General features: G+C 68.2%; 99 protein-coding genes and 1 pseudogene. 61 read left to right on the top strand and 39 right to left on the bottom strand.

Annotated elements, in window-relative coordinates; translation table 11 throughout:
• Positions 1-126 (bottom strand): type VI secretion system tube protein Hcp (locus tag IB278_RS28460; RefSeq protein ID WP_192326697.1); only part of this gene is annotated, 126 nt, incomplete at its 3' end.
• A gap of 900 nt (positions 127-1,026) precedes the next feature.
• Here IB278_RS28460 and IB278_RS28455 point away from each other — a divergent pair.
• The 20 genes from IB278_RS28455 to IB278_RS28360 all read left to right on the top strand — a co-directional run bounded on the left by IB278_RS28455 (position 1,027) and on the right by IB278_RS28360 (position 19,840).
• Positions 1,027-1,521 (top strand): pentapeptide repeat-containing protein, encoded by a 495-nt coding sequence (locus IB278_RS28455; protein WP_192327141.1) that lies wholly within the window; start codon positions 1,027-1,029, stop codon positions 1,519-1,521.
• Positions 1,522-1,645: 124 nt separating this feature from the next.
• The gene (locus tag IB278_RS28450; protein WP_192327138.1) at positions 1,646-2,545 is read left to right on the top strand and encodes a LysR family transcriptional regulator; all 900 of its coding nucleotides are present in this window, start codon (positions 1,646-1,648) and stop codon (positions 2,543-2,545) included.
• 135 nt (positions 2,546-2,680) lie between these two features.
• Positions 2,681-3,691 (top strand): Bug family tripartite tricarboxylate transporter substrate binding protein, encoded by a 1,011-nt coding sequence (locus IB278_RS28445; protein ID WP_192327135.1) that lies wholly within the window; start codon positions 2,681-2,683, stop codon positions 3,689-3,691.
• A gap of 29 nt (positions 3,692-3,720) precedes the next feature.
• A complete protein-coding gene (locus IB278_RS28440) occupies positions 3,721-4,629 on the top strand; it encodes an amidohydrolase family protein (RefSeq protein WP_192327132.1) in 909 nt (302 codons plus the stop codon).
• On the top strand, positions 4,626-5,612 hold the full coding sequence (locus tag IB278_RS28435; RefSeq protein WP_192327129.1) for a Bug family tripartite tricarboxylate transporter substrate binding protein: 987 nt from the start codon (positions 4,626-4,628) through the stop codon (positions 5,610-5,612). The genes IB278_RS28440 and IB278_RS28435 overlap by 4 nt, the downstream gene beginning before the upstream one ends.
• A gap of 41 nt (positions 5,613-5,653) precedes the next feature.
• A complete protein-coding gene (locus IB278_RS28430) occupies positions 5,654-6,343 on the top strand; it encodes an RraA family protein (protein WP_192327126.1) in 690 nt (229 codons plus the stop codon).
• On the top strand, positions 6,340-7,266 hold the full coding sequence (locus IB278_RS28425) for an NAD(P)-dependent oxidoreductase (RefSeq protein ID WP_192327123.1): 927 nt from the start codon (positions 6,340-6,342) through the stop codon (positions 7,264-7,266). Before IB278_RS28430 ends, IB278_RS28425 begins: the two co-directional genes overlap by 4 nt.
• Before the next feature lie 29 nt (positions 7,267-7,295).
• Positions 7,296-8,273, top strand: a complete 978-nt coding sequence (locus IB278_RS28420; protein ID WP_192327120.1) for a Bug family tripartite tricarboxylate transporter substrate binding protein — start codon at positions 7,296-7,298, stop codon at positions 8,271-8,273.
• A gap of 48 nt (positions 8,274-8,321) precedes the next feature.
• A complete protein-coding gene (locus IB278_RS28415) occupies positions 8,322-9,278 on the top strand; it encodes a Bug family tripartite tricarboxylate transporter substrate binding protein (RefSeq protein WP_192327117.1) in 957 nt (318 codons plus the stop codon).
• Positions 9,279-9,285: 7 nt separating this feature from the next.
• Positions 9,286-10,173 (top strand): amidohydrolase family protein, encoded by an 888-nt coding sequence (locus IB278_RS28410; protein ID WP_192327114.1) that lies wholly within the window; start codon positions 9,286-9,288, stop codon positions 10,171-10,173.
• A 29-nt stretch (positions 10,174-10,202) separates the two neighbouring features.
• Entirely contained in the window at positions 10,203-11,129 is a 927-nt protein-coding gene (locus IB278_RS28405) for an SMP-30/gluconolactonase/LRE family protein (RefSeq protein WP_192327111.1), read from the top strand.
• A 135-nt stretch (positions 11,130-11,264) separates the two neighbouring features.
• Positions 11,265-12,395: a saccharopine dehydrogenase family protein gene (locus tag IB278_RS28400; RefSeq protein ID WP_192327108.1), complete on the top strand. Its 1,131-nt coding sequence runs from the start codon at positions 11,265-11,267 to the stop codon at positions 12,393-12,395.
• Positions 12,396-12,486: 91 nt separating this feature from the next.
• On the top strand, positions 12,487-14,238 hold the full coding sequence (locus IB278_RS28395; protein ID WP_192327105.1) for a thiamine pyrophosphate-binding protein: 1,752 nt from the start codon (positions 12,487-12,489) through the stop codon (positions 14,236-14,238).
• Positions 14,239-14,299: 61 nt separating this feature from the next.
• Positions 14,300-15,556 carry an NAD(P)/FAD-dependent oxidoreductase gene (locus tag IB278_RS28390; protein WP_192327102.1) on the top strand — a complete coding sequence of 419 codons (1,257 nt, stop codon included), beginning with the start codon at positions 14,300-14,302 and terminating at the stop codon, positions 15,554-15,556.
• 259 nt (positions 15,557-15,815) lie between these two features.
• A complete protein-coding gene (locus IB278_RS28385) occupies positions 15,816-16,649 on the top strand; it encodes a transporter substrate-binding domain-containing protein (RefSeq protein WP_192327099.1) in 834 nt (277 codons plus the stop codon).
• A 9-nt stretch (positions 16,650-16,658) separates the two neighbouring features.
• Positions 16,659-17,453, top strand: coding sequence for an amino acid ABC transporter permease (locus IB278_RS28380; protein ID WP_145744140.1), 795 nt, complete (start codon positions 16,659-16,661; stop codon positions 17,451-17,453).
• Position 17,454: 1 nt separating this feature from the next.
• Complete coding sequence (locus IB278_RS28375; RefSeq protein ID WP_225613223.1) at positions 17,455-18,264, top strand: amino acid ABC transporter ATP-binding protein; 810 nt, start codon at positions 17,455-17,457, stop codon at positions 18,262-18,264.
• A gap of 65 nt (positions 18,265-18,329) precedes the next feature.
• On the top strand, positions 18,330-18,650 hold the full coding sequence (locus IB278_RS28370; protein ID WP_318646720.1) for a GFA family protein: 321 nt from the start codon (positions 18,330-18,332) through the stop codon (positions 18,648-18,650).
• 38 nt (positions 18,651-18,688) lie between these two features.
• A complete protein-coding gene (locus IB278_RS28365; RefSeq protein ID WP_047787395.1) occupies positions 18,689-19,150 on the top strand; it encodes an Lrp/AsnC family transcriptional regulator in 462 nt (153 codons plus the stop codon).
• A 12-nt stretch (positions 19,151-19,162) separates the two neighbouring features.
• Positions 19,163-19,840, top strand: a complete 678-nt coding sequence (locus IB278_RS28360) for an aspartate/glutamate racemase family protein (RefSeq protein WP_192327093.1) — start codon at positions 19,163-19,165, stop codon at positions 19,838-19,840.
• Between the two features lies 1 nt (position 19,841).
• Here IB278_RS28360 and IB278_RS34335 read toward each other — a convergent pair.
• A pseudogene (locus tag IB278_RS34335) lies at positions 19,842-20,266 on the bottom strand (LysR substrate-binding domain-containing protein); the annotation flags it as partial.
• Positions 20,267-20,474: 208 nt separating this feature from the next.
• On the opposite strand from IB278_RS34335, the gene IB278_RS28350 reads away from it, so the two are divergent.
• Positions 20,475-21,032, top strand: coding sequence for a fasciclin domain-containing protein (locus tag IB278_RS28350; RefSeq protein ID WP_192327091.1), 558 nt, complete (start codon positions 20,475-20,477; stop codon positions 21,030-21,032).
• Positions 21,033-21,098: 66 nt separating this feature from the next.
• On the opposite strand, the gene IB278_RS28345 is transcribed toward IB278_RS28350, so the two are convergent.
• Positions 21,099-21,650: a DUF3455 domain-containing protein gene (locus tag IB278_RS28345; protein ID WP_192327088.1), complete on the bottom strand. Its 552-nt coding sequence runs from the start codon at positions 21,648-21,650 to the stop codon at positions 21,099-21,101.
• Between the two features lie 186 nt (positions 21,651-21,836).
• Between IB278_RS28345 and IB278_RS28340 the strand changes: the two genes are divergently transcribed.
• Together IB278_RS28340 and IB278_RS28335 are read left to right on the top strand one after the other, a co-directional pair.
• Entirely contained in the window at positions 21,837-22,412 is a 576-nt protein-coding gene (locus IB278_RS28340; protein WP_370878903.1) for an RNA polymerase sigma factor, read from the top strand.
• A gap of 13 nt (positions 22,413-22,425) precedes the next feature.
• The gene (locus IB278_RS28335) at positions 22,426-23,184 is read left to right on the top strand and encodes an anti-sigma factor domain-containing protein (RefSeq protein ID WP_192327085.1); all 759 of its coding nucleotides are present in this window, start codon (positions 22,426-22,428) and stop codon (positions 23,182-23,184) included.
• A gap of 144 nt (positions 23,185-23,328) precedes the next feature.
• Here the strand turns inward: IB278_RS28335 and IB278_RS28330 are convergent, their stop codons facing one another.
• From IB278_RS28330 to IB278_RS28275, 12 genes are all read right to left on the bottom strand, one after another.
• Positions 23,329-23,565: a DUF4431 domain-containing protein gene (locus IB278_RS28330; protein ID WP_192327082.1), complete on the bottom strand. Its 237-nt coding sequence runs from the start codon at positions 23,563-23,565 to the stop codon at positions 23,329-23,331.
• 463 nt (positions 23,566-24,028) lie between these two features.
• Complete coding sequence (locus IB278_RS28325; protein ID WP_192327079.1) at positions 24,029-24,688, bottom strand: energy transducer TonB; 660 nt, start codon at positions 24,686-24,688, stop codon at positions 24,029-24,031.
• Positions 24,685-25,122 (bottom strand): ExbD/TolR family protein, encoded by a 438-nt coding sequence (locus IB278_RS28320; RefSeq protein ID WP_145744122.1) that lies wholly within the window; start codon positions 25,120-25,122, stop codon positions 24,685-24,687. Before IB278_RS28320 ends, IB278_RS28325 begins: the two co-directional genes overlap by 4 nt.
• Before the next feature lie 22 nt (positions 25,123-25,144).
• Positions 25,145-25,573, bottom strand: a complete 429-nt coding sequence (locus IB278_RS28315; protein ID WP_145744120.1) for an ExbD/TolR family protein — start codon at positions 25,571-25,573, stop codon at positions 25,145-25,147.
• A gap of 29 nt (positions 25,574-25,602) precedes the next feature.
• The gene (locus tag IB278_RS28310) at positions 25,603-26,457 is read right to left on the bottom strand and encodes a MotA/TolQ/ExbB proton channel family protein (protein ID WP_145744118.1); all 855 of its coding nucleotides are present in this window, start codon (positions 26,455-26,457) and stop codon (positions 25,603-25,605) included.
• 42 nt (positions 26,458-26,499) lie between these two features.
• On the bottom strand, positions 26,500-27,651 hold the full coding sequence (locus tag IB278_RS28305) for an alanine racemase (RefSeq protein WP_192327076.1): 1,152 nt from the start codon (positions 27,649-27,651) through the stop codon (positions 26,500-26,502).
• Positions 27,648-30,014 carry an alpha/beta fold hydrolase gene (locus tag IB278_RS28300; protein ID WP_192327073.1) on the bottom strand — a complete coding sequence of 789 codons (2,367 nt, stop codon included), beginning with the start codon at positions 30,012-30,014 and terminating at the stop codon, positions 27,648-27,650. Before IB278_RS28300 ends, IB278_RS28305 begins: the two co-directional genes overlap by 4 nt.
• The gene (locus IB278_RS28295) at positions 30,011-31,684 is read right to left on the bottom strand and encodes a serine hydrolase domain-containing protein (RefSeq protein ID WP_192327070.1); all 1,674 of its coding nucleotides are present in this window, start codon (positions 31,682-31,684) and stop codon (positions 30,011-30,013) included. Before IB278_RS28295 ends, IB278_RS28300 begins: the two co-directional genes overlap by 4 nt.
• 42 nt (positions 31,685-31,726) lie before the next feature.
• Positions 31,727-33,112: an MFS transporter gene (locus IB278_RS28290; RefSeq protein WP_145744111.1), complete on the bottom strand. Its 1,386-nt coding sequence runs from the start codon at positions 33,110-33,112 to the stop codon at positions 31,727-31,729.
• Position 33,113: 1 nt separating this feature from the next.
• Positions 33,114-35,630: a TonB-dependent receptor domain-containing protein gene (locus tag IB278_RS28285; RefSeq protein WP_192327067.1), complete on the bottom strand. Its 2,517-nt coding sequence runs from the start codon at positions 35,628-35,630 to the stop codon at positions 33,114-33,116.
• Between the two features lie 74 nt (positions 35,631-35,704).
• Positions 35,705-36,706: a FecR family protein gene (locus tag IB278_RS28280; protein ID WP_192327065.1), complete on the bottom strand. Its 1,002-nt coding sequence runs from the start codon at positions 36,704-36,706 to the stop codon at positions 35,705-35,707.
• 61 nt (positions 36,707-36,767) lie between these two features.
• The gene (locus tag IB278_RS28275) at positions 36,768-37,340 is read right to left on the bottom strand and encodes an RNA polymerase sigma factor (protein WP_261380311.1); all 573 of its coding nucleotides are present in this window, start codon (positions 37,338-37,340) and stop codon (positions 36,768-36,770) included.
• Between the two features lie 321 nt (positions 37,341-37,661).
• Between IB278_RS28275 and IB278_RS28270 the strand changes: the two genes are divergently transcribed.
• Together IB278_RS28270 and IB278_RS28265 are read left to right on the top strand one after the other, a co-directional pair.
• A complete protein-coding gene (locus IB278_RS28270; protein ID WP_145744105.1) occupies positions 37,662-37,988 on the top strand; it encodes an STN domain-containing protein in 327 nt (108 codons plus the stop codon).
• Between the two features lie 1,060 nt (positions 37,989-39,048).
• Complete coding sequence (locus IB278_RS28265) at positions 39,049-39,456, top strand: RidA family protein (protein ID WP_192327062.1); 408 nt, start codon at positions 39,049-39,051, stop codon at positions 39,454-39,456.
• On the opposite strand, the gene IB278_RS28260 is transcribed toward IB278_RS28265, so the two are convergent.
• Entirely contained in the window at positions 39,413-40,360 is a 948-nt protein-coding gene (locus tag IB278_RS28260; protein WP_192327059.1) for a LysR family transcriptional regulator, read from the bottom strand. The genes IB278_RS28265 and IB278_RS28260 overlap by 44 nt on opposite strands.
• A gap of 145 nt (positions 40,361-40,505) precedes the next feature.
• On the opposite strand from IB278_RS28260, the gene IB278_RS28255 reads away from it, so the two are divergent.
• The 3 genes from IB278_RS28255 (at position 40,506) to IB278_RS28245 (ending at position 43,841) form a co-directional block, all read left to right on the top strand.
• Positions 40,506-41,495 (top strand): tripartite tricarboxylate transporter substrate binding protein, encoded by a 990-nt coding sequence (locus IB278_RS28255; RefSeq protein WP_192327056.1) that lies wholly within the window; start codon positions 40,506-40,508, stop codon positions 41,493-41,495.
• Between the two features lie 21 nt (positions 41,496-41,516).
• Positions 41,517-42,941, top strand: a complete 1,425-nt coding sequence (locus IB278_RS28250) for an FAD-dependent oxidoreductase (protein ID WP_145744082.1) — start codon at positions 41,517-41,519, stop codon at positions 42,939-42,941.
• 201 nt (positions 42,942-43,142) lie between these two features.
• Complete coding sequence (locus IB278_RS28245; protein WP_192327053.1) at positions 43,143-43,841, top strand: HAD-IA family hydrolase; 699 nt, start codon at positions 43,143-43,145, stop codon at positions 43,839-43,841.
• A gap of 31 nt (positions 43,842-43,872) precedes the next feature.
• Here IB278_RS28245 and IB278_RS28240 read toward each other — a convergent pair whose 3' ends face one another.
• Both IB278_RS28240 and IB278_RS28235 read right to left on the bottom strand, forming a co-directional pair.
• A complete protein-coding gene (locus IB278_RS28240) occupies positions 43,873-45,195 on the bottom strand; it encodes a type II toxin-antitoxin system HipA family toxin (protein WP_192327050.1) in 1,323 nt (440 codons plus the stop codon).
• A complete protein-coding gene (locus tag IB278_RS28235) occupies positions 45,192-45,473 on the bottom strand; it encodes a helix-turn-helix domain-containing protein (protein WP_145744077.1) in 282 nt (93 codons plus the stop codon). Before IB278_RS28235 ends, IB278_RS28240 begins: the two co-directional genes overlap by 4 nt.
• Positions 45,474-45,838: 365 nt before the next feature.
• Here IB278_RS28235 and IB278_RS28230 point away from each other — a divergent pair, with 365 nt between their 5' ends.
• The gene (locus IB278_RS28230) at positions 45,839-46,465 is read left to right on the top strand and encodes a DUF4337 domain-containing protein (protein WP_145744075.1); all 627 of its coding nucleotides are present in this window, start codon (positions 45,839-45,841) and stop codon (positions 46,463-46,465) included.
• A gap of 64 nt (positions 46,466-46,529) precedes the next feature.
• Here IB278_RS28230 and IB278_RS28225 read toward each other — a convergent pair whose 3' ends face one another.
• Positions 46,530-47,429 carry a LysR family transcriptional regulator gene (locus IB278_RS28225; protein ID WP_145744073.1) on the bottom strand — a complete coding sequence of 300 codons (900 nt, stop codon included), beginning with the start codon at positions 47,427-47,429 and terminating at the stop codon, positions 46,530-46,532.
• A 111-nt stretch (positions 47,430-47,540) separates the two neighbouring features.
• Here IB278_RS28225 and IB278_RS28220 point away from each other — a divergent pair, with 111 nt between their 5' ends.
• From IB278_RS28220 to IB278_RS28210, 3 genes are read left to right on the top strand one after another with little or no spacing between them, the layout of a single operon-like run.
• Positions 47,541-48,950, top strand: coding sequence for an amidase (locus IB278_RS28220; RefSeq protein ID WP_225613222.1), 1,410 nt, complete (start codon positions 47,541-47,543; stop codon positions 48,948-48,950).
• 45 nt (positions 48,951-48,995) lie between these two features.
• Positions 48,996-49,967, top strand: coding sequence for a tripartite tricarboxylate transporter substrate-binding protein (locus tag IB278_RS28215; protein WP_145744071.1), 972 nt, complete (start codon positions 48,996-48,998; stop codon positions 49,965-49,967).
• A 4-nt stretch (positions 49,968-49,971) separates the two neighbouring features.
• Positions 49,972-51,462 (top strand): MFS transporter, encoded by a 1,491-nt coding sequence (locus IB278_RS28210; protein WP_225613221.1) that lies wholly within the window; start codon positions 49,972-49,974, stop codon positions 51,460-51,462.
• On the opposite strand, the gene IB278_RS28205 is transcribed toward IB278_RS28210, so the two are convergent.
• The 4 genes from IB278_RS28205 to IB278_RS28190 all read right to left on the bottom strand — a co-directional run bounded on the left by IB278_RS28205 (position 51,416) and on the right by IB278_RS28190 (position 55,374).
• Complete coding sequence (locus tag IB278_RS28205; RefSeq protein ID WP_015865681.1) at positions 51,416-51,910, bottom strand: Lrp/AsnC family transcriptional regulator; 495 nt, start codon at positions 51,908-51,910, stop codon at positions 51,416-51,418. The genes IB278_RS28210 and IB278_RS28205 overlap by 47 nt on opposite strands.
• Before the next feature lie 76 nt (positions 51,911-51,986).
• Positions 51,987-53,390 (bottom strand): aspartate aminotransferase family protein, encoded by a 1,404-nt coding sequence (locus IB278_RS28200; protein WP_192327047.1) that lies wholly within the window; start codon positions 53,388-53,390, stop codon positions 51,987-51,989.
• A 163-nt stretch (positions 53,391-53,553) separates the two neighbouring features.
• On the bottom strand, positions 53,554-54,486 hold the full coding sequence (locus tag IB278_RS28195; protein ID WP_192327044.1) for a 2-hydroxyacid dehydrogenase: 933 nt from the start codon (positions 54,484-54,486) through the stop codon (positions 53,554-53,556).
• Positions 54,487-54,495: 9 nt separating this feature from the next.
• Positions 54,496-55,374 carry a GNAT family N-acetyltransferase gene (locus IB278_RS28190; protein WP_192327042.1) on the bottom strand — a complete coding sequence of 293 codons (879 nt, stop codon included), beginning with the start codon at positions 55,372-55,374 and terminating at the stop codon, positions 54,496-54,498.
• Positions 55,375-55,875: 501 nt separating this feature from the next.
• Here IB278_RS28190 and IB278_RS28185 point away from each other — a divergent pair.
• The 9 genes from IB278_RS28185 (at position 55,876) to IB278_RS28145 (ending at position 66,797) form a co-directional block, all read left to right on the top strand.
• On the top strand, positions 55,876-56,541 hold the full coding sequence (locus IB278_RS28185; protein ID WP_145744060.1) for a haloacid dehalogenase type II: 666 nt from the start codon (positions 55,876-55,878) through the stop codon (positions 56,539-56,541).
• Between the two features lie 32 nt (positions 56,542-56,573).
• Positions 56,574-57,866, top strand: a complete 1,293-nt coding sequence (locus IB278_RS28180; protein WP_192327040.1) for an NAD(P)/FAD-dependent oxidoreductase — start codon at positions 56,574-56,576, stop codon at positions 57,864-57,866.
• Positions 57,867-57,951: 85 nt separating this feature from the next.
• The gene (locus IB278_RS28175) at positions 57,952-59,574 is read left to right on the top strand and encodes an ABC transporter substrate-binding protein (RefSeq protein ID WP_192327038.1); all 1,623 of its coding nucleotides are present in this window, start codon (positions 57,952-57,954) and stop codon (positions 59,572-59,574) included.
• 22 nt (positions 59,575-59,596) lie between these two features.
• A complete protein-coding gene (locus IB278_RS28170) occupies positions 59,597-60,553 on the top strand; it encodes an ABC transporter permease (RefSeq protein WP_192327036.1) in 957 nt (318 codons plus the stop codon).
• A gap of 10 nt (positions 60,554-60,563) precedes the next feature.
• Positions 60,564-61,469, top strand: coding sequence for an ABC transporter permease (locus tag IB278_RS28165; RefSeq protein ID WP_145744052.1), 906 nt, complete (start codon positions 60,564-60,566; stop codon positions 61,467-61,469).
• On the top strand, positions 61,469-63,094 hold the full coding sequence (locus IB278_RS28160) for an ABC transporter ATP-binding protein (protein WP_192327034.1): 1,626 nt from the start codon (positions 61,469-61,471) through the stop codon (positions 63,092-63,094). The genes IB278_RS28165 and IB278_RS28160 overlap by 1 nt, the downstream gene beginning before the upstream one ends.
• An 11-nt stretch (positions 63,095-63,105) precedes the next feature.
• On the top strand, positions 63,106-64,194 hold the full coding sequence (locus IB278_RS28155; protein WP_192327032.1) for a tartrate dehydrogenase: 1,089 nt from the start codon (positions 63,106-63,108) through the stop codon (positions 64,192-64,194).
• 30 nt (positions 64,195-64,224) lie between these two features.
• Positions 64,225-65,703, top strand: coding sequence for an NAD-dependent succinate-semialdehyde dehydrogenase (locus IB278_RS28150; RefSeq protein WP_145744046.1), 1,479 nt, complete (start codon positions 64,225-64,227; stop codon positions 65,701-65,703).
• A gap of 89 nt (positions 65,704-65,792) precedes the next feature.
• Positions 65,793-66,797: a MerR family transcriptional regulator gene (locus IB278_RS28145; protein WP_192327030.1), complete on the top strand. Its 1,005-nt coding sequence runs from the start codon at positions 65,793-65,795 to the stop codon at positions 66,795-66,797.
• Positions 66,798-66,818: 21 nt separating this feature from the next.
• On the opposite strand, the gene pyrF is transcribed toward IB278_RS28145, so the two are convergent.
• Positions 66,819-67,514 carry an orotidine-5'-phosphate decarboxylase gene (gene pyrF / locus IB278_RS28140; RefSeq protein WP_145744042.1) on the bottom strand — a complete coding sequence of 232 codons (696 nt, stop codon included), beginning with the start codon at positions 67,512-67,514 and terminating at the stop codon, positions 66,819-66,821.
• 109 nt (positions 67,515-67,623) lie between these two features.
• Here pyrF and IB278_RS28135 point away from each other — a divergent pair, with 109 nt between their 5' ends.
• Positions 67,624-68,064, top strand: coding sequence for an NUDIX hydrolase (locus IB278_RS28135; protein ID WP_145744040.1), 441 nt, complete (start codon positions 67,624-67,626; stop codon positions 68,062-68,064).
• A 27-nt stretch (positions 68,065-68,091) separates the two neighbouring features.
• Here the strand turns inward: IB278_RS28135 and IB278_RS28130 are convergent, their stop codons facing one another.
• Together IB278_RS28130 and IB278_RS28125 are read right to left on the bottom strand one after the other, a co-directional pair.
• On the bottom strand, positions 68,092-68,631 hold the full coding sequence (locus IB278_RS28130) for a cupin domain-containing protein (RefSeq protein ID WP_145744038.1): 540 nt from the start codon (positions 68,629-68,631) through the stop codon (positions 68,092-68,094).
• Positions 68,628-69,371 (bottom strand): NAD-dependent epimerase/dehydratase family protein, encoded by a 744-nt coding sequence (locus IB278_RS28125; RefSeq protein ID WP_192327027.1) that lies wholly within the window; start codon positions 69,369-69,371, stop codon positions 68,628-68,630. The genes IB278_RS28130 and IB278_RS28125 overlap by 4 nt, the downstream gene beginning before the upstream one ends.
• An 86-nt stretch (positions 69,372-69,457) precedes the next feature.
• Here IB278_RS28125 and IB278_RS28120 point away from each other — a divergent pair, with 86 nt between their 5' ends.
• Together IB278_RS28120 and IB278_RS28115 are read left to right on the top strand one after the other, a co-directional pair.
• Complete coding sequence (locus tag IB278_RS28120; protein WP_192327024.1) at positions 69,458-70,903, top strand: PLP-dependent aminotransferase family protein; 1,446 nt, start codon at positions 69,458-69,460, stop codon at positions 70,901-70,903.
• A 63-nt stretch (positions 70,904-70,966) separates the two neighbouring features.
• On the top strand, positions 70,967-72,211 hold the full coding sequence (locus tag IB278_RS28115) for a glycerophosphodiester phosphodiesterase (RefSeq protein WP_192327021.1): 1,245 nt from the start codon (positions 70,967-70,969) through the stop codon (positions 72,209-72,211).
• A 58-nt stretch (positions 72,212-72,269) separates the two neighbouring features.
• Here IB278_RS28115 and IB278_RS28110 read toward each other — a convergent pair whose 3' ends face one another.
• Positions 72,270-73,409: a hypothetical protein gene (locus IB278_RS28110; RefSeq protein ID WP_192327018.1), complete on the bottom strand. Its 1,140-nt coding sequence runs from the start codon at positions 73,407-73,409 to the stop codon at positions 72,270-72,272.
• 123 nt (positions 73,410-73,532) lie between these two features.
• Here IB278_RS28110 and IB278_RS28105 point away from each other — a divergent pair, with 123 nt between their 5' ends.
• Both IB278_RS28105 and IB278_RS28100 read left to right on the top strand, forming a co-directional pair.
• Positions 73,533-74,150, top strand: a complete 618-nt coding sequence (locus IB278_RS28105) for a type IV toxin-antitoxin system AbiEi family antitoxin domain-containing protein (protein WP_192327015.1) — start codon at positions 73,533-73,535, stop codon at positions 74,148-74,150.
• Complete coding sequence (locus tag IB278_RS28100) at positions 74,147-74,992, top strand: nucleotidyl transferase AbiEii/AbiGii toxin family protein (protein WP_192327012.1); 846 nt, start codon at positions 74,147-74,149, stop codon at positions 74,990-74,992. The genes IB278_RS28105 and IB278_RS28100 overlap by 4 nt, the downstream gene beginning before the upstream one ends.
• A 20-nt stretch (positions 74,993-75,012) precedes the next feature.
• On the opposite strand, the gene IB278_RS28095 is transcribed toward IB278_RS28100, so the two are convergent.
• On the bottom strand, positions 75,013-75,924 hold the full coding sequence (locus IB278_RS28095) for a LysR substrate-binding domain-containing protein (protein WP_192327009.1): 912 nt from the start codon (positions 75,922-75,924) through the stop codon (positions 75,013-75,015).
• Positions 75,925-76,047: 123 nt separating this feature from the next.
• On the opposite strand from IB278_RS28095, the gene IB278_RS28090 reads away from it, so the two are divergent.
• The 7 genes from IB278_RS28090 to IB278_RS28060 all read left to right on the top strand — a co-directional run bounded on the left by IB278_RS28090 (position 76,048) and on the right by IB278_RS28060 (position 82,801).
• On the top strand, positions 76,048-77,211 hold the full coding sequence (locus IB278_RS28090; RefSeq protein ID WP_192327006.1) for a CaiB/BaiF CoA transferase family protein: 1,164 nt from the start codon (positions 76,048-76,050) through the stop codon (positions 77,209-77,211).
• A gap of 50 nt (positions 77,212-77,261) precedes the next feature.
• Positions 77,262-78,179 carry a dioxygenase gene (locus IB278_RS28085; protein ID WP_192327003.1) on the top strand — a complete coding sequence of 306 codons (918 nt, stop codon included), beginning with the start codon at positions 77,262-77,264 and terminating at the stop codon, positions 78,177-78,179.
• A 12-nt stretch (positions 78,180-78,191) separates the two neighbouring features.
• Entirely contained in the window at positions 78,192-78,998 is an 807-nt protein-coding gene (locus tag IB278_RS28080) for a citryl-CoA lyase (protein ID WP_192327000.1), read from the top strand.
• Entirely contained in the window at positions 78,995-79,969 is a 975-nt protein-coding gene (locus tag IB278_RS28075) for a Bug family tripartite tricarboxylate transporter substrate binding protein (protein ID WP_261380303.1), read from the top strand. Before IB278_RS28080 ends, IB278_RS28075 begins: the two co-directional genes overlap by 4 nt.
• A 53-nt stretch (positions 79,970-80,022) precedes the next feature.
• Positions 80,023-81,009: a Bug family tripartite tricarboxylate transporter substrate binding protein gene (locus IB278_RS28070; protein WP_192326997.1), complete on the top strand. Its 987-nt coding sequence runs from the start codon at positions 80,023-80,025 to the stop codon at positions 81,007-81,009.
• Between the two features lie 51 nt (positions 81,010-81,060).
• Positions 81,061-81,876 (top strand): AadA family aminoglycoside 3''-O-nucleotidyltransferase, encoded by an 816-nt coding sequence (locus IB278_RS28065; RefSeq protein WP_192326994.1) that lies wholly within the window; start codon positions 81,061-81,063, stop codon positions 81,874-81,876.
• Between the two features lie 64 nt (positions 81,877-81,940).
• A complete protein-coding gene (locus tag IB278_RS28060) occupies positions 81,941-82,801 on the top strand; it encodes an NmrA family NAD(P)-binding protein (protein ID WP_192326992.1) in 861 nt (286 codons plus the stop codon).
• 27 nt (positions 82,802-82,828) lie between these two features.
• Here IB278_RS28060 and IB278_RS28055 read toward each other — a convergent pair whose 3' ends face one another.
• The 3 genes from IB278_RS28055 to IB278_RS28045 form a co-directional block, all read right to left on the bottom strand.
• Positions 82,829-84,625 carry an alkaline phosphatase D family protein gene (locus IB278_RS28055; RefSeq protein WP_192326989.1) on the bottom strand — a complete coding sequence of 599 codons (1,797 nt, stop codon included), beginning with the start codon at positions 84,623-84,625 and terminating at the stop codon, positions 82,829-82,831.
• A gap of 143 nt (positions 84,626-84,768) precedes the next feature.
• On the bottom strand, positions 84,769-85,362 hold the full coding sequence (locus IB278_RS28050) for a hypothetical protein (protein WP_192326986.1): 594 nt from the start codon (positions 85,360-85,362) through the stop codon (positions 84,769-84,771).
• Positions 85,363-85,514: 152 nt separating this feature from the next.
• Entirely contained in the window at positions 85,515-86,180 is a 666-nt protein-coding gene (locus IB278_RS28045; RefSeq protein ID WP_192326983.1) for a TetR/AcrR family transcriptional regulator, read from the bottom strand.
• Positions 86,181-86,264: 84 nt separating this feature from the next.
• Here IB278_RS28045 and IB278_RS28040 point away from each other — a divergent pair, with 84 nt between their 5' ends.
• Positions 86,265-87,098, top strand: a complete 834-nt coding sequence (locus tag IB278_RS28040; RefSeq protein ID WP_222431241.1) for an SDR family NAD(P)-dependent oxidoreductase — start codon at positions 86,265-86,267, stop codon at positions 87,096-87,098.
• A gap of 186 nt (positions 87,099-87,284) precedes the next feature.
• Positions 87,285-87,755, top strand: a complete 471-nt coding sequence (locus IB278_RS28035; RefSeq protein WP_192326980.1) for a helix-turn-helix domain-containing protein — start codon at positions 87,285-87,287, stop codon at positions 87,753-87,755.
• Positions 87,756-87,896: 141 nt separating this feature from the next.
• Here the strand turns inward: IB278_RS28035 and IB278_RS28030 are convergent, their stop codons facing one another.
• The 7 genes from IB278_RS28030 to IB278_RS28000 form a co-directional block, all read right to left on the bottom strand.
• Positions 87,897-89,765 carry a TRAP transporter large permease subunit gene (locus IB278_RS28030; protein ID WP_192326978.1) on the bottom strand — a complete coding sequence of 623 codons (1,869 nt, stop codon included), beginning with the start codon at positions 89,763-89,765 and terminating at the stop codon, positions 87,897-87,899.
• The gene (locus IB278_RS28025; protein ID WP_192326975.1) at positions 89,762-90,775 is read right to left on the bottom strand and encodes a TRAP transporter substrate-binding protein; all 1,014 of its coding nucleotides are present in this window, start codon (positions 90,773-90,775) and stop codon (positions 89,762-89,764) included. The genes IB278_RS28030 and IB278_RS28025 overlap by 4 nt, the downstream gene beginning before the upstream one ends.
• Positions 90,776-90,838: 63 nt before the next feature.
• A complete protein-coding gene (locus IB278_RS28020) occupies positions 90,839-92,428 on the bottom strand; it encodes an acyl-CoA synthetase (RefSeq protein WP_192326972.1) in 1,590 nt (529 codons plus the stop codon).
• Entirely contained in the window at positions 92,425-93,597 is a 1,173-nt protein-coding gene (locus IB278_RS28015; RefSeq protein ID WP_192326969.1) for an acetyl-CoA acetyltransferase, read from the bottom strand. The genes IB278_RS28020 and IB278_RS28015 overlap by 4 nt, the downstream gene beginning before the upstream one ends.
• A 16-nt stretch (positions 93,598-93,613) precedes the next feature.
• On the bottom strand, positions 93,614-94,429 hold the full coding sequence (locus tag IB278_RS28010; RefSeq protein ID WP_192326966.1) for an SDR family NAD(P)-dependent oxidoreductase: 816 nt from the start codon (positions 94,427-94,429) through the stop codon (positions 93,614-93,616).
• A 27-nt stretch (positions 94,430-94,456) separates the two neighbouring features.
• Positions 94,457-94,858, bottom strand: coding sequence for a PPC domain-containing DNA-binding protein (locus IB278_RS28005; protein ID WP_192326963.1), 402 nt, complete (start codon positions 94,856-94,858; stop codon positions 94,457-94,459).
• Positions 94,851-95,402 carry a PPC domain-containing DNA-binding protein gene (locus tag IB278_RS28000; RefSeq protein ID WP_192326960.1) on the bottom strand — a complete coding sequence of 184 codons (552 nt, stop codon included), beginning with the start codon at positions 95,400-95,402 and terminating at the stop codon, positions 94,851-94,853. The genes IB278_RS28005 and IB278_RS28000 overlap by 8 nt, the downstream gene beginning before the upstream one ends.
• A gap of 118 nt (positions 95,403-95,520) precedes the next feature.
• Here IB278_RS28000 and IB278_RS27995 point away from each other — a divergent pair, with 118 nt between their 5' ends.
• Positions 95,521-96,405: a LysR family transcriptional regulator gene (locus IB278_RS27995; protein ID WP_145743984.1), complete on the top strand. Its 885-nt coding sequence runs from the start codon at positions 95,521-95,523 to the stop codon at positions 96,403-96,405.
• A gap of 6 nt (positions 96,406-96,411) precedes the next feature.
• Here IB278_RS27995 and IB278_RS27990 read toward each other — a convergent pair whose 3' ends face one another.
• Positions 96,412-97,338, bottom strand: a complete 927-nt coding sequence (locus IB278_RS27990; protein ID WP_192326957.1) for a LysR family transcriptional regulator — start codon at positions 97,336-97,338, stop codon at positions 96,412-96,414.
• A gap of 112 nt (positions 97,339-97,450) precedes the next feature.
• Between IB278_RS27990 and IB278_RS27985 the strand changes: the two genes are divergently transcribed.
• The 5 genes from IB278_RS27985 to IB278_RS27965 all read left to right on the top strand — a co-directional run.
• Positions 97,451-98,389 (top strand): dihydrodipicolinate synthase family protein, encoded by a 939-nt coding sequence (locus IB278_RS27985; RefSeq protein WP_145743980.1) that lies wholly within the window; start codon positions 97,451-97,453, stop codon positions 98,387-98,389.
• 66 nt (positions 98,390-98,455) lie between these two features.
• Positions 98,456-99,427: a Bug family tripartite tricarboxylate transporter substrate binding protein gene (locus IB278_RS27980; RefSeq protein WP_192326954.1), complete on the top strand. Its 972-nt coding sequence runs from the start codon at positions 98,456-98,458 to the stop codon at positions 99,425-99,427.
• Positions 99,417-100,121, top strand: a complete 705-nt coding sequence (locus IB278_RS27975; RefSeq protein ID WP_192326951.1) for an SDR family NAD(P)-dependent oxidoreductase — start codon at positions 99,417-99,419, stop codon at positions 100,119-100,121. The genes IB278_RS27980 and IB278_RS27975 overlap by 11 nt, the downstream gene beginning before the upstream one ends.
• Positions 100,122-100,148: 27 nt before the next feature.
• Positions 100,149-101,315 (top strand): mandelate racemase/muconate lactonizing enzyme family protein, encoded by a 1,167-nt coding sequence (locus IB278_RS27970; RefSeq protein WP_192326948.1) that lies wholly within the window; start codon positions 100,149-100,151, stop codon positions 101,313-101,315.
• 260 nt (positions 101,316-101,575) lie between these two features.
• Positions 101,576-101,858, top strand: a 283-nt coding sequence (locus IB278_RS27965) for a contractile injection system protein, VgrG/Pvc8 family (protein ID WP_318646718.1), incomplete at its 3' end; no start/stop codon positions are given.

The raw sequence follows: 101,858 nt of genomic DNA, 5'->3' as shown, positions 1-101,858 counted from the left end.
GCTGACCATGTTGCCAGGCTGCGTTGCTCCCCATGCGAACGACTTGATATCCGTCCAGTCCTTGTGGTTCGAGTCCTTGGATTCGCCGTTCGCGCCCTCGACGCGCATGAACATGTCTACTGCCATGGTGATTTCTCCTGAAGTCATTGAAGCGAAGCTGTCTGCTGAGATGGACAGCACGGGATGCGTCGATGAGCTCCTGGTCGGAGTCATTGATCAAGCGCGACTCTAGTAAGAGTCCGTTACTTGTGGATGAACAAAACAGCCCTCGATATTTTTTTAAAACTCGTTCGTGAATTTTTTCCGTCAGCAATACGAAGTAGTTTTCGATCCCATATTGCTTTCGAATTATTTTTTGCGTCGCCTGTGCGGGAACGAATGCGACCACCAATCCGGCGGCTCTCAGGATCCTGACCCTGTCGATGTCTTCGGGCGAGGTGATCGACTTTGGCAGGCGGGTCGATGCGATGCTTCGAAGCAGGTCCATGGTCATGGCAATCTCCTCGTGTTCAGTGATCGCCCCGATGTGCGATCGATGAGATGCCGCCGGCCTCGAGGACCCGCACTGCAGGCGGGTGCCAAAGGCAACCTCTACCAGCGCCGACGGGCATCTTCTGTAGTATTGCGCCCCGACGTGAAGGGCCGATGACGATGCGATGAGCGGGCTAGGCGCAACGGCGCGAAACTCGCCCGGCCCATTGCGGCGTGCATTTGTTCACGCATGGCGCACCCCGTCGCATGCATTGCTACTTTCGGGTGCTTAAGCGGCCTCGAACAGGACGTACATAATCAAACAACCCGGTCTACGTCTACGGCCTGATCCGCCAGGAAAGCCGCTTCATCGTCGGACCGCCTGCCACAGAGACGGTCATCCACGGGAGGCCCCATGTCAATTCGGCTTGTCGCCATGGACAGCCAGCAGCAGCCAATGTGCAGTGGGAGGCCATGGACAATGCTCCGCGCGTCATGGTCTCGTCCGGCGATCTGTTCATGCCAGTCGATGGCGCCTGAGTTCTCTTTTCCATCATGAGTTCCCAAAAAATCATCACCGACCACGACCTCTGGCGCAAAGGCATGGGAGGCGCACCCGCCGGCCTCGTCGGGCAGGCCGACAGCCTGGCCTATGCCGGCCTCGATCTCGACCTGGCCCAGTTCGTCACTTCCACCTTCAATGGCAGCAGCTTCGCGGCCACGACCTTCAAGCAGGCCGTCTGGCGCTCCTGCGGTTTCACGGGCTGCAACTTCACCGGCTGCGACTTCGAAGGCATCGCGCTCACCGACTGCGTCTTCACCGGCTGCGTGTTTTCTCGATCCCAGCTGCGGCACAGCCGGCTCAGCGGCTGCCGGTTCAGCAACTGCCAGTGGGATGCCCTGAACTTCGACAGCAGCCATTGGACCCGGGTCGCCATCCTCGGCTGCACCGGAACCACCGTGCAGGCCGACGGCCTGTCCGGCGAGCAGGTCGACTTCACGGGCAGCCATTTCGAGCAACTGGAATTCCGCAACGCTCGGATCAACTGACGCGCCTTCTTCCCAGGGTGCGGGGCGCTATATTGCGAACAGCCCGTGCCCGCCGGCACGGGGCAAGACCATTCGCTCGAGGGCCTGGCGCCATGCGTCGCGCAAGAGCAACCCAGGAGACATTTTGGATCTGCGCGACCTGCAGTATTTCGAGGTCATTGCCGAACTCGAGCACATGGGCCGCGCCTCCGAGCGGCTGCACCGGACCCAGCCCGCGCTGACGAGTTGCGTCAAGCGTCTCGAGGAGGCCTGTGGCGCGGCCCTGTTCGAGCGAACGGGGCGCGGCATCCGCCTCACGGCCGCCGGCAAGGCCCTGCTCAAGTGGGCGCAGCGCACGCGCTTCGATGTGGAGAGCGCGCGCCGCGAGATCGGCGACATCGGCCGCGGCCTGGCCGGCAACATCCGCATCGGCATCGTGCCCACGGCCGCGCAGTTCCTGTTGCCGCCGGCGGCACGGGAACTGATTGGCGAGGCGCCGGGCATCACACTTCGCACGACGGTCGCCCTGGGCGACATCCTGACGCCACTGCTGCGGGCCGGCGAGATCGACCTGATGGTCGGCACCGAAGGCACGCAGGAGCCGGGCTTCACCTCGAAGCTGCTTGCCGAAGACCCGATCGTCGTGGCCGCAATCAGTTCGCACGAGATCTTCCAGAAAACAAGGCCGACGCTCAAGGACCTGGCGGGCTACCGCTGGGTGCTGCAGCCGCCCGGTGCGCCGACGCGCGACTGGCTGGACCAGACCTTCGACCGCAGCCACCTGCCGCGGCCCCAGGTGCAGGTGGAAAGCACGATGCTGCTGATGCTGCCGAGCCTGATCGCCGAGACCGGCCTGCTGAGCTTCATCTCGCGGCTGCACCTGCAGGAAGGCCGCTCGGGCGCGGCGCTGCGCGAGGTGAAGGTCCGGGGCGTGACCATGCGCCGCCGCATGGTGGTCACCTACCGCGAGAGCGGGTACCTCTCGCCGGCGGCGCAGCGCCTGGTGGTACTGCTGGCCAAGCACGGGCGCTTCCGTTCCCGCTGATACCCCAAGCGGCATTTATCGATTCCAAGAAATTATCGATTGGACCGTTAAGGCCGCAGCGCGAATACTTGCCTCCATCGAACGCACCGGACCCACTTCACAGGGCCGGGCAGTTCGGCCACTGGAGACAAGTTCATGCCCTCTTTCCCGCTTCGTGCCGGCGCTTCGCGTCGTCTCGCCATGGCCGCCGCAAGCCTGGTTGCCGGCGCCACCCTCCTCGCGCCCGCCGGTGTTCTTGCGCAGGCCTCGTATCCGTCGCGGCCGATCCGGCTGATCGTGCCGTTCCCGGCCGGCGGCGGCACCGACCTGATCGCGCGTGAGGTCGCCAACAAGGTCGCCACCAGCAACGGCTGGTCGATCGTCATCGACAACAAGCCCGGCTCGGGCGGCAACCTCGGGGTCGATGCGGCCGCCAAGGCCGCGCCCGACGGCTACACGCTGGTGCTCGGCCAGACCAGCAACCTGGCAATCAATCCCACGCTCTACGCCAAGCTGCCCTACAACCCGGAAAAGGACCTGACACCGGTCGGCCTCGTTGCCAGCGCGCCGCTGGTGCTGGTGGTGGCGGCCGACTCGCCGTACAAGACGCTGGCCGACGTGGTGGCCGCGGCCAAGGCCAGGCCCGAGACGCTCAACTATGCGAGCTCGGGCAGCGGCACGGTGGCGCACCTGGCGACCGAGCTGTTCCAGAAGACCGCCAACGTCCGGTTCACCCATGTGCCCTACAAGGGCGCCGCGCAAGGATCGACCGACCTGATCGGGGGCCAGATCCAGATGTACATGTCCTCGGTGCCCACGCTGATCGGGCACATCAAGAACGGCAAGATGCGCCCGATCGTCGTCACCTCGCGCAAGCGCACGACCGATCTCCCGGATGCGCCGACGGTGGACGAGTCGGGCTACAAGGGCTTCGAGGCCGCCACATGGTTCGGCATCGCAGGCCCGGCCGGCCTGCCGAAGGACGTGGTCGCCAGGCTTAACGCGGCCTTCAACAAGGCGCTGCAGGACCCCGAGGTCAAGCGCAAGCTCGCGAGCCAGGGCGCCGAGGTGAAGGGCAGCACGCCGGAAGAGTTCGCCGCCTACATCCGCGAAGAAACCGTGCGCTGGGGCAAGGTCGTCAGGGACTCGGGCGCCAAGGTCGATTGACCACAAGCCGCCGCGGATCGAGGCTCGCCATGCAGACGCTGGATGAAGAGAAGGTGACGGCACCGTTCTCTGCGGGACAAGGCCGCACGCAGGTCCGCGTGCCCGCTGGTGCATGCGATTGCCACGTGCACGTGTACGACGGGCGCGTTCCCGCCGTGCCAGGCGCGCGACTCATGCCACCGGACGCGAGCGTCGCCGACTATCGGCAACTGCAGCAGCGCACCGGGACCGAACGGGTGGTATTCGTGACGCCATCGACCTACGGCACCGACAACCGCCCGATGTGCCAGGCGCTGGCCGGCTACGGCGAAGGTTCGCGTGGCGTCGCCGTGATCGACGAACTCGCCGGTGATGCGGAACTCCAGATGCTGCATGCCGCGGGTGTGCGTGGCATTCGCCTCAACCTCTCGCTGGGGGTCACGAATTCGCCGCGGCAACTCGAAGCGCTGGCGGCGCGTGCAGCGCCGTACGGATGGCACCTCCAACTGCTGGCTGCGCCGGATGCGCTGGCCGCACTCGAAAGCCGGCTCTTGCAATTGCCGGTCCACCTCGTCTTCGACCATCTGGGGCGCATCCCGCCGTCGCTTGCACGACGGCATCCGGCCCATCGGCTGATCCATCGCCTGCTCGACGCAGGCCGCGCCTGGGTGAAGTTGTCGGGCGGCTACATCGTGAGCGAAGCCGGCCCGCCGGCCTATGCCGACGTCGCGCCGCTGGCGCGCGGCTACCTGCAGGCCGCTCCCGAGCGCGTCGTATGGGGAAGCGACTGGCCCCATGCGTCGGCCACTGCGGGCCATCAACCGCTGCCCGACGACGCCCGACAGATGGAACTGCTCGCGCAGTGGGCCGGCGACGCAGCGGCCCTGCGGCGCGTGCTGGTCGACAACCCGGCCGTGCTCTACGGCTTCGATCTCGCTCTCCACAAAGGACAATCATGACCCTGTTCCGCTGGCGCCCACTTGCCGCCATCGCCCTGTCGCTTCTGGCCATTGCAACAGCCCCAGCCAAGGCGCAAGGCGATTGGCCGGCCGGCCGGCCCATGACATGGGTGGTGCCCTATCCGCCGGGGGGCACGACGGATATCCTGGGCCGCGCGATTGCCTTGCGCCTGGGCGCGTCGCTCGGCACAACGCTGATCGTCGACAACAAGGCTGGTGCCACGGGCACCATCGGCTCCGCCTTCGTCGCAAGGGCGGCGCCCGACGGCTACACCCTGCTCGGAACCTCGATCGGACCGCAGGCCATCGTGCCCAACCTGGTGCCGAAGATGCAGTACGACCCGATCAAGGCCTTCGAGCCTGTCGCGCTGATCGGAACGATCCCGCACGTGCTGGTGGTCGGCAGCAGCCAGCCATTCCGCACGGCGGGCGAACTCGTGGCGCAGGCCAAGGCCCAGCCCGGCGCATTGTCTTTCGCCTCGGGCGGCACCGGCACCATCTTGCAGATGCAGGGCGAACTGCTGCGTCTGCAGACCGGCGTGCGCATGACGCATGTGCCCTACAAGGGCGATACGCCAGCCCTCCAGGACGTTCTCGCGGGCCACGCGAGCTTCATGTTCGCGCCAGTGGCCGCGGCGCTGCCGCACATCCAGGGCGGCCGGCTCCGTGCACTGGCCGTGACCTCGGCGGCGCGGCTCAAGGCCCTGCCCGACGTGCCGACCATGGGCCAGGCGGGCTTCAAGGACTTCGTGGTGGAGCAGTGGCAGGCCGTGTATGCCCCCGCCGGCACGCCCGCAGCGGTGGTGCAGCGCCTCAACCAGGAGATCGTGCAGGTCCTGAAAGACGCCGAGCTTGCCGCCATGGCCGACCGGCTCGGCATCACGCTGGTCGGCAGCACGCAGCAGCAGCTCGCCGACACCCAGAAAGCCGACCTCGCCAAGTGGGGCCGGGTCATCAAGGACGCCGGCGTCCGGATGGACTGAGTCCGTCCACCCACACCTTTTCCATTCCCGAAAGAAAACCCATGTCCTCCAACCCTCCCGACATCATTCGCGATTTCGAGCGCGTGCCCGCGCACATCGTGGCGCAAGCCGCGCAATTCCAGCCCGCCATCCTGGCCGACGTGGCCGGCCGCCGCGGCGCGATGCATGGCCGCATCAAGGCGCTGCGCCCTCGCATGAAGCTCGCCGGCCCCGCCTTCACGGTGGAGGTGCGCCCCGGCGACAACCTGATGATCCACGCCGCCATCGCGATGGCCAGGCCCGGCGACGTGCTGGTGATCGACGGCAAGGGCGACCAGGGCTCGGCGCTCATGGGCACCATCATGATGACGGCCTGCCAGAAGCTCGGCATCGCCGGCGTGGTGATGGACGGCGCCTGCCGCGACAGCCTCGAGATCGACGAGATGAACTACCCGGTGTTCTGCGTGGGCACCAATCCGAACGGCCCGACCAAGAACATTGCCGGGCGCATCGGGCATCCCGTCTCGGTCGGCGATATCACGGTGCGCGCGGGCGACTTCGTGATCGCCGACGGCGACGGCGTGGTGGTGGTGGAGCGCGAGAAGATCGAGGCGCTGCTGCCCGCGGCGGCCCGGAAGGTCAGCGACGAGGCCGCGCGCATTGCCGCCATCAAGGAAGGCGACACCGCAGCCAAGTGGCTGAACGGCGCGCTGCGCACGGCCGGCGTGCTCAAGGAAGGAGAGGTGCTGTGAGCAGCATCTTGGTGACCGGCGCCGACCTGGCGCCGCAGGCCGTCGCGCTGCTCGAGGGCCACGAGATCGTCTACGCCGGCAAGGCACCGACCGAGGAAGACCTGGTGGCGCTGTGCCGCGCGCACGACCCCGTGGCCATCATCGTACGCTACGGCAAGGTCGGCGCCGCGGTGATGGATGCGGCACCCTCGCTGCGCGTGATCTCCAAGCACGGCAGCGGCACCGACACCATCGACAAGGCCGCGGCCCGGGCGCGCGGCATCGAGGTGGTCGCCGCCGTGGGCGCGAACGCCGCCGCGGTGGCCGAGCAGGCGCTGGCCCTGCTGCTGGCTTGCGCCAAGTCCGTGGTGCAGCTCGATGCGCGCATGCATGCCGGCCACTGGGACAAGGCCACGCACAAGAGCCTCGAACTCGGCGGCCGCACCATCGGGCTGGTCGGCCTGGGTGCGATCGGACTGCGCTTTGCCCGCATGGCCGATGCGCTGGGCATGCGCGTGATCGGCTTCGATCCCTATACCGGGAATCTTCCGCCCCATGTGACGGCCGTCGACCTGCCGACGATCTGGCGCGAGTCCGATGCGATCTCGCTGCATTGCCCGCTGACGGAAGACAACCGCGGCCTGGTCAACGCCGACACGCTGGCGCGGTGCAGGCGCGGCGTGATCCTGGTCAACACCGCGCGCGGCGGCCTCGTCGACGAGGCGGCGCTGCTGGCTGCTGTGCGTTCGGGCCAGGTGGGCATGGCGGGCCTGGACAGCTTCGCGGTGGAGCCGATGGCCGCGGGCCACCCTTTCCAGGGCGAGAAGAACTTCGTGCTGAGCCCGCACATCGGCGGCGTGACCGGTGACGCTTATGTGAACATGGGCATCGGCGCGGCGAAGAACGTGCTGCAGGTGCTCGCCCGGCAGCCGGCCACGAACTGAACACCGCTTCCAACAACGAGAGACAAGCCATGAAGATCCATCTGGCGACGGCGTCGCTGGCCGTTTCAATGGGGCTGTGCACGGCACTGCCCGCCGCTGCACAGACCGCCTGGCCCGCCAAGCCGGTACGAATCCTTGTGGGTTTTTCCGCGGGGGGCCCGACCGACACCGTGGCGCGCGCATTCGCCGAGCATGCCGCACGCGCGCTCGGCCAGCCTTTCGTGGTCGACAACAAGCCGGGCGCCAACACGATCCTGGCGGCGGAAGCCGTGGCCGGCGCCGCACCGGATGGCTACACATTGCTGCTGGGCGCGACCAACCACACGATGATCCCGGCGCTCTACAGCCATCGGGTGAAGTTCGACGCGGTCCGTTCGTTCGCCCCGGTGTGTTCGCTGGCCGTGAGCCCGACGGTGCTGGTGGTCGGGCCGACGATGGCCGTCCACACGGTCGGCGAGTTCCTGCGGGAGGTGAAGGCAGCGCCCGGCAGGCGCACCTATGCCACGCCGGGAAGCGGCAGCTCCGGCCATTTCGCGAGCGAACAGTTCACGCGACTGACCGGCACGTCGATGAACCACATTCCCTACAAGGGCGCAGCGCAGGCCATGACCGACCTGATGGGCGGACAGGTGGACAGCTCCTTCGCAACCCTGGGGTCGGTCCTCCCGCAGGTGCAGGCCGGCAAGCTGCGCGCACTCGCCGTCGCCGCGCCCAGGCGTTCGGCCCTGCTGCCGGGCGTGCCGACCTTCGAGGAGGCCGGCATCCAGGGCTACGCCGCCGACGCGTGGTACGGCCTGCTGGCGCCGGCGCAGACGCCGCCCCAGGTCCTGGCCGCGCTGCGGCGCGTGGCGACCGAGTTTGCCGGCGCACCCGCAACGGTGGAGAAGTTCCGCATGCTCGGGATGGAAGCGCGCAGCACCTGTGCCGACGCGTTCGGCGCGCAGCTCGCCAGCGAAGTGAAAGCCTATGGCGAGCTCGCGCGCGCCCTCGACCTGAAAGCAGAGTGAGCGGATGCGCTGCGCTCTTTTCCACCCGATCATTCATCGAGACCACACATGAAAACCTTCATCCGCCGCGTGCTGGCGATCTGCATCCTGGCCGCAGCCTCGGCCCATGCCGCCTTTCCCGAACGTCCGATCACCCTGGTCGTCCCCTACGCGCCCGGCGGTTCGGCCGATGCGCTGGCGCGCGTGCTCGCCGTGCGCATGGGCGCGAAGCTGGGCACGAGCGTGATCGTCGACAACCGCCCCGGCGCGAGCGGGACCATCGGCGCGAGCTTCGCCGCCAAGGCCCCGGCCGACGGCTACACCGTGCTCTACGACGCCACGCCCTACTCCATCAATCCGCACCTGTTCCCGCGCATGCCGTATGCGAGCAATGCGCTGCAGCCGCTGGCGTTGGTCTCGCTGGCGCCGAACCTCCTCATCGTCAGGGCCGAATCGCCGATCAGGGACGTGAAGGACCTGGTCGCCAGGGCCAAGGCCGCGCCGGGCAAGCTGAACTTCGCCTCCGGCGGCAGCGGCACGGTGCAGCGGCTGGCGGCGGAGCTGTTGCGCCAGCGGCTCGACCTCGACATGGTGCACGTCGGCTACAAGAGCGGCGGCCCCGCGATCGTCGATGTGACCGGCGGCCAGGTCGACTTCATGTTCAGCACCATCGCGGCGTCCTATCCGCTGGTCTCTTCGGGCAAGCTGCGGGCTCTCGCAGTCTCGTCGCCCGAGCGCTCCAAGCGCCTGCCGGACGTGCCGACGGTGGCCGAATCGGTCGTGCCGGGCTACGAGGCCTTCGAATGGAACGGGCTGCTGCTGCCGGCCGGCACGCCCGAACCGGTGGCCGCGAAGCTGCACAAGGCGCTGGTCGACGTACTGAAGGAAGACGAGGTGAAGCAGCGCTTCGCCGACGTCGGCGTGCAGGCCGTCGGTTCCACACCGGCCGAGTTCGCGGCCTTCCTGAAGAAGGAAGACGCGAAATGGGCCGAGGTGATCCGCAAGGGCAACATCAAGCTCGACTGACACGCCGATGGCCGATCTCCCGCTCACGCATCCCGTGCCGCATTCGGTCGGGCTCGAGCGCCCTTCGCGCGCGCTGCCCGCAGGTGCCTGCGACAGCCACATGCACATCTTCGATCCGCGCTTCGCGCCCTCGCGGCACTGGAAGCGGCAGCCACCGCGCGCCGAGGTCGCCGCCTATCGCCAGCTCCAGGAGCGGCTGGGCACGTCGCGCACTGTCGTGGTGAACCCGTCGACCTATGGCACCGACAACGCCTGCATGCTCGACGCGCTGGCGCAGCTCGGCACGAGCGCGCGCGGCGTCGCGGTGGTCGGCGCCGAGGTGGACGACGCGCAGCTCGAGCGCCTCGCGGCGCAGCGCGTGTGCGGATTGCGCGTGAACTTCGTGACGCCGCAATCCTGGGGCACCACCACGGCGGACATGCTGACGGCGCTCGCGCGCAAGGCGGCGCGCCTGGGGTGGCACATCCAGGTCTTCGTCCACCCCGGGCAGCTGGTCGAACTGGCGCCGCTACTCGAGGCCCTGCCCACCCCGCTCGTGGTCGATCACATGGCACGCATCGATCCCGCAGAAGGTGCGGCCGGCGCCGCCTTCGCCACGCTGCACCGGCTGCTCGACAAGGGCAACACCTGGGTCAAGCTCTCCGGCGTCTACATGCGCTCGCGAGAAGGCGCCCCGGCCTACGGCGACGCGCAGGCACTGGGCCGTGCGCTGGTCCGGGCTGCGCCGGAGCGCATGCTCTGGGGCAGCGACTGGCCCCACACCACCGAGGCGCCGGGCACGGTCGACGATGCCGGCCTGGTGAACGTGCTGCGCGCCTGGTGCGGCGACGATGGCGTGATGGACCGTATCCTCGTCGACAACCCGGCGAGGCTCTACGGCTTCGGCCAACCCTGATTGCGGCCCGTGCCGCGACGGAGACTCCCTTGTTCCTTCTTCAGCCCCCCGAAGTTCGAGACCTCGAAGTGTTCACGCGCATGCCTGATGACTTGCGCCGGCGCGAACCCAGCGCCTGGGCCGACGCCAACCGGGGCGGCCAGGCCACCGACTCATTTCTCGAAGGGCCGGTGTTCGACGATGCCGGCAACCTGTACGTGGCCGACATCCCGTTCGGACGCATCTTTCGCATCGACCCGGCCGGCGCATGGACGCTCGTGGCCGAATACGACGGCGAGCCCAACGGCATGAAGTTCCTGGACGCGCACACGCTGCTCGTCACCGACTACAAGAACGGCCTGATGCGCGTCGACGCGCGCACCGGTGCCGTCACGCCTCACCTGCAGCGGCGCAACACCGAGCGCTTCAAGGGCGTGAACGACCTGGTGCTGGATGCGCAGGGAAACATCTACTTCACCGACCAGGGCCAGACCGGGCTGCACGATCCCACGGGCCGCCTCTACCGGCTGCGGCCCGACGGCCAGCTCGACCTGCTGCTGGGCAACGTGCCCAGCCCGAACGGCGTGGCGCTCTCGCCCGACGGCAGGCTGCTCTACCTCGCGGTGACGCGCGGCAACTGCGTCTGGCGCGTGCCGCTGCTGGCCGACGGCAGCGTCGCCAAGGTGAGCCAGTTCTTCACCTCGTACGGCCCGAGCGGCCCCGATGGCCTGGCGGTCGATGCAAAAGGGCGCGTGATCGTCGCCAACCCGGGCCTGGGCTACGTCTGGCTGCTGAACGCCCGTGCCGAGCCGGTCGTCGTGCTTCGGGGACCGGCGGGGGCTTCCACGACCAACCTTGCCTTCGGGGGCAAGGACCGCAGCACGCTCTACGTGACCGATTCCACGCACGGGAACATCCTGACGGCGCAGCTCGATGCGCCGGGATTGCTGCTGCACCGCGGACGGCCCGAGGCCTGAGGCCTTCGAAACGTCACGCGCTTTCGTCGAAACGGCGAAACGAACCGCGCCTTCGCCGTTCTGCTCTCTACCGCCTGCCAGCCTTCGCTTCTACATTTTCTCCATGGAGCCTGAGCTCCTTTCTGGAGAAACAAAATGTCGAAGCTGCAAGTCAAGAATGTTCTGGTGCTGGGTGCGGGCAAGGTGGGCAGCACGGTGGCGGACATGATCGCCGAATACCACCGCATCCCGGTGACGCTGGCCGACCAGCGCACCGGCACGCCGTCCAATGATCCGCTGGTGCGGCAGATCACGCTGGACGTCGAGGACGAGGCGGCGCTGGCCGGCGAACTGGCCTCGCACACCGTGGTCATCAACGCGCTGCCGTTCTTCCTGGCGGCGCGCGTGGCCACCCAGGCCGCGCGGCTCGGCGTGCACTACTTCGACCTCACGGAAGACGTGGCGGCCACGCATGCGATCCGCCAGCTGTCCCGTGAAGCCACGTCGGTGCTGATGCCGCAAAGCGGCCTCGCACCCGGCGTGATCGGCATGCTCGGCGGCCACTTGGCGGGGCACTTCGACGAACTCTACGACCTGCGCCTGCGCGTCGGCGCGCTCACGCGCAATGCCACCAACAGCCTGCGCTACAACTTCACCTGGAGCATCGACGGCGTCATCAACGAATACTGCAACGCCTGCGATGCGATCGTGAACGGCCAGGTCGTGTCGGTGCAGCCGCTGGAGGGCCATGAGACCTTCACGCTCGATGCAGAAGCCTTCGAGGCCTTCAACACCTCGGGCGGACTGGGCACGCTGTGCGAGACACTGCGCGGCAAGGTGCGCAACCTCGATTACAAGACCATCCGCTATCCGGGCCACCGCGATGCGATGAACTTCCTCTTGCACGACCTGCGCCTGATCGAGCGCCGCGACCTGCTGCGCCAGGTGCTCGAACATGCGGTGCCGCACAGCCGCGAAGACGTGGTCATCGTGTTCGCCTCGGCCTCGGGCATGCGCGGCGGCCGGTTCGAACAGGAGACCCGCCTGGGCCGCGTGTTCGGCGCCAGGCTTCGCGGCAAGGACCGCACCGCCATCGAGCTCACGACGGCCGCCGGCGTGGTCGGCGTGTTCGAGCTGCTGCTGCAGGGCACGCTGCCCCGCGCAGGCTTCGTCGGGCAGGAACAGGTGCCGCTCGAGGCCTTTCTCTCGACGCGCGTGAGCCACTACTACCAGGGGCTCGGCGTGAGCGCCTCCAGCCCTTCTCGGCCGGAACTCGCCGAAGCCTGAGCGCTTCGCGCAAGCCGCGGCCCCGGGGGCGCACAACGCCCCGGCCCGGCCCTGTCTCTCTTTCCTTTTAAACCCGGACTGGAGTTTTGCCATGCGTGGTGCAGACGTGCTCGTGCAGATGTTGATCAACTACGGCGTCGACGTGCTCTTTGGTGTGCCCGGCGACACCAACGTGCCGTTCTACGAGGCGCTGCAGCGCCGCCAGGGCGACATCGAGCATGTCATGGCCCGCGACGAGCGCTCGGCCGGCTACATGGCCGACGCCTACGCGCGGCTGACCGACAAGCCCGGCATCTTCGAATGCCCCTCGGGCGCCGGCGCGATGTATTCGCTGCCCCCGCTGGCCGAATCGAATGCGTCTTCGGTGCCGGTCATCCTGCTGACCATCGACCTGCCCTTGCCGGGCGAGGGCCGCGGCATGATCACCGAGCTCGACTGCGCCAGGCTGTTCGAGCCCGTCACGAAAATGTCGGTGCAGGTGAAGTCGCCCGAGAAACTGCCCGAGATCGTTCGCCGCGCATTCCGCGTGGCCTGCTCCGGCACGCCCGGCGCCGTGCACCTGCAGATTCCGGAAGACATGCTGCTGGCGGAGATCGATCCCGGCGCCATCTCGCTGCACGCCGAGCCCGAATGCAGGACCTTCCCGGCCTTTCCGACGGCCCCCGCGCCTGGCAAGGTGAACGAACTCTTCGCGCTGCTGCGCAACGCCTCGAAGCCGCTGTTCGTCGCGGGCGGCGGCGTGAACCGCTCCTGCGCCGGCGGCGCGCTCACCGAGGTGGCCGTGAAGCTCAACGTGCCCGTGGTCAACACGATCACGGGCCAGGGTGCGCTGCCCGACGACCACCGCCTGGCCATCGGCGTCATCGGCGACAACGGCTTTCATCCGCATGCCAACCGCGCGCTCGAGGAATCGGACCTGGTGATCTTCGTCGGCTCGCGCATGGGCTCGGTCGTCACCGTGGGCTGGACCTTCCCCCGAATGACGCTCAACAAGCGCGTGGTGCAGATCGACATCAACCCCGAGCGCCTTGCCAACAACTACGAGAACCTGCTGTCGATCGCCGCGGACGCGCAACTGGTCCTCACGCAGATCCTGAGCGAAGCGCCCGTCGATTTCGATGGATCGAAGCACACGCCCTGGGTCGACCACCTGAATGCCTACCGCGCAAACTTCTGGGACCACGCCGAGGGCGTGCTCTCGCTGGACGACGTGCCGCTGCGGCCCGAGCGTGTGGTGCGCGAGTTCGGCAGGCAGCTCGAAAAGTACGGGCGGGCCGTGCACATTCTTTCGGACGCCGGCACGCCCACGCCCTACATGACGCGCTTCCTGCGCATCGGCGACCGCCGCACGCGCTTCGTGATACCGCGCGCCTTCGGCGGCCTGGGCTCGGCGATTCCCGCGGTGGTCGGCGCCTGGTATGCCGACAAGACGCGCCGGCCCATCGGCATGTTCGGCGACGGCTCTTTCAACATGGCTGTCGGCGAGCTCGAGACGCTGGTCCGCAAGAAGGTGCCGGCGCTCCTGATGCTCTTCAACAACGGCTGCTTCGGCTGGATCAAGGGACTGCACCGGCTCAAGGGCCACGACGAATGCCTTGGCGTGGACTTCCTGCCGCCGCGCGGCCAGGCCATTGCCGAGGCCTTCGACATCAAGGCCTGGACGGCCGCCACGCCCGATGAATTGATCCGGGCGCTCGATGAAGCCTTCGCCTATGACGGCCCCTGCCTGATCGACATCCACATCGAATCGCTCGCGGACCGCGTGCCGCCCGTGTATTCCTGGCTCGCGAAAAAGAAGCTCGATCCGCTGGCACTCGCGCCGGAAGACGTGGCCTATCTGTAGATCGGATCGCGGCACCAACGGTTCACGATAGACTTTTCGGCGAATGAACCGATTGGCCTGAATGAAGAACACTGTTGCCGTGCTCGGCGCCGGAATCGTCGGCGTGTCGTGTGCCCTCGAGCTCCAGCGGCGGGGTTTCGACGTGACGGTCTTCGACCGCGCCGCGCCGGGCCGCGAGACCTCCTACGGCAATGCCGGCGTGATCGCTCGCAGCTCGCTGATGCCGTTCAACCATCCGGGGTTGTGGTCCTCGCTTCCCAGGCTGCTGAAGAACAACTCCGCGGGCTTTCGCTACAACCCGCTTTTCCTCGCGAAGAACCTGCCGTGGGCGCTGAAGTTCCTGGCCAACACGCGCACGGCGGTCTTTCATGAAACGACCGCGGCGCTCGACGCGTTGATCCGGCTTTCGACGTCGGAGCACCTGCGGCTGCTGGGCGAAGCGGACGCGGCGCACCGCCTGCGCACCACGGGCTGGCTCTTTCTCTACCGCAGCGAGGAAGGCTTTCTCGGCGGCCAGCTCTCGCGGGACACCTTCAAGCAGTTCGGCATCGCCACGCAGCTGCTCGATGCGCAAGAACTCGCGCAGCTGGAGCCGCATCTGAAGCCGCTGTTCCCGCGCGCGCTGTGGATCCAGGACACGGCGTCGGTGGACAGCCCGGGCCAGGTGGTCGATGCCTATGCAAGGCTTTTCATTGCCCGCGGAGGCCGCGTCCGGCAGGCATCGATCGGCGGACTGCGCCGCTCGGAAGCAGGCGATGCCTGGCAGCTGAGCGAAGACGGCGGCACGCGCCACGAGGCCTCGCGCATCGTGCTCGCGCTGGGGCCGTGGACCCGGGAGTTCGCGAAGAAGGCCCTGGGCCTGTCGGTGCCGATGGCGTACGAGCGCGGCTACCACATGCACTACCGCGCTGCCGGCGGGGCCATGCTCGGTCGGCCGGTCTACGACACCGGCGGCGGCTATGTGCTGTCGCCGATGGAACAGGGCCTGCGCCTGTCCACCGGCGTGCAGCTGGCCGACCGCGAGGCACCCAAAAACCTCGCGCAGCTCGATCTGGCGGAGCGCGCCGCACGCGAGGCGTTTCCGCTCGAGGCGCGCCTTGACAAGGAAGCCTGGCTCGGCAGCCGCCCCACGCTGCCGGACAGCCGGCCGGTCATCGGCGAATGCCCGGGCCGCCCAGGCCTTTGGCTCGCATTCGGCCACCAGCACATCGGCTTCAACACCGCCCCGGGCACGGCCGCGCTCCTTGGCGCGATGATGGCCGGCGAAGCCTGCGCCTTCGATCCCGCGCCGTTCCGGCCTTCACGCTTCCTGGGCTGAAGCCGCCAGCGCATCCGCACCCGAACAAGACGGAGTGCACCGATCTGGCACCCCGGTCGTGCCCATGTGCGACCAGGACATTCAGGCGCCGCCCAACGGAAATGGTCGTTTCGCATGCCCGCGGTGACGGTATGACGAAAACTTCGCGCGATCCTGACGAACTGCCGCATTGCTCGTGACTATCATGGCTCCTAGACTTCATTCGCGAGTCGAAGCCTTCCTTCCTATTCAAATGGCGAGCTTTTTGCTTGGAGACCCCATGACTACAAAACGAGCGATCCTTCGCACCCTCCTCGCGCTGACGAGCGCATGCACCCTCACCCTCAGCGTCGCCCAGGAGCCGGAAAGCTCGATGACCCGCGTCCAACGGACCAAGGTCCTGCGGGTGGGCGCGATCGCCGGGGCCATTCCGTACTTCAGCAAGGATCTGGTCACGGGCAAGTGGGAAGGCTTCGGGCCCGACTTCTCGGAGAGCCTGGCCAGGAAGTTCGGCGCCAAGGTCGAATACGTGGAAACGACCTGGGGCAACGCGGTGCTCGACCTGCAGTCGAACAAGATCGACGCGATGTTCGGCATGGCGCCGACGCCGGCGCGCAAGGAGGTCGTGAACTTCTCCGACACGCTGTTCGACAACACCTACACCGCCGTGTGCAAGAAGGGCTTTCCGACCAAGACCTGGGAGCAGCTGAACGCGCCCGAGAACAAGATCGTGGTCGACGTGGGCTCGAGCCATGACCAGCTCGCCACGCGCATCCTGCCGAAGGCCGACGTCCAGCGGCTGGAGAACTCGGGCTCCGCAACGCTCGCGCTGCAGGCCGGCCGCGCCGACTGCCAGATCCTGGTGATCCTGCTGGCGCAGCCGCTGCTGGCCAAGCGCGCCAACGTGGGCGTGATGCAGATTCCCAGCCCGATCTACACGGCGCCCGTGAGCATCGGCCTGCGCAAGGAAGCCGATCCGGCCATGCAGGCGGCCGTCAATGCCTGGCTGGGCGAGGTTCGCGCCAAGGGCGAGGTCCGCAGCGTGATCCTGAAGAACATGGAAAAACTCGCCGGCGTTCCCGCCAGCGCCTTCCCTTCCGAAATCAAGTTCTGAGCCCGGGCCATGGAATACGCCGAATCGCAGGGGGCGCCCCGCTCGCGCTCTCGCCTGGGCATGGCCCTGATGGTGGTTCTCGCGCTGGCCGGTGCCTGGGCGCTGGTCAAGCACTTCGCCGGCGCAAGCGCGGCCTCCGCCGGCTACGACTGGGACTTCGCGGTGCTCTGGAAGTACCGCTCGCTGCTCATCAGCGGGTTGCTCTACACGCTGCTCTTCACGGTGGTCTGCGTGGTGCTCGGGCTGCTGGTGGGCGTGGTCACTGGCCTGGGGCGCCTGTCCACCAACCCGTACATCACCGCGCCGCTGCGCGCCTACATCGAGGTGTTCCGGTGCACACCGGTGCTGGTGCAGCTCGTGTGGTTCTACTACGCGCTGCCCGTGCTCACCGGTCTCGAGCTCTCGGCCACGGCCGCCGCCACCCTGTGCCTGACGCTCTATGGCGGCGCGTTCTATTCCGAGATCGTGCGCGGCGGGATCATCTCGATCGAGTCCGGCCAGACCGAAGCCGGCAAGGCGCTGGGCATGACGCGCCTGCAGCTGCTTCGCCGCATCCTGCTGCCGCAGGCGTTCAAGAAGATGGTGCCGCCGCTGATGAGCCAGTCGATCATGCAGCTGAAGAACACTTCGCTGCTCTCGGTGCTGGCCGTGCCCGACCTGCTGTACCAGGGCCAGGTGATCGCGCACGACACCTACCGGCCGCTGGAGCTCTACACCTTCATCGCGATCGCCTATTTCGCCGTGCTGCTGCCCATCACGATCTGGGCCAAGCGCATGGAATACGGCGTTGCCAGGGAAGCCTGAGATGACGACACCCACCGTGATCGAGATCGCAGGCCTTCGAAAGTCCTTCGGCGCCCACGTGGTCCTCAAGGACATCTCGCTGAGGATCGAACGCGGCCAGGTGGTCGCGATGATCGGGCCTTCGGGCTCCGGCAAATCCACGCTGCTTCGCTGCATCAACCTGCTGACGGTCCCGGACGGCGGACGCATCGCCGTGGGCGACCAGGCGATCCAGTTCAGCGGACGCGACACCGCGCTGCCGAGCGAGCGCAAGCTCGCGAAGTTCCGCGCCTCCACCGGGATGGTGTTCCAGCACTTCAACCTGTTCCCCCACATGACCGCGCTGCAGAACGTCATGGAAGGCCCGGTCACGGTGCTCAAGACGCCGAAGGCGCAGGCCGCGGCCGAGGCCCGGGCGCTGCTGCAGAAGGTGGGCTTGCTCGAGCGCGCCGACTACTACCCCGACAAGCTCTCGGGCGGGCAGAAGCAGCGCGTGGCCATTGCCCGCGCACTGGCCATGAAACCGAGCGTCATGCTGTTCGACGAGGCCACCTCGGCGCTCGACCCCGAGCTCGTCGGAGAAGTGCTGACCGTCATCAAGGGCCTCGCGAAGGAAGGCATGACCATGATCCTGGTCACCCATGAGATCGGCTTTGCGCGCGAAGTGGCGGACCAGGTGATCTTCATGCGCGACGGCGTCGTCGCGGAGTGCGGGCCGCCCGGCATCGTCATCGACAACCCGCAGCAGGAGTCGACGCGCGCGTTCCTCGGCCGCTTCAAGGCGTCCGCCGGCGCGTCCGAGCCCGCCGTTGCCGCCGCCGTCATCGCCTAGTGGGCGGCGAGGCTGCTCCCGCGGAAGCCGGTGCATGGCCGCAGGGGCGCTGCCACTGCGGCGCGGTGCGCTTCGAATTCTTGCTGGCTTCGCACAAGGGCGTGAGCTGCAACTGCAGCTATTGCGTGCGCAAGGCGGCACTGCACCACCGCGTGCCGGCCGGGAACTTCCGCCTGCTCGCGGGCGCGCAGCAGCTGTCGAGCTACCGCTTCGGGACGATGCGCGCACGCCATCTCTTCTGCAGCATGTGCGGCATTCATACGCACTGCCATCCGCGATCGGCCCCCGAGGAGGTCAATGTCAACCTGCATTGCGTCGACGCGCTGCAGGATGCGCACATCGAGCTTTCCCTGCACGACGGCCGCGGCTGGACTGCACTGCCGTAGCATGCCGGTCAAACTCCAGAACTTCATGAGACAACGCGATGGACGGAAGACTTGACGACCTCGACCGGCACCTGCTGAGCCTGCTCCAGGCCAATGCCAGGGAGCCCGCCGCCAACCTGGCGCGAAAACTCAAGATCGCGCGCACCACTGTGGTCGCGCGCATTGCGCGGCTCGAGCGCGAAGGCATCGTGGCCGGCTACGGCGTGCGCCTGGGCCACAAGCTCGAGCATGCGGCCGTTCGCGCGATCTGCGGGCTCAGCGTCAACGCCAAGAATGCGCCCGCGGTGATCCGGGCGCTCGAGCGCGTGCCCGAAGTCGAGGAGCTTTCGGCCGTGAGCGGCCAGTTCGACTACATGGTGTTCCTGCGCTGCGACACGCCGGAAAAGCTCGATGTCCTGCTCGACCAGCTCGGCCAACTGGACGGCATCAACCAGACGCAGACCTCGATCGTCCTCAGCCGGAAGATCGACCGGCGCAGCGCCCTTCCCTCGGTCTCCTGAGTTTTGTTTGACATGAATGCCGCTGCGCCTGGCTTTCTTGGTGTGCTGATGCTCGACACGCGCTTTCCGCGGCCGCCGGGCGATGTCGGCAATCCGCAGACCTATGCGCGCGCCGGCATCCCGGTGCGCTTTCTCGCGGTGGAAGGTGCGTCACCCAGGCGCATCGTCGAAGAAGCCGATCCACGCCTGGTCCAGCCCTTCGTCGATGCCGCGGTGCGGCTGGTGGCGGAAGGTGCGTCGATGATCACCACCAGCTGCGGCTTCCTGGCCGCCTACCAGGAGGTTCTTTCCCAGGCGGTGCCCGTGCCGGTGCTGACCTCGAGCCTGCTGCAGGTGCGGCACTGCGTCCAGCCGGGCATCGTCACCTTCGACGCGCAATCGCTGACGCCGCAGATCCTGCAGGCTGCCGGCGTGCCCGCGGGAACGCCGGTCATGGGCGTGCGCCCGGGCTGCGAATTCCATCGCCGCATCCTGGACAACGACACCGTGCTCGACCTGGCCGAGGCGCAGCGCAATGTCGTCGACGCGGCCGTGCACCTGGTGCAGGCCTTCCCCTGCGTCGAGCGCATCGTGCTCGAATGCACGAACATGCCGCCGTACCGGGAAGCCGTGGCTGCGGCGGTCGGACGTGAAGTGCATGACATCGAGACGATGATCCTGAAGGCGTGGCGCGACCGGTCACCGGAGTGATTCACGCCTTCCCCAGCGCCGCAATCGGCGCATGGCGCGCCATCAGCTCGTCGATCCAGTCGATGAACACCCGCAGCTTCGCGCTGGGCCAGGTGGGGCGCGGCCATGTAGTGCGGCAGCCAGAGGATGCCCATGCCCGCCACGCCGGCCGCGAGGTAGGCATTGCCGTCGTCGACCGCGACCACATGGCGGCCCTGCAGTTCGATGTGCTCGGCGCCCCGCTGCGTGCGCAGTGCGGCGACCTTGCCGCTGCGCGTGCTCAGGTAGCCCGCGATGCGGTGGCGGGCGTCTTCGATCTCGCTCTGGTGCACGGGCGTTTCGGCGCGCTCCAGGTAGTACGGCGCCGCGTAGACGCCGAGCCGCAGCTCGCCCACGCGGCGCGCAACCGACGTTGTCGCCGATCACGTCGACCAACCTGTCCCTCACGCTCGTTCTGCGTTCGGCTGCACCTCATCCCAAGGCTTCGGCGCAATACCCGATCCGCGCGCGGTGCCCATGATCATCCGCGATGCGGCAGGTGTAGCAGGGAGACCGAAAACAAATAGGGCCCCGCGAATCCGATCGGGCACAGCTGCCGTATGGACAGTTGCCGCCGCCATTCCGGCATCGGTTCAAACCACAGGAGCCTTCCATCATGCGCAACCAATTCCACCGCCTTGCCTCCATCACCCTGGCCGTTGCCATCGCGGCCGGGTCCACCCTTGTCTCCGCGCAGGTCATGGTCGGCGGTGCGCCGATGCTCGCGACCAAGGACATCATCGACAACGCCGTCAATTCGAAGGACCACACCACCTTGGTCGCCGCGGTCAAGGCAGCCGGCCTGGTCGAGACCCTTAAGGGCCCGGGTCCGTTCACGGTGTTCGCGCCGACGAACGCGGCCTTCGCTGCCCTGCCTGCCGGCACCGTCGACTCGCTGCTCAAACCCGAGAACAAGGCCAAGCTGGCCGCCGTGCTGACCTACCACGTGGTGCCCGGCAAGCTCGACGCCGCCGCACTGGGCGGCCAGATCATGGACGGCAAGGGCTTGGCCACACTGAAGACCGCGGCCGGCGGCACGCTCACCGCCAAGGAGAGCGGCGGCAAGATCATGGTCGGCGACGAGAAGGGCGGCTGGGCCACCGTGAGCACCGCCGATGTCTACCAGTCGAACGGCGTGATCCACGTGGTCGACAAGGTACTGCTGCCCAAGTAAGCAAGGAGAGCCGGTGCAAGGACGAAGCGAAGTCGTCCTGCACCCGCAGCCTGCGCTGGGGGCTTGTTACATGGGCCGGTAGAAGATGTAGTCGGCCTGGTACTGGACCACCTGCTTCTGGCCCATTGAGGACGCGCCGCAGGCCATCGCCGGCGCGGTGCCGCCCCGCGTCGCGACGCGCTGGATGTAGCTGACGCCCTGCATGGCGCCGTTGCCCATGGCCGGGTTGGCCTTCACGAGCTGGTAGGGAATGTTGCCGTTGCCGTTCGGTGCGACGGCGACCTGCGCGCCCGTAAGCTTCGAGCCGTCCATGCTCTCCCAGGTGGCCGGCGGCCCGAAGTACTTGCCGATCTGCTTGCCGCTGCGGTCCATCAGCTTGGCATCGGGCCCCACGAAGACCCATTCGTGCTGTCCGGGTGCGTTCGCCTTGGCACGGCATTCGTAGGTGATGTCGCCGGCGCCCACGGTTTCCAATGCGACGCGATGGCCGGCGGGCACCATGACCGCGTCCGGAAGGCCGGCTTGCGAATAGACCATCGACTTGTTCATGCCGGTGCCCGCGCATGCGGCCAGGCTGATGGCGGCGGCGAGAACGCCGAGGGTGTGAAGGATCGTCATGATTTGCCTTTCAGGGTTGTGATGCGGGATGACCCGGCGGTCGCTCTGGTTCGTTCGCGAACGCGCGGCCCCGTCCCTCTACGCAGCGCGGTCCCGATCGGATTCAACTTTCCGGTGCACGCTGAATCCGTTCGCCGTTCTGCGTCGTATGGCTCCTTGTGACAACCGATGCGCCACAATCCGCCCATGCCCGACTCCAGCCCCGACGCCGAACTGATGGCACTCATCGACCTTGTAGGCCGCCGGGACGAAAACGCGCTGCGCCTGCTCTACGAGCGGACCTCGCCCAAGCTATTCGGCTTGGCGATGCGCGTGCTGCGCCAGCGCGAATGGGCCGAGGACGTGCTGCAGGAGTCCTTCCTCACGATCTGGCGCGTAGCCGGCGACTACCGCAGCACGCTGAGCCCGCCGCTGGCCTGGATGGGACTGATCGTGCGCAGCCGATCGCTTGACTTGTTGCGGCGCCGCAGCGCCGACCGGGCGCATTTGACGCAGGAGTTCGACGAGCAAATGGCCGAGACATTCGAATCCAGCGCCGCGAACCCGATGGATACCACCGATGCCAGCGAACAGGCCTGGGCGCTGCACCAGTGCCTGAGCCGGCTCGAGGACGGCCAGCGCGAGGTGCTGAGCCTGGCCTACCTGCGCGAGCTCAGCCACAGCGAGCTGGCCGGGCAACTCAAGCTGCCGCTGGGCACGGTCAAGACCTGGATCCGGCGCGGGCTCGAGAAGCTGCGCAGCTGCATGCAGCAGTTCACATGAGAGGGGCATCGCCATGAAGTTTTCCGCCCATCCCGAACTGCTGGAACTACTGGCCGCAAGCTATGCGCTGGGCACGCTGCGCGCTGCCGCGCGCCGCCGCTTCGAGACCCTGGCGCGCGAGCAGGCACCGGTGCGCGCCGCCGCGCTGGCTTGGCAGAGCCGCCTGGCCAGCATGGCGGAATTGCAGCAACCCGTGGCGCCCGACCCCGTCGTCTGGACACGTATCCGCAATCTGATCGCGGCCGAGCAACAGCAGCAGGCCATTGGACGCCAGCGCATCGCCGCTGCGGCACCGGCATCGGTACCGGCGCGCGGCGGCTGGCTGCGCAACCTCGCGCTGTGGCGTGGCGCGGCGGCCGCCGGCGTCGCGGCGGCCGTGATCGCCACGGTGGTCGGGCTCCGGTTTGGCGAGCAGCTGCGCAACGCGCCGGCCGAGCAGTACGTGGCAGTGCTGTCGGATGACTCCGCCAGCGCATCCATGCTGGTGACCTTCGATCCGAAGAAGCAGCGGCTGCTGCTGCAGCGCCTCGGCAACTACCGCGAGGGCGAGGACAAATCGCTGCAGCTGTGGGCCCTGCCCCCGGGCGGCGCGCCGCGCTCGCTCGGTGTGCTGGGCCGCGACCGGACCCTGAGCCTGCCTGCGCACGAGGCCGATATGCGTGCGGTGCCGGCACTGGCCGTGAGCCTCGAGCCGCGCGGCGGCGTGCCCGGCGAGGGCGGTCCGACCGGGCCGGTGCTCTTCAAGGGGGCGCTGATCGAGAAAACGTTGTGAGCCGAGCGCGGCGCTACGCTTCCGCGAGCGGCCGTATTACCGAGCACAGGCTGACGGCGTAGCGCATGCATATGCGCAGCCGCCGCTTGCCGAGGTCTGCTTCAGACTGAGGATTACGGTAAGGGCCTCCAGCAATGGGCGTCCCTACCGTGATCCTCGGCCAAATTCTGTCATCAGGTAATCGCTTGCGCTGGTTGCTTGACCGCGATGATTGAGGTCGGCTGCACCAGGCCCCCCCGTGAAGTGGTGTCCCATGTGCGCGGGAAACAGAGTTTCGGTCACCGTGACGCGCTTTCCCTTGAGGGCCTTGAATTTCGCCATCGTCTTTTGGTCCAGCGCCGTCTGCATCAGGACGTCGTTCGACTGGGTCGGGATCGGCACCGGCTCCTTGGGCCGTGACCGGCTGAATTAACTGAAGAGCCGGTACGGCGACATCTCGACCCTCGACCTCTTCTCCACAGGCAGCGAGCAACCAGCTGCGGGGGCACAGAGGCAGGTTCGTAGCGAACAACCTTGTCAGCGCAGTGGGCCGTCTTCGCCGGGGCGGTAGTTGGCTTGGTGCTGTTGCAAGAGTGGGGGGCGCAGTCGCCCGCCGCCTCGCCGACCGTCACAGCGACAGCAAGCTTCGAGCGTGTGATCGCGTTGCCCTAAAAGTCCGTGACGTGCGCCACGTTGATCAAATGGCCGCACATGTGCACGGTCATTCCTGCTTCGAACTGGAACCGCCGGACCGGCTGCGATCTCGCGGGCGGCGGTGCGCACAATGGCCACCGCGACTCGAGGCAGAAGCGCGGATGAATCGCCCAGACCTGCGCGCTCGAACGCAGCGGCCGTCGCTTGCCGGCTATTCGATGCGGAACACGAACTCCTGCGTCGCCAGCACCTCTGCGTCGCCCGTGGTCTGACATTCGTAGCGCATCACGGCCGCGCGCACGGCCGAGTGGTACACGCGCGGTCCCGACAGGAAGCGCACCTCCTGCACGTGGCCGCCCTTGATGCGCACCTCGGCCTTCACCACGCCGCCGATGCCTTCGTCCAGTGCCTTGCGCGGCATCTCGGGCTTGACCTGCCGCGGGCACGCCACCGCGATGTCGGTGGAGGTCGCCTTCGGCGGGGCCGGCGGCGTGGGCGGCGTGGGCGGTGCGGCCGGCGGCGGTGCCACCGGCTCGATGTTCTGCACGGCGGTGATCGCGGGCGTGGACGTGGCCGGCGGTGTCACCGCAGGCGGCGGCACGTAGGCCGGGCGCGACGGCGGCGGTGGCTTGAGCGTCTCCTGCCGCACGATCTTCTTGGGTGGCGGGGGCGGTGGTGGGGGGGGCGGCGATGGCGGCTTGATCTCGCTGATGATGGTCGCCTCCATCGGCTTCTTGATCGCCTCCACCGTCTGGCGCGCGAGCCCCGACACGAGCGCATAGCCCACGCCGACATGGAACAGCACCATCACCGCGATGCCGACCGGCCCGAAGCGGGACTTGGGATTGAAATCCTTGCGGGAGTGCTTCATGGGATGAACTGCTCCGCGCCTACGATGCCCAGCTTGCTCACTCCCGTGCGCTGCGCCGAGGCCATCACACCGGCCACCACTTCGTATTTCGCGCGCCGGTCGGGGCGCAGGTGCACCTCGGGCTGCACGGCCTGCGCGGCGACCTGCTCGAAGCGCCGCTCCATCTCCGCGCGGTCGGCCAGCGGCTCGCCGTTCCATTGCACGACGCTGAGCGCATCGATGTCGATGCGCAGCACTTCGGGCTTGAGGTCGCTGGGCGGCGGGTTGCCCGTGGGCATGTTCAGGTTCACCGAATGCAGCTGGATCGGGATGGTGATGATCAGCATGATCAGCAGCACCAGCATCACGTCGATGAGCGGCGTGGTATTGATGTCCATCAGGGGCCCGTCGGAGGGCGCGCTACTGCGCCGCCCCTGCTTTTCTTTTCTTGGCATGGCTTGTCTCGCTGTCTGCTCGTCAGTTCCGCGCCGGCGGCTCGGTGATGAAGCCCAGCTTGGCGATCCCGGCCGCCTGGCAGGCGTAGATGATCCGGCCCACTGGCTCGTAGTCGGAATGCCAGTCGCCGCGGATGTGCACCTCGGGCTGCGGGTTCATCGCCGCCACCTTGGTGAGCCGCGCGACCAGCGCGGGGGTGTCGCGCACCGGCATGTCGTACCAGTAGGTGCGGCCGGCGGCGTCCACCGAGATCACGACGGTCTCGGGCTTGCTCTCGCGCACCTCGTTGCGCTCTTTCGGCACCGCGACGGGCACCGAGTAATTGACCACAGGGATAGTGATGAGGAAGATGATCAGCAGCACCAGCATCACGTCGACCAGCGGCGTGGTGTTGATGGCCGCAATGGCCTGTTCCTCGTCTCCCCCGGAAGCCGGGATGTTCATCGCCATGGCGCGATCCGCTTGCGTGTGCGCGGGCGTCAGACCGCGGCGCTGCCGGCCAGGATCACGGAGTGCAGCTCACCGCTGAACTCGCGCACGTCGTCCATCACGGTGATGTTGCGGCGCAGGAGCCAGTTGTAGCCCAGCACCGCGGGCACGGCCACCGCAAGGCCGATGGCGGTCATGATGAGCGCCTCGCCCACCGGGCCGGCGACCTTGTCGATCGATGCCTGCCCCGCCACGCCGATGGCGGTGAGCGCGTGGTAGATGCCCCAGACCGTGCCGAACAGGCCGACGAACGGTGCCGTCGAACCCACGGTGGCCAGCAGCGACATGCCGTTGCTCAGACGGCGCTGCACGCGCTCGGTGGCGCGGTGGATGCACAGGTCGACGAAGTCGGCGAAGTCGACCTTGCCGCGCAAGCCGTCGTGCTTCTGCGTGGCCTGCATGCCGGCGTCGGCAATGAAGCGGAACGGGCTACCCTCGGCCAGCCGCGCGGTGCCGGCCTGCACGGTGCCCGCGTTCCAGAACTCGTTGTCGACCGCGCGCGCCTGGCGGCCCATGCGCATTTGCTCAAGCAGCTTGGTGACGATCACGTACCAACTGCCCATCGACATGATCGCCAGGATGGCGAGCACGGCCTTGGCGACGGCATCGCTCTGCGACCAGAGCGCGCCCACGCCGTAGGGGTTGTCCATCTTGGCCGCGGCAGAAGGTGCAGCGGCGGGCTTCTCGGGCACGGCCACCGGCGCCGGCGCAGCGGCAGCACTGGCCGCGGCCTGCGGTGCCGGCGGCGTCTGGGCGCCCGCGATTTGCGGCGCGCTGCCCAGGCCGAATGCCAGAACGAAAGGCGCGGCCACTGCCGCGAGCCGTGCAAGAAATGTCTTCGTCATCGTTGTCTTCTCCGAAAAAATTGGTTCTCTGCAGGCCGCGGTTCACCAGCCCCGCGCCTTGTCCCAAACCGCCTGCACCCCGCTGCCGACGCCTTCGACCACGTGGTAGCGGTCGTAGGGCGCGGCGGTCATGCAGGCGTGGTGCGGCAGCACGCGCACGCGGGCGCCGACGGGCAGTGCGCGGAACATGGCCTGTGCATCGGCATTGCCCTCGCAGGCAATGAGCCCGTGTTCCTGGTGCAGTTCGGCCACGCACACCCCGGGCAGCGGCACGGTGTCCTCGGCCTGGCACACCAGCCCGAAGCCCAGGCCTCTGCGGAACTCGGCCGCAGACTGGTCCTTCGACAGCGCGAGCGCGCCGGCGTCGATGAGCACGCGGCGCGAGCGCGGGTTGTGGCCGATCACGGTGGCCAGCACCGACAGCGCGATGTCTTCCACGCCGCAGATGCCGCGCGCCACCTGGTCGAGGTCGCAGAAGGTGTAGACGCCGGGGCGCATCTCGGTGACGCCTTCGAGCGTCAGCGCGCACACGGCCGTGGGCGTGGAGCCCACGCTCACCACCTCGACCGGAATGCCGACCGCGCGCAGCCGTTCGGCCGCATGCACGGCGCCGGCGCGCTCGGCCTCGGCAATGGCGCGGATCGCCGTGCCGCCCTGCACGTGGTAGCTGTGGCCCGCATGCGTGAGCACGCCGGCGAGTGTCAGCGATTCGCTGCGCTGCACTTCGCGTGCGAGCGAGAGCAGTTCGTCGTCGTGCGGCCCGACGCCGCCGCGACCGCCGCCCGTGTCGATCTCGAGCAGCATGCGGAAGCGGGCGCCCAGCGTTCGCGCGCGCGCGCCGGCCGCCTGCACGGCTTCAATCGAATCGGCCAGCAGCGTCACGCGCGCGCCGCTCGCGCGCTGGATGTCGTACAGCGCCTCGATCTTGTTCGCGTCGATGCCCACGGCGTAGGTCAGGTCGGTGAAGCCGTGGCGCGCGAAGTACGCGACCTCGGCCACGGTCGACACCGTGAGGCCGCCGGCCTGCCCGCGCGTGGCGCGCCGCGCCACTTCCACCGACTTGGCGGTCTTCAGGTGCGGACGCAGCGACACGCCGTGGCGCGCCGCGCGCTGCGCCATCGCCTCGCAGTTGCGTTCGAGCACGCCGACGTCGAGCACCAGCGCGGGCGTGGTGAGTTCGCCCAGCGGCGTCATCGGCCGGTTCCGGATGCGATCTGCGCCATCACGCGATCGATTTCCTCGGCCACGCGCTGCACCAGCGGTGGCAGCAGCACCAGCGTCATGTGCGCGGCACCTTCGATGCAGGCCAGGCGGTGTTGCGTCGACAGCGCCGCATTCGATTCCTGGAACTCGGGCCAGCGCTGTTGCACCGCGGCGATCGCCGGGTCGGCACCGGCCGGCAGCGGCTGCTGCTTGGCCCACAGCACGGCAAGCGGACGCGCGCCGAAGTCGGGCGACGCAGCCGCCTGGCGCGCGACGTGCGGCAGGCCGCGCACTTCGGCCAGCATGGCGTCGAGCGCTTCGGGCGTGTAGGTCGCCTTCATCTGGCGCAGCACTTGCGGCATGTCGGCGAACAGGGCCTCGATGGGCGCCTGCTCCGGCGGCGGCGGGCCGCCGGCCTGGAAGTTCGCGCGCTTGTCGCGCTCGGCCGCGAACTGCGTTTCGGGCGGGTGCTCGTACATCGCGAACTGGTCGGGGTGGCTGGCGTCAAGCATCACCACACCGGCCACCTGCTGCGGATACAGGCCCGCGTAGACCCGGTTCAGCAGGCCGCCGAGCGAATGGCCGACCAGCACGATCGGGCCCGTCACGCCGGCCGCTTCAAGCAGCGCATGCAGGCGGTGCGCGTTGCGCTCGCCGTCGAAGGGCGCGCCGTCGGCCTCGCTCCAGCCCATGCCGGCGCGGTCGTAGCTGATCACCGGATGCTTCGTCGCCAGCGCCTGCTGCAGCCGTGCGTAGGTCGGCGAGGCGCAGCCGCCGCCGGCTTCGATCACGAGCGTGGGCTGCGACGCACTGGCGGGCGCGGGGCCGCTGCGCTGCAGGTGCATGCGCAGGCCGTCGACGGTATAGACCTCTCCGGGCGCGGCCATGTGGTACGGGCGGCCGGGCTGTTCCAAGCGCGGCCAGTAGTCGAGGTCGCGCACGCGGTACGGCAGGTTGGCGAAGTCGGTGCTCAGCGAGGCCGGCGTCGACACGTACAGCACCGACTTGGCAATGGGGGCGAACTCCGCATGAAAGTGCTGCGCCGACTTCACGATGACCAGCTTCTTGGCCGTGAGGTCGATGCCCAGGCCCGTGAAGAGGTCGACGCCGATGACCTGGTTGCGCTTGCTGATGAGCACGATATCCACACCGTCGGCGGCCTGCACCCACACGCACGGGCCCATGGGCGTGCGCACGCCCGAGAGGCCGCCCTGCGAGTGAGCCTCCACCACGTTCTTCACGGTCACGTGCAGATCGATCGGGTCGCCCGAGGCCGGGCCGCACTTGCCGCCCAGGCGCAGCTCAAAGCTCGCGCCCACGCCGGCGTCGCGGCACAGCTGCACGGCGCCCAGGTCCCACACGCCGCCGAAGGCCACGTCGCCGATGCCGCGCTCGACCACCGCGCGCAGCACGAAGGTGCTGTCGCTGGTGGCGCCGCCGCCGGGGTTGTCGGCGGTGTCGGCAATGACAATAGGGCCGTCTGGCGTGGCCATGGCGCGGGCGAGCGTCTCCTCGATCGAGAGCGAGGGCACGCCGGTCACGTGGCGCAGGTCCCAGAAGGCGCGACCCAGTTCTTCGGCGAGCTTCGCGGCGAGTGCAGGGTCGTTGTCGGTCACCACCCAGAGCTTGGCGCCCGACTCGGGCACGTCGGCCCATGGGAAGCCATGGCCCAGCGATACGGAGAGCACGCCCGGCTGCTGTTCGGCGGACTGCATGCGGCGCACGAAGCCGGCCATCGGTTCGCGCGTGGTGTGCCACTTGCCGACCATGCGGCAGTCGTGCACGGCCGTCACGGGCCGCACGCGGCCTTCAGCGGTATCGACCACGATGCGGATCAGTTCGCGCAGGCGGTCGAACGCGTCGGTGTGCGGATATTCCTTGTAGCAAATGATCGCGTCGGCCGCGTTCAGCATCTTCTGCGTGAAGTGGCAGTGCAGGTCGAGCGACACGCCGATGGGCACGTTCGGCCCGACGATGTCGCGCACGCGCGAGATCACGTCGCCTTCGCAATCGTCGTAGCCGTCGGCCACCATCGCGCCGTGCAGCACGAGGATCACGCCGTCGACCGGAACGGCCTTGCGCAGGTCCTCCAGAATTTCGTCGCGCAGGCGCTCATACACGCTGCGCACGGTACGACCGAGCGGCTGGGCAAAGGCCAGCAGGCTCTCGACCGTTTCATGGCCTTCGGCGGCCAGTTGCCTGCGCACCTCGACCGCGTACAGGCCGTAGCCGGTCGCATCGCGCGTGCTCGCGTCGCCGCGGAAGATGCCGTATTCCTCGTAGCTGCCCAGGCCGGTGGGGGCCGAGACGAAGGTGTTGGTCTCGGTGGCGAACAGGGTGGTGAAGAACTTCATGCGCGGGGCTCCTGGCGGGCGAGGTGGATGTTTCGGGTGCGCATCGTGTCCAGCCGCAATCCCACGACCCGGCCGGCCTTGCGCTCCACGTTGAGGATCGATTTGCCCAGCTGCGCCAGCACCGGGTCGGCCGAAGCCAGCACCATCACGTCGACCGACAGCGGCGTCAGTGCGCACACGTGCTGGCCGTGGCGGCCCTGCACCGTGAGCAGCAACTTGCCTTCGACCAGCGCCATCTGCGCGGTGGCGTCGAGATCGGGACTGGTGTAGTCGCCGCACAGCTGGTCGGCCAGCGTCGCGGCATCGGGTGCGGTCTCGGGCAGGCGCTCGAAGCGGCGCGGCTGGCCGCCTTCGTGCAGCACGAGCGCGTCGGGCGCGCGCCGCGGGTCGATGTCGCCGGCCTCGATCACGAGATCGTTCACAGGGATGTCCTGCAGGCCCAGCCAGAGCTTGCCGTCGCCCTGGTGCATCGCCTGCGCGCCGCTGGCCTGCCACGACATGCCCAGCTTGCCGCCCACATCAGCGAAGCTCAGCAGGCTGCCCGTCGACGGTGCGTGGTAGCGCTGGCCGACCAGCGCGGGGAAGTCGCTGGCCAGCGGCCGCACTTCCGGCGGCGCGAGCGTGTCGCCCAGCAGCGCCTCGACCACCTTGAGGACCAGCGACCCCGGCGACACCGGCGCGCCGTTCACCATGGCGATGATGTGCAGCCCGTGGCTCGGCACGCTGAGCATCTGCGACTGCGCGCCGAGCACGGCGCCCGCGTGGTGGACGATCTCGACGCCGCGGTAGGGGTGGCGCGCGAGGCCGAAGCCATAGGTCACCTTCGAGCCCGACGACAGCGTGGTGGGTTCGGACAACAGGGCCCAGCTCTTTGCGCTGCCCACGATCTTTTCGCTGCCGTGCATGTGCGCGAGCCAGCGCAGCATGTCGTCCGCCGTCGACACCAGCGAACCGCCACCGTCGAGTTCGCACGGGTACATGCCGCGGCGCCAGCCGCCGCCGGGCGCGGGCATGTACAGGCCGGCCATGTGCGGCACCACGTCGAGGTCGGTCTGCACCGACGACGTGTCGGCCATGCCCAGCGGGGCGAAGAGGCGTGCCTTCAGGAAGTCGTTGAAGCTCTGGCCGCTCACGCGCTCGACGATCTTCGCCAGCAGGAAGTAGCCGCCGTTGCTGTAGACCATGTGCGTGCCGGGCTCGAAGTTGAGCTCGCGCTGGCGCGCCATGGCCGGCAGGCCCGGGCCGGGCAAGGTGAACGTGAGGCCGTGCGCGATGGCCCACAGCTCGTCGTGGCCGCGCCAGCCGCTGGTGTGCGTGAGCAGGTGACGCAGTGTGGGGCCGTTGGCGCTCAGCTGCGGCAGCTCGGGCAGGTATTTCTGCACCGGGTCTTCCACGTCGAGCAGGCCGTCTTCGGCCAGCAGCAGCACGGCCATCGCAGTGAAGTGCTTGCTGGTGGAGGCGATGCGCATGCGCGAGGTCGGGGTGAGGGCCACGCCCATCTCCAGGCTGGCCATGCCGACGGCGCGGCGGTACAGCAGCCGCCCGTGCTGCGCGATGCCCAGCACCAGGCCGGGCGCGTCGCTGCGGTTCAGGGGCGCCACCAGCGCGTCGATGGCAGCCAGTGCGGAAGCGGTATCAGGAAGGGAAGCGGAGGATTCGGGTTGTGACATGGAAGGACGACAAGCGATGAAAGATCGGAGCGGGAAGAAAAGTCAGGTCGGCTGCGCTTCGCGCATCAGGCGAACGAACGGGCCTTCGGTGGCGCGCAGCACCATGGCGCCCAGGCAGCCGCCGACCAGCGTGGTCGCGACGATGGACACCGCCAGCCCGTTGGGCATTGACTTGAGGGCATCCGACAACATGCCGACCATCAGCGGACCCACCACGCCGAAGGGCAGGCTGGCCAGCGTGAGCATCGCGATGGTGCGGGCGCGCAGGTGCGGCGGCGCCGCGTCCTGCAGCACGTTGGGCAGCAGCACCGCGCTGCCGATGAGCGGCACCACCAGCAGCCCCAGCAGCATGAAGTTGTGGTTGGCCGAACTCGTGAACAGCAGCAGCGTCGACATCAGCGCCGCCGAGAGGTTGCCCAGCATGATCAGGCGCAGCGCAGCGGCCGGCCCCATGCGCGGCTGCACGTAGCGCATCGACAGCACGCCCAGCAGGCCCCCGGCCACCGTGCCGCAAAGGAAGGCCACGCCCATGCCCTGCCCCATCTGCACCGGCGTGACGCCGTAGGTGCGTGCCGTGACGATCGGCAGCCAGGTGCCCAGCGAGCTCAGGCCCACGCTGGTCAGGCCCACGCCAGTCACCAGGCCCGCGAAGGTGCGCCAGTGCAGGCGCAGGTGCTCGCGCAGGGTCGTGATGCCCGCCGCCTCGGCGGTCGGGACGGCCGGCTTAGCTTCCTGCGCGCCGCCGCGCGAGGTGCGCCGGATCGACAGCACCAGCAGCGTCACCGGAATGCCGGCCGACGCCAGCACGAAAAAGGTCAGGCGCCAGGCTTCGAGCTGCTGCATCGACACGGGCAGCCAGGGCCGCAGGTCGTCGGTGAGGTGCACGATGGTGCCGCCCAGCAGCGCACCCAGTGCACTGCCGAAAATGGCCGACAACGCGAACACCGCATTCGCCAGCACCCGCTGCGCACGCGGGAACAGGTCGGGGATCATGCTGTTGGTGATGGGCGTGAGGCCCGCCTCGCCCACACCCAGGCCGACGGAGGCGACGAACAGCACGCCGTAGTCCATGGCCGTGCCGCGCATGGCGGTGGCGGCGCTCCATAGCACCACGCAGGCCGCGAGCACCACGCGCCGGTCGTAGCGGTCGCTGAGCCAACCCAGCGGCAAGGTGGCGATGCCCGTGAACAGCACAATACCCGCGCCCTGCAGCAGCCCGAGCTGCGTGTCGGAGAGCGACAGCGTCTGGCGGATCGGCTCCGTCAGCAGCGTGAGGATGACCTTGTCGATCGACCCCAGCACGGTGGCGATGATGAGCACCGACAGCGCATACCAGGCGCTGGTGGGCGCCTTCCGGTTCGTTTCGAGGGCCGCAGGGGCGGCCGTATCCAGCGGCACCGGTGCCGCGAACGGTGAGAGGCCCGCCATGTCAGAACGGAACGTTGACGTTCACGCCTATAGTGCGCGCCGGCACGAGTGCCGCGGTCACCAGGTTCGGGTTCGCGTTGAGTCCGGTTTCGATCGACACGATGCCGCGCCGGTTCGTCAGGTTGCGCACATAGGCCGAGACGCTGAAGCGCTTGAAGTCGATGCCTGCCTGCAGGTCGACCAGCGTGTAGGCCGGCATCATGATGCTCGGCAACGCCGTGCTGCCGCGGTAGCCCGCATCGCGCTTGCCGGTGTAGCGCGCGCTGATGCCGACGTAGGCCGGGTGATCGGCGAGGCTGAAGTTGCGCGTCACGCCCAGCGTGGTGGCGAAGCGCGGCGTGTGCGGCAGGCGCGTGCCGGCCTTGGCGCCCAGGCCCGGGGCGTCCTCGGTCAGGCGCGCGTCGATGGCGGCGGCATTGGCGGTGAAGCGCCATTCCTTGCTGGGCTTCCAGTTGAGCGTGAGCTCGCTACCCTTGATGCGGGCCGCACCCGCATTGGTCACGAAAGTGAAGCCGCCGCTGCGCGTGGGCTGCTGAACACCGCTCCACTCGATGTCGTACAGCGCGGCTTCCAGCGACAGCGTACGGTCGAGCAAGTCGGCCTTGTAGCCCAGCTCGTAGCTCCACAGCGAGTCGGAGTTGTACATCGGCTGTACCACGTTACGGTCGGTGTTGGCCTTGAGCACGTTGGGACCGCCGGGGCGGTAGCCGCTGGCCGCGCGGAAGTACACGGTGCTCGTGTCAGATAGCGTGTACTTGGCCGCAGCCAGATAGGTGGTCGGGCTTTCCGACGAGGTTCCGGCGGCATTGGCGGCGACCGAGCCGATCAGCTGACCGGTCTGGCGGCTGGCGTACTTCTGGTGGTTGCGCGCCAGGCGTACGCCACCGGTGAGCGAGAACGCTGGCGTCACGTTCCAGGTGATGTCGCCATAGGCCGCTTCCTCGCGGTAGCGCGACGACTGCGTCGACGTCAGCAGGCCGAGGCTGCCCCGGCCTCCGATCAGGTTGGCGTCCATGCTGCCGTTGTTGCTGCCGCGTTCACGGTTCAGGTACAGGCCTGCCAGCCACTCGATGGTGGTGCCCGAGCGCGAGGTCAGGCGGAACTCCTGGCTGACGCGATGCTGCTCCACAGTGCTGATGATCGGCACCGAGGCCACCGGCACCCGCATAGCGCTCAGCAGCGGCCCGTACAGGCCGGTGACGTCGACGCTGTTGTTGATCTTCACGTCCTGCGCGGAGGTGATCGAATTCAGGCGGGCCCAGCCGAAGTCGTACTCCACGTCCAGCCCGAACAGCTGCGTGAGGTTGCGGTACGACTCGCTGGCCGACAGCTGGCGCGAGCGCTCCCGGTTCCAGGGGCGCAGCGTGCGCTTGTCCATCTCCTCGAAGCCCAGGCCCTTGCGATGCACGTCCTGCACGGTGCCCGTGAGGCGCACCGTGAGTTCGCGCGTGGGCGTGAGCAGCAGCGAGACCCGTCCGCCGTCGGTGTGGCCGCGGTCGATGTTGCGGCCGCTCGCAAGGCCCGTGGCGTCGTAGCTGCCGCCGATCTGGTCGGTGAAGGCGGCGAAGCGGATGGCCGCCACGTCTTCCTTGAGCGGCACGTTGAGCACCGCGCCGGTCGTGAAGCCGGGGCCGCCGCCCTGCGTCCACGAGGTGCCGAACCGCACCGAGCCCGCGAACTCCATGGTGTCGGGCTGGTTGGTCACGTACTTGAGCACGCCGCTCATGGCGCCGGCGCCGTACAGCGTGCCCTGCGGGCCGCGCAGCACCTCGATGTGGCTGAGGTCGAGCATGCCCATGTCCAGCGGCGTGTTGCCGCCGTTCGCGCCGGCCGAGCTCAGGCCGGTGGCCACGTCATCCACGTACACACCCACGGTCGCGATGCCCTGCACCGGGCCCATGGTCAGTCCGCGCATGGTGAGCGTGCCGCCCACGCTGCCGCTGCTCGTGAGGTTCACACCCGGTTGTTCGGCCACGTAGTCGGCCAGGTTCTTGGCGCCGGCGCGTTCCAGCGCCTGCGCCTTCATCACGTTGACCTGCATCGGAATCTCGCGCACCGGCTCGCGGCGGCGCGTGGCCGTGATCGTGACGCTGTCGAGCGACTGCGGTGCTTCGTCGGCCAGCGGCTTGGCAGCCGCAGCGGCCGTGTAGATCACGATGGCGCCGTCGTCACCGCGGCGCGTGCGCAACTGCGTGCCTTCGAGCAGCTGCGCCAGCGCGTCCTGCGGCGAAAGCGCTCCCTTCACGCCACGCGTGGCCACGCCCTTCACGTCGTCGACCTTGTAGAGCAGTTGCACGCCGCCCTGCGCGATGTAGGCATCGAGCGCGGTCTTGAGATCGCCACCGCCCACGTCGAAGCCATGTGCCGGCATCTGCGTCTGTGCCTGTGTCTGCGCGTGTGCGGACATGCCGGTCGCCAGCGCCCACGCACCGCCGATGACCCATGGGCGCAGCGCAGCAGCCGCGTACGTTCGCTTCTTCTTGGACGGCATACCGGGGCGAGGTGCGATGCGATTCATGGGGTATCTCTCCAGCGTGGTTATTTGTCGGGATACCCACTGAGACGAACGCCCCGTCACATTCCGGTAATTTGTTAATTCGAAATTCTGATTTCGTTGCCGCGCTCATGCGCCGCAAGGCCGAAGCCCTGCTTGAGCAACGCTACGAAGCCGCTCATGTTGTTGGCATCGAAGCTGCCGCCGATGCGAACCTGCGCGATCGCCGGATCGACGATCACGAGCTGGCGCGTGTTGTATCGGTTGAACTGCGCGGCCGCGTCGGCCAGCGTGGTCTGGTCGAACACCAGCTTGCCTTCGCGCCAACTCAGTTCGTCATCGACCTGCTTGGGCGCCTTCGAGATCACCAGCACGTTGTCCGCGTGCGTGACGGCCGCCTGGTTGCGCGTGAGCACGGTGGGCTCGGCGCTCTTGGCGCCCGGCTGGGCCGATGCAATCTGCACGCGACCTTCTTCCACCGTCACGTTCACCTGTTCGCCCTGGCGTCGCACGAGGAAGCGCGTGCCCAGCACGGTGATGCGGCGGTCGCCGGCGATGACGACAAAGGGCCGCTTCTTGTCGTGGGCGATGTCGAAGTAGGCTTCGCCTGCATCGAGCCAGACCTTGCGCCCGCTGTCATTCACAGCGGTGCGCACCTGCGTGGCGGTGTTCAGCGTGAGCCTGGAGCCGTCGGCCAGCGCCACCGACTGGCGCGCGCCGACGGCCGTGGCGTACTGCCGGCCCTGTTCTTCCTGCATGTACTGCCAGCCGAACCAGGCGGTGCCCGCCGCGGCCACCAGAATGCCGGCGGCAATACGTTGCAGCGAGAAGCGCGACAGGCGTGAGACCGGGCGTGCAGCCTGCTGCTGCGATGCCGGAGCCGGCGTGGGGACAGGAATCGGGATCGCCGGTGTGCGCAGTGCGCCCAGCCGGTCGCCGCGCTCCCAGGCACTGGACAACCGGAGCCACGCCACGCGGTGGGCAACCGACGCGGCGATCCAGGCGTCCAGCTGCTGCTGGTCGGCGTCGGTCCATGCGCCGCTGTCGCGGCGGGCCAGCCAGTCGGCAGCCACGGATTCGGTGCGCTGCGCTTCGCTCATTGGTTTAGCTCCATGCTTCGCACTGCGGTGCGCGCTTGCTTGAGGCGGCCCGGCACGGCGCTCATGTCGAAAGCCTCCGCTCGTTCTGCGCTCGCCCGAAGGCCTTGGTGTCCAGCTGCACGCCGCCCGAGAGCAGCGCGTCGGCCAGGGCGCGCACGCCGCGCGAGACCTGCCGCTCGACCGTGTCCTCGGTGATGCCCAGTTGCGCGGCAACCTCGCGCTGCGAGAGCCCGTCGATCTTGCGCATCTCCACCACGCGGCGGCACTTGGCCGGCAGCGCATCGAGCGCCGATTGCAACAGTCGCAGCTCGCCGCGGCCGGCGGCATGGCGTTCGGGCGTGAGCTCGTCGGCCGAGAAATCGAGCGCGTCGAGGTCGGCAATGATCTCGATGGAGACGATCTGCGCGCGCCGGGCGCGGTCGATCAGCAGGTTGCGCGCGGTGGCGAAGACGAAGGGCTTGACTTGATCGGGCATGGATCTGGAGGCGGATTCGTAGATGCGCACATAGACGTCCTGCCGCAGGTCGGGCACTTCGGCCTCGTCGCGCCAGTTGCGGCGAAGGAAACGCGTGAGCGCGGCTTCCATCGGCAGCACCTCGCTGACGAACCAGGCGTCCAAGTCACTGAGAACCACTAAGCGCTCCTGGAAAGTGAAGGGCCGAAACGAAAGGGCGGCAGCCGCCGGGATTGGCGACAGACAGTGAGACGAACGGCTCGAGGATTTCCGGTAACGCGCGAAGACACGATGGGCGAATTTGCCGAAATTCCTGCGAATTCCGGTGCCCGCAACGGCCCCTGAAATTCTAGAAGGTCCGGGCCGCAGGCTTTTCCGCCTTGCCCCGTTACCGGAAAGTGCGCCCGAACTCGTCTTACCGGGGCACAAGAAAAACCAATTCGCGGAAAACAGACCGACATGATTCCAAACTGGAGGCAGCCCCCCACCCTCTTCGCCCTCTTGAAACGCACTCGCCTTGCCCCCGCTGCCGCAGCCGGCCTGCTTCTGGCGGGCCCGGCCTTTGCCCATGTCATGGAGTTCGATGTGAAGGGCGGCGAACTGCGACCGGCGCTCGATGCCTACATCGCGCAGTCGGGCGTACAGCTCATCTACAAGGTGGAAGACATCAAGGACCTCTCGACCCGGGGCTTCAAAGGAAAAATCGCCGCCGACGCGGCGCTGGATCGCCTGCTCGAAGGCACCCGCCTGCGGGTGCGGCGCGGCCAGGACGGCGCGATGGTGCTCATTGCGCCGTCCCCGGCACGCGCGCCTGTGCGCATCGAGTAAGACGATCGACCACAGCAGCACGCGCAGCGCTTGCTGAACGCGGCGCAGGGAAGATACCGCGGTTCACCGCCGTCCGACACCGCACCTGGCCATCGGCCCTTCTGTTTGAAGATGTCTTCGGCCAAGTCGTTGGCCTCCAGCAGGTGGTGTACTTCACGCAGCAGTTCTTCACCATCGACGACAATGACTTTCGAGGCTGGCTTTGAGTCAATCAGTTCGACAAGTATGGGCCGAGGCAGCCGACGGCACGCCTTCAACTCGCCCGAAAGTGCTGCGTGGGCGCCGGCTCGATTCACTTCATACCTCCGTTGAATACCCACTACGGATGCTTTTGTCGGCGCGTCCGGCCGACCAGTCATGCCCGCAATGCAGCAGCTGGCACGCGCGATCAAAATCGCCGACCTTTCAGCCACGAATCCGCCAACCGACGATAAATGGGCGTTTACGAAGGTGAGGCGGTTGCCTCCAAGCGATGAGAGCCCGCCGTGTCAGCTATAGACAATGCGGCTTATGAGGAACTCGGTCCCATCTCGCCTTCCTGCGCGTAGGTGCAGCCGCACCGTGCGCTATGCAGCGCAAGCGGACTATCGTTGGCGGAGACTAGACTTCTGAGTTCGGCCTGTCAGGAGTCTGCGGCTACAAAGGCGGCGAAGTCGGACGCGCCCACGTACTTGCGCGCAGACGAGTTGTGTCCGGAAGAACCCATCCTCACTTCCTCTTTCGAACCCCTCGCAGTCTTCCATTGCCACCGCCTGCAACTGGTGGTCGGGGAATCGACATATCGCTGACGCTTAAGCTCCCTCTCGATATAGAAGAGACACGTAAAAAGATGGCTGCACCAGCGCGACAACAAGGAAAATCAGTCCAACACACTATTCAGCGTGGCGTCGAGATCATTGGCACAACTCAATCCAGGGCTATCCGGTTGCGACTCTTTGGATGGCTTTTGGAAATCAAAAGGTTAGCCGCGTTTGAGTCCAGTGGAATATTCCTCAGAGTCAGCCGCGCACTCTAGAGTCCACCGATCACAACCTCCCTTTTCAGGAAAGAAAGCCGATCCATGTCCGCACGCAACGTTGTCTTTCCCGCCGGCCGCCAGGCGCTCTACGAGCGCAACCGCTATTCGCCCGCCATCCGCTCCAACGGTTTTCTCTTCGTATCGGGGCAGGTCGGCAGCCGGCCCGACGGTTCGCCCGAGCCCGACCTGGAGGCACAGGTCCGGCTCGCGTTCGAGAACCTCAACGCGATCCTCTCGGCCGCGGGCTGCAGCTTCGACGACGTGGTCGACGTGACGGTCTTCATCGTCGACCCCGAATCGAAGTTCGAGACCATCTGGAAGGTGGTCGCAGAATATTGGGGCGAAGCGCCGCACCCGACGCTGACGGGCATCGGCGTGACCTGGCTCTACGGCTTCCAGTTCGAGATCAAGGTGATCGCGAAGCTTCCGGACGAGCGCGCGGCCGGCTGAGGGCCCGCCCGCCCAGGCCCGGCGTCCGAGTCCAGACCTTGTCGAAAGCCTCGCAGAAGGCGCGCTGCACGACCGACATCGGGCGGTACCGGTTGCGGATGACGTGGACATCGAGCCGCTCGCTGCTGCTGAAGGGCCGCACCGCGAGGCCGTGGAAGGTCTGCCCCGCGATGGCCGCGCGGTCCACCACCGCGATGCCGACGCCGGCCTGCGCGAACCAGCAGGCGGTCGTCGACGAACGCACCTCGACATCCAGGTGGAGTTCCTCGGCTTCCTTGCCGTAGGCCCGGTGCAGGCTGCGGCCGTAGGCGCTGCTTTCGGGGGACGTGATGATGCGGTGGCCTCGCAGGTCCGCCGGACGGACGATCTTGCGCCCGGCGACGGGATGGTCGCTGCGCATGACGCAGGCGAGCGTGCACTGATAGCGCTTGACGACAATGAGGTTCGGATGGTCGTTGGGCAGCAGGCCGATCGCCAGATCCATCGAGCGATCGAGCAGTGCATCGACCATGATCGGCGCGACGAGCACCTCGACCCGGCACTTGAGCCGCGGGTATTGCGCATGGAGAAGCGCCATGGCCTGTGGCACCAGGTAAGGCGCAAGACTGGCGGACACCGCGATGCGCAGCATGCCGGTGTCGGGCTGCGCCAGGCTGCGCGTGACGTCGCGCACCCGGTCCACGCCGCGCCACAGGATCTCGATCTCCTGGTGCAGCAGATGGGCCTCGGGGGTCGGGATCAGCCGGCCCTTGATCCGCTCGAACAGGGTCAGGCCGGTCTGGCGCGCGATCTGCCCGAGCAGCTTGCTTACGGCCGGCTGCGAAACATGCAGCAGTTCGGCGGCGCCGACGACGCCGCCCGTGAGCATCACAGCGCGAAAAACTTCCATGTGGCGCAGGTTCATGCCTGGATTCTCCATCGCATGCCGCCGGACGACGATCGGCGGGTGCATAACCAAAGGTTAAGCCCTCGCCAATTCTTTTCATTTGCGGGGCCGAGCAGGCCTCACAACAATGAAGGCACTCCGACAAGACCAGAGACAAAGAAAGATGAATGCACACGAGGACGGACGGCTGTCTCGCCGACGCCTGCTGCAGGCCGCGTTGCTGGGCGCGCTGGCGCGGACCCGGGTGGCGCACGCCCAGGAGTTTCCGACCCGGCCCGTCAAGCTGATCGTTCCGCAGCCCCCGGGCGGTGCGGCCGACCGGCTGGCGCGGAACTTCGCGCAGGCGCTGGAGGCCCGGTGGAAGCAGTCCGTGGTGGTGGAGAACAAGCCGGGCGGCGGCGTGGTGATCGGAACGCTCGCGACCGCGCGTGCCGCGCCCGATGGCCACACCTTCGCCCTGCTCGGAAGCTCGCTCAGCATCAATGCCGCCCAGCGCAAGGACCTGCCCTACGACGCGGCCCGGGATCTCGGGCCGATCGCGCGTGTCGGCTATTTCACCGTCGTCCTCGTGGCGCCGGCCGACTTCGGCGCCGACAACGTGCGCGAGCTGATCGCCATGGCCAGGAAGAACCCGGGGACGCTGTCGTTCGCATCGAACGGCATCGGCACCTCCGCGCAGCTGGCCGGCGAGATGCTCAACCACATGGCGGGCATCCAGCTTCAGCACGTGCCCTACAACGGCGCGGCCAAGATGTACACCGACATGATCGGCAAGCAGATCCCGCTCGGCTTCTCGGTGGCGTCCTCCGCGGAAAGCTTCATCCGGTCGGGGCAGCTCAAGGTGCTGGGCGTGACCAGCAAGGAACGCAGCCCACTCTATCCGCAGTGGCCTGCCATCGCCGAGACGCTGCCGGGTTTCGAAGCCGTGAACTGGGCCGGCTTTGCCGCGCCGGCCGGCGTGCCGCGCGCGGTGACGGCCAGGCTGGCCGACGACATCCTTGCCGTGCTGGCGACCGCCGACGTGGCCAAGGCGATGGCCGACATGGGCATCGAGGTCAGGCCGCAAGGGCCGGACGAGTTCCAGGCCTTCATCCAGTCCGAGATGCGGCGCTTTGCCGAGATCTCCAGGCCGCTCAACAAGCCATCCAACTGAGCCCACAGAACTCCTCCAGCGATGACCCAGCCCATGATCTCTCCGTCCGAATATTCCTTCAGCCGCACCATCCCCGTGGATGACAGCTACGACCTGGTGGTGGCCGGCGGCGGCCCCGCCGGCACGGCCGCGGCCGTGTGCGCGGCCCGGCTGGGCCTGAAGACCCTGCTGGTCGAGGCCACCGGCTGCCTGGGCGGCATGGGCACGTCGGGCCTGGTCGCGTCCTTCGGCCCGGTGTCCGACGGCGAGCGCATGCTGGTCGGCGGCTTCATGAAGGAGCTGCTGGAGACGATGTGGCGCCAGAAGGCCTTCGGCCCGCACGTGGTTCGCGAATTCCTGGACGGCCAGCTCAATCGCTGGGTGCCCTTCAAGCCCGAGCACCTGAAGCGCATCCTCGACGACTTCGCGGTCGAGGCCGGTGTCGAGCTGCGCTTCTTCACGCGGCTGATCGAAGCGGACGTGCAGGACGGGCGCGTGCGCGGCGTGGTGCTCAGCAATGTCGAGGGCCTGCGCTACGTGCGGGCGCGGACCTTCGTGGACGCAACCGGCGACGCCGCGCTGGCCGCGCTCGCGGGCGCCGAATGCAAGGTCGTGCTGCGCGACACGGACACCGTCGCGCCGAGCACGCTGTGCTCGCTCTTCGGCGGCATGCGCTGGGACGATCCGGCCTACGGCGACGACTGGCGCGGCATCGACGCGGCCAAGGCCCGCACCAAGACCGAGCTGCTGGAACGAGCCATCGCGGACGGCCACTTCACGCAGGCCGACCTCTTCATGCCGGGCATGAACAAGATCGGCGAGCGCACGGCCAGCCTGAATGCGGGCCATGTGTTCAACCTGAATCCGCTGTCCAACCGCAGCCTGTCGGATGGCATGGTTTTCGGGCGCAAGCTGGCGGTGGAATATCTGGAGTTCTTTCGCAAGTACGTGCCCGGCTGCGCCGACCTCGAGCTGCTGACCACCGCGCCGGTGATGGGCGTGCGCGATTCGCGGCGCATCGTCGGCGAGTTCGAGCTGGGCATCGAGGACTTCCGCAACCAGCGGCAGTTTCCAGACCAGATCGCGGTCTACAACCGGCCCACGGACGTCCACCCCACCGACACCTCCAAGGCCGAGTACGAGCGTTTCCTGCGCGACTTCGACGGCAAGGACAACCTGGGCCGCGGCAACAGCGTGGGCATTCCGTACAGCATCCTGGTGCCGCGCGGCTCGCAGAACCTGTGGGTGGCGGGGCGCTGCCACTCGAGCGACACCAAGGTGCATGGGTCGATCCGCGCCCAATCGGCCGCCTACATGATGGGACAGGCCGTGGGCACCGCCGCCGCGCAGTCGATCGCGAGTGGCGAGCCGGCCTGCGACCTCGACACGCAGGTGCTGGTCGAAAAGCTCCGGGCGCACGGCGCCTACCTGCCGCAGAAGACGCTGGCGAGAACGATGACGCGCTGAGCGGCTGCCCGGTCCGGAGGGCGGGCACCGGCATGGCGAAACAAGATGCCGCCACGGCACCGATTGCGGAATCACATGCCGATTCGCATGCCCACTTCGATCTGAAAGGGAACAGCGAGGCCCCTATGCTCGTGTGGAACGACATCCGTCGTCGTCGCTTCGCCGCTGCGCGCCTTTTCCATTTCGATTGGAGCTGTTCCCATGTCCCTGCAGGATTTCAAGGTTCTCACTTTCGACGTCGTCGGCACGTTGATCGATTTCGAGGGCGGCATGCTTGCCTACCTCCGCTCGGCGGTGCCCGATGCCCGCGTGAGCGACGACGAATTCCTGGCCGCCTACCGCCGGGCACGCGCCGACGGCCAGGCCGGCTGGTACCCCGACGACCTGGAGCGCTGCTGGCACGCCATCGCGCCCGCGCTGGGCCTGCCCGACAGCGATGCGCTGGCCCGCGGCCTGCGCGATTCGGTGGCGCAATGGCCAGCCTTCCCGGACTCGGTGGAGGCATTGAAGCGGCTGCGCACGCGTTTCAAGCTGGTCACGATGACCAACGCGCAGCAATGGGCGCTGGCCCATTTCGACCAGACGCTGGGCTCGCCCTTCGACATGCTGCTGAGCTGCGACGACGCCCTGTGCGAAAAGCCCGACGCGCGCTACTTCGCCTACGCGCGCGGCCGCTTCGAAGGCGCCTGGGGCTACAAACAGGCCGACAACCTGCACGTGGCGCAAAGCCAGTACCACGACATCGGCATCTCCAAACAGCTGGGCATCGCCACCTGCTGGATCGAGCGCCGCCATGCGCAGAAGGGGTCCGGCGGCACCATCGAATCGAAGCACACCGAGCCCGACTACCACTTCCGCACGCTGGCCGAACTGGCCGATGCCGTCGAGGCGGGCCGCTGACCATTGCGCCGCAGCGACCTCCTGCGGGGCATCACCGCTTTCCCAGGAGCGGCGAGCGGCCCATCTTTTCCCGCGGGGCCGATATCGCGGGCTTCGCATCCGAGAAACGCGCCCGCTTGATCGCGACGTCCAGCGACGGCAGGCTCCAGGTCCTCTGCAGGCGCAGGCTGTTCATTCCGGCGTTCCAGGCATGCAGCATCCGCTTGGCCGTCTCGCGGAATCCGGGATAGCGGCCGGCCGCCTCGACCACCTGCGGGGTCACGCGGACGATGGACTCGCAGAGGCGGTCCACACGCTCTTTGGTCTGCGCAGGCATCACGCCGCAGCGTGTCTGCAGAAACCGCTCCAGCGCCTTGCCTGGCATCCAGGTGCTGCGCCCTTCGACAGGCATACCCGGCGGATTCTTCGCATAGTCGTCGTAGACCGTCGTGGTCAACATGTCGTAGACGGGAGCCAAGGCAATGCTCTCGCGCGACGTGTAGAGCAGCGCGATGTTCTTGGTGTGGCAGTCCGCGTTGCGCAGCGCATAGGTCAGCAGCAACAGATCCGCCAGTTGCGACAACGCCGCATTCTGTTGTGCCGGCGAATCCACTACATCCTTGATGCGGCCGACCACACGCTCCCAGGTCGACTGGTACTTTTCTTCAGGCCGCAGCGACAGCAGGCTGCAAAGGTCTTCCATGCCTTTGCGCATGGTGCCGTCCTCGTCGAAGTCGAAGCGATGCACCACAAGCGCTTGGCCATCCTCGGAGACTTCGGTCATCGCGGCAGGAATGCCGGCCTGGCGCGACACTTCCATGCACAGGTGTTCATTGAGCGCAACGCCCGGGAGCCGGGCGGTGGCCCCCTTGATGATGTACCGATCGGTGGCCAGCGTCCCTTTGCCGTACTCGGTCAGTGCGTTCGGCGACAGGAACTTGGGGACGACGCCGGACACCCCGGACACGGCATATCGGCGCACCAGGTCGACAAAGGCCGCCTCGGAGTTGTCGCCGCGCAAGATTTCCCTCAATTCGAAGGGTACGGGCGGCTGGGTCGGATCGGCGCCGGGCATGGCGACCTTCACGCGCCCGATGGCGTTGCGCCCCACCACCGACAGCAGGTTGAGCGGCGATGCACCGACCTGCGGCCCCAGTTGCTCCTGCAGAATCGACAGCAGGAAGCCCTCCGGCAGGTTCATCCGAAAGACGGGATGAAGGTCGGGATAGGCATAGGACTCCGTCCGCGCAGGCATCAGCAGCGAGACGAACTGCGTGGGTTCGACATCAGGGTGATAGGCCATGACGTGGCGGAAACCATCGGCAGACTCCAGGGTCGCCACCGGCTTGTCATGAACGAAGACGTGCAGCTTCATCGGCGCGCTTCACTGTCCTGCGCGAAGGCGCGTTGCCGCTCCGCCAGCGCGTCATCGAGCGTGAAGCTGCGCTTCATCGGCATGTAGCTCATCTCGTGGCCGAGCACTTCCAGCAGACGCAGCAGTTTGCGTGAGCCGAACTCGGCGACACCGCCCGTCTCGAAGCGTGCAAGGGTGGATTGGCCCAGGCCGCTCAAGGCGGCGAGTTCCTTTTGGGTCATGCCACGCTCTTTGCGCAGTTGCGCGAGTGCGCGGCCAAGATCAGGCAGACTGTTCATATGCTTTATTTGCTATAAAAATTCATGTGAAATTTCTAACGGCGCCCTGGCTGACGCATTGCCTATATCTGCACAAATTATAGCAAATAGAGCACTATTTTTGCGGCGACTTAATGCCGTATATGTAATGAGGTACCGCCGACGGATCAGGGAATCGGTTGCGTGTCTGGTCATTTTTATAACAAATACAGCACCATCCGATTCAATCCCTCGCCTCCGGGGCCGCGGTCGCCCGGGCCATCGCGCAAATGCCCACAAGGCGGCACGCGCAGGCAACGATTCCCGCGCGCAGCGCATGAATGCTTTCGTCTGCTGGCGGGCATACTCGCACGCGTTCAGAGAAAACCCATTTCAACAAGGATCCCATGTCAGGACACGGCTTTCACGTGCACGGCCCGCACGACCACGAACTTGAACACGCGGCATCCGGCGCTGGCCATGGCGACGGCCATGGGGACGGCACGGCGGCCTCACCGTCGGGTGGCATGAGCATGACGAGCAAGATCGCGGTGTGCACCGCCGTGATCGCCACCGTCGGCGCAATCTTCTCGTACATGGGCGGCGCCACGCAGGCCAACGCGGGCCTCTACAAGAACAACGCCGCGATCAAGAAGACCGAGGCGTCGAACCAGTGGAATTACTTCCAGTCGAAAAGCACCAAGCAGGCCTTGGCCGAATTTGCGCGCGACACCGCGACCGACGACGGCCGCAAGCAGGACTGGCAGCTCAAGGTGGCGCGCTACGAGCAGGAGAAGACCGACATCCAGGCCGCCGCGAAGAAGCTGGAGGCCGAGGCGAGCCAATGGGACGCCCAGTCGGAAGAGCAGATGCACCAGCACCATCGCTGGGCCCAGGCGACGACCGTGCTGCAGGTGTCGATCGCACTGGCCGCCATTGCGTTGCTGACGAAGAAGAAGTGGCTTGAGCGCGCGATGTTCGGCGTGGCGGCTGGGGGGCTTGTGGTGGGGGCGCTGGCGGCGTTTCACATCTAGCAGCCAGGCCGGCGCGAGTCGGAGGCGACGCATGCAACTGCCGCCTCGACCTCCCGGCCCTCCGCTAGGCAGCTTGCCGCACAGAGGCGCGCGCGCAGGCCAGGAAGGGCTCGATGAGCGGGCTCTGCCAATCGCTGCGCCAACAGGCGGCGATGTCCATCTTTGCATCGACGTTGCGAAGCGCCCTGAACACCACACCCGGAGGCCGGCCGATCCGGGCGCAGGCCGGCAGGATGGCCACGCCCTTGCCCGCCAGCACGAGCGCCAGCGCCGACATCATGGTCTCGACCCGCTGCGCGATCGGCATGCTGACGCCGTGCCGCCGAAGCATCGAGGCGACGACGGATTTGTCGACGTCTCCATCCGGCACAGGCAGCCCGATGAGGGGCAGGCCTGAGAGCCGCTCCAGTGGAATGCTGGACATGCGGGCCAGGGGCGAGTCCGCATGCATGGCCAGCATCAAGGGCTGGGTTCCGATGCGCTCGACCGCGATGCCGGCCTGGGCCACGGGCGGGATGCAGATCGCCACCGACACGTCCGAGTCGACGAGGGCCGAGACGTTGTTGAGGGCGTTCAGTTCCACGTACTGGACTTCCACATCCGGCAGCTTCGCCCGCAGCGCGTTCTCCAGGCGAGGGAGCACCAGGTAGGACAGCACGACCATGGTCCCGATCGTGAGCCGGCCCCTGCGGCCCGAGCCGATTGCCCGTGCCGCGTCGAAGCCTTCGTTGGCGAGCAGCAGCGCTTCCTTCGCACGCTGGAACAGCGCATTGCCGGCGTCGGTGATCTCCATGCCGCGCGCCGCCCTGCGGAACAGCGGCGTGCCCACCGCCGCTTCCAGGTTCTTGATGTGGACCGACAGCGGCGGCTGGGCCATGTTGAGCCGGCGTGCCGCCTTGCCCACGCTGCGTTCCTCGGCGACCGCCACGAAGTAGCGGAGCGTTCTGAAGTCTGGTGCTGCCATACGCTGCTCGTATGCCTTTTCAAGAAAACAGTATTGGACCCGATGGTGCGGTGCGTCAATCATTTGGGCATGAAAAAGTTTCCGCGTCTTCCGAAGTCCGAAATCTGCGAGATGTCCGCGGCGACCATGCGCACGCTCGTCGCGCAACAAAAGCTCTCGCCGGTGGAGATCGTCGAAGAAGTATTGCGCCGGGCCGACACCGTGCAGCCGCACCTCAACTGCTTCATCACGCTGTGCCACGAGCAGGCGATGGCGCAGGCCCGGCAGGCGGAACGTGCCGTGACGAGGGGCGAGGCACTGGGCCTGCTGCACGGCCTGCCTTTCACGGTGAAGGACATCGTCGACACCGCGAACGTCAGGACGACCTACGGCTCCCTGCTGCATCGTGACCACGTTCCCACGCAGGACGCCGTGGCGGTGGCGCGCATGCGCCAGGCGGGGGCCATCCTCATCGGCAAGACGACCACCTCCGAGTTCGGCGCCAAGTGCCTGACCGACGCTCCTCTTTTCGGCAGCACCCGCAACGCCTGGGATGGAACGCGCACCAGCGGCGGCTCGAGCGGCGGCGCGGCCGCGTCCATCGCGGCCGGCATCGCGCCGCTGGCCATCGCCACCGACGGCGGCGGCTCGACCCGCATTCCCGCCGCCTGCAACGGCGTGGTCGGCCTGAAGCAGAGCCTGGGCGTGGTGCCTCACAGTCAGGTACAGGACGCTTTCGGCAACTACACCTACGTGACGCCCACCACGCGCAACGTGGCCGACACCGCGCTCATGCTGCAGGCCATGACCGGCGCCCACGGGTCCGATCCCTGGTCGGTGGGCGTGCCGGCGCAGCGCTACTTCGACGCTCTGCAACCCGGCGGCGATCTGCGCGGCAAGCGGATCCTCTACTGCGCAACGCTCGAGGGGCGTCCGATCTCCGACGACGTCGCCGCCGCCTTCGAAGCCGCCCTGGACACCTTGCGTTCCATGGGCGCGGAGCTCGAAGAGATGTCGAGCGACGGATACGACGTCGAGCCGGTGTGGCGGGTGATCAACCACACCAGCTGGCGCGGCCGCTTCGCCCCGCTGGCCGCGGCGCATGCCGACCAGTTGAGCCCGTCGTTGCTGCAACAGCTCGAACTCGCGCAGCACGTCGACGGGGTCGCCTTCCAGCAGGCCATGTTTGCCAGGACCGCGCTCTTCCGCAAGGTCCAGGCCCAGCTGGAGAGCCACGACTTCATCTTCACGCCGACGCTCTCGCGCACGGCCCTGCCGATCGACCAGGACCTGTTCGGCCGTATCGAGATCGATGGCGAGGCGTATGCCGAAGTGCGGCCGAACTGGTTTCCCTGGACCATGCCCTTCAACCTCACGGGCCACCCCGCCATCAGCCTGCCGTGCGGTGCGGGCCGCGATGGCCTGCCCATCGGCATGCAGCTCGTCGGCCGGTTCCGCGAGGACCTGCAACTGCTGCAGGCCGCGGCGTCCTTCGAAGCCGCGCACCGGCCGGCGAACGCGCTGCCCGCCCTGGCCTTCTAGATCCCCTCTCCCGCTCCCATTCCACAACTTTGGAGGTACTCCACCATGGCCTCGTTTCTCAGGACACTTTTCCTCGGCGCGTCGATCGCACTGATCGGCGCCGCCGCGCATGCCGACAGCAATGCGCCCATCCGGCTGGTCATCGGCTTTCCGCCGGGCGGCGCGCTCGACAACCTGGCGCGTTCGCTGGCCGAGGACTTGCGCACCACGCTCAAGGAGCCCGTGCTGGTGGAGAACCGGCCCGGCGCCTCGACCCGGATTTCCATCGAGGCCGTCAAGGCCGCCCGGCCCGACGGCCGCACCATCCTGCTGGGCGCGACGCCGCCCTTCGTCCTCTTTCCGATGACCTATGCGCGGCTGAACTACGACGTCGACAAGGACTTCATCCCCATTGCGCACCTGGCGAACGTGCCCAGCGTCCTTTCGGCCGGCGCAGGCCAACCGTTCAAGACACTCCCCGAATATGTCGCCTGGGTCAGGAAGAACCCCACGGGTGCGAGCGTGGGGTTGACCAACCTCGGCGGCGCACTGCACTTCAGCGTGCTGCAGCTGTCCAAGGCCATCGGCGTGCCGCTCGCGCCGGTCACCTACAAGGGCGGTGCGCCGCTCGCGACCGACCTCATCGGAGGCCATGTGCCGTTCGCTGCCGACGCGCTGGCCAGCCAGCTCGAGCTCCACCGCGCGGGCAAGCTGCGGATCCTGGGTGTGGCAGGGACCCGGCGATTGAGCTGGCTGCCCGACGTTCCGACCATCAAGGAATCAGGCTACGACGCCTTCGACCGCGCCAACGCCGCCTATGCCGCCTTCGTGCCGGCGGGCACGCCGAAGGATGTGGCCGCGAAACTGGAAGCGGCCCTCCTCGCGGCCATGCGCAATCCGCAGGTGCGCGCGCAGGTCGACCGCATGGGCCTCGAGGCCACGGGGCTTCCCGGCGCCGAAGTGACGCGCATCATGAGGGAGGACCGGGCGTACTGGCGCCCCATCGTCAAGGCCTCGGGGTTCAGGAGCGAAGACTGAATCGATGATGGCCGACGACGACGCCGACCGGGCGGGCTGGGCAGTGCTCGTGGCCGCCAGTTCGGGCGCGCTGCTGTGCTTCCTGAATCTCAGCGCGCTCAATGTCGCGTTGCCTGCCGTGGCGCGGAGCCTGCACGCCTCGCCGGCGCAGGCGAGCTGGATCCTGCTGTCCTACATGCTGGTCAGCACCGTCTGCATTCTCAGCTTCGGACGGCTGGCCGATCTCTGGGGACGGCGCCGGCTCTTCCTCGCAGGACTGGGGCTTTTCGTGGCGGCGTGTGCGGCATGCGCCTTCGCACCCACCGCCGAACTGATGTTGGCGAGCCGCATCTGCCAGGCCGTCGGTGCGGCCGGCGTCATGGCCAACGCCAGCGCGCTGGTGGGCGATGCCTTCGGCCGCCGCAGGATGGGGCTGGCACTCGGCGTGCTCGCCATGGTTGCGGCCCTGGCCCAGGTCGTGGGCCCGCTGGCGGGCGGTTTCGTCGTCTCGTGGTGGGGATGGCGCGTCCTCTTCATGCTCAACGTGCCGATCGGGCTCGGCGTGCTGGCGTGGTCCTGGAAGATCCTGCCAAGAAGCGCGTTCGTTCAGGCCGAGCGCTTCGATCTGGCCGGCGCGGCACTGTCCTTCGTCGGCATTGGATGCGTGACCTATGCACTCTCGATGGCCGGTACCCGCGGATGGATCAGCACGCCGGTGTGGACCTTCATGCTCGCGGGGCTGTGCGCCATCGCCCTCTTCTCCGGCGTTCAGAGGCGTGTGGCCAGTCCGCTGGTCGACCCCTCGCTGTTCGGCGAACCGGGACGCCGCACCGCCTACGCGGCCATCCTGCTGCTGTCGATGACGCAGGCGGCTCCCCTGCTGCTGGTGGCCCTGTATCTGCAGGCTTGCGCGGGCCTGCAGCCATCGCAGGCGGGCCTGCGCATCGCACCGGTGGCATTCGGCATGCTGATGGCTGCGCCGGTGGCGGGCATCCTGCTTCGCCGCTTCGCGGCCGAATCCATCTGCGTGGGCGGCATGCTGCTCGCAGCCTGCGCCTTGGCACTGCTGGCGGCGCTGCTGCAACCGATGATCGGCGCCGTGCAGCTGTCGCTGTGCCTCTGGATGCTCGGCCTGGGCATCGGGAGCTTCGTGACGCCGAACAACGCATCGATCCTCCAGAGCGTTGTCCCCCAGCGCCGGGGCATCGCCAACGGCGTCCGGTCGACGCTGCAGAACACGGGCATCATGGTGGGAACGGCGCTGACGCTGAGCGTGGCGCTGGCACAGCTTCCTTCCGGCTCGCAGCGCATGATTCTGGGAGGCAGCGGCGCGGGGCTTTCGAATCCGGATGTGGCGGCCTTTACGCAAGGCGCCTGTTCTGCGCTGATCTTGCTTGCGGTCCTTTGCCTTGCCGGCGCGGCCTTGATCGCCGCGAGTGCCCGGCGGCATGGGCGCGGGAAAACGCCAGTCATCGCGGGTGGGGAAACAGCCGTTCGATCGGGCAGTGCGTCTTGATGAACGGCGACTTGATGACGATGTAGCTGAAGTACTTCGAGATGCCGATGTTGCGTTCGAGCAGTTCCTCGATCACTTCCTGGTAGTGGTTGACGCCGCGCGTCAGGAAACGCAGCAGGTAGTCGTAGCCGCCGCTCACCAGGTGGCACTCGAGCACCTCGTCCACCTCTCGGATCGCGGCCTCGAAGCGCACGAAGTCCTCGCGGTGGTGGTCCTGCAGCGTGACTTCGGTGAACACGGTGAGCGTGTCGCCGAGCTTCTCGAGCCGCAGGTGCGCGCCGTAGCCGGCGATGTAGCCGGCCTGCTCGAGCCGCTTCACGCGGATCAGGCAGGGGCTGGGCGACAGGCCGACCGCATCCGCGAGGTCGACGTTGGTCATGCGCCCGTTCTGCTGCAGCTGGGCCAGGATGCGCAGGTCGAGTCGGTCGATCTTGAAAGCTTCAGACATGGCAGTCCTGAAAAAACGAAAGAGGATCCGATTCTGCTTTGCCGGCGAGGTCCCGGGGCAGTGCTTTCCCGCCCGCTCAGGCCCCCAGGGCCGCGCGCACGTCGGCGGCATCCAGCACCTCGTCGAGCGTCTTCTTCAGGCGCGCGAACATCTGGGCGAACTCGTCCTCGGTGAAGGTCAGCGCCGGCGCAAAGCCCAGGATGTGGTCGCCGAAGGACCGGAAAACCAGGCCGTTGCTGTAGCCCGCGGCAAAGATGCGGTCCGCGAGGCCCAGCGCCGGATCGAAGCCGCGCTTGCCCTGTTTGTCGCTCACCAGTTCCAATGCGCCCAGCAGGCCTCGGTGGCGCGCATCGCCCACCAGTGGATGCGCGCGCAGCGCATCGAGCCCGGCCGCGAAGTGCGCCGCGCCGCGCTGGCCATTGGCGAGCACGCCGCCCTCTTCGTACAGCCGCAGCACCTCGAGCGCGACCGCGGCGCTCACCGGGTGGGCCGAATAGGTGGCGCCGTGGCCGACCGGCACGCCCGCGGGCGCGCCGTCGGCGATGCCGGCGTAGACCTTCTCGGACATCATCGTCGCGCCCATCGGCACGTAGCCCGAGGTCAGGCCCTTGGCCATGGTCATCAGGTCGGGCTCCACGCCTTCGGCCTCGCAGGCGAACATCGGGCCGGTGCGGCCGAAGCCGGTGATGACCTCGTCGACGACGAAGAGGATGTCGAGTTCGCGCGCGGCATCGCGCATGGCCTTGAGCCAGCCCTTGGGCGGCACGATGACGCCGCCCGAGCCCTGGATCGGCTCGCAGAAGAAGGCGGCCACGTTGTCCGCGCCGAGCTCGGCCACCTTGGCGCGCAGCGAGGCCACCGATGCGGCGATCAGGGCCTGCGGGTCGCCGCCGTCCGCATGGCGGTACGGGTTGGGCGACGGGATGTAGTGCTGCGTGGGCAGCGGCAGATCGAAGCCGCGATGGAAGGCGGGCAAGGCCGTGAGGCCCGCGCCGGTCGACGAGGAGCCGTGGTAGCCGCGCTCCAGTGCGATGAACTGTTTCTTCGACGGCTTGCCGATGGCGTTGTAGTACTGCACGATGAAGCGCACGGCGGCATCGACCGCCTCCGAGCCGCCGAGCGTCATGTACACGCGCGTCAGCGATGCGGGCGTGATCTGCACCAGCTTTTCCGCAAGGCGGATGGCCGGCTCGCTGCTGAAATGGAAGTAGCCGGTCGCGTAGGGCAGGCGCCGCATCTGCTCGGCCGCAGCCTGCACCACGCTCTCCTGGCCGTAGCCCACGTTCACGCACCACAGGCCCGCGAAGGCGTCGAGCAGTTCATGCCCGTTCGCATCGGTGAGCCACACGCCGCGGGCCGAGGCCAGCACGGTGGGGCCGTGCTGCTCGTGCGTGCGCCAGGGCGAGACGGGGTGGATCAGGTGGGCACGGTCGATGGCGTCGAGCGTGGCGTGGTGCGGCAATGCGGTGGGATGCGTCATGGCGGTGTCGATGGAAGCGAGAGCGAAGGAAGCTTTCGATGCCTTGAGCTTAGGCCGCGTGCCGCACGGCGTGGTGCTGCTTTGGGGGTGCTGCGCGAAGCAGGCTGCGGTTATGCGGCCCGCTACGGCACATCATGCGGCGGGCCCTTTCTCTTCTTCATCTTCAGTAGCCCCGCGCGCGGTCCACCAGTCCAGCCATCGGCTCGCCGGCTTCGAAGCGGCGCAGGTTGTGGAGCACGGCTTCGGCGGCGCTCAGCGGCTGCGTCATGCTCGCGATGTGCGGCGTGAGCTGAATGCGCGGATGGCGCCAGAAGGCATGCGCAGGCGGCAGCGGCTCGGGGTCGGTCACGTCGAGCACCGCATCGCCGACCCGCCCGCTGGCCAGCGCCGCCAGAAAGTCGGCCTCGACCAGGTGCGGCCCGCGGCCCACGTGCACCAGCCCCGTGCCCATGGGCAGCATCGAGAACAGTCTTGCATCGAGAAAGCCGCGCGTCGAATCGGTGAGCGGCAGCAGGCACACAAGGATGTCGGTGCGCGCAAGAAAGGCAGGCAGTTCGTCGCTGCCCGCATGGCATTGCACGCCATCGACCTCATGCCGCGAGCGGCTCCATCCCGCGCAGTCGAAGCCCAATGAGACCAGCTGCGCGAGCACAGCCTGGCCGAGCGAGCCGAGCCCCAGCACACCCACGCGCCGCTCGCTTGCGGGGCGCACCGGCAGCGGCTGCCACTGGCCTTGCTGCTGCTGGCGCCGGTACTGCGGCATGTCGCGGTGCAGGCCGAGCACGGCATGCGTCACGTATTCAACCATGCCCTGCACGATGCCGGGCTCGACCATGCGCACCACCGGCAACCCGGGCGGCAGCGCCGCGAAGTCGAACTGGTCGACACCCGCGCCCGAAGAGAACAGCACCTCGAGATTCGGAAAGCGCTCGGCAAGATCCTCCGGCGGCACCCAGGCTGCGAGAAAGCGCACCTGCGCCGGATCGCCAACCTCGGGCCAGATGCGGAAGTCGATGTCGGGGCGGTGGCGGCCGAACACTTCGGCCCACTGGCGGCCGCGTACGGGGTCTGACTTGTAGAGAAAGGTGGTCTTCATGGTCCGGGCCTAGCCCACAGCCTGAGTCACGAGAGCAAACAGCGACGGCCCCTGCACCGCCACAGCAAGTGGCGCACCGCGCACCATCGTCGTCGGCGCATCCACGCGCAGCAGGCCAATGCTCTCGAGCCATTCGGCCAGGCCGCTGTCGAAATCGATGTCGATGCGCGTGAAGTGGCCGGCGTTCAGCCCGGCAAGATGCGCGATCAATGCCTTCGCGCCCTCGGCATCGGGCGCCACCACCGGGCCGATCGAATGGCCGCGCCCGAAGCGCCGCAGCATTGCGAAGCCCTTCGGCTCGTTGTCGTGGTCGAGCACCACGCAGGCATCGGCACCTTGCAGCAGCTCGGCGACCAGCGCATCGCGCGGCATGCCTCGCGCGGCCGCGTCGAGCGCCTGCAGCGCGGGCAGCTCGTTGAGACCCGCCGGCCGCAGGCGCCAGCCCGGCTGCAGCGCGACCAGCGGCGCCGGCTGCGCAATGCCCTGGTGCTGGCGCACCTCGCCGGCGCGCACAAAACCGAGCCGCTCATAAAGCCCCCGCCCTTCCGCGGTGGCGTGCAGGAGCACCGTGCGGTCTTCAAGCCCCTCGAGCAGCGCGCTCATCAGGCGATGGCCGATGCGGCGGCCCTGGCAGGCGGGCGTGACGATCACCAGGCCGATGGTGGCGTGGCGCTGGCCCCAGCGCCAGCGCAGGCCGGTCGCAATGATCTGGCCGTCGCGCTCCACCGCAATGCCGTCGGCATGCGGGAACACCTGCTCCCAGTCTGCGGGACGGTGCGGCCAGCGCTGTTCGGCCGAGAGCGCATGCGCTTGTGGAAGGTCGGCGGCCGTCATCGGCCTGAGCACCACGCCATCCATGGCGGGTGCGTTCGAAGTGGGTTCAGGCATAGGGAAAACTCTCTGTTGCGGCGGAATGGCGCATCCATCTTGGACGACATTGCGGCGCCGCACCAGAGCGAAACGGGCCTCTTTCACAACTTGCAAGCTTCGGTTGCAGCACCCCCCTGTTTCGCAATTCGCTGCGGCGGCGCGCCCGCATACGCACACAAATGCTGTGCCACCCTGCCTAGGATCGACCGCCACTTTCCTCGCCCCCCGCCATGCAAGCCTTCCATCCGCGAAACACCCATCGGCAACGACCTGGAACGCCGGTTGTTCGAAGCCAGGCTGAGCTTCAAAAGCGTGCTCGTCGACTTTGCCGCGACGCACGCAGGTGCATGGACGCACACACGCTGGGCACACCGCACGGCATGCCGTCGCCGCCCCCGCAAACCGCAGCTTCGTTTCGCCAGGCGCCGTTTTTCCCTACATACCTCGAGCGATGGCGTGCTGCAATCGCTTCGTAATGAGTTTGTCGCATTTGCCACCCTTCACAGAGGATTCGAGACCATGACCTTCCGTCCCAAGTACGTGACCTTCGACTGCTACGGCACCCTCACGCGGTTCCGCATGAAGGAGCTGACCACCGACCTCTTCGCCGACCGCATCCGGCCAGAGCAGATGGATCAGTTCGTCGCCGACTTCACCGCCTACCGCTTCGACGAAGTACTGGGCGCCTGGCAGCCCTACGAAGTGGTGCTGAAGAACGCGGTGCGGCGCCTGTGCAGGAAATGGAAGATCCAGTACTTCGACAGCGACGGCCAGAAGTACTACGACGCCGTGCCCACCTGGGGCCCGCACGACGACGTGGCCGCGGGCCTCGCCAAGGTGGCCAAGGAAATCCCGCTGGTCATCCTGTCGAACGCCTCGGACGACCAGATCCAGAAGAACGTGGCGATGCTCGGCGCACCGTTTCACCGCGTCTATACCGCACAGCAGGCGCAGGCCTACAAGCCGCGGCTGCAGGCCTTCGAATACATGCTCGATTCGCTCGGCTGCAACCCGGAAGACGTGCTGCACGTGTCGTCGAGCCTGCGCTACGACCTGATGTCGGCCGACGACATCGGCATCGTCAACAAGGTGTTCGTCAATCGCGGCCATGGTCCGGGCAATCCGGCCTACCGCTACACCGAGATCCAGGACATCGGCGGCCTGCCCGGCGTCGTCGGTCTCTGATCTTTTCTTTCATCCAGCACAGGCCCCACGCCATGAAGCTCGACTCCTACTGGACCGATTCGGCACCTGCGTTCGTGCCGCAGACGCACGAGCTGCCGGCGCAGGTCGATGTCGCGATCGTCGGCGGCGGCTTCACGGGCCTGTCGGCGGCGCGGGCGCTGGCGAAGCGCGGCGCGCGTGTCGCGGTGCTGGAAGCCGGCAACCGTGTGGCGGCCGAGGCCTCGGGGCGCAACGGCGGGCACGTGAACAACGGGCTGGCGGTCGACTATGCCGACGTGGCGGCCAAGGTCGGCATCGACAAGGCCCGCGCCTGGTACCGTGCTTACGACGACGCGGTCGACACGGTGGCGCGGCTGGTGCGCGACGAAGCCATCGACTGCGACTTCATGCGCCACGGCAAGCTCAAGCTCGCCACGCGTGCCAACCAGATGGCCGCGCTCGAACGCAGCGCCGAGCGCCTGGTCGGCGACGGCGTGGACACCGATGTGGAGATCCTCGGCGCGGCACAGGTGTGCAGCGAGGTGCAGAGCGAGCGCTTCCACGGCGGCCTGCTCTACAAGCGCAGCGGCCAGATGCACATGGGCCGCTTCGCCCAGGGCCTGGCGGAGGCCGCACAGCGCCATGGCGCGCAGATCCACACCGGCACCATGGTGAGCCGCATCGAGCGCCTGGGCCAGGGCCATGCGCACCGGCTGCACACCGCCGGCGGCATCGTCAGCGCGCAGCAGGTGCTGCTGGCCACCGGTGCCACGCGCCATGGCGGCTACGGCAGCTTCGGCTGGCTGCGCCGGCGCATCGTTCCGATCGGCAGCTTCATCGTCGTCACCGAGCCGCTCGGCGCGGAGCGCGCGCAGGCGCTGCTCGCGGCCCGGCGCACCTACACGACGGTGGCCAACATCCACCACTACTTCCGGCTCACGCCCGACCACCGGCTGGTGTTCGGCGGCCGTGCACGCTTCTCGGTTTCCAGCCCGCAGGCCGATGCCGCGAGCGGCGAGATCCTGCGTGCCGGGCTGGCCGAAACCTTTCCGCAGCTCGGCGCCGTGCGGCTCGATTATTGCTGGGGCGGACTGGTCGACATGACGCAGGACCGCCTGCCCCACGCCGGCGAGCGCGACGGCCTCTACTACGCGATGGGCTACAGCGGCCACGGCACGCAGATGTCGGTCCACATGGGCGAGCGCATGGCCGCCGTGATGGACGGCGACGCCGCCGCCAACCCCTGGCGGGACCGCGGCTGGCCCGCCATTCCCGGCCACTTCGGTCCGCCCTGGTTCCTGCCCGCGATGGGCCTCTACTACTCGCTCAAGGACAAGCTGGCCTGAGCGCCCCGCGAGTGCACCGTTTTCGTTCCGTGTTTGTTTGTTCTTCAACCCTCATCAGTCACCGGCCCCACAGGAGTACCCCACCATGAGCGACAGCAGCAACAAGAGGTTCGAGAACCTCGTCGGTCCCGGCGAAAGCCTTCGCGTGATGGATTCGCTCAAGCGCGGCGCATCGCGGCGCGACATCCTCACGATGCTGATGGCCGGCGGCATGCAGGCCACCCTGGCGGGCAGCCTCGCGGGCGTGGCGATGAGCGCCCATGCGCAGACGCCGCGCAAGGGCGGGCGCCTGCGCGTGGCGGGCGCCACGGCCGCCGCCACCGACACGCTCGATCCGGCCAAGCAGTCGAACCAGACCGACTACTCGCGCTGCAACATGATCTACAACGGCCTGACCTCGCTGGACGGCAGCCTCACGCCGCAGCCTGCGCTGGCTGAATCCTTCACCACCAAGGACGCCAAGACCTGGGTCTTCACCTTGCGCAAGGGCGTGAGCTTCCACGACGGGAAGGCGCTCGCGCCGGCCGACGTGGTGTTTTCGGTGATGCGCCACAAGGACCCGGCCACCGCCTCCAAGGCCAAGATCCTTGCCGACCAGATCGAAAGCGCCAAGGCCACCGGTCCGAACGAAGTGACCTTCGTGCTCGGCGCGCCGAACGCCGACCTGCCCGTGATCCTGGGCACCTTCCACTTCCACATCGTCAAGGAAGGCACCACCGACTTCAACGCCGGCATCGGCACCGGCCCCTACAAGCTCAAGGAATTCAAGCCCGGCGTGCGCTCGCTGATGGTGCGCAACGACGCCTACTGGAAGCCCGGCAAGCCCTACCTCGACGAGATCGAGTTCGTGGGCATCGGCGACGAGAGCGCGCGCGTCAACGCGCTGCTGTCGGGCGGCATGGACCTGGTCGGCTCGGTCAACCCGCGTTCGGTGGAACGCGTGAAGGGAACCCCCGGCTTCGGCATCTTCGTGACCCAGTCGGGCCAGTACTCCGACCTCATCATGCGCAAGGACGTGGGCCCCGGCGCCAACCCGGACTTCGTGCTCGGCATGAAGCACCTGTTCGACCGCGAACAGATGAAGAAGACCATTGCGCTGGACTACGCGGTGCTCGGCAACGACCAGCCGATCGACCCGACCAACCGCTTCTACTTCGCCGGCCTGCCGCAGCGCCCCTTCGACCTGGACAAGGCGAAGTTCCACCTGCAGAAGTCCGGCATCACGGGCAAGGTGCCGATGGTGGCATCGCCCGCGGCGCTCTATTCGGTGGAGATGTCTCTGCTGCTGCAGCAGACGGCCCAGCGGGCGGGGCTGGAGCTCGACATCAAGCGCATGCCGGCCGACGGCTACTGGTCGAACCACTGGCTCAACAGCCATGTGGGCTTCGGCAACGTCAACCCGCGCCCGAGCGCCGACGTGCTGCTGACGCAGTTCTTCCAGTCGGGTGCGGCATGGAACGAATCGCGCTGGAAGAGCGAGAAGTTCGACCAGCTGCTCGTGGCCTCGCGCGCCGAGACCGACCTGGCCAAGCGCAAGCAGATGTATGCCGACATGCAGACCATGATCCACCAGGACGCCGGCATCGGCATTCCGCTGTTCCTCGCGAGCATCGACGGCCACAGCTCCAAGCTCAAGGGCCTGTCGCCCATCCCGCTGGGCGGCCTCATGGGCTACAACTTCGCCGAGAACGTCTGGCTCGAAGCCTGATCCGTGCATCGGAAGATCCTTCATGAACCATGTCATCCTGAAGCTTCTGGCCCAGCGCATCGCGCTGGCGCTCGTGTCGCTGCTGGCGGTCTCGGTGGTCGTGTTCTCGATCACCGCGGTGCTGCCCGGCGATGCCGCGCAGGAGCAGCTCGGCCAGGACGCCACCCCCGAGGCGGTGGCCGCGCTGCGCGCCCAGATGGGCCTGGACGTGCCGGCGCCCGCGCGTTATGCCAAGTGGCTGCTCGGCATGGTGAAGGGCGACCTCGGCCGCTCCGCGACCACGCAGATGCCGGTGTCCGAGCTGGTCGCCAGCCGCCTGCCCAACTCGCTGCTGCTGGCCGCGGTCACAGCGCTGTTCTCGGTGCCGATCGCGCTGGCGCTGGGCATTGCCTCGGCGGTGTGGCGCGGCTCATGGTTCGACCGCGCGGCGTCGACGGCGGCCGTGGGCGTGGTGTCGGTGCCGGAGTTCCTGGTCGCGACGCTGGCGGTGCTGGTGTTCGCGGTGCAGCTGCGCTGGCTGCCGGCGCTGTCCTTCGTCAACGACATCGAGTCGCTGGGCCAGCTGCTGCGCGCCTTCGCCATGCCGGTGCTGGTGCTGTGCTGCGTGATCGTGGCGCAGATGATGCGCATGACGCGCGCCGCGGTGATCGACCAGCTCGAGGCGCCCTACATCGAAATGGTGCGGCTCAAGGGCGCCTCGCCGATGCGCATGGTGCTCGCGCATGCGGTGCCCAATGCGGTGGGGCCGATCGCCAACGCGGTGGCGCTGAGCCTGTCGTACCTGCTGGGCGGCGTGATCATCGTCGAGACCATCTTCAACTATCCCGGCATCGCCAAGCTGATGGTCGACGCTGTCTCGCAGCGCGACATGCCGCTGGTTCAGACCTGCGCCATGATCTTCTGCTGCGCCTACCTGATCCTGGTGACGACGGCCGACATCTGCGGCATCCTTGCCAACCCGCGGCTGCGGCACCGCTGAAGGAAGCTTCATGGAAACCTCCACCTCTCCAACGGTCGTGAGCGCTGCGGCCTTGCTGCCGCAGGTGCCGCAGAAGCGCCGCGGCGGCCCGCTGCACTGGCTCGCCGGCTTCGGCGTCTCGGGCCTGTTCGGCCTTGCGGTGCTGCTGTTCTGGGTGCTCGCGGCGCTGCTCGGGCCCTGGCTGCTTTCGCACAGCGCGGCGGCCGCGGGCACTTCGAATGTCTTCGCGCCGATCAGTGCCGCGCACTGGCTCGGCACCGACTACCTCGGCCGCGACATGCTCGCGCTCGTCATCGAGGGCGCGCGCTACACCGTCGGCGTTGCATTGCTGGCCACGCTGCTGGCCAGCGGCACCGGCACCGTGCTGGCGCTGCTGGCCGCGGCCAGCGGCCGCTGGATCGACGCGGTGCTCAGCCGCGGCCTGGACACACTGACCGCGATCCCGAGCAAGATGTTCGCGCTCATCATGGTGGCGGGCTTCGGCTCCTCGGTGCCGATGCTGGTGGTCACGGCGGGCATCATCTACGTGCCGGGCGCCTACCGCATCGCGCGCTCGCTGGCCGTCAACATCAACGCGCTCGATTACGTGACCGTGGCTCGCACGCGCGGCGAAGGCACGCTCTACATCATGCTGCGCGAGATCCTGCCCAACATCGCGGGCCCGATGCTGGCCGACCTGGGCCTGCGCTTCGTCTATGCCGTGCTGCTGCTGGCGAGCCTGAGCTTCCTGGGCCTGGGCATCCAGCCGCCGGCGGCCGACTGGGGCTCCCTGGTGCGCGAGAACATCGGCGCGCTCGCCATGGGCGGTGCCTCGGTGATCGTGCCGGCACTGGCCATCGCGAGCCTGACCATCGCGGTCAATCTCGTCATCGACAACCTGCCCGGCCGTTCGGCAAGAGAACGAGGAGCACGCTGATGGGCGCACCACTCACTGTCCAGGGCCTGAGCATCTGCGCCGGCGAGAACACGCTGGTCGACAACCTGAGCTTCTCGGTGCAGCCCGGCGAAGTGCTGGCGCTGATCGGCGAATCCGGCTCCGGCAAGACCACCACCGCGCTCGCGCTGATGGCCTATGCACGCCACGGCTGCCGCATCTCGGCGGGCCGGGTGCAGATCGGCGACACCGACGTGCTGGCGCTCGATGCGGCGCGGCAGCGCTCGCTGCGCGGCCGCACGGTCTCCTACATCGCGCAGAGCGCGGCCGCGTCGTTCAACCCCTCGCGCACGATCATGGACCAGGTGGTCGAGCCCACCGTCATCCACGGCCTGTGCAAGCGGTCCGAGGCCGAGGCCAAGGCGGTGCAACTGTTCCGCGAGCTGGCGCTGCCCGATCCTGAAACCATCGGCGCGCGCTATCCGCACCAGGTCTCCGGCGGCCAGCTGCAGCGGCTGATGGCCGCCATGGCGCTGATCGGCGATCCCGAGCTCGTGATCCTCGACGAGCCCACCACCGCGCTCGACGTGACCACGCAGATCGAGGTGCTGCGCGCCTTCCGCCGCGTGGTGCGCGAGCGCCGCGCCACCGCGGTGTACGTGAGCCACGACCTGGCCGTGGTGGCCCAGATGGCGGACCACATCCTGGTGCTGCGCAACGGCAGGATGAGCGAGATCAACGCCACCGAGCAGATCCTCTCGGCGCCCGCCGACGACTACACGAAGTGCCTGCTCGCGGCCGCGCGGCCCGCGGTGCGCGCGTCGGGCCAGGCCTCGGGCGATTCCGAACTGCTGCTCGATGTGCAGGAGCTGTCGTGCGGCTATGGCGCGGTGGACGCGAAGGGCCAGCCGGCCAAGATCATCCTCGAGGACATCAACCTCAAGCTCTACCGCGGCCAGGCCATTGGCGTGATCGGCGAATCGGGCTCGGGCAAGACCACGCTGGCGCGCGCCGTTGCCGGCCTGCTCAAGCCCTGCCACGGCAGCGTCATGTTCGATGGTCATGCGCTCAAGCCCACGCTGCAGCAGCGCAGCCCCGAGGAGCTGCGCCGCATACAGATCGTGTTCCAGATGGCCGACACGGCCTTGAACCCCTCGCAGACCATCTGGCGCATCCTGGCACGGCCGTTGCAGTTCTACAAGGGCTTGCGCGGCGAGCCGCTCAAGCGGCGCATCCATGAACTGCTCGACCTGGTGAAGCTGCCGCACACCGTGGCCGACCGCCTGCCCGGCGGACTCTCGGGCGGGCAGAAGCAGCGCGTGAACCTGGCGCGCGCGCTGGCGGCCGAGCCCGACCTGATCCTCTGCGACGAGGTGACCTCGGCGCTGGACACCGTGGTGGCCGCGGCGGTGCTCGACCTCATGGCCGAGCTGCGGCGCGAGCTCGGCGTGTCCTATCTCTTCATCAGCCACGACCTGCACACGGTGCGCTCGGTGTGCGACGAGATCGTGGTGATGCAGCACGGCCGCAAGCTCTCGCAGGTGGCGCGCGCCGACTACGAGCGCGGGCCGCACCACCCCTACTACCAGCTGCTCGCCCGCTCCGTGCCCGAGCTGCGCCAGGGCTGGCTCGACGACATGGACCGCAAGGCTGCGGCAGCCGCATGAAGAAAACCGAAATGACCCCCACGTTCCGCATCGCGCTGATCGCCGGCGACGGCATCGGCAAGGAAGTGATGCCCGAGGGCCTGCGCGTGGTGCTGGCCGCCGCGGAGCGCTTCGGCTTCGAGCTCGACTGCCGCACCATCGCCTGGGCCAGCTGCGACTACCACGCCGAGCACGGCCAGATGATGCCGGACGACTGGAAGGAGCAGCTCCAGGGCGTCGACGCAATCTATTTCGGTGCCGTCGGCTGGCCCGCCACCGTGCCCGACCACGTCTCGCTCTGGGGATCGCTGCTCAAGTTCCGCCGCGAGTTCGACCAGTACATCAACCTGCGCCCGGTGCGCCTGTTCGAAGGCGTGCCCTGCCCGCTGGCCGGCCGCAAGCCCGGCGACATCGACTACCTGGTGGTGCGCGAAAACACCGAGGGCGAATACACCTCGCTCGGCGGCGTGATGTACGAGGGCACCGAGCGCGAGATCGTGATCCAGGAGTCGGTGTTCTCGCGCCACGGCACCGACCGCGTGCTCAGGTACGCCTACGAACTCGCCCGGTCGCGCAAGCGCAAGCACCTCACGGTGGCCACCAAGAGCAACGGCATCGCGATCAGCATGCCCTGGTGGGACAGCCGCGCCGACGCCATCGGCCGCGACCACCCCGAGGTGACCGTCGACAAGCAGCACATCGACATCCTGTCGGCGCGCTTCGTGCTGCAGCCCCAGCGCTTCGACGTGGTGGTGGCGAGCAACCTGTTCGGCGACATCCTCTCCGACCTCGGCCCGGCCACCACCGGCACCATCGGCCTCGCGCCCTCGGCCAACCTCAACCCCGAGCGCAAGTTTCCCTCGCTGTTCGAGCCGGTGCACGGTTCGGCGCCCGACATCTACGGCCAGAACATCGCCAACCCGATCGCGATGATCTGGTCGGGCGCGCTGATGCTGGACTTCCTCACGCAGGGACAAGGCGCGGGCCGGGCCGCGCACGATGCCATCCTCGGCGCGATCGAAGCGGTGCTGCGCGACGGGCCGCGCACGCGCGACCTGGGCGGCACGGCCTCGACCACCGACATTGGAGTGGCCATTGCCGAACGCGTGGCGGCCGCCTGACCTCCCCATTCATCCAGGACCTTTTCGACCATGACACTGACACTTGAACGCCAGGACCTGATGCCCGGCCAACAGCTCATCGGCGCCGACTGGCGCGAAGCCAGCGACGGCCGCCGCCTCGAGGTGACCGATCCCGCCACCGACGGCGTCTTCGCGAGCGTGCCCGACGGCACCGCCGCCGACGCGCGCGCCGCAGTGAACGCCGCGCATGCCGCCTTCCCCGCCTGGCGCGCCGTGCCGGCGAAGCAGCGCGCGCAGATCCTCAAGCGCTGGAACGACCTGATGCTCGCGCACCAGGAGGACCTGGGCCGCCTCATTTCGCGCGAACAGGGCAAACCACTGGCCGAAGGCCGCGGCGAAGTGGCCTACGCGGCCAGCTATGTCGAATGGTTCGGCGAAGAGGCCACGCGCGCCAACGGCGACGTGATTCCGGCCCCCGTGACCGGCCGCCGCATGCTCGCGCTGAAGGAGCCCGTAGGCGTGGTTGCCGCGATCACGCCGTGGAACTTTCCGGCCGCGATGATCGCGCGCAAGATCGCGCCCGCGCTGGCCGCAGGCTGCACCGTGGTGTGCAAGCCGGCCGAGGACACGCCGCTGACCTCGCTCGCGCTCGTCAGGCTCGCGCAGGAGGCCGGCGTGCCCGCGGGCGTGCTCAACATCGTCACGGCCTCGCGCGAACGCACGCCCGAGGTGGTCGACGTGTGGCTGGCCGATGCGCGGGTGCGCAAGATCAGCTTCACCGGCTCCACGCCTGTCGGCAAGCACCTGGCGCGCGCCTCGGCCGACACGCTCAAGAAACTGTCGCTCGAGCTCGGCGGCAATGCACCGTTCATCGTGTTCGAGGATGCCGACATCGATGCCGCGGTGGAAGGCCTGATGGCCGCCAAGTTCCGCAACGGCGGGCAGACTTGCGTGTGCCCGAACCGCGTGTTCGTGCAGGCCCGGGTGCACGACGCCTTCGTCGACAAGCTGGCCGCGCGCGTCGGCGCGCTGAAGGTCGGCCCGGCCACCGAGCCCGACTCGCAGATCGGCCCGATGATCAACGCGCGCGCGGTCGACAAGATCGAGCGCCACGTGCGCGACGCCGTGGCCCGGGGCGCGCGCATCGTGGTCGGCGGCGAGCGGCTGCGCTCGGCGCGCTGCGACGGCCCCAATTACTACGCGCCGACCGTGCTCGTGAACGCCGATGCGGGCATGGATTGCAGCTGCGAAGAGACTTTCGGACCCGTGGTGCCGGTCACGCGCTTCGACACCGAGGCCGAGGTGATCGCCGCCGCCAACGACACGCCCTTCGGCCTGGCCGCCTACTTCTACTCGACCGACGTGCGGCGCATCTGGCGCGTGGCCGAGGCGCTCGAATCCGGCATCGTCGGCATCAACGAAGGTGCACTGGCCGCCGAGGCCGCGCCCTTCGGCGGCGTGAAGGAATCGGGCTACGGGCGCGAAGGCTCGGTGCACGGGCTCGACGACTACATGCACACCAAATACCTGTGCCAGGGCGGGCTTTGAGGCGGCGACCGCGCCTTTTCGGCATTCGGGCTTGACCCGGCCCCAGGGGCATCCTCTAAAAGGGGAAGATCCACCGTAAGGAACACTTCATGCGATCTTCCGCCCCGCACCTGAATCCCTCCGAAGCAGCGAGACGGCTCGGCGTCTCGGCCAAGGCCCTGCGGCTGTACGAGCAGCGCGGCCTGGTCGAGCCCGGCCGGACCGCGGCGGGATGGCGGACCTACGGCCCGGCCGAGATGACGCGCGCAGGCGAGATTGTCGCGCTGCGCGCGCTCGGCTTCAGCCTGGCCCAGGTGGCACGGGTGCTCGCGGGCAATCCTGAAGGCCTGGAGCAGGCGTTGGCCGCGCACCAGACGGCGCTGGAAGCGCAGCTTCGCCAGCTCGCGCACACCGTCGAGAAGGTCCGCGGCTTGCGAAGCGGCATTGCGCAAGGCCGGACACCGACCATCGGCGAACTCACGGGCCTGCTGGCACCCGCCTGCGAAGTCCGCCTTGCCTTCGACCTGCCATGGCCCTGGGGCGGGGAGCGCTTCGAGCTTCGCGAGATCCGGCCGCTCAACTACATCGTCGGCCCGCTCGGCAGCGGCAAGACCCGGCTGGCGCAGCGCATTGCCGAGGCACTGCCCAACGCGGCCTGGCTCGGGCTGGACCGGCGGGCGGAGGGCGGTGCCGCTGCGCCCGAGCCTCGGGTCGAGCGCGCGCTGGCCTGGCTCGTGGAGGACGGTGCGACGCCATCGGACGCGCTGATTGCACTTCTGGCCGGGCTGGAAGCGGAAGGGCCCCATGCCGTGGTCGTGGACCTGATCGAACACGAGCTGGACCAGGCCACCCAGGAGGCGCTGATCGCCCGGCTGCGCCGCCGCGGCCCCCACGCGCGGCCGATCTTCATGCTCACGCGCTCCTGCGCGATCCTCGACCTGGCGGCCGTCGGGCCGGACGAGGCGATCATCCTGTGCCCCGCGAACCACAGCCCGCCGAGCCTGGTCGCACCCTGCCCCGGCGCGCCGGGCTACGAGGCCGTCACCACCTGCCTGGCGACGCCGCAGGTGCGGGCGCGAACGGCGGGACTTGCGGCGTGGCGGCAGGCGGCCTGATCACGTCGAGCCGCGCTCCATTCAGCGCACCGCCGACAGCTCCGCGCGCATGGCGGCGAGGGCATCCACAGGATTCGAAGCGCGTGATATCGGACGGCCGATGACCACGTGCGTCGCGCCGGCGCCGACGGCCTGCGCCACCGTGGTGAAGCGCGCATGGTCGCTCTTCGAGTCGCCGGCCAGCTGTATGCCGGGCGTGACGATCAGCATGCCCGGCGGCAGGGTCTCGCGAAGCAGCCGTGCCTCCAGCGGCGAGGCGACGACGCCGTGGCATCCCGAGTCCGCGGCAAGCCGTGCAAGGCGCAGCACCTGCTCGGTCACCGTCGAGCCGACGCCCACTTCGTGCAGGGCTTCGTCGTCCATGCTGGTGATGACGGTGAGCGCGAGTACCTTCAGGTGGGGAAAGCGGCGCGCGGCCTCGACCGCAGACCGAAGCACCGCCGAGCCGCCCGAGGCATGGACCGTCACCATCGAGGCGCCGATCTGCCCCGCCGCGGTGACGGCCGCGGCGACCGAACTCGGAATCTCCAGCAGCTTGAGGTCCAGAAAAACATGCTTGCCGCCCTCCACGAGCTCGCGCACGATCGAAGGCCCGGCCGCTGTCAGCAACTGCAGGCCGACCTTGTAGAACGTCGCTTCGGCGCCCAGTTGCCGCACGAGGCCCGTGGCCGATGCAGCGGCGGCGAAGTCGAGCGACACGATGATGCGGCTGTCCAAGCGCTTACCTCGTCTGGAAGATCGGTCCAGCATAAGCGATCGTGCCGCTGTCCGCGCGGGCGCGGCGGAGATGGCGCGGCCGCCTCCGCCTGGCGACAATCGTTCGACCATGAAAACCATCTCCTACGGCGTGCTCATCGTCAACGAGCAAGGCCAGCTTCTCATGGCGCACGCGACGGGCCAGAAGCACTGGGACATCCCCAAGGGCGGCGGAGAAGCCGGCGAGTCCGCGCGCGAAGCAGCCATCCGCGAAGTCCGGGAAGAGACGGGCATCGAGCTGGCCGCAGATTCGATGGAAGAGCTCGGGCGCATGCCGTACCGTCCCGGCAAGGACCTGCACCTGTTCCGCGCCTTCGTGCACACGCGCGACTGCGACATTGCGGCCTGCAAGTGCACGAGCTTCTTTCCTCACCACGCTTCAGGCGTGATGACGCCCGAGGTGGACCAGTTCAGGTGGGTGGACCCCGCGGACGTACCGGCGCTGGCCGCAAAGTCGATGACGGCGGCGCTTCGGACGCTGCCCGGCTTCGGAACGGCGAGGGACATCTGACGCCGCTGGCACCTCGATGCGCCCCGCTCAATCGGCATCCGGCGGCAGCACCAGCGGACCGCAGTTCTCGTCGGCAACGAACACTGCCACCAGCTTTGCGGGGCGCACCGGATCGGGGTTCTCCGCAAAGAGATGCAGCGTGCGCGGCGGCTCGAAGAAGGTCTCGCCGCTCCTGTAGGTGCCCACCGGAGCGCCGCCGAGCTGCGAGCGGATGGTGCCTTCCAGAATGATCGCGGTCACCGAGCCCGGATGCCGGTGCGCCGGCGAATAGGCCAGCGGCGGAAAGTCGACGAGCACGGTGGTCACCGACTTGCCCGGCACGTTCGGCAGCGCCTCGCACGAGAGCACCTTGACCGAGGTCGCGGGCCTCGCATCGGCACCCGAACCCGCGGGCGCCGGGGCCGACGAGAACATGGGCCGCGCCACGCTGCTGCACACATCGGCGAACCATTGCGCCGCCTCCTGCCGGTTGCCGTGCGGCATCAGCGCCCAGCCGGCGGCCAGCACCAGGGAGAGCGCCGCAATGCCCGCGCCGAGCGGGCCGCGATGAAGCCTCGCCGCATTCACGATGCAACCCTCTGGCGCAGCCGCAGCGACGCACTCCAGCCCAGCTCGCGCCTGGCCTTCTCGCTGCTGACTTCGGGGTTGTGCTCGGCAATGTTGAAGACACCGCCCTGCGCATGCCGCAGCGCCAGCACCGCGGCCCAGGCCGCAGCCTCCACATGGACCGGGCACGCGCCCCTGGGCTCGGCGCTCGACGTGCCTGGACCGTAGAACTGCCCGTAGCGCAGCACCGTGCCCGTGAGGCCCGCCGTGCCCAGCACACTGCGCTCCAGCGCCGCCACGCCGGCCACGCTGACGCCGCGCGTGCCTTCGGCCGCGAGATCGAGCGGATCTTCCTCGACGTGCGGGGTCGCGCCGGACGCATAGAGCCAGGCGATGCTCTGCGCCACCAGCCGGCGGCTGCCGGCCGCCACCGCCGCGGCCACGAGGTTGCGCGTGCCCTCGTCTCGCACGCGCGCATTGCGATGGGCCGCATCGGCCATCAGCCTGGGATCGAGGTCCGGCGGCAGGTCGGTGAGCTGGTGGATCACGCTCGCTGGTGCTATGCGCCTCAGCGCCGCGCGCAGCGCTGGCGCCTCGAACACGTCGACGACGACGGGCACCGCGCCGCGCGCCTCCAGCGCATGCGCGCGCTCGGGGCGCCGCGTGCTGCCGTACACGGCGTAACCCGCGTCGAGCAACAAGGGCACGAGTGCGCTGCCGATGGCACCGGCCGCACCCGCCACGAATATCTTCTCGCTCATCGCACGTCCTTTTCTACTGGCCGTGCGAAGCTTAGGTTTTCGATGACCCATTCCAAAGAGCCAAGATTCGTCAAAATGAATGGGCCATGATTCAAGAGAAGAAATCTTCCGCCGCCCTCCTCGCGATCGACCGCGCAACGTCCACGCCGCTGCACCGGCAGATCTACGAGCGCTTCCGCACGGCCATCGAGCAGGGCCTGCTGCGCCCGGGCGATCGCGTGGCCTCGGCGCGCAGCCTGGCCAGCGAGCTGGGCGTGGCGCGCGGCACCGTCGAGGCGGCCTACAACCAGCTCGCGGGCGAAGGCTATTTTTCACCGCAGGGCCAGGCGGGCACGGTGGTCTCGCCCTCGCTGCCTTCCCCACGGTCGGCGCGCCGCGCCCCCCGGCCGGCCGAGGCGCGGACCGTGGAGCAGGAACTCGCCGAACCCGCGCCGCCACCGCCTTTGCAGCTGGGCATTCCCGCGCTCGATGCCTTCCCGCGCAAGCTCTGGGCGCGCCTGGTGTCGCGCCGTGCCAGGGCAACGGCCGCGGCCGACATGTTCTATGGCGATCCCGCGGGCCGTCCGTCGCTGCGCACGGCCATTGCCGCCTACCTGCGGGTGTCGCGCGGCGTCGCGTGCCATCCGTCGCAGGTCTTCGTGACCGGCGGCTACCGCGCATCGCTCGCGCTCATCTCGCACGCACTGCTCGCAAGGGACGACCGCGTGTGGGTGGAAGACCCGGGCTATCCGCCGACGCAGGAAGTGCTGCGCAGCGCCGGCCAGCGCACGGTGCCCGTGGCGGTGGATGAAGAAGGCCTGGTCGTTGCGCACGGCATGCGCAAGGCAGCGAAGGCGAAGATGGCCATCGTCACGCCCTCGCACCAGGCGCCGCTCGGTGTCTCGATGTCGCTCGCGCGCCGGCTGCAGCTGCTCGACTGGGCCTGGCAGGCAAAGGCCTGGATCGTCGAGGACGACTACGACGGCGAATACCGCTACGCCGGCCCGCCGCTGCCCGCGCTCAAGAGCCTCGACCGCCACGACCGGGTGCTCTACGCCGGCAGCTTCTCGAAAGTGCTGTACCCCGGCTTGGCGCTGGGCTACGTGGTGGTGCCCGATGCGCTGCGCGGCGCCTTCGGCGAGGCCGCGCGGACAGGGTCCAACGGATGTCCGCAGCTCACGCAGGCGGTGGTGGCCGACTTCATCCGCGAAGGCCACTTCTCGCGCCACCTCAAGAAGATGCGGCTGCTCTACGCGCGCCGCCGCCAGATGCTCGCGGCCGCACTGCTGAAGGTCTTCGGCGAGGACGTGCGCATCGACCTGCTGGGCGGCGGCATGCACCTGATCGCGCGCTTCGACCGGCGGCGAGACAGCGATGAGACGCTGGCCCGCCGGGCGCAGCGTGCCGGCCTGAACTGCCAGCCGCTGTCCGTGCGGGGCACGGCAAGCTTCCGCGATGCGGGGCTGCTGATCGGCTTCACCAACATCGGCTCCGCGATACGTGCGCAACAGCTTGCAACGATGTTGCGGGCAGCCCTGGACCGAAAGCCCTGAGAATTCACCGGCCTGTCATGCACGCCGCCTAAGGTCCGTCCGCACACCAGCGAGGAGACATCCATGCACACCCTGAAAAAGATCTGCAATGCGTTCTTCGGCCTGGGCCTGCTGCTCGCCGCCGCGGGCCCGGCCAACGCGCACGAGGAGAACGCAAGGCGCCGCGCCGACAATGCGCCGCTCGTGATCGGCCATCGCGGCGGCGCCAACGGCTACCTGCCCGAGCACACGCTGGAGGCCTACGCGCTCGGCATCTCGCTGGGCGCCGACTACATCGAGCCCGACCTGGTCGCCACCAAGGACGGCCACCTGATCGCCCGGCACGAGCCCAACCTGATCGACACCACCAACGTCAAGGACCTGCCGCAGTTTGCCAACCGCCGGCGCACGGTCATGCTCGATGGTGTCGCGACCGACGGCTTCTTCGCCAGCGATTTCACGCTGGCCGAGATCAAGCAGCTGCGCGCCGTGCAGTCCTTCGCGGAGCGCGACCAGTCGTTCAATGGCAAGTTCCAGATCCCGACGCTGGCCGAGGTGATCGACCTGGCCAAGCGCAAGTCCCGCGAAGAGGGGCGGCGAATCGGGATCTATCCCGAAACCAAGCATCCCACCTACCACCAGAGCATCGGCCTGCCCCTGGAGGACAGGCTGCTGAACGTGCTGAGCGCGGCCGGCTGGAACCAGCGCAACGCCCCTGTCTTCATCCAGTCCTTCGAGACCGCCAACCTTCGCTACCTGCGCAGCAAGACGAGCGTGCGCCTGATCCAGCTGGTGGACGCCAACGACGTCAAGCCCGACGGCACGCTGGACCTCAGCAAGCCCTACGACAAACCCTACGATTGGGTGGTGTCGAACCGCGACGGCCTCTTCAGCGATCTGCTGACGCCGCGCGGCCTGCAGGAAGTGAAGGGCTATGCGGACGGCATCGGCCCGTGGAAGCCGTACTTGATTTCGAGCGCGTGCAAGTCCGTGCAGGCCGGGGCGTGCGCCGACGTGACCGGCGACGGCGTCATCGACGAGCGCGACCGCGTGCTGCTGCCCCCCACCAACGTGATTGCCAATGCGCATCGGCTGGGACTGCTGGTCCATCCGTACACCTTCCGCAGCGAACAGAAGCGCCTGACCGGCAGCTTCGGCGGCAACGCGGTCAATGAATACCTCGCGTTCTACGAAGCCGGCGTCGACGGGCTGTTCAGCGATTTCGCGGACACGGCGGTCGCGGCACGCGCGATGTTCCTGCTCAAGCACGATCCCGACTACGCCGCCTGCCTCGTCAATTCGCGCAGGTGCGAACGCAATAACGATTGATTGAGGTCCGCCGGGCGGAAGGTCTCAGCCGCATGCGCTTCAGCGAGCTGCGCTTGCTTCAGGTTCCTTCGCTGCCGTCCGGCCTTTTTTGCTGAAGGTCGATCCGCAGTCCTGCGGCCTTGCCGTCCTCGACCTGGAGCGCGAAGCGCATCGCCGGACCTTCGACAAGGACCTCGAGTTCGAGCTTCGCCGTCGCCTGGCTGATGCCCATCTGCGCACCCTTCCAGGCGGCCGCCGCATCGCGGGCCGTGAGTGAAGCCATCTCCAGCTTCAGGCCACGACCCACGGACTGGGAGTCAAGTCTGATCGCATGGCGCCCCTCGAGGCGCACTTGCAAGCCCGGCACCGCAACGAGCCCCTCGCCAAGCCGCAGCTCGCCCGAAAGCGACGTGCGGCCCAGCAACAGGCGCGCCTGCTGCGTCAGCCCATGGCCCGGGCCCCTATGGCCCTGGCGCAGCATCGACTCGGCAAAGGCCTGCAGCTGCAACTTGCCGCGCTCGGAGACCCAGGGGCCCAGCAAGGCCCCGCGGTGCTCGAACACCACGCCCGCGAGCGGCGCCGCGGCGAACTGGTACAGATAGCTGCGCCCGTTGGGCGCGTCGACGTAAATGCCCATCCGGCTCACGCCCATGCGCGAGTCGGGCCCGACATGCTCGACCGTCGCATCGTTGAAGTCGATCTGGCCATGGCGAACGGGCACCGTGACGTCGGCGTCGAACAGCAGATGCGCGTCGGTGATCCGGCCGCGGATGGCGCCTTCGGCCTCGTGGAGCGGCGCAAGGCGCCATGCATCGGCCTCGCCGCCGGGCGTTGCCGCCGCTGCGTCCGCCGCGCCCTGGCTCGCCTCGCGGATCTTCTGTATCTGCGGCGGCAGGACCAGCGGGCCATGCAGCTTCACCCCGGAGAACTCGGCCTCGTCCGCCTGGACGGAAACCAGGCGCGGCACGCCGGCCTCGACGCGCAGCCGGGCCACCAGCTCATGGACGTCGATGCGGCCGATTTCAAGGACGAACGGATCCGACGCAAGCCGCAGCGCCATCGCCTCGAACCGCCGGACCCGGAGTTCGACGGCGCCGTCCGGCAGGGATTGCCACGTCACGCCCTCGAGCGCGCAGCGATTGCGCCCGGCATCGCCGGAGGCGCCGAGTTCCGATCCGAGTGCGAGTTCGATGAGGGAGGCCGCGAGCGAGACGGTCATGCCGTGCTTCTACCAGAGCTCGCGCCGCCTTTGCCATCGGAAGTGAGTAGGCGGCCAAACCTTCGAAGTTCGAAATTTAGTCATTTATTGACAACTGACTAGTAATTGCAACAAACTAGCACAGTGGCACTGCACTCCAATCCCACCCTTGAACAAGCCACGCTCGCACTCGCCAAGCGCCAGCCGCTGCTGCGCGCGCGGGATCTTGCGAGGCAGGGCCTGCCGACGGCAGTTCTCAGCCGGCTCGTGGCGGCCGGCAAGCTCGAGCGCGTTGCTCGCGGTGTCTACAGCCTGCCGGGACGCGCGCTCAGCGAGCACCGGTCCCTGGCCGAGGTGGCGCTGCGCGTGCCGCGCGGCGTGGTGTGCCTGCTCTCGGCTTTGCGCGTCCACGGCATCGGCACGCAGACGCCGTTCGAGGTCTGGATGGCGATCCCGCATCACTCGCCCACGCCGCGACTGGACCAGCCCGCGCTGCGCGTGGTGCGCATGTCGGGGGCGGCCTTGACCGAAGGCGTCGAGCCCGTCGAAATCGACGGCGTGCAAGTACCTGTGTTCAATGCCGCCAAGACAGTCGCCGACTGTTTCAAGTACCGCAACAAGATCGGGCTGGACGTGGGGCTGGAAGCGCTGCGCGACGGCTGGTCGCAGCGCAAGCTGACGATGGATGCGCTCTGGCAGTACGCCACGGTGGATCGCGTGACCAATGTCATGCGCCCCTATCTGGAAAGCATCACGGCATGAGCCGCAATCTCGCAGCGTCCATCCGCGCCCGCTTGAAGCAGCGCGCAGACGCCACGAGACAGGACTTCAACCTGACGCTCACCCACTATGGGCTGGAGCGGCTGCTGTACCGGCTGTCGATCTCGCCGCATGCCGCCAACTACCTGCTCAAGGGCGCGCTGCTGTTTTCGCTGTGGTACGACCAGCCGCATCGGCCGACCCGCGATGCAGACCTGCTGGGCTTCGGTCTGGACGACATCGACACCGCCACTTCGGTGTTCCGCGATATCTGCCGGATCGAGCTGGAGGATGGCATCGCGTTCGATCCTGCCTCGGTCAAGGGCTCGGTGATCCGCAAGGAAGCGGGTTATGGCGGCGTACGGATCGATCTGCGAGCACAACTGGATGGCGCGCGCCTCGCGCTGCAAGTGGATATCGGCTTTGGCGATGCGGTCACGCCGGCACCGGAATCGGTGCAATACCCGGTGCTGCTCGAAGACCTGCCCGCGCCGCAACTGCGCGCTTACCCGAAATACACGGTAGTCGCCGAGAAGTTCCATGCGGTGTGCCTGCTGGGCATGGCCAATACCCGCATGAAGGACTACTTCGATCTCTGGGTGCTGCTCACCGAAGGTTCGCTGGAAGCCGCCGAGATGCGCCGGGCCGTCGATGCCACTTTCGCGCGGCGGCAATTGGTGATGCCCAACAGCCTGCCCTCGGGGTTGAGCGATGCGTTCGCGCAGGATCCAGCGAAACAAAGGCAATGGGCCGCCTTCCTCCAAAGGAACCAGTTGGGTGACCTGGATCTCGCCATTGTCGTCGCGCGGTTGCGCAGCGAATTCCAGAACCTCCGAACAGCCTGAAAAGCCGGTACCGTTCGTTGCTACCGCACGCGCGGGCCAGCTCCCTGTAGGCTGCTTCGCAGCGCCAGCTTGCGCACGATGGTCGAGAACGCGCGCGTGGCCGCCGCGTCGCGCGCCACCGGTGACCACAGCATGCCGGGCGTGCGCACGGGCGTGGGGCTTTCGAGCCGGATGACCACGAGCCCCGAGAGCGGGTTCACCACGTTCGCGGCCACGATGGACGCGAGCTGCGTCTTGGCGACCAGGTCCATCATCGGCGCGAGCGTGTTGATCTCAGCCACCACGTGCGGCTGCGCACCGCGGGAGCGGAAGCATTCGTCCAGCATCTGGCGCGTCGCGAAGCTGGCCGGCAGCAGCACCATCGGCAGGCGGTGCAGCTCCACCATGCGCACACGCTTGCGCCGCGCGAGCGGATGTTTTTTGGCCACCACCAGCACCATCTCCTCGTTGTAGAGCGGCTCGAACTGCAGCGGCCCGGGCACGCTCGGCCGGTAGGCGATGCCCAGGTCCAGCGTGCCCTGCTGCAGGCGCGCGGCGATCTGGTCGGCCGACAGCTCCTCGACCACCACCTTCACGCGCGGGTGCCGCGCCTGGAAGCTCGCGATGCAGTCGGGAATGAAGCCGAGGTTGAAGGTGTGCGTCGAGCCCACGCGCAACTCGCCGGTCACGTCGGAGCTGTCCTGGCGCAGCGCGCCCAGCCCCAGGTCGATCTCGTGCAGCGCCTTGGTGCAGTAATGCAGGAACTCGTCGCCGGCGTCCGTCAGGCTCACGCGCTTGCCGATGCGGTCGAACAGCGCAACGCCGATCTCCTCTTCGAGTTGCTTGATCTGGTGCGACAGCGTCGACTGCGTCACGTGCAGGCGCTCGGCCGCACGCGTGAAGTTCAGCGAGCCCGACAGGGCGATGAAGTAGCGCAGGTGCCGGAGTTCCATGGCGTTCCTCGGGGGCAATGATCGATGGCATCGATGCTAACGATGGAAAACAATCATTTCCGAGATTCGCGAATGCAACCTAAAGTTTCTCCGGCCCCCACAACGACCACAGGAGACCTCCCGGTGCAAAAAGTCCTCAGCGGCATCAAGGTGCTGGAACAAGGCACGTTCATCACCGGACCGGCCGCCGGCATGTTCCTCGCGGACCTGGGCGCCGAGGTGGTCAAGATCGAGCAGCCCGGCGCGGGCGATCCGTTCCGCGCCTTTCGCGGCGGCCTCTACAGCCCGCACTTCCAGACCTACAACCGCAACAAGCGCAGCGTCACGCTCAACCCCAAGCTGCCCGAGGACGCGGCCGTGTTCGACGAGCTGGTCAAGGACGCGGACGTCTACATCCAGAATTTCCGCCCCGGTGCGGCCGAGCGGCTGGGCGCCGGCGAGTCCCGGCTGCGGGCGCTCAATCCGCGCCTGGTCTATTGCGCCATCAGCGGTTTCGGGCAGACCGGCCCCGCGGCCGCGCGCCCCGCCTACGACACGGTGGCGCAGGCTGCGAGCGCCTTTCTCAAGCTGCTGGTGAACCCCGCCAACCCGCGCGTGGTCGGCCCCGCGCTCGCCGATGCCATGACGGGCTTCTACGCCGCCTACGGCGTGCTCGGCGCGCTGGTCGAACGGGGCCGCACCGGCCGCGGACGTGCGGTCGAGGTGTCGATGCTCGAAGCCATGTGCCACTTCAACCTCGACGCCTTCACGCATTTCTTTTCGGAGGACGAGGTCATGGGTCCGTTCAGCCGGCCGAGCGTCTCGCAGTCCTATGTGCTGGAGTGCGCGGACGGCCTGTGGATTGCACTGCACATGTCCTCGCCCGAGAAGTTCTGGCAGGGCCTGGCCAACGCCATCGAGCGCCCCCGCCTGTTCGCGGACCCGCGCTTCGCGTCGCGCGAGGCGCGCATCGCGCACCAGGAAGACCTGATCGCGCTGCTCGGCGGCGTGTTCCGCCAGCAGACCCGCGCTGCGTGGTGCGCGCGGCTCGAGGCCGAGGACGTGCCGCATGCGCCCATGTACGACACGCGCGAGGCCATGGAAGACCCGCAGGCGCGGCATCTGCAGCTGCAGGTGAGCGCGCCGCACCCCGAGGGCGGCGAGTGGCACACCATCCGCTCGCCCGTGAGCTTCGACGGCGAGCGCGCGCTGGAAGTCACGGCACCCCCCATGCTCGGGGCCGACAACGCGGCCATCGTCGATCCGATCCGCCAGCGCCTGGGGCAGCCTCCCAACGCCGCGCGCTGAGCCCGGCACGGCCTTCCGAAAACACAACGCGCCAGGAGACAAGACAAACCATGACCCCATCGAACGAAAGCGAGCTGACGCAGACCGTGCTCAAGAGCCTGCAGGGAACGCGCGACGCGCGCTTCCTGCAGCTCATGCAGTCGCTGATCACGCACCTGCATGCCTTCATCCGCGACGTGGACCTGAAGCCCGACGAATGGATGCAGGCCATCGAATTCCTGACGGCCACGGGCCAGACCTGCACCGACAAGCGCCAGGAGTTCATCCTGCTGTCGGACACGCTGGGCGCCTCGATGATGGTCGTGATCCTGGACCAGCTGCGCGCCGCCGCGGGCAAGCGCGGCCGCGCCGTGAACGAAGCGACCGAAGCCACCGAGCTCGCCGAGGCCACGCACGCCACCGTGCAGGGCCCCTTCTACTGGGAAGGCGCGCCCGACCTGCCGCTGGGCGCCGACGTGGCTCAGGGCGCCCGCGGCGAGCCGACCTTCTACAGCGGCCGCGTCACCGACACCCACGGCCAGCCGCTCGAAGGCGCGCTGCTCGACATCTGGTCGGGCGACGGCGAAGGCGTGTACGACATGCAGCTCGAGGGCGCCGCGATGCAGGCACGCGGGCGCATCCGCACCGACCACGAAGGCCGCTACTGGTTCTGGTCGATCCGCCCGAGCTTCTATCCGATTCCGGTCGACGGGCCCGTGGGCCGCATGCTGGAGGCCATGGGACGGCATCCGAACCGCCCCGGGCACATCCACATGATGGTCTCGGCGCTGGGCCATGTGCCCGTGACCACGCACCTGTTCGTGGCGGGCAGCCCGTACATCGAATCCGATGCCGTGTTCGGCGTGCGGCCGCGGCTCGTCGTGGACTTCGAGTCCCACCCGCCGGGCCGCGCGCCGGACGGCCGGCCGATGGAGACGCCCTACTGGTCCGCGCACTACGACTTCCGCCTCGAACCCCGACACGCCTGAAAGACCACGCCCATGAAAATCGGAAAGTCCACCGTCCCGCGCACCGCCATCTGCACCTCGGACGAACACACCATCGTCGTGCGTGGCCAGGACCTGTGCCAGGAATTGATCGGGCACCTGTCGTTCAGCGACTATTTCTTCCTGCTGCTCACCGGGCGCCGCCCCGATGCCGCGTGCAGCGCCGTGCTCGACGCCACGCTGGTGGCGATCGCCGAGCACGGCCTCGTGCCGAGCGTGCAGGCCAGCCGCATGACCTTCGCGGCCGCGCCCGATGCGCTGCAGGGCGCAGTGGCGGCCGGCATCCTCGGCTGCGGCTCCGTCATCCTCGGCGCATCGGAAACGGCCGGGCGCCTGTTCATGGATGTGGCGGCGCGCATGGATGCAGGCGCCACGCTGCAGCAGGCCGCCGCCGCGGCCATCGCCGAACTCAAGGTGGCGCGCGCGGCGATCCCTGGCTACGGCCATCCGCTGCACAAGGAACGCGATCCGCGCGTCGACCGGCTGATCGACGTGGCGACGCAGGCCGGTGCCGACCTGCGCTATGTGCGCATCGCGCAGGCGCTGGAAGAAGCGATCCCGGGCATCGTCGGCAAGGACTTGCGCATGAACGTCTCCGCGGCAATTCCGGCGGTGCTGCTGGGCGTGGGCTTTCCGGTGGCGTCGCTGCGGGGCGTGCCGATCCTTGCGCGCACCGCGGGACTGATCGCCCACCTTGCGGAAGAGGCCGAGATGCCGAGCGGCTTTGCGCTCTCTTACCAGGCCACGCGCGAACTGCAGTACGAAGGCACGGTGCCCGCGGCCTTCGGGGAGGCGCGGTGACGAAGCGCCGTGCCATCCTGGCCGCGGCGGCTGTGGCCGCGGCGCTGCTTGCGCAGGGCAGCGGCAGCGCATGGGCGCAGGCGGGCGATGCGCGCCCCCTCAAGCTGGTCGTGCCCTTCGCGGCCGGCACCACGACCGACATCGTGGGACGCGTGCTGGCCGAAGCGCTGGGGCGCCAGCTGTCGCAGGCGGTGATCGTCGACAACCGGCCCGGCGCGGGCGGTGCCATCGGCAGCGAACTCGCGGCCCGCTCGGGGGCGGACGCACACACCGTGCTGCTGGGCACCGTGGGCACGCATGCCATCAATGCGACGCTCTACAAGCGCCTGTCCTACCAGCCGCAGCGCGACTTCGTGCCGCTGGGCTTCGTCGGCGCCACGCCCACGCTGCTGGTCGTGCCCGCCGCGGCGCCGTGGAAGACGGTGGCGGACCTGCGCCAGGCCAGCGGCAAGTCGGTGAGCTTCGCCTCGGCCGGCAATGGCACCTCGGGGCATCTTGCGGGCGAGTTGCTCAACCTGCGGCTCGGCAAGGACTTCGTGCATGTGCCCTACCGCGACGGCGCCCAGGCGCTCACCGAGGTGATGGCGGGGAACGTGCAATTCATGTTCTATCACCCGGCCGCCGTGCTGCCGCAGATCCGCGCCGGCAAGCTGCGCGCATTGGGCGCATCGAGCGCCCGGCGAAGCATGGCCGCGCCCGACGTGCCCACGCTCGCCGAGCAGGGCATTCCGGACTTCGACCTGGTCGCGTGGTTCATGTTGTATGCGCCGGCCGACATGCCCGCCGCGCAGCGCGACCGCCTGCGCGAAGCCACGCAGGCGGTGCTCGCCCAGCCTGCGGTGCGCGACAAGCTCGCGGCCCAGGGCATCGAGCCCCTGGCGATGAACACATCGGAAATGGCCGCCTTCGGCGCGGCCGAGATCGCGAAGTGGGGCGAGGCCGTGCGCCGCTCCGGCGCGCAGGTGGATTGAAGAAGACAGAACAACCCAACAAACGGGCCCCCATCGGCCCAAGGAGACAAGCCATGCGTTCGACAACAAACCTCGTCAAGAAGATGCTCGGCCTGGTGCTGGGCCTCGCCGGCATCCTGGCCACGGGCCATGCAGCTGCCCAGACTGCGGAATGGCCGAGCAAGCCGATCCGCATCGTGGTGGGCTTCGCACCCGGCACGCCGCCCGACATCTTCGCGCGCATGTACGGCGACTATGCGAGCCGCAAGCTCGGCGTGCCGGTGCTCATCGACAACAAGCCCGGCACGGCCGGCAACCTGGCGTCGGACACCGTCGCCAAGGCGCCGGCGGACGGCTACACCTTCCTCTACAACCTGTCGACGGCGTTCACGATCAACCCGTACATCTACAGCAAGCTGCCGTTCGATCCGGAGAAGGACCTGGTTCCCGTCGCCACCACGATGCGCCAGGGCCTCGTGCTGATCGCGAACACCAAGTTCCCGGCCAGGACCATCAAGGAGCTTGTGGCCGCGGCCAAGGAAAAGCCCGGCATCTACTCGCACGCCTCGTATGGCGCCGGCAGCCCGTCGCAGCTGATCGTCGAGTCCCTGAAGGACGAGGTGGGCATCACGATGCTGCATGTGCCGTACCGCGCGAGCCCCATCGCCGATCTCGTCGGCGGACAGGTCGACACGCTGATGGAACCGATCGCCACGGGCTATCCGCTGATCAGCAGCGGCCGCGTGCAGGCGCTGGCCTACTCGGGTCCCACCCGCCACCCCGCGCTGCCGGACGTGCCCACGCTCTCGGAGGTGATGCCGGGCTTCTCGATGATGTCGTGGCACGGCATCTGGGCACCTGCGAACACGCCGGCCGCGGTGCTCAACCGGTTCAATGCGGTGTTCGTCGAAGCCAGCAAGGACCCGGACCTCGCCAAGCGCATCAAGGACCTCAACAGCGAGCCGCTGGGCGTCACGCGCGCCGAGATGAGCGCGATGGTGCGCCGCGATGCGGAGATCTACAGCCGCGTGGTGAAGGCGCGCAACATCCGCGTGGATTGATCCGCCGCGTTCATTGCCTGCCCGTTTCCGCGGCCCTTAACATCGGCCGCGATGGCCGCTTCACTGTCACTGCCCCCTGAAATCATCCCGCAGCTGTCGCAGGCGCGCACCGTGCTCGAGCGCCACCTGGCCGGCACGCTCCAGGCCATCCACCTGTTCGGCTCCGCCGTCGATGGAGGGCTCAAGCCGCACAGCGACATCGACCTGATGGTGACCGTGGGCGCCCCGCTGGCCGTATCGGTCCGGCAAGCACTGATGATGGACCTGCTGTCGGTCTCGGGCAGCCCCGGCGCCGGCGCACCATGGCGCCCGCTCGAAGTGACGCTCGTCGTCCAAGGCGAGGTCGTGCCCTGGCGCTATCCGCCGCTGCGCGAACTGCAGTTCGGCGAATGGCTGCGCGAGGAACTGCAGGCCGGCATCGTGGAGCCCGCCATGCCCGACCATGACCTTGCGATCCTGCTCGGCAAGCTCAGGCAGCACAGCATCTGCCTGCTCGGCCCTCCCGCGGACGAACTGTTCGACCCGGTGCCGCGCGCCGATTTCACGCGCTCGCTGCTGGACACCGTGGCGCAGTGGAACGACGCGCCGGACTGGCAGGGCGACGAGCGCAATGTGGTGCTGGCGCTCGCGCGTATCTGGTTCAGTGCGAGCACCGGCGAGATCGCGCCCAAGGATGCCGCAGCCGCATGGGCGCTGAAGCGCCTGCCGGGCGAGCATCGGCCCGTGCTGGCGAGTGCGCATGCGGCTTACCTGGGCCGTGCGCCGGACAACTTGGCCGATCGTCCTACCCAGGTCGCGGCGTTCGTGCGCTACACCAAGGCACTGATCGTGGACATGGTCTGCGCAGGCCCTGCGCCCGCGCGGTGAGCCATTGCGCCCGATCGCACCTCAACAGACTTTCCTCCAGGCACGGCGAAAAGGAGAGACACGGATGTACGTCATCATGGGTGGCACAGGACACGTAGGCTCGGCGGTCGCGCAGGCACTGCTCGACCGCGGCGAACCAGTGACGATCGTCACGCGCGACGCGAAGCGCGCCGGCGCATGGCGCGCAAGGGGCGCCGAGATCGCCGAGGCCAACGTCGAAGACGTGGCGTCGCTGCGCGCGGCGTTGCAGCGCGGTCGCCGCGCCTTCCTGCTCAATCCATCCGCGGACACGTCGGCGGACACCGACACCATCGAGCGGCACACGGTCGCCAACATCCTGTCTGCGCTGGAGGGCTCGGGGCTGCAGAAGGTGGTGGCGGAATCGACCGGCGGCGCGCAGCCCGGCGAGCGCATCGGCGACCTGAGCGTGCTGTGGGAACTCGAAGAGGGCCTGCGCCGCCAATCCATTCCGGCAGCCATCAACCGTGCGGCCTACTACATGAGCAACTGGGACGGACTGCTCGACGCCGTGCGCAGCACGGGCAGGCTGCCCACGATGTACGACCCCGGCCTTGCCATTCCCATGGCCGCGCCGCACGACCTCGGCGAGATCGCGGCCCGCAGGCTGGTGTCCCCGCTCGACGACGTCGGCATCCGCTACGTGGAGGGCCCGAGGCGCTATACCTCGGCCGACGTGGCGAAGGCGTTCTCGCAAGCGCTCGGCCGGCCGGTGGAGCTCGACGTCACGCCGCGCGACCAGTGGAAGGCGGCGTACCGCGCCCTCGGCTTTTCAGAAGCGGCCGCAGACTCGTATGCGCGAATGACCGCGGTGAGCGTCGACAGCGGCTTCGAGATGCCAGGCGATGCCCTGCGCGGCTCGACGACGCTCGATGCCTACATCCGCGGCCTGGTGGCGCGATCCTGACGGTGGCGCGCCACCAACCCCCCATGCTCAGGCAGCGAGCACCTGCAGGTTGCCCGCGCCCGGCAGCGCGCGCAGCGTGGCGGCGAGCCGCACCGAATAGTCGCGGCTGAACACCGTGCTGACCTCGATGTAGTCGCAGCGCGCCTCGGCCGTCGTGAGCGTCAGCACGACATAGCCGCGCTTGCTGGTCTCGGCATAGCGCAGGTCGTCGACCATGCGCCGGAAGCCGTCGGCCAGCAGGTCGTTGGCGATCAGCGGCAGCGCCCGCTCGAAGCCCGGCGACGACACCGACGAGGTGCCGAACTCCACGCCGACCCGCTGCCCGGTGTTGTCGGTGAGGTTCCCGGCCCATGAATTGTGCGTGTCGCCGGCCAGCGAGATCAGGTTCTTGCCCTGGTTGCGCGCGATGGCCAGCACCGCGTCGCGCGCGGCCGGATAGCCGTCCCACGCGTCCAGGTTGTAGGGCACCTTCTGCTGCGTGACCAGGGCCCGCTGGCTGTCGCTGCGCGCGGAGTCCGGAAGCGCCAGCGCCGCCAGGTAGGCGGTCAATGTCTCGAGGCTGAAGTCGGTCGCGATGCTCAGGGGAATGGCCATGCGCATCATGAGCACCTGCTGGCCGAGCACCTGCCAGGTGCAGGGCGATGCAGACATGCGCTGCGACAGCCAGTCCACCTGCGGCTGACCCATCAGCTGCCGCGTCGGCGCCGACGCTTCCCCGGCCAGGTACTGCTCGAGCGTGACCTGCTTGTCGCGGCCGATCAGCCGGGTGTCGAGCATGTGCATCGAAGCCAGCGTGCCGAAGTCGAAGGAGCGGTAGATCCGCAGCGGGTTGGCGGGGTCGGGCAGCCGCGTCGGCAGCCACTCGTGGTAGGCCTGCACGGCGGCCGCGCGCCGTGCGGCAAAGCTGCCCTCGGTCGCTTCGTCATGGTTCTCGGCGCCGCCGGACCACGCGTCGTCGGCCACGTCGTGGTCGTCCCACACCGCGATCATCGGCAGCCGCGCATTGAGGGCCCGCAGGTCCGCGTCGGTGCGGTACTGCGCATGGCGCAGGCGGTAGTCCGCGAGCGTCAGGATCTCGTGGTCGGGGTTCGACTCGCGGTCGATGGCGATGGCGAGCTGCGACGCATAGCCCACGCGGCCGTACTCGTAGATGTAGTCGCCCAGGTGCAGCACCAGGTCGATGTCGGTGCGCCTGGCAATGTCGGCATACACGTTGAAGTAGCCGCTCGGGAAGTTGGAGCACGACACCACCGCCAGCCTCGCCTGCGATACGCCGCCCACCGGCAACGTGCGCGTGCGGCCGATCGGCGAGTGGTCGTTGCCCATGGAGAAGCGATAGAAATAGGTGCTGGCCGGCTGAAGCCCCGCGGCGTCCACCTTGACCGTGTAGTCGCGCTCGGGGCCGGTGCTCGCGGTGCCGCGCGCAACGATGATGCCGAAGCGCTCGTCGCTGGCCACCTCCCAGTCGACATTGAGCGTGCCCGGCGCAGGCGCCGTCACGCGGGTCCAGAGGATCACGCGGTCGGACAACGGATCGCCGCTCGCGATGCCGTGCTTGAACACCGAGTCCGAACCCTCGGGCGGGCTTCCGCCCCCACCTCCCCCGCCGCCGATGCCGCCGCCGAAGCCACCACCTCCTCCGCCACCGCCGCCGCCACAGGCGCTCAGGCCGATGCCGCTGCCCGTGAACATCGCGAACAGCACGGCGCTGCGCAGCAGCGAGCGCCGGGTGGTGCCGGTCAGGGCTTGCGGGGGATCGCTGTCCTCGTCATGGAAGGCATGGCTTGTCTCGCCGTTGTTCTTCTTCTCGTCGTGGGTGCGCATGGCTGTCTCCTGATCCGCCGACGGCAAGACGCACGGCACGCCTCGGTCCCCGTTCGACGTCGGCGCCATTTGAATGTGAAGCCCTTGGTTTTCAACGTAGGCTGCCGCCGATGCGCGCGTCAGCCGGGAACGCGGGGGTACCCTCAGTTCAACGTGTCGAAGAGCCTGAAGATCCACGACAGCTGGTAGACCAGCGTGGCCGCCACGAAGACGGTGTGAAAGCGCTGGCTGGCTGTCCTGGCCGCCACGATGCACAGCGTCACGAGAATGGGCGTGCGGATCAGGTATTCCAGCGCAAAGCGGGCGAAGTGCGCCTCGCCCTTGATCAGCGTGTCGACCACGTCGAGCAGGTAGGTCGCGCCCAGCAGGCCGAAGAACCAGGCGCGCCGGGCATAGAAATAGTCTTCATAGCTCGCGTAGTCGCGCATGCTGTCCGGAAAGAGCAGCGCGCACAGCAGGAACAGCACGATCGCGTAGCTCACGATGAAGGCATAGGTGCCGAAGGTCCAGCTCTCGATCTGGTAGAGGCCGAACTCCCACCACCAGAAATGCACCAGCGCCAGCAGGACCGAAGCCACCCAGGCAAGGTGCACCGCATAGAGCCGGTACTGCGCCGGGTGCTGCACGATGCGCGCCACGCCCGACAAGAGCCGCGTGACGCCAAGGCCGATCACCATGCCCATGACGATGCGGATGTGCGGGAAGATGTCGTGGGCGGAGATGGCTTGTTGCTGCATTCGGGGGCTTCATGGTGTTGGGACGGTGCCAAGGGATGGCCGGACTGCCCATGCCACGCTACAACACCTGGAGGTGCGGCTCAGCGCAAGACCCTGCTGCGACCGGGCGTTTTGCGCCCATGGCATGGCGCATTCCCGGCCGCGAACGCCTTCTATGCCTGGGCCATTCCCCGCATCAATGTGAGCAGGGCATGTTCGAGGTCTTTTTCGAAGTCGTACCGCAGGCTCTTCAAGTCGGGAAGCTCGATCACTTGTGCGGCCATCCCGGCCGGGTTGCTGAGCGGCCACAGCCCGATGATGAGCGGCAGCGCATGCTTCACCACCTGTTCGAAGGCTCGCACCGGCACGGCGGGCACGCGGGCATGGAAGTCCTGCGCTGTCCGTTGCCGAATGGCCAGCAGGCTGCCCTTGAAGTCGACCATGCGTTCGAACGACACCTTGCGCTCGAGGATGGACGGCAGGATGCTGATCAGCCGGCAAAGCAGGGGCCGGGCAGAAATGGTCGAGGCGAAGACGCGGGCAATGTGCTCGACGCTCGCGCCGGCCTTGCCGCCGCGCGCCAGCGCCGTGCCCAGCTCGGCATGCCATCCTGCAAATTCTTCGACGAGCAGGTCCATCAACACGGCCTCGCTGCTTTCGAAATAGCGGTAGACGTTCGACTTGGTCATCTGCGCCTCGCGCGCGAGTTCGTTGATGCCCAGGTCCAGGGCCTCCGGGCTCTGTTGCAGCATTTTCCGGGCGGTGACCAGCAGGTGGCGGCGCCGCTCTTCCTTCTGCTCGGCAGAGCGGGCGCGTACGTAGGGGATGGGCGAATTCATGCGGTGATCACGTTCCATTTGCTAAAAGACCGATGGTCTGTTAAATTACAGACCATCGGTCTCCAATCTTGCCTGAAAGCAAGGATGCCGGCCACCTCCAGCGTCACTGCAACTTCAACAAAGGCGAACATCATGGCTACCAACGTCGACTCCTGGGTTCTCATCACTGGTGCGTCCAGTGGCTTCGGCGAAGAATTCGCAAGGCAATACGCAGCCAAGGGCCACCCGCTGATTCTGGTTGCGCGCCGACTCGATCGGCTGCAGGCCCTGGCTGCGGCGCTGCAACAGGAGTGGGGCATCAAGGTCATCGTGGAGCAGGCAGACCTGTCGGACGTGGCCGCCGTCCACAGGTTGCACGCCAACCTTCGCGAGCGCGCCATTGCGGTCGAGATCCTGATCAACAACGCGGGTCACGGCCTGCAGGGCGCTTTCCTCGACACGCCGATGCAAAGCGCCCTGGACATGTTGCACCTGGACATCGCGAGCCTCACGGTCATGACGCGGCTCTTCGGCGAGGACATGCGCGCACGCGGCCACGGCAAGATACTGCTCGTGGCCAGCATGCTTGCTCACTTCGGCGTGGAAAACATGGCCGTCTATGGCGCCGCCAAGGCCTATGTGCTGCGCCTTGGCGATGCCTTGCACCGTGAGTTCAAGCGCGATGGCGTGACGGTGACCTCGCTGTGCCCCGGCATGTCCGACACCGGTTTTGCGCAGGCCGCGAAACAGAAGATCACATGGGGGCTCAAGCTTCTGATGATGAAGCCGGCACCGGTGGTGCGGGCGGGAATCCGTGCGCTGCACGCCGGCCGCGTCAGTGTGGTTCCGGGCTTCAACAACAAGGCTGCCGTCGCGATGGTATGGGCAACACCGCGATGGCTGCACCAGGCCATCTTTGCGCGCGTCATGAACAGTTGAGCGCGTTGCACGCGCCACCAGGGCTGCCGCGGGCCGTCATCGCGACGCCACAACACGTGAGGCGGACTGCGGCGGAAGTCCTGTCTCCGATTGGGAATTTGTCGAATGCGACAGACCATTCTTTCCATTGCTTTATGTCACTCATTCTGGACAAATCTCCTGGCTTGTCTAATATGAGATACACATATGCCTTCTGCAGCCCCGCCTCTCACCCCCGCGGCCGATCGCCGCCTCGCAGCATTCGGCCGGCGCATCCATGCTCGCCGCAAGGCCCTGAAGGTCAGCGCCACCACGGCGGCGGAGGCTGCAGGTATGTCCCGCATGACGCTGCATCGCATCGAACGCGGCGAGCCCTCGGTCACGATGGGGGCCTACATGAATGCAATCGCGGCACTGGGCATGGATGTCGACGTGGTCCCGTCAACACAATCCGCACAGCCGGCACCGATCCCTGGCGGCGTTCGTATCGCTGACTACCCCCAACTGCGCCGACTCGCCTGGCAGCTGGCACCGGGCACCGAACTCACGCCCGAAGAGGCGTGGGCCACCTACGAACGCAACTGGCGCCATGTCGATGCATCGGTGCTCCATGCGCGAGAGCGGCGATTGCTCGATGAACTGGCACGCGCATTAGGCAGGAAGCCGCTGCATGATTGAACGCCCACACCATCAACGGGCGTGCTCGAAGCACGCATCGAACTCACCCGCGCTGCTTCGCCAGCGCATCAAGGCTTTACTGCCTCGAGTCCCAGGCGCCAAAGGCAAAGCCCCCACCCCCTGACAGCAGGCCCCGCCCACTCAAAGAAACCCAATGGATAGCCAAGGAATCGCCGCCACCGCAATCGTCCCCACCAGCAGCGCGACCATGTAGCCCGCGATCGGCCGGATGCCCGCGTCGGGATGCACGCGCCCGATCGCGCAGGCCGCGTAGTAGCCCACGCCCAGCGGCGGCGCGAACAGGCCGAGCCCCATCGACAGCACCACCACCATCGCGTAGTGCACCTCGTGGATGCCCAGCTGCCGCGCTATCGGGAACAGGAGCGGGCCGAACAGCACGATCGCCGGAATGCCCTCGAGCACGCTGCCCAGCACCACGAAGATCACCAGCGACACCGCCAGGAACATCGGCGCGCCGCCGGGCAGGCCGGTCATCGCTTCGGCCAGCAGGCGCGAGAAGCCCGACTGCGTGAGGCCCCAGGCCATGGCCGTCGCGGTGCCGATGATCAGCAGGATGGCGCCCGACAGCGACGCCGTCGCAACGAGCATCGGCCCCAGCCGCTTCCAGTCGAACTGGCGGTACACGACGAGCCCCGCGACCACGGCGTACATGATGCCGATGGTCGAGACCTCGGTCGCGGTGGCCACGCCTTCGACCACCGCCGCGCGGATCACGAACGGCAGCGCCAGCGCCGGCAGCGCCACGACGGCCAGCCGGCCGACCTCGCGCCAAGGCGTGCGCATGACCTCGCGCAGGTCCTCGCCGCGGCAGCGGAAGTACACGACCACGCACAGCATCAGGCCCAGCACCACGGCCGGCAGCAGGCCGCCCGTGAACAGCGCGGCGATCGACACGCCCGTGACCGAGCCGATGGTGATCAGCACCAGGCTGGGCGGCACCGTCTCGGTCTGCGCGCCGGTCGCGGCCAGCAGCGCGACGAGTTCGCCTTCGCTGGCGCCGCGCTGCTTCATCTCCGGAAAAAGCGCCGGCGCCACTGCCGCCATGTCGGCCGCCTTGGAGCCCGAGATGCCCGACACGAGGTACATCGCGCCCACCAGCACGTACGACAGCCCGCCCTTCACATGCCCCAGCAGGCCCGCGAGAAACGCGACCATCGCCTTGGCCATGCCGGTCATCTCGATCAGCAGGCCGAGGAACACGAACAGCGGCACCGCGAGCAGGATCAGGTGCGACATGCCCTCGTCCATGCGCCCCACGATCACCGGCAGCGCCGTGTCGGTGGCCAGCGCCAGGTAGCCGAAGGTGCCGAGGCCGAACGAAAAGGCAATGGGAATGCCCGCGAGCACGCCCGCCAGCACCACGCCGACGAAGAACACCAGCAGGTTCAGCCGCCCGAGCTCCTGGAACACCGAGCGGCCGAGCGTGAACGCCGCGATCAGCGTGGCGACGATGACCACCGCCTTGGCCGTGACCCGCCACTCCACGTCGCGCAGCAGCCTGAGCACCGCGAACAACCCCATCAGGCCGATGCCCACCGGCAGCGCCGCGGCCCGCCATGCATTCGAGATGTTCAGCGCGGGCGTGGTGATGAAGCGCTCCTCGGACGCGTACTCCCAGGCCGGCCATGCCACCATCGCCAGGAACGCGAGCGAAGCGCACAGCGCCAGGGCGTCGAACAGCGGACGCCGCGACGGCGGCTGCATCGAGACCAGCGCCGTCATGCGCATGTGCTCGCCGCGCCGCAGCGCGACCACCGCGCCCAGCATCGCGAGCCAGATGAACAGGATCGACGCGAGCTCGTCGGACCAGACCAGCGGGCTGTGGAACACGAAGCGTGCGAGCACGCCCGCGAGCAGCACCGCCACGTCGGCCAGCACCAGGCCGCCGGCGGCGATGTCGACCAGCGCGCCAAGCCGGCGCTCGATGGCCGACAGCCGGGGCGCGTCCACGCGCGTGCCGGCCGCCAGGCCGAGGGCCGGCCCGCTCATGCAAGCTTGCCCGCGCTGCGCTCGAGCAGCGCCCAGGCCTCGTCGCCGTACTTGGCCTTCCACTCGCCGTAGAAGCCGGCCTTGCGCAGCTGGTCGCGGAAGGCGGCCGCGTCGGGCTGGTTGAAGGCCATGCCCTTGGCGGCCAGCTCCTTCTGCAGCCCGGCGTTGAGTTCGGCCACGTCGGCGCGCTCCTTCATGCCGGCCGCGTTGATGTGCCGGGCCACCACGGTGCGCAGATCGGCGGGCAGCTTTTCCCAGGCGCGGCGGTTGGCCAGGAACCAGAAGCCGTCCCACATGTGGTTGCTCAGCGAGCAGTACTTCTGCACCTCGTAGAGCTTGGCCGTCGCGATGATGGCCAGCGGGTTCTCCTGCCCGTCGACGATCTTCGTCTGCAGCGCCGAATAGACCTCGGCAAAGTTGATGGAGGTGGGCGCGGCGTCGAGCGCCTTGAACATCGAGGTCCACAGCGGCGACACCGGCACGCGGATCTTGAAGCCCTTCATGTCCTGCGGCGCGGCAATGGCGCGGCTCGACGAGGTGATCTGGCGGAAGCCGTTGTCCCAGATCTTCTCCATCGGAACGATGTTGGCCTTGGCGATCTGCTGGCGGATGTGGGCGCCGAGTTCGCCATCCATCGCCTTCCACACGCTCGCATAGTCGTTGAAGGCAAAGCCCACGCCGCTGATCGATGCGGACGGCACGAGCGTGGAAAGGATCAGCCCCGACAGCGTGAAGAACTCCACGCCGCCCGAGCGCAGCTGGCTCAGCATGTCGGTGTCGGAGCCCAGCTGGTTGCTCGGGAAGATCTGGATGTCGACGCGGCCGCCGGTCTCGGCGCGGATGGCGTCGGCCATCTCCTTGGCGCGGATGTTGAGCGGATGCGTGACCGGCAGGTTGTTCGCGTACTTGTAGTTGAACTCGGCCTTCTGCGCGAAGGCCCGGTGCATGGGAACGGCGAGGCTGGCGGCCAGTGCCGTCGAGCGCAGCACGGTGCGGCGGGAAATGCTCATTTTTTGTCTCCTGGTCCTTTTGTGAATGGATCTGGTCGTGCGGGGCGGCGTCGATGGGTGCGCTCAGGTGGTGGCGGCCTCCTTCACGTCGCCGCGTTCGAACAGCTGCTTGCGGATGTCGGCCTTGGCGACCTTTCCGTAGCCGGACTTCGGCAGCGCATCCCAGAAGAAGATGTACCGCGGCCAGCGGTATTTCGCGCAGCGGCCGTCCAGGTGCTGCAGGAGCTGCTCGGCCGTGAGGCCGGGCTGCGAGGCCACGATCACCGCCACGCCCACCTCGCCCCATTTCTCGTCCGCGATGCCGAGCACCGCCGCCTCGCGCACGGCCGGATGCATCAGCAGGATTTCTTCGACCTCGCGCGGGTATACGTTCGAGCCGCCCGAGATGTACATGTCCGATTCGCGACCCGTGATGTAGAGCAGCCCGCGCGCATCCATGCGGCCGAGATCGCCGGTGTGGAACCAGCCGCCGCGCAGCGCCTTCCCGGTGGCTTCGGGGTTGTTGAAGTAGCCCGCAAACACGGCCGGCCCGCGGCAGCAGATCTCGCCGACGGTGCCGGCGGGCACCGGCTGCATCTGCGCATCGAGGATGGCCACCTCCATGCCGGTGCGGGCCCGGCCGCAGCAGCCGATGTGGGCGTTCGGATCATCGTCGTCGGCGGAATGCATGGCCGGCGGCAGCACCGTGATGCAGCCCGTGACCTCGCCCAGGCCGAAGTACTGCACCAGCACCTTGCCGAGCTTCTGCAGCGCGCGCTTCTGGTCCGCGCGGTACATCGGCGCGCCCGCATAGACCACGTAGCGCAGCGAGCCGTGGTCGAAGCGGTCGACGGCCGGGTCTTCCACCAGCATCTTGACGATGGTCGGCACGGTGAAGACATTGGTCACGCGGTGCCGCTCCACCAGTGCCCAGAAGGTCGCGGGCTCCAGCCTGTCAGACGCGAGCAGCACGGTGGCCGCACCGCGCGCCACGTTGAGCAGCGCATGGATGCCCGCGCCATGCGACAGCGGCGCGACCGCGATCGAGCAGTCGTGCTCGGTGGTGCCCGGGATGAGATCGGCCAGGTGATTGGTCACGACGAAGGCCATCTGCCCGTGCGTGAGCACGGCGGCCTTCGGGCGGCCGGTGGTGCCCGAGGTGTAGAAGTACCACAGCGGCTGGTCGGCATCGACCTGCGCCATCGCCGCGGGCGCACCAGCGTTGGCCGCGAGCAGCGGCTCGTAGCCATGTCCACCGGCGCGCGGGAGGCCGATGGTGACGACCGAGCGCAGATGCGAAGACGCGGCCTTCACAGCCGCCACATGCTCGGCAAAGCAGTCTTCGGCCAGCATCACGCTGGCCTCGCTGGCGCTGCCCAGGTAGGCGACCTCCGGCGGCGTGAGCCGAAAGTTGACCGGCACCCACACCGCGCCCAGGCGGAAGGCGGCCCAGCAGCTCTCGAACAGCGCCGGGTTGTTGCGCGACATCACGAGCAGCTTGTCGCCCGGCCGCATGCCCAGCGAGCGCAGCGCCTGCACCAGCGCATCGACGCGCGCGTCGATCTCGCGCCAGGTCCACTGCCGCTCGCCCTGGATCAGCCCCGGCCGGTCGGGAAACAGCGCGGCCGTCTGCGACAGCAGCGCGGACAGGTTCATCGCCCGCGCTTCGTTCACGGGTGCACCTCCAGCACGCTCAGGTAGTTGGCAACTGCGGCGCCGCCCATGTTGAAGACCGCGCCCGGCTTGCCCGAGCCCACCTGCATGTCGCCCGCCAGGCCCGCCAGTTGCATGGCCGCCATCACATGCTGCGACACGCCCGTGGCGCCGATCGGATGGCCGCGCGACTTCAGACCGCCCGACGGATTGACCGGTAGCTTGCCGTCCTTGCGGCTCACGCCGTCGAGGATCACGCGCGCGCCCTGCCCGTGCGGCGCCAGGCCCATGGCCTCGTACTCGAGCAGCTCCGCAATGGTGAAGCAGTCGTGCGTCTCGACAAAGCCCAGGTCATGCAGCGACAGCCCCGCCGCGGCCAGCCCCCGCTGCCACGCGAGCGCCGCGCCCTCGAAGCGCGTCGGGTCGCGGCGCGACAGCGGCAGGTAGTCGTTGACCTGCGTGCGCGAGCGCCAGCGCACCGCCGGGACCGCCGCCGACGCGATCGGCTCGGCCGAGATGACCAGCGCCGCCGCGCCGTCGGAAACCAGCGAGCAGTCGGAGCGCTTCAACGGACCGGCGACGAACGGATTCTTCTCCGACGGCTGGCGGCAGAAGTCGAAGCCCAGGTCGCGCCGCATGTGCGCGTAAGGGTTGTGCACGCCGTTGGCGTGGTTCTTGGCCGAGATGGCGGCCAGCGCATCGCTCTGGTCGCCGAAGCGCTCGAAGTACTGGCCCGCGATCTGGCCGAAGACGCCCGCAAAGCCCGCCGGGGTCGCGCCCTCTTCCTTCACGTAGGAGCAGCGCAGCAGCGTCTCGGCGATGCGCGGGCCAGGCACGGCATTCATGATCTCGAAGCCGACCACCAGCGCATGCCGCACGCGCCCGCACTGCACCGCATCGAGCGCGGCCCAGATCGCGGCCGAGCCCGTGGCGCATGCGTTCTCCATGCGCACCGCGGGAACGTGGCGCAGCTCGGGCAATGCCAGGCCCACCAGCGACGCGCTGAAGTCCTGCGGCAGGAAGCCGCTGTTGAAATGGCCGACGAAGATGCCGTCGATGTCGGCCGCGGCGAGGCCCGCGGTCTGCAGCGCGGGCTCGACCGCTGAGCGGATGAGCGCTTCGCTCTCCACTGCGTCGAGCTTGCCGAAAGGCGTGTGTCCCCAGCCGATGATGCAGGCGTTGGTGGTCATTGGGCGGTTCTCCTTGTCAGGCGTGATCGGCGGCGGGCGCGGGCATGCCCCGGCGCAGGGTCGGCAGGCCGACACCCGCGGCATCGAAGCCGCCATCGACGGCCAGCACCTGGCCGTTGATGAAGCTCGCGTCGTCGCTGCACAGGAAGCCCACGGCATTGGCCATTTCCTCCGGCGTGCCGTAGCGGCCCAGCGGAATCGTGTCGTAGTAGTCGGAACGGATCGCCACGCTGTGCACGAGCTTGGCCATCTCGGTTTCCACCGGCCCCGGCGCGATCACGTTCACGCGCACGCCCGCATTGCCCAGCTCCACCGCATGCTGCTTGGTCAGGTGGATCAGCGCCGCCTTGCTGGTGCCGTAGGCGACCCGCAGCGTGCTCGCGCGCAGGCCCGAGATCGAGGCGATGTTCACCACCGCGCCGCTCCCGCGTTCGACCATCAGCGCGCCGAAGGCCTGCGTGCAGAGGAACGCGCCGTCCAGGTTGGTGCCGAGCACCGTACGCCATTCCTCGAACGAAGTCTGGAGCACCGGCTTGAACACCGCCACGCCGGCGTTGTTGACCAGCGCGTCGACGTGGCCGAAGCGCTCGACCACGGCCTTTGCCGCGTGCTCGACCTGCGACGGCTTCGACACGTCGCAGTGCAGGCCAAGCACCTTTGCAGGCTGCGCGAGTTCGGCCACCGCCTGGTCGAGCGTGGCGCCGTCGATGTCGAGCAGCGCGACGCTGTAGCCGTGCGCCAGGAACCAGCGGCCGATGGCCAGGCCGATGCCGCGCGCGCCTCCGGTGACGACGGCGACGCGGGAAGCAGATGAAGTGGGGAGATCGGTCATTGATGGGAATTTCTGCAGTGGACGAAATCAGGGGTTGTCGGGCGAAGGCAGCCACTCTTCGAGCGTGACTTCGAAGGTGACGCAGACGGCGTTGGCGCCCGCCACGAACGGGCCGCCGTACAGGTGGCCGTGCGTGTCCGCCACCACGCCGGTGAGCGCGGCGCGCAGCGAGCCGTCGGGCTGCGAGCGCACCTCGCCGGCCAGGCTCACGATCTCGGCGGCGGGACCGCGGATCACCTGGCAGGAACCGTCGGCGCGCTCGAGGCAGGCATCGACGAGGCTGCCCAGCGCGCCGCGCACGAACGCATGGCTGAAACCCTCCGCGAGGCAGAGCTTCTCGACGCTCGAGACGAGGTCTTCGTTCGGTGCGATGCGCGCATAGGCCACGCGGCCCATGCGCCCGCTTTCGATCAGGCGCATCTCAGCCATGGACGCGCCTGGCCTGGGGCCGCATCAGCGGCATGCGGGTTTCGTCGTCGTAGACCACGCACAGTTCGAAGCTGTCCAGCGCGGTGACCACGGCGGAGACGTTTCGTCTTCCGACCACCGTCCTGTCGGTCAGGATGTGGCCGCCGCGCACCGCGCCGTCGGCGGTGCGGAAGGCGCCGTGGCAATGGACCACCGGCGTGCCGCTGGCGGAACTGCCGAGCGTCGCGTTGCCGAAGATGAAGCAGGCGCCGTGCACCCTGTGCGGTGCGCCGTAGGTTGCGAGCACCCGGCCCGTGGGATCGGGCAGCGCCAGGCAGAAGCCCAGCTCGGCCAGTTCGCCGCCGATCAGCGTCATCGATGCGCTGGCCACGCCTTCGTCCGCCAGCGCCTGCACGAGGCTCTCGTGCAGCGTGCGGCCGCCGGGCAGCGAAAGCCGGAAGTGCCGGCCCTTCTGGTCGCGCATGCGATCGATGCGCACGGGCCGGAAAGGCCCCGGATGCACCACCGTGCGCGAGCGCGGCAGCCCCATCAGTTTCTCGACCATCGCGTTGTCTCCTTGCCGCGCCGTTCGGACCGACGGCGCTGGTGGAGGCAAAGTCTAGAAGTTGACATCGATAGCAACAAATTTAGAATTCGTATCGATCAATACAAAATTCAGATCAATGGAAATCCGCCACCTCCGCTGCCTGGTCGCCGTGGCCGAAGAGCTGCACTTCGGGCGCGCGGCGCAACGCCTGAACCTGTCGCAGCCGCCCGTGAGCCTCGCGATCAAGGAGATGGAGGAAGAACTCGGCGTCACGCTGTTCGAGCGCACCTCGCGCCGCATCGCGATCACGCGCGCGGGAGACGAAGCGCTTCGCGATGCGCGCGCGGTGCTGCTCGGCATGGACACGCTGCGCCGGCGCGCGCAGGAGGCCGCGGCCGGGCTCATGGGGTCGATCTCGATCGGCTTCATCAGCCTGCCGGCCTACTCCTTCCTGCCGCGGGTGCTGCGGCAGTTCTCGGACGAGAACGAGCGGGCCGAGATCGCGCTGTGGGAAGGCACGACCGACCAGATCATCGGCGACGTCGAGTCCGGCCGGCTCGACGTGGGCCTGGTGCTGCAGCCGTCCAGCATGCCCGCCTCGCTGGGCTCGCGGCTGGTGCAGAAGGATGCGCTGATCCTCGCGATGCCCGAGTCGCATCCGCTGGTGCGGCCCGGCAGCATCGCACTCGAAAAATTCTCGGGCGAGCGCTTCCTGGGCTTCGAGCGGCACTTCGGGCCGCAGGTGTTCGATGCGATCGTGGCCACCTGCATGCGGCGCGGCTTCAGCCCGCGCCTGTTTCCGGCGCGCCAGATGCACACCATCGTGAGCCTGGTCTCCGGCGGGCTGGGCGTGGCGCTGGTGCCGGCCTGCGTCAAGGCGTTGCACCGCGAAGGCGTGGCGTACCGCTCGCTCAAGGGCGAGAAAACCTACATCGACACCTTGGCGGTGTGGCGCAAGGCGGACGATTCGCCGCTGGTGCGCGCGCTGCTGGCGCTGCTGCCGACGCTCAGCAGCGTCTGAGGGCGCTCAGGCGCCGTCCCTCACCAGCTCCCACAGCGCCTCGGCCACCGGCGCCATGTGGGCCAGCTGCCGGTACAGCCGGATGTCCACCGGCACCCGCCAGCCGCCCGCGCCGGCATCCACCAGCGCGCCGCCGCGCAGGTCCTCCGCCACCAGGCTCATCGGCAGCCACGCGAGGCCGCGCCCTTCGAGCGCCATGGTCCTGAGCAGCGCGGCATGGTGGGCCGTGAAGACCACCGACAGCGACGGCGCGAAGTCCTTGCCGAACTCGCTGTCCTGGATCGCCCGCATGATCCGCCCCAGGCCCGAGGCCTCGCTGTAGGCCAGCACCGAAGGCGACTGCCCGGTGCCCAGCGCATGGAGCGGCAGACCGCGCGCGTCCGGTGCCGCCACCGGCACCAGCACGTCGTCGCTCAGGCGCTGCATCGGGTACTGCGCCTCGTCGAGCCGGCCGGGCGCGCGCGCATGGCCGTGGCACAGCACGAACTGCACGCGGCGCTGCAGCATCAGGTCTTCGCAGGCCTGCGAGCTGTCCGAGATGGTCTGGATCGGCCCCAGGCTCAGCCGCGCCTCCACGCTGGCCAGCCAGCGTGGAAAGAAGGTCAGCGACAGCACGTGCGTGGCGGCGAAGCTCAGGCTCGCCGCGGCCAGGTCGTGCGCCGCACGCGCCTTGATGCGCGCGGCCTCCAGCGCGGCCAGCACCTCCTGCAGCAGCGGCTGGAAGCGCTTGCCCGCCGCCGTGAGCGCGGCCGGATGCGCGCTGCGGTCGAACAGGTCCACGCCCACCCATTCCTCGAGCGCGCGGATGTGGCGGCTGAAGGCCGGCTGGGCAATGGAACGCGCCTGCGCCGCGCGCGAGAAATTGCCGCTCTCGGCCAGGGCCAGGAAGTCTTCCAGCCATTCGAGGTCGAGGGGTCGGTTGCCGGGGCCCATGCGCGGTGCGAGCGATTGAATAGTTGTATGCGATTCGAGTATTGGACGGTGCATGCCCCGCCGGCCAAAGATGCGGGCAGTCCTGCACCTTGAACCCCAACGGAGACACAGCATGCCTTCCATCGCGAATTATCGCGGGATCATTCCCGCCATTTCCTGCCCCTTCACCAACGACCACCGCATCGACGAACCGGCGCTGCGCAAGCTGGCCTCGTGGCTCGCGGGCCACGACGGCGTGGTGGCGGTCATGACCAACGGCCACACCGGCGAGGTGTTCTCGCTGACCCCGGCCGAACGCGCCGAGGTGACCCGCATCGTCGCCGACGAGCTGCGCGGCCGCATGCCGGTGATCTCGTCGATCGTGTGCGAAGGCCTGGCCGAGGCCGCCGAACATGCGCGCGCCGCCCAGGCCGCCGGCGCGGCCGCGCTCGACGTGATGCCGCCGCACCACTGGCTGCGCTTCGGCTTCACGCCCGGCCATGCGCTGCAGTACTTCGAGGCCATCCACCGCGCCGCGCCGGAGCTCGACCTGGTCTGCCACGTGTACCCGGCCTGGACCCGCGCGTCCTACTCGTCGCAGCTGCTGGCCGAGCTGGCCCGCCTGCCCTACCTGCAGGCCTTCAAGGTCGGGCAGCGCGACATGAACAAGTACGCCCGCGACATCCAGGCGATCCGCGAGGCCGATGCCTCCAAGGCCATCCTCACCTGCCACGACGAGTACCTGCTGGCCTCGATGGTGCAGGGCGTGGACGGCGCGCTGGTCGGCTTTGCCACCTTCATTCCGCAACTGATCATCGACCTGTGGAACGCGGTCAAGGCCGGCGACCTGAAGAAGGCGATGGCGGTGCAGGCCCTGATCACGCCGCTGAAAGACGCCGTGTATGGCGGCGGCGAACCGACCGGCGAGGCGCATGCGCGCATGAAGGGCGGCATGTACCTGGCCGGCGTGCTCGACAACGCCACGGTGCGCCCGCCGACCGAGGCGCCGAACGCGCGCGAGATGGACGCACTGCGCGCCGCCGTCGCGCAGGCCGGGCTGTCGAGGCGCTGAGCGAAAACATGGAAGGCGCCCGGCAAGAACGCGCCCTCCCCCAAAAAACATCAGGAGACAAGAGACATGCAACGCACCCATTTCCTGCGCGCCGCGCTCGCGGCCTTCGCGCTTGCCGCGGCGTCCTCCGGTTTTGCACAGGCGCAGCCCTGGCCCACCCGGCCCGTGCGCATGGTGATTCCGTTCCCGCCCGGCGGCACGCTCGACACCGTCGGGCGCCTGCTCGCGCAGAAGCTCGGCGATCAGCTGGGCCAGCCCTTCATCGTGGAGAACCGGCCCGGCGGCAACGGCGTGATCGGCGCCGACGTGGTGTCGAAGGCGCCGGCCGACGGCTACACGCTGCTGTTCAACGCCTCGACCTTCACCACGGCGCCCATGACAATGAAGTCCGTGCCCTACGAGGTTGCCCGGGACTTCACACCGGTGGCGCTGGTCGCCAGGGCGCCGCTGTCGGTGGCCATCAACAAGAACCTGCCGATCACCGACGTCAAGTCGCTCATCGCCTACGCCAAGGCGCACCCGGGCAAGATGACTTTCGCGGTGGGATCAATCGGCTCGGCCGGCCACCTGTCGACCGAGCTGCTCAAGCGCGCGGGCGGGCTCGACTACCTGATCGTGCCGTACAAGGGCACGGCGCCGGCCTTCCAGGACCTGATCGGCGGGCAGATCGACGGCTTCATCGACCCGATCCTGGGTTCGCTGCAGTACCACAAGAGCGGCATGCTGCGCGTGGTGGCCGTCACATCGGCCGCCCGCGCCACCAGCCTGCCGAACGTGCCCACGGTGGGCGAGAGCATTCCGGGCTACGAGTTCTACAGCTGGTATGGCCTGTGGGGCCCGGCCAGGCTGCCGGCCGCGATCACGCAGCGGCTCAATGCCGAGGTGAACAAGGCGCTGGGCACCGACATGCGCGAAACGCTGAACGCGCAGGGCCTGCTGCTGACGCCGGGCAGCGTCGACGACTTCGCGAAGTTCCAGCAGTCCGACATGGAGCGCTCGAAGAAGATCATCGTGGAGGGCAACATCCGTGTCGAATGATGAAGCCGCGCCGCATGCCGTGGTGACGGGCAGCAGCAGCGGCATCGGCCGCGCCATTGCGTCGCGCCTGCTCGAAGAAGGCTGGCGCGTGCGCGGGCTCGACCTCGCGGCGCCGACGCTCTCGCATCCGGGCTTCGCGCATGCGGCGGTCGACCTGTCGGATGCCGCGGCCATCGCGCGCACCACGGCTGCTCTTCAGGACGCCGATGCGCTGGTGCATGCGGCCGGCGTGCTGCGCGTGGGCCCGCTCGGGCAGCTCGACCATGCCGGCGGCGAATTGATGTGGCGCCTGCATGTCGACGCTGCCACGCGGCTGGCCGATGCGCTGGTGCCCGCGATGGCCGCGCGCGGCCACGGCCGCGTGGTGTTCGTCGGCAGCCGCGTGGCGCACGGCATGCCGGGCCGCGGCCAGTACGCCGCCACCAAGGCGGCGCTGGTCGCGCTTGCGCGCAGCTGGGCGGCCGAGGTCGCGGAGCGCGGCGTCACCCTCAACGTGGTGTCGCCCGGCGCCACGCAGACCGCGATGCTGCAGGACCCCGCGCGCGCCGGCAGCGCGCCGCGCCTGCCGCCCATCGGCCGGCTGATCGAGCCCGCGGAAGTCGCCGCGCTGGTCGCCTTTCTTCTCTCGGCGCCGGCCGCGGCCATCACCGGCCAGGACATCGCCATCTGCGGCGGTGCGTCGCTGCACCGCTGAGTTCCTTTTTTCTCAAGCACAAGCACCATGAAGATCGTCAACATCCTCGAGTCCACGCGCCCCATCAAGTCGGACATCCGCAACGCCTACATCGACTTCTCCAAGATGACCCTGAGCCTCGTGGCGGTGGTCACCGACGTGATCCGCGACGGCCGGCCGGTGGTGGGCTACGGCTTCAATTCCAACGGCCGCTACGGCCAGGGCGGGCTGATCCGCGAGCGCTTCCTGCCGCGCCTGCTCGAGGCCGATCCGGCCTCGCTCGTCGACGAGACCGGTGACAACCTCGATCCGCACAGGATCTGGGCCCGCATGATGATCAACGAGAAGCCCGGCGGCCACGGCGAGCGCTCGGTGGCCGTGGGCACCATCGACATGGCCGTGTGGGACGCGGTCGCCAAGATCGCCGGCAAGCCGCTCTACCAGCTGCTGGCCGAGCGCTACGGCAGCGGCACGCCGAACCCGCGCGTGTTCGTCTATGCCGCAGGCGGCTACTACTACCCCGGCAAGGGCGTCGAGGGCCTGCAGCGCGAGATGGCCAGCTACCTCGAGCGCGGCTATTCGGTGGTCAAGATGAAGATCGGCGGCGCCACGCTCGCGCAGGACTGCGAGCGCATCGAGTCGGTGCTGAAGATCCTCGGCCCCGGCCAGCAGCTGGCGGTGGACGCCAATGGCCGCTTCGACCTGGCCACCGCCATCGACTACGGCCGCGCGCTTTCGCAGTACCCGCTCTTCTGGTACGAGGAAGCCGGCGATCCACTCGACTACGAGCTGCAGGCCAGGCTCGGCGAGGTGTACGCCGGCCCCATGGCCACGGGCGAGAACCTGTTCTCGATGCAGGACGCGCGCAACCTCATCCGCCACGGCGGCATGCGGCCCGATCGCGACTGGCTGCAGTTCGACTGCGCCTTGAGCTACGGGCTGGTCGAGTACCTGCGCACGCTCGACATGCTGAAGAGCTACGGCTGGTCGCCCTCGCGCTGCATTCCGCACGGCGGCCACCAGATGTCGCTGGCCATTGCGGCGGGCCTCGGGCTGGGCGGCAACGAGAGCTACCCTGACCTGTTCCAGCCCTACGGCGGCTTTCCCGACGGCGTGAAGGTGCAGGACGGCTACGTCACGCTGCCGCCGCTGCCCGGCATCGGTTTCGAGGGCAAGGCCGACCTGATTGCCGAGATGCGCGCGCTCGCGGGTTAACCCGAAGGGTTTCATCGGGCTCCACGGAATGCGCCCTGTGTAGCCCGTATGGATTACATCTTTCGGCAACTGCGATCAAATAGCCCCGATCCGTGCCGAATTACCATGAAATGAGTAAAGGCCTCTTGCATAATCCAGCTGTTTGATGCGTCCTGTCACACACATTGCATCCAGACAGTTGATTGGCTAGTTTCTTCTCCAGAAGAAGAAAAAGATCAGGGAGGTCACATGGACACCACGTTCCTGCAAGGTGGCGGCTCGTGAAGCGCCGCGTCACCATCCAGACGCCGCTGGGCGAGGCACTGCAATTCCACCGGCTGGCCGGGCGCGAGGCGCTCAGCCAGGCCTATGCCTTCGACCTCGAGCTGCTGGGCAGCAGCAATGCCATCGACGCGAAGGCCCTGCTGGGCCAGCCCGCCACCGTCGTGATGGAAACCGAGAGCGGCGCCCCGCGCTACCTCGCCGGCCTTGTCACCCGCTTCGGCCTGTCGCACGAAGACGACCGCCAGGCCTTCTACGAGATGCGGCTGCGCCCCTGGCTCT

This window comes from Variovorax sp. VRV01, from assembly GCF_014852545.1.
Taxonomy (GTDB): Bacteria; Pseudomonadota; Gammaproteobacteria; order Burkholderiales; family Burkholderiaceae_C; genus Variovorax; species Variovorax beijingensis_A.
This window is presented reverse-complemented; position numbering and strand designations above follow the sequence as displayed.

Excerpts from the sequence above, each read along its gene's own strand:
- IB278_RS28455 (WP_192327141.1), top strand. The coding sequence starts at position 1,027 with ATGAGTTCCCAAAAAATCATCACCGACCACGACCTCTGGCGCAAAGGC.
- IB278_RS28445 (WP_192327135.1), top strand. The coding sequence starts at position 2,681 with ATGCCCTCTTTCCCGCTTCGTGCCGGCGCTTCGCGTCGTCTCGCCATG.
- IB278_RS28440 (WP_192327132.1), top strand. The coding sequence starts at position 3,721 with ATGCAGACGCTGGATGAAGAGAAGGTGACGGCACCGTTCTCTGCGGGA.
- IB278_RS28435 (WP_192327129.1), top strand. The coding sequence starts at position 4,626 with ATGACCCTGTTCCGCTGGCGCCCACTTGCCGCCATCGCCCTGTCGCTT.
- IB278_RS28430 (WP_192327126.1), top strand. The coding sequence starts at position 5,654 with ATGTCCTCCAACCCTCCCGACATCATTCGCGATTTCGAGCGCGTGCCC.
- IB278_RS28420 (WP_192327120.1), top strand. The coding sequence starts at position 7,296 with ATGAAGATCCATCTGGCGACGGCGTCGCTGGCCGTTTCAATGGGGCTG.
- IB278_RS28415 (WP_192327117.1), top strand. The coding sequence starts at position 8,322 with ATGAAAACCTTCATCCGCCGCGTGCTGGCGATCTGCATCCTGGCCGCA.
- IB278_RS28410 (WP_192327114.1), top strand. The coding sequence starts at position 9,286 with ATGGCCGATCTCCCGCTCACGCATCCCGTGCCGCATTCGGTCGGGCTC.
- IB278_RS28400 (WP_192327108.1), top strand. The coding sequence starts at position 11,265 with ATGTCGAAGCTGCAAGTCAAGAATGTTCTGGTGCTGGGTGCGGGCAAG.
- IB278_RS28395 (WP_192327105.1), top strand. The coding sequence starts at position 12,487 with ATGCGTGGTGCAGACGTGCTCGTGCAGATGTTGATCAACTACGGCGTC.
- IB278_RS28390 (WP_192327102.1), top strand. The coding sequence starts at position 14,300 with ATGAAGAACACTGTTGCCGTGCTCGGCGCCGGAATCGTCGGCGTGTCG.
- IB278_RS28385 (WP_192327099.1), top strand. The coding sequence starts at position 15,816 with ATGACTACAAAACGAGCGATCCTTCGCACCCTCCTCGCGCTGACGAGC.
- IB278_RS28380 (WP_145744140.1), top strand. The coding sequence starts at position 16,659 with ATGGAATACGCCGAATCGCAGGGGGCGCCCCGCTCGCGCTCTCGCCTG.
- IB278_RS28375 (WP_225613223.1), top strand. The coding sequence starts at position 17,455 with ATGACGACACCCACCGTGATCGAGATCGCAGGCCTTCGAAAGTCCTTC.
- IB278_RS28365 (WP_047787395.1), top strand. The coding sequence starts at position 18,689 with ATGGACGGAAGACTTGACGACCTCGACCGGCACCTGCTGAGCCTGCTC.
- IB278_RS28360 (WP_192327093.1), top strand. The coding sequence starts at position 19,163 with ATGAATGCCGCTGCGCCTGGCTTTCTTGGTGTGCTGATGCTCGACACG.
- IB278_RS28350 (WP_192327091.1), top strand. The coding sequence starts at position 20,475 with ATGCGCAACCAATTCCACCGCCTTGCCTCCATCACCCTGGCCGTTGCC.
- IB278_RS28345 (WP_192327088.1), bottom strand. The coding sequence starts at position 21,650 with ATGACGATCCTTCACACCCTCGGCGTTCTCGCCGCCGCCATCAGCCTG.
- IB278_RS28340 (WP_370878903.1), top strand. The coding sequence starts at position 21,837 with ATGCCCGACTCCAGCCCCGACGCCGAACTGATGGCACTCATCGACCTT.
- IB278_RS28335 (WP_192327085.1), top strand. The coding sequence starts at position 22,426 with ATGAAGTTTTCCGCCCATCCCGAACTGCTGGAACTACTGGCCGCAAGC.
- IB278_RS28325 (WP_192327079.1), bottom strand. The coding sequence starts at position 24,688 with ATGAAGCACTCCCGCAAGGATTTCAATCCCAAGTCCCGCTTCGGGCCG.
- IB278_RS28320 (WP_145744122.1), bottom strand. The coding sequence starts at position 25,122 with ATGCCAAGAAAAGAAAAGCAGGGGCGGCGCAGTAGCGCGCCCTCCGAC.
- IB278_RS28315 (WP_145744120.1), bottom strand. The coding sequence starts at position 25,573 with ATGGCGATGAACATCCCGGCTTCCGGGGGAGACGAGGAACAGGCCATT.
- IB278_RS28310 (WP_145744118.1), bottom strand. The coding sequence starts at position 26,457 with ATGACGAAGACATTTCTTGCACGGCTCGCGGCAGTGGCCGCGCCTTTC.
- IB278_RS28305 (WP_192327076.1), bottom strand. The coding sequence starts at position 27,651 with ATGACGCCGCTGGGCGAACTCACCACGCCCGCGCTGGTGCTCGACGTC.
- IB278_RS28300 (WP_192327073.1), bottom strand. The coding sequence starts at position 30,014 with ATGAAGTTCTTCACCACCCTGTTCGCCACCGAGACCAACACCTTCGTC.
- IB278_RS28295 (WP_192327070.1), bottom strand. The coding sequence starts at position 31,684 with ATGTCACAACCCGAATCCTCCGCTTCCCTTCCTGATACCGCTTCCGCA.
- IB278_RS28290 (WP_145744111.1), bottom strand. The coding sequence starts at position 33,112 with ATGGCGGGCCTCTCACCGTTCGCGGCACCGGTGCCGCTGGATACGGCC.
- IB278_RS28285 (WP_192327067.1), bottom strand. The coding sequence starts at position 35,630 with ATGAATCGCATCGCACCTCGCCCCGGTATGCCGTCCAAGAAGAAGCGA.
- IB278_RS28280 (WP_192327065.1), bottom strand. The coding sequence starts at position 36,706 with ATGAGCGAAGCGCAGCGCACCGAATCCGTGGCTGCCGACTGGCTGGCC.
- IB278_RS28265 (WP_192327062.1), top strand. The coding sequence starts at position 39,049 with ATGTCCGCACGCAACGTTGTCTTTCCCGCCGGCCGCCAGGCGCTCTAC.
- IB278_RS28260 (WP_192327059.1), bottom strand. The coding sequence starts at position 40,360 with ATGAACCTGCGCCACATGGAAGTTTTTCGCGCTGTGATGCTCACGGGC.
- IB278_RS28255 (WP_192327056.1), top strand. The coding sequence starts at position 40,506 with ATGAATGCACACGAGGACGGACGGCTGTCTCGCCGACGCCTGCTGCAG.
- IB278_RS28250 (WP_145744082.1), top strand. The coding sequence starts at position 41,517 with ATGACCCAGCCCATGATCTCTCCGTCCGAATATTCCTTCAGCCGCACC.
- IB278_RS28245 (WP_192327053.1), top strand. The coding sequence starts at position 43,143 with ATGTCCCTGCAGGATTTCAAGGTTCTCACTTTCGACGTCGTCGGCACG.
- IB278_RS28240 (WP_192327050.1), bottom strand. The coding sequence starts at position 45,195 with ATGAAGCTGCACGTCTTCGTTCATGACAAGCCGGTGGCGACCCTGGAG.
- IB278_RS28235 (WP_145744077.1), bottom strand. The coding sequence starts at position 45,473 with ATGAACAGTCTGCCTGATCTTGGCCGCGCACTCGCGCAACTGCGCAAA.
- IB278_RS28230 (WP_145744075.1), top strand. The coding sequence starts at position 45,839 with ATGTCAGGACACGGCTTTCACGTGCACGGCCCGCACGACCACGAACTT.
- IB278_RS28225 (WP_145744073.1), bottom strand. The coding sequence starts at position 47,429 with ATGGCAGCACCAGACTTCAGAACGCTCCGCTACTTCGTGGCGGTCGCC.
- IB278_RS28220 (WP_225613222.1), top strand. The coding sequence starts at position 47,541 with ATGTCCGCGGCGACCATGCGCACGCTCGTCGCGCAACAAAAGCTCTCG.
- IB278_RS28215 (WP_145744071.1), top strand. The coding sequence starts at position 48,996 with ATGGCCTCGTTTCTCAGGACACTTTTCCTCGGCGCGTCGATCGCACTG.
- IB278_RS28210 (WP_225613221.1), top strand. The coding sequence starts at position 49,972 with ATGATGGCCGACGACGACGCCGACCGGGCGGGCTGGGCAGTGCTCGTG.
- IB278_RS28205 (WP_015865681.1), bottom strand. The coding sequence starts at position 51,910 with ATGTCTGAAGCTTTCAAGATCGACCGACTCGACCTGCGCATCCTGGCC.
- IB278_RS28200 (WP_192327047.1), bottom strand. The coding sequence starts at position 53,390 with ATGACGCATCCCACCGCATTGCCGCACCACGCCACGCTCGACGCCATC.
- IB278_RS28195 (WP_192327044.1), bottom strand. The coding sequence starts at position 54,486 with ATGAAGACCACCTTTCTCTACAAGTCAGACCCCGTACGCGGCCGCCAG.
- IB278_RS28190 (WP_192327042.1), bottom strand. The coding sequence starts at position 55,374 with ATGCCTGAACCCACTTCGAACGCACCCGCCATGGATGGCGTGGTGCTC.
- IB278_RS28185 (WP_145744060.1), top strand. The coding sequence starts at position 55,876 with ATGACCTTCCGTCCCAAGTACGTGACCTTCGACTGCTACGGCACCCTC.
- IB278_RS28180 (WP_192327040.1), top strand. The coding sequence starts at position 56,574 with ATGAAGCTCGACTCCTACTGGACCGATTCGGCACCTGCGTTCGTGCCG.
- IB278_RS28175 (WP_192327038.1), top strand. The coding sequence starts at position 57,952 with ATGAGCGACAGCAGCAACAAGAGGTTCGAGAACCTCGTCGGTCCCGGC.
- IB278_RS28170 (WP_192327036.1), top strand. The coding sequence starts at position 59,597 with ATGAACCATGTCATCCTGAAGCTTCTGGCCCAGCGCATCGCGCTGGCG.
- IB278_RS28165 (WP_145744052.1), top strand. The coding sequence starts at position 60,564 with ATGGAAACCTCCACCTCTCCAACGGTCGTGAGCGCTGCGGCCTTGCTG.
- IB278_RS28160 (WP_192327034.1), top strand. The coding sequence starts at position 61,469 with ATGGGCGCACCACTCACTGTCCAGGGCCTGAGCATCTGCGCCGGCGAG.
- IB278_RS28155 (WP_192327032.1), top strand. The coding sequence starts at position 63,106 with ATGACCCCCACGTTCCGCATCGCGCTGATCGCCGGCGACGGCATCGGC.
- IB278_RS28150 (WP_145744046.1), top strand. The coding sequence starts at position 64,225 with ATGACACTGACACTTGAACGCCAGGACCTGATGCCCGGCCAACAGCTC.
- IB278_RS28145 (WP_192327030.1), top strand. The coding sequence starts at position 65,793 with ATGCGATCTTCCGCCCCGCACCTGAATCCCTCCGAAGCAGCGAGACGG.
- IB278_RS28135 (WP_145744040.1), top strand. The coding sequence starts at position 67,624 with ATGAAAACCATCTCCTACGGCGTGCTCATCGTCAACGAGCAAGGCCAG.
- IB278_RS28125 (WP_192327027.1), bottom strand. The coding sequence starts at position 69,371 with ATGAGCGAGAAGATATTCGTGGCGGGTGCGGCCGGTGCCATCGGCAGC.
- IB278_RS28120 (WP_192327024.1), top strand. The coding sequence starts at position 69,458 with ATGATTCAAGAGAAGAAATCTTCCGCCGCCCTCCTCGCGATCGACCGC.
- IB278_RS28115 (WP_192327021.1), top strand. The coding sequence starts at position 70,967 with ATGCACACCCTGAAAAAGATCTGCAATGCGTTCTTCGGCCTGGGCCTG.
- IB278_RS28110 (WP_192327018.1), bottom strand. The coding sequence starts at position 73,409 with ATGACCGTCTCGCTCGCGGCCTCCCTCATCGAACTCGCACTCGGATCG.
- IB278_RS28100 (WP_192327012.1), top strand. The coding sequence starts at position 74,147 with ATGAGCCGCAATCTCGCAGCGTCCATCCGCGCCCGCTTGAAGCAGCGC.
- IB278_RS28095 (WP_192327009.1), bottom strand. The coding sequence starts at position 75,924 with ATGGAACTCCGGCACCTGCGCTACTTCATCGCCCTGTCGGGCTCGCTG.
- IB278_RS28085 (WP_192327003.1), top strand. The coding sequence starts at position 77,262 with ATGACCCCATCGAACGAAAGCGAGCTGACGCAGACCGTGCTCAAGAGC.
- IB278_RS28080 (WP_192327000.1), top strand. The coding sequence starts at position 78,192 with ATGAAAATCGGAAAGTCCACCGTCCCGCGCACCGCCATCTGCACCTCG.
- IB278_RS28070 (WP_192326997.1), top strand. The coding sequence starts at position 80,023 with ATGCGTTCGACAACAAACCTCGTCAAGAAGATGCTCGGCCTGGTGCTG.
- IB278_RS28065 (WP_192326994.1), top strand. The coding sequence starts at position 81,061 with ATGGCCGCTTCACTGTCACTGCCCCCTGAAATCATCCCGCAGCTGTCG.
- IB278_RS28060 (WP_192326992.1), top strand. The coding sequence starts at position 81,941 with ATGTACGTCATCATGGGTGGCACAGGACACGTAGGCTCGGCGGTCGCG.
- IB278_RS28055 (WP_192326989.1), bottom strand. The coding sequence starts at position 84,625 with ATGCGCACCCACGACGAGAAGAAGAACAACGGCGAGACAAGCCATGCC.
- IB278_RS28050 (WP_192326986.1), bottom strand. The coding sequence starts at position 85,362 with ATGCAGCAACAAGCCATCTCCGCCCACGACATCTTCCCGCACATCCGC.
- IB278_RS28045 (WP_192326983.1), bottom strand. The coding sequence starts at position 86,180 with ATGAATTCGCCCATCCCCTACGTACGCGCCCGCTCTGCCGAGCAGAAG.
- IB278_RS28040 (WP_222431241.1), top strand. The coding sequence starts at position 86,265 with ATGCCGGCCACCTCCAGCGTCACTGCAACTTCAACAAAGGCGAACATC.
- IB278_RS28035 (WP_192326980.1), top strand. The coding sequence starts at position 87,285 with ATGCCTTCTGCAGCCCCGCCTCTCACCCCCGCGGCCGATCGCCGCCTC.
- IB278_RS28030 (WP_192326978.1), bottom strand. The coding sequence starts at position 89,765 with ATGAGCGGGCCGGCCCTCGGCCTGGCGGCCGGCACGCGCGTGGACGCG.
- IB278_RS28025 (WP_192326975.1), bottom strand. The coding sequence starts at position 90,775 with ATGAGCATTTCCCGCCGCACCGTGCTGCGCTCGACGGCACTGGCCGCC.
- IB278_RS28015 (WP_192326969.1), bottom strand. The coding sequence starts at position 93,597 with ATGACCACCAACGCCTGCATCATCGGCTGGGGACACACGCCTTTCGGC.
- IB278_RS28010 (WP_192326966.1), bottom strand. The coding sequence starts at position 94,429 with ATGACCGATCTCCCCACTTCATCTGCTTCCCGCGTCGCCGTCGTCACC.
- IB278_RS28005 (WP_192326963.1), bottom strand. The coding sequence starts at position 94,858 with ATGGCTGAGATGCGCCTGATCGAAAGCGGGCGCATGGGCCGCGTGGCC.
- IB278_RS28000 (WP_192326960.1), bottom strand. The coding sequence starts at position 95,402 with ATGGTCGAGAAACTGATGGGGCTGCCGCGCTCGCGCACGGTGGTGCAT.
- IB278_RS27995 (WP_145743984.1), top strand. The coding sequence starts at position 95,521 with ATGGAAATCCGCCACCTCCGCTGCCTGGTCGCCGTGGCCGAAGAGCTG.
- IB278_RS27990 (WP_192326957.1), bottom strand. The coding sequence starts at position 97,338 with ATGGGCCCCGGCAACCGACCCCTCGACCTCGAATGGCTGGAAGACTTC.
- IB278_RS27985 (WP_145743980.1), top strand. The coding sequence starts at position 97,451 with ATGCCTTCCATCGCGAATTATCGCGGGATCATTCCCGCCATTTCCTGC.
- IB278_RS27980 (WP_192326954.1), top strand. The coding sequence starts at position 98,456 with ATGCAACGCACCCATTTCCTGCGCGCCGCGCTCGCGGCCTTCGCGCTT.
- IB278_RS27970 (WP_192326948.1), top strand. The coding sequence starts at position 100,149 with ATGAAGATCGTCAACATCCTCGAGTCCACGCGCCCCATCAAGTCGGAC.